The sequence below is a fragment of the Micromonospora sp. NPDC051925 genome, assembly GCF_044548625.1.
Taxonomy (GTDB): domain Bacteria; phylum Actinomycetota; class Actinomycetes; order Mycobacteriales; family Micromonosporaceae; genus Micromonospora.
Window position 1 is genome coordinate 1 of record NZ_JBIUCH010000021.1, and the last position, 115,343, is coordinate 115,343.

Here is a 115,343-nt window from a genome sequence, read left to right on the forward strand (position 1 = left end):
CCGTCCCGGTGGCTTCCGTGGTGGTGACTCCCGTGAGGGTGGTTTCCGTGGCGGGGAGCGCCGCGATGGTGGTTCCGGTGGTGACCGGCGTGAGGGTGGTTTCCGCTCCGGTCCTCGTGACGGTGACTCCCGGCCCGGTGGTTTCCGACGGGACGGTGACTCCCGTGAGGGTGGGTTCCGGTCCGGTCCGCGCGAGGGTGGTTTCCGGGGCGGGGACACGCGCGGCGGAGAGCGCCGTGATGGTGACTTCCGTGGTGGTGACTCCCGCGAGGGTGGCTTCCGGGGCGGCGAGCGTGGCGGTTACGACCGGCCGCGCCGTGACGACCAGCGGGGTGACGAGGACCGCCGTCGCGAGGGTGGGTTCGGCCCCGATCGGGAGCGCCGGGACGAGGCCGACGGCCGGTCGGCCGCACCGGCACTGCCGGACGAGATTGCCGCGAGTGACCTCGACACGGCGGTTCGTGCGGAACTCCTCTCGCTGAACAAGCCGGTGGCGGAGACCGTCGCTCGGCATCTGGTCGCCACCGGTCAACTGATCGACGAGGATCCGGAGGAGGCGTTGGCCCACGCGATGGCTGCCCGGCGGCTGGCCTCGCGGATCTCCGCCGTACGTGAGGCGGTCGGGCTGGCCGCGTATCACGCGGGGGAGTGGCAGACGGCGATCGCCGAGCTGCGCACGTACCACCGGATGACCGGGTTGCAGAGCCACCTGGCCGTGCTCGCCGACTGTGAGCGCGCCCTGGGGCGTCCGGAGCGGGCGATCGACCTGTTCCGGGGGGCCGACAGCGACAAGCTCGACAAGGCCGTCGCGATCGAACTGCTGATCGTCGCCGGCGGGGCCCGGGGTGACCTGGGGCAGAAGGACGCGGCCGTGGCGATGCTCCAGGTCCCGGAGCTGACCACCGAGGTGGCCGAGCCCTGGACCGCCCGACTGCGTTACGCGTACGCCGACGCGCTGCTCGCGGTGGGCCGCCGAGAGGAGGCCCGGGAGTGGTTCTCGCGCGCCGCCGACGTGGACACCGACGGTGAGACCGACGCCCCGGAGCGGCTGCTGGAACTCGACGGCGTGGTCATCGAGGGTGACGACGAGGACGACGAGCCGGCTGAGGAGTCGACGTCCGACCCGGATGCTTCGGGCGCGGCACCGGCCCGGCCGGACGCCGACCTCCCCGAGGCCGACGACCTGGCCGACCAGGACGCCGACCTCGACGAGGACGACGCCGTGGACAGCGAAGACCCCGACGAGGACGACGCCGACCTCGAGGACGACGACCTCGACGACGACGAGGACGACGACCTCGACCGTGGCGCCGACGACAGCCAGGGCGACGACAGCCAGGGCGACGAGGCCGACGACCGCGACGCTGTGGTTGCCCGTTCCGGGGATGCCCCGGACGCGGCCACCCCGGCCGGCGGCGGGACGGCTCCGGCGGACACCCGGCCGGTCGACGGGCGCGAGCCGGAGGCGGACCAGCGATGACCGAGGTCGCCGGGGACCGGCTGGTCGACGGGTATGCCCTGGTCGTCTTCGACCTGGACGGAGTGATCTACCTGATCGACCGGCCGATCCCCGGCGCGGTCGAGGCCCTCGGCGCACTCCGGGCCGAGGGCCGGTCGGTGGCGTTCGCCACGAACAACGCCTCACGGCGTTCCAGTGAGGTCGCCGACCTGCTCACGGGGATGGGCGTACCGGCCGAACCGGCGGAGGTGCTCACCTCGGCGGCGGCCGCCGCCGAGGTGCTGCGGGACCGGCTGCCCACCGGGTCTGCGGTGCTCGTCGTCGGCGCGGAGGCGCTGCGCGCCGAGATCCGCGCCGTCGGGCTCACCCCGGTCGACCGCGCCGACGCCGCGCCGGTCGCCGTCGTCCAGGGGTACGGCCCACAGGTGGGCTGGGTGGACCTGGCCGAGGCATCGGTGGCGATCCGGGGCGGGGCGACCTGGGTAGCCACCAACACCGACCGGACGTTGCCGAGTGGACGTGGCCCGCTGCCCGGCAACGGGTCGCTGGTCGCTGCCCTGAGGCATGCCCTGGACCGGGCACCCGACGTGGTGGTCGGCAAGCCCGAGCCGGCGCTCTTCGCCACCGCCGCCCGGCGTGCCGGTGCCGGCCGGGCGTTGGTGGTCGGCGACCGGCTGGACACCGACATCGAGGGTGCCCGCCGGGCCGGGCTGGACAGCCTGCTGGTGCTCACCGGCGTCAGCGACGTACCCGAACTGTTGGCCGCCGCCGAGCAGCGGCGGCCGACCCACGTTGCGGCGGACCTGGCCGGGCTCTTCGATCCGACGGCGGTGGTCCGGGTTCCCGGCGCTCCGGAGACCGGCGGGTGGTCGGCGACGGTGCTGGACGACGCGGTGGAGCTGCGCGGTGCCGGACGCCCGCTGGACGCGCTGGCGGCGCTCTGTGCGGTCGCCTGGTCGGCCGGCACCGGCGCGGACGTACGACCCGCCTCACCGGAGGCGGAGCAGGTGCTGGCCGGTTTCGGCCTGGCCACCTGACAGTCTGGACGCGGGGTGGTGCCGGCCTGCCAGGGGCCGGTGCCGCCCGGCCCGCTGCCGTACCCGGCGCGCCGGGTGCGGTCGGCGGCTGTCAGAGCAGCTTGCGCAGCTTCAGCAGGTCGAACGGGCTGGCCTTGATGGAGACCCGCCGGGCGGCGACCGCCTTGGTGACGTCGAGCTGACCGTGCACCAGGGCGACCAGATCGTCGCTTGTGGTGACCAGCGCGATCTTCGCCTTCGGGTCGTCGCCGTCGGCGAGGTCGAGCAGCCGCCCGCCGGTGATCCGGCCGTGGAAGGCCGTCTCCAGGTCGGTGATCCGGCAGGCCAGGGTGCGATCCATATCGATCTTGCTGGACGCGTCGGCGTGCCGGTCCAAGCGGTCGGCAAGATCCCGCAGAGCCTGTCGGCACTCGTCCACGCTGGCCACATCGTCTCCTCACACCCGCCACGCCGTTTCCCGGCACCGTACCGCAATGGGCGGGTCGGGGCGCCCGGTAGCGTGAGGGCCGCACACTGCCCCCGCGGAAGGACTCAGTCATGCAGGACGCGTGGCGCGCCTACCTGGAGCTGGCCCTGGGCCTGACGGAAGCGCCCCGAAAGAGGGCCCAGGACGCCGCCCGGCGGTTGGCCGGCACGGGCGGCGCTACCGCCGTCCAACTCCAGGCGCTCGCCGAGGAACTCGTCGCCACCGGCGCGGCGAACCGGGAGGCGTTGACCAAACTGGTCCGGTTCGAGGTCGACCGGGCACTCGGTGCGGTGGGGCTCGCCACCGCTGACGAGGTCGCCGAGCTGACCCGCCGGGTGCACGAGCTGGAACGGCAGCTCCGTGCGGCCAAGGGCGGACCGGCTGCGCCGCTGGCAGGCGATGCCGTGCCCGACACCACCGTCACGGTGACCAGAACGGTGGCCAAGAAGGCCGTGAAGAAGGTCGTGAAGAAGGCGGCGGCGACGCCGTCCGCCGAACCGGGCAGCCCCGGTGAGGATCCACCGCCGCGGCCCCGGCCGGTCAAGAAGACCACAGCCGTTCGACGTCGCGCGGGCGGTGCCGAGTGAACCGCGCCGCCCGGAGTCGGTCGTGACCGGCCCGGCCCGGCCCGGTCCGCCGCCTACCGGTCGCCCCGGTCCGCCGCCGCACCCAGGCCGCCCCGGTCCGTCGCCGTACACCGGTCGGCCTGGTTCGCTGCCGTCCACCGGTCGGCCTGGTCCGTCGCCGGTCGTCGAGCTGGACGACGACGGTGTCGACGACGCCCGTCATCCGGCCGTCGACGCCGCGGTGCGGGCGATGGCCAACGCCGAGGGCCTGTCCCCGGCCGACCAGATCGCCCAGTACGAGGCGGCGTACCAGACGCTGCGGGAGACCCTCGCCACCATCGACCAGGCCTGACCGGACCGGAGAGAACCACCCCATGGCACGTCGTACCCGGCTCGACGCCGAACTCGTCCGTCGCGGCCTGGCCCGTTCCCGTGAACAGGCCGGCGCGCTGATCGAGGCCGGCCGGGTCCAACTGCGCGGGGTGCCCGCGCGCAAGGCCGCCGCGATGGTCGATCCGGCCGATCCGCTGCTGGTCACCGGCGCGGACCCGACCGACGAGTACGTCTCCCGGGGCGGCCACAAGTTGGCCGGCGCGCTCGCCGCCTTCGCCCCCGCCGGGCTGGGGGTGGCCGGCCGGCGGTGCCTGGACGCCGGGGCGTCCACCGGCGGGTTCACCGACGTGCTGCTGCGGGCCGACGCGGCCGAGGTGGTCGCCGTGGACGTCGGCTACGGCCAGCTCGCCTGGTCGCTGCGTACCGACGAACGGGTCCGGGTCCTGGACCGCACCAACGTGCGTACCCTCACCCCGGAGGCGATCGGCGGAGCGGTGGACCTGACCGTGGCCGACCTGTCGTTCATCTCGCTGCGTCTGGTGCTGCCCGCGCTGGCCGGCTGCACCCGTACCGACGGCGACCTGGCGTTGATGGTCAAGCCGCAGTTCGAGGTCGGCAAGGAGCGGGTCGGTGCCGGCGGCGTGGTCCGCGACCCGGCGCTGCGGGCCGAGGCGGTGCTGGACGTGGCGGCGACCGCCGCCGGGCTCGGGCTCGGTCTGGCGGACGTGGCGGCCAGCCCACTGCCGGGCCCGAGCGGCAACGTCGAGTTCTTCGTATGGTTACGCCGGGACGCGCCGGCGGCCGATCCCGAGCGGGTGCACGCCGTGGTGGTCGCCGGGCCGATCGGTCCCGGGCCGGACCCGGAGTCCGGGAAGGTGGCAGGGTGAGCGTGGTGCACGGCGTCGGGACGGTGTCCCGCGAGGGTGGACGGGAGGCGGGTCCGGTGGACCTCAGCGATGGCGTGACCGGGCGGGTGCGGGACGGGTGGTGGCACCGGTGAGCCGGACCGCGCTGCTGGTGACGCACACCGGGCGGCGACGGAGCACCGAGCACGCCCGGGCGGTCGCCGCCGACCTGATCGCTGCCGGTTTCGAGGTACGGGTGGTGGCCGAGGAGGCCGAGGACCTGGACCTGCCCGGGGTGGTGCCGATGGCCGGGTTGCAGGCGGCCGAGGGCGCCGAGATCGTTTTCGCGCTCGGCGGGGACGGCACGTTCCTGCGCGCCGCCGAGCTGGCCCGCCCGGCCAAGGTGCCGCTGCTCGGCATCAACCTGGGCAAGGTGGGTTTCCTCGCCGAGGCGGAGATCGACGATCTCGACACCGCCGTACGGGACGTGGTCGGGCGCAACTACACCGTGGACGAACGGCTCACCCTCGATGTCACCGCCGAGTTCGACGGCGGCCCGACCATCGAGTCGTGGGCGCTCAACGAGATCAGCGTCGAGAAGGGCGAGCGCGCCCAGATGCTGGAGCTGCTGGTGGACGTGGACGGTCGGCCGCTGTCCCGCTACGGCTGCGACGGCGTGGTCTGCGCCACCCCCACCGGCTCCACCGCGTACGCGTTCTCCGGTGGGGGGCCGGTGGTCTGGCCCGAGGTGGAGGCGTTGCTACTGGTGCCGATCAGCGCGCACGCGCTGTTCAGCCGCCCGCTGGTGACCGCGCCCACCTCCACGTTCGTCATCACGGTCGACCCGTTCACCACCCTGGCCGTGCTCTGCTGCGACGGCCGGCGGGTCTACGACCTGCCGCCGGGCGCCACGGTGACGGTGCGTCGGGGCGCACTGCCGGTGCGGGTCGTGCGGTTGCGGGACCGGCCGTTCACCGATCGGCTGGTGGCCAAGTTCGCCCTTCCGGTGCAGGGCTGGCGGGGCAGCCGCCGCTGACGCGGCCCGGGTCCGCCGGTGACGTCGGTGCGTTCGTCGTCGCCCCGGACGCCGTCCACCAGCGGCGCTGCCCCGGCGGGGCTTTCCCGGCCGCACCGGTGGGCCGTGCCGGCTGGTCAACTGTCGCAGGACGCGTCTACTGTCGGTTGCTGTGCTGGAAGAGCTGCGGATCACCGGATTGGGCGTCATCGAGGACACCACCCTGCCGCTGGCCGGCGGGATGAACGTCATCACCGGTGAGACCGGTGCCGGCAAGACGATGGTGGTGACCGGCCTTGGCCTGCTCTTCGGCGGTCGGGCCGACGCGGGTCGGGTGCGGGCCGTGCCGGGGCGGGCCGTCGTCGAGGGGCGGCTGCGGCTCGACGGCCGGGTCGCCGACGTGGTGCACGCCCGGATCGTCGACGCCGGCGGCGGGCCCGACGACGACGGCTCGTTGCTGATGAGCCGTACGGTCACCGTGGAGGGTCGGTCCCGGGCGCATCTGGGCGGCCGGAGCATGCCGGTGTCGATGCTCGGTGAGGTCGGCGAGCAGGTGGTGGCGGTGCACGGCCAGTCCGACCAGCTCCGGCTGCTGCGGCCGGCCGAGCAGCGGGCCGCGCTGGACCGGTTCGCCGGCCCCGGGCACGAGAAGCTGGTCGACGCGCTGCGGGAGGCGTACGGGCGGTGGCGGCAGGTGGTCGACGACCTGGCCGACCGGCGCAGCAACGTCCGGGCCCGGCACCAGGAGGCCGATCTGCTGCGGCTGGGCCTGGACGAGATCACCCGGGTCGACCCGCAGCCCGGCGAGGACGACGAGTTGAAGACCGAGGCGCAGCGGTTGGAGCACGCCGAGGGGCTGCGTACGGCCGCCCAGTTGGCGCACCTGTGCGTGGCCGGCGGGGTGGAGGCGGCCGACGACACCCCGGACGCCACGACGCTGCTCGGCACGGCCCGGCGCACCCTGGAGGCGCAGGCCGGCACCGATCCGGCGCTCGGTGAGCTGGCCGGTCGGCTGGAGGAGGCGGCCACCCTGGTGGCGGACGTCTCGGCGGAGCTGTCGACGTACCTGGCGGCGTTGGACGCCGACCCGGCCCGGTTGCAGACCATCTACGAGCGCCGGGCCGCGTTGCGCGCGTTGACCCGCAAGTACGCCGACGACGTCGACGGGGTGATCGCCTGGGCCGAGCGGGCCCGGACCCGACTGTCCGACCTGGACACCTCCGACGAAATGCTCGACGAGCTGGACCGGGAGGCGCAGCGCCTCGCCGGTGAGGTGGCGGAGTTGGCCGGCCGGCTGTCGGCTTCCCGGCAGGAGGCGGCGGTCCGGTTCGCCGAGCAGGTCACCGTGGAGCTGGCCGGGCTGGCGATGCCACACGCCCGGATCGAGGTGGCGGTGCTGTCCCGGCCGGCCGGGCGGTCCGAGCCCACGCTGGTGGTCAACGGGGTCGGGTGCGGGGTCGGTCCGGACGGTGCCGACGAGGTGGAGCTGCGGCTGCTGGCCCACCCGGGAGCGCCGTCGCTGCCGTTGCAGCGGGGTGCCTCCGGCGGTGAGCTGTCCCGGGTGATGCTCGCCATCGAGGTGGTGTTCGCCGGCTCCGGCGGCCCGCCCACCCTGGTCTTCGACGAGGTCGACGCCGGGGTGGGTGGTCAGGCGGCGGTGGAGATCGGTCGGCGGTTGGCCCGGCTGGCCCGCAGCCACCAGGTGCTGGTGGTGACCCACCTGCCGCAGGTGGCCGCGTTCGCGGATCGGCACCTGGTGGTGGCGAAGGACACCGGGGGCGCGGTGACCACCAGTGGGGTGCGGGTGGTGGAGGACACCGAGCGGGCCCGGGAACTGGCCCGGATGCTGGCAGGTTTGCCGGATTCGGATCTGGGTATCGCCCACGCCGAGGAGTTGCTGGCCGTCGCGGCGAAAGAAAGGCGGCCCTGAGGCGCAACGATTGTGAGCGGAGGCACACCGGCCTGCGCTCCGGTGTGCTTCCCTGGGTAGGCGGCCCTGCTCAGGCATGTCGCGACGGAAATGCCTGCCTCCCATGCCAGGATGGTCACGATGCGTCTACCCACGTTGCGCCGGACCCGAAACGCGGAACCGGACTCAGTTCTCGGCACCGCACGTCTGGACCGCCGTACGAAACGGCTGGTCGGCCGGCTCCGCCCCGGTGACATCGCGGTGATCGACCATGTCGACCTGGACCGGGTGGCGGCCGACTCGCTGGTCGCGGTCGGGGTCGCTGCGGTGCTCAACGCCAAGCCGTCGGTCTCCGGCCGATATCCCAACCTCGGTCCCGAGGTGCTGATCGCCGCCGGCATCCTGCTCCTGGACGACCTCGGCGAGGGGGTCTTCGAGCGGCTCCGGGAGGGTGACACCGTCCGGATCGAGGGCAACACCGTCTTCGTCGGCGACGAGCCGGTCGCGCACGGAGACCTCCAGGACGCCGAGACGGTCGCCAAGGCGATGGCCGACGCCCGGGAGGGCCTGTCGGTGCAGTTGGAGGCGTTCGCCGCCAACACCATGGACTATCTGCGCCAGGAACGGGACCTGCTGCTCGACGGGGTCGGTGTCCCGGACATCCAGACCCAGGTGCAGGGCCGGCACTGCCTGATCGTGGTCCGGGGCTACGACTACAAGGCCGACCTGGACGTGCTGCGCCCGTACATCCGGGAGTTCAAGCCGGTGTTGATCGGCGTGGACGGCGGGGCGGACGCGCTGGTCGAGGCGGGCTACACCCCCGACATGATCATCGGGGACATGGACTCGGTCACCGACGACGTGCTGCGTTGCGGCGCCGAGGTGATCGTGCACGCCTACCCGGACGGCCGGGCGCCCGGCCTGGCCCGGGTCAACGGCCTCGGCGTGCCGGCGATCACCTTCCCGGCCGCCGCCACCAGCGAGGACCTGGCCATGCTGCTGGCCGACGAGAAGGGCGCCTCGCTGCTGGTCGCGGTCGGCACCCACGCCACGCTCGTCGAGTTCCTGGACAAGGGGCGTGGCGGGATGGCCTCCACCTTCCTCACCCGGCTCAAGGTCGGCGGCAAGCTGGTCGATGCCAAGGGCGTGAGCCGGCTCTACCGACAGAGCATCTCCGGCTCGTCCCTGCTGCTCCTGGTCCTCTCGGCGATCGCCGCGATGGCTTCCGCCGTGGCGGTCTCCACCGTCGGCAAGGCGTATCTGGGCGTGGTCTCCGAGTGGTGGGACAATTTCGTGTTCCAGCTCGGCCAGCTCTTCTAGCTCCCGACCGATCAAGAGGCTGTAAGCGTGATCAACTTCCGGTACCACGTGGTGTCCCTGACCGCGGTCTTCCTGGCGTTGGCGATCGGCCTGGTGGTCGGCACGGCCGCCCTCAACGGCCCGGTGGCCGACTCGCTCAAGGAGACCGTCAACTCGCTGCGCAAGGACAACCAGCAGATGCGTCAGTCGGTCAACAGCCTCCAGAAGGAACTGGACATGGAGGAGGACTTCGCCGCCGAGACGGCGCAGATCCTCCTGCCGGGCAGGCTCACCGGCAAGCGGGTCGTGGTGCTCAGCCTGCCCACCGGCCGGGAGCACACCGAGGGCGTGCTGAAGATGCTCCAGCTCGCCGGTGCCAACGTGACCGGTCGGGTCGACGTGCAGGACAAGTTCGTCAACCCGGACAACAACACCAACCTGATGGAGCTGGCCGTCACCGCCGCCCGGCCCACCGCACCCGCCTCGGCGCTGCCCGGCAACGGCAACGGCGTGGAGACCTCCAGCGCCCTGCTGGCCAGCGTCCTGCTCGACCGCCCGCAGGGCACCCCGGCGGTGACCGACGCGGACCGCCGGGCAGTGCTGGCCGCGTACGCCAACGCCGGCTACCTCACCAGCGAGGAGAAGGTCACCGGCCCCGCCGAGGCCGTCGTGGTGGTCAGCGGGCAGCCCTACATCGACAAGGACTCCGCGAAGAAGGACGAGTCGGTGGTGAAGATCGCCGAGCAGTTCGACCGCACCGGCGCGATCGTCGTCGCCGGCAACGGCTCCGCCGGGGGCAACCTGGTGGCCGTGGTACGCGGCGACCCGGTGCTCGCCCAGACCATCTCCACCGTCGACAACGCCAACACCGTGCAGGGGCAGCTGGTCACCAGCCTGGCCCTGGTCCAACAGCTCACCGAGAAGCGGGCCGGACAGTACGGCATCGGCGACAACGCCACGCTGATGCCTAGACTGCCCCAGTGAGCGAACCACGTACCCCGGTGACCGGTTACCACCCGCCCAGGCCGTCCGGCGGTGCCGCATGAGCGGGCTCGGGCGGCTGCTCGCCGCCGCTGCCGGAGCCGCCGCCGCCCGGTACGCGCTGCGGGAGATCCGTACCGCCCCGGTCGGGCCGGCGCTGGAACGCACCAACTTCCGTGGCCGTACCGTCAGCCTGGCTGCCGGACCGGCCCTCGCCGTCGGGGCGTCCGGTGCCGGGGCGCTCGGCGCCGCCAGCGTCCCGGCCGGGGCGGCGGTCCTCGTCGCCGGCCTCGGCGCGGGCGCGGTCGGCCTCTACGACGACGTGGTCGGTGCCCGGCCGGAGCAGAAGGCGGCCAAGGGCTTCGCCGGTCACCTCGCCGCCCTGCGTGAGGGCCGGGTCACCGCAGGCCTGGTCAAGGTCGCCGGGGTGGGCGCGGCCGGGCTCGCCGCCGCCGCCCTGCTCGCCGCCGACCCCCGGGTCGCCGCGCACCCCCGCCGGCAGCGCCACGGCACCCTCGGCCGCACCGTCGACGTGCTGCTCGGCGCGGGCGTGGTGGCCGGCACCGCCAACCTGCTCAACCTGCTCGACCTGCGCCCCGGACGGGCGTTGAAGTCCGGTGTGCTGCTCGGCGTCCCGCTGGCCGCAGGCCCGCACGCCGGCATCGCCGCCGGTGCGGTCGGTGCCGCCGGTGGGCTGCTCGACGAGGATCTCGGCGAGCGGGTGATGATCGGCGACAGCGGCGCCAACGCGCTCGGCGCGCTGCTCGGCGTGGCGCTCGCCGCCCGGACCGGGCCGCTCGGCCGGGCCGGTCTGCTCGCGGTGCTCGCCGGTCTCACCGCGGCCAGCGAGAAGGTCAGCTTCACGGCGGTCATCCAGCGCACCCCGGTCCTGCGGGAACTCGACGCGCTGGGCCGGCGATCCGACTGACGTGACCAGACCGGCACCCCTCGCCGGCGCCGGTCGCGTTGCCGGAGCCGCCGCCCTCATCGCCGTGCTCACCGTCCTGGCCCGGCTCGCCGGGTTCGGCCGTACCGCCGTGTTCACCTGGGTCGTCGAGAGCAGCGACCTCGGCGGCATGTACGTGATCGCCAACACCGTCCCGAACATCATCTTCGAGATCGTCGCCGGTGGGGCGCTGGCCAGTCTCGTCGTACCGCTGCTGGCCGGGCCGGTCGCGGCCGGTGACCGGCGGGCGGTGGCGGCCACCACCGGCGCGCTGCTGACCTGGACGGTGACCCTGCTGGTGCCGCTCGCGGCGCTGGTGGCGCTCTGCGCCGACCCGATCATCTCGGTGATCTCCGACGCGCGGTCGCCGGCCGAGCTGGCCGCCGGGGCGCGGATGCTGCGGGTGTTCGCCCCGCAGCTGCCGCTCTACGGCATCGGGATCGTGCTCACCGGGGTGCTCCAGGCACACCGCCGGTTCGCCTGGCCGGTCATTGCGCCGCTGCTGTCCAGCCTCACCGTCGTGGGGGTCTACCTCGTCTTCGGCGTCACCCAGGGCCGGGACGCGAGCATCGCGCAGGTGAGCCGGGCCGGTGAGCTGATCCTCTCTGGCGGCACCACCCTCGGCGTGGTGGTGCTGTCGCTGTCGCTGCTGATCCCGTTGCGCCGGCTCGGGCTGACCTGGCGACCCGGATACGCCTTCCCCGCCGACGCCCGTGCCCGGGTCGGCGGGCTCGCCGTGGCCGGGGCGGTCACCGTCACCGCCCAGCAGCTCGCCCTGGTGGTCATCCTCAACCGGGTCTCCGGCGGACCGACCGGCTCGCCGCAGGTCTACAACCTCGCCCAGACCATGTACCTGCTGCCCTGGGCGGTGCTCGCGGTGCCGCTGGCGGTCGCCGCGTACCCGGGGCTGTCCGCCGCCGCGGCCACCGGGGACGAGGACGGCTACCGCACGACGGTCGCCGCGACCACCCGGGGGGTGCTGCTGTTCAGCTTCCTCGGCGCGGCGGCCCTGGTCGGCACCGCCGAACCGGTCGGCCGGTTCTTCCCGCTCGGCGCGGCGCAGACCGCCGCCGCGATCGCCGGGTTCGCCCCCGGCCTGGTCGGCTACGGGCTCTTCGCGGTGCTGTCCCGGGCCCTCTACGCCCGGGGCGCCACCCGGGCGGCCACCGCCGCCATCACCACCGGCTGGTTGGTGGTGCCGCTGGTCGCCGTGCCGCTGGCGGCGCTGCTGCCCCGCGCCGACCGGGTGCTGGCGGTGACCCTGGCCAACTCCGTCGGCATGCTGGTGCTCGGGGTGCTGCTGGTCGGCGCGGTGCTCCGGACCGCCGGTCGGGCCGCCCTCGCCGGTGCCGGCCGGGCCGCCACCGCCGGCCTGCTCGCCGCGCTGCTCGCCGCCCCGGCCGGCGTCCTCACCGCCCGGCTGCTCGCCGACGGCGGCACCCCGACGTCAGCGGGGGCACTCGTTCAGGGCATGCTGTCCGGGGCCGTGGTCGGCGTGCTGTTTCTCGCCGTGGCCTGGCTCGTGGACCGGCGGGACGTCGGGCCGCTGCTCGTCGGCGTACGTCGTCGGCTGGGCGGCCGGCGACCGGCGGGTGCCCCGCAGGACGGCGTTGCCCGCAACGCCGGTGACGGGAAGGAGACCTTCTCCCCATGACCGACGCGACGTCCGCCCCGGACCCCCGGGGCACGGTGGTGCTGCTGCTCGCCTCCAGCACCGGCGGGGTCGGTCAGCACGTCCGGTCGGTGGCCCGGGGGCTCGTCGAGGCCGGCCAGCCGGTGCTGGTCTGCGGCCCGGCCGCCACCGCCGACCAGTTCGACTTCACCGCCACCGGGGCCCGGTTCACGCCGGTGGAGATCTCGGCCAACCCCACCCCCGCCGACGCCCGCGCGGTCACCGCGCTGCGCCGGGTGCTGGCCGGCGAGGACGTCCGGGTGGTGCACGCCCACGGGCTGCGTGCCGGACTGGTCGCGGCGCTCGCCCGGCCCGCCGCGCCGCTCGTGGTCACCTGGCACAACGCGGTGCTCGCCGGTGGGCTGCGCGGGCGGTTGTCCCGGGTCGCCGAACGGGTGGTCGCGCGGTCCGCCCGCGTCGCCCTGGGGGCCTCCGCGGACCTGGTGGACCGGGCGACCGCGCTGGGTGCCACCGATGCCCGGCTCGCCCCGGTCGCCGCGCCGGCCCTGCCCGCCCCGCGTCGCCGCCGGTCCGCCGTCCGGGCCGAGTTCGGCGTCGCCGCCGACCAGCCGCTGGTGCTCTCCGTCGGCCGGCTGCACCCGCAGAAACGCTACGACGTGCTCGTCGACGCCGCCGCCCGGTGGCGTACCCGGACGCCGCCGCCCGTGGTGGTGATCGCCGGCAGCGGCCCGGCGTACCTGCCACTGGCCGCCCGGATCTCCGCCGCCCGGGCCCCGGTGACCCTGCTCGGGCATCGCAACGACGTGGCGGACCTGCTCGCCGGGGCCGACCTGGCGGTGGTGACCAGCGACTGGGAGGCCCGGCAGTTGTTCGCCCAGGAGGCGCTGCGAGCCGGCGTACCGCTGGTGACGACCGCCGTCGGTGGGCTGCCCGAGCTGGTCGGCGACGGCGCGCTGCTGGTCCCGGCCGGTGACGTCGACGCGGTCGACGCGGCCGTCCGGTCGCTGCTGGACGACCCGGGCCTCCGCGCCGACCTGGCCCTTCGGGGCGCCACCCGCGCGGCCGGCTGGCCCACCGAGGCCGACACCGTCGCCGCGCTGCGCGCCCTCTACACCGAACTCGACGTCGACCCCGCCGGCCGCCTCGGCCGCACCGGGGCCGCGGCCCCCGGCACCGACACCCCCTCGACGGGACGCGCCTGATGCTGCGCAGATTCACTCCGGTCCTGCTCACCCTGATCGTGGTGGTGCTCGGCGTCACCGCGCTGGCCGCCCGCCCCGACAGCAGCCCGCCCCGGCGCACCGCCGACTACGTGGTCCTCGTCGGGGTGGCCGGGCTGCGCTGGTCCGACGTCGACCCGCAGACCACCCCGACGCTGTGGCGAATGGCCCAACAGGGCTCCATCGGATCGCTGTCGACCCGCTCCGCGCACCGCCCGACCTGCCCGGTGGACGGCTGGCTCACCCTCGGCGCGGGCAGCTACGCCGGCTGGAACGGCAGCCGCCAGTCGGGCGAGTGCCCGCCGGTCGGGGTGACCGTCGAACAACCCGACGGGATCGGCGCCAACCTGCCCGACCAGGAGAGCGTGGTCGCCTACAACGCCGACCGGCAGTCCTGGGGCACGGTGCCCGGCTCGCTGTCGGAGTCGGTGCGCTGCTCGGTGGCGGTCGGCCCGGGTGCCGCCGTCGCCGCGGCCCGCCCCTTCGGCCGGGTCGACCGGTACGCCCCGGCGCTGCCGGCCGATCCGGCGGAGCTGCTCGGCTCCTGCGTGCTGAGCATCGTCGACCTGGGCACGGTCAGCGGCACGGACCCGGCGGAGCGGCAGGCGGACGCCCACCGCGCCGACGAGGCGCTGGCGAAGGTGGTCGCCGCCCGGCCGGAACGATCCCTGGTGCTGGTCGCCGGGGTGTCCGACACCGAGGCACCGGCCCGGCTGCACGTCGTCGTCGCCGACGGCCCCGGCTGGGAACACGGTTGGCTCACCTCGGCCAGCACCGGCCGGGAGGGCTACCTGCAACTGGTGGACCTGGCGCCGACCGCGTTGACCGCGCTGGGCCGGCCGATGCCCGAGCGGATCTTCCTCGGCCGGCCCGCGGTGAAGGTCGACGGTCGCCCCGACGACCTGGCCACCGCGATCACCGCGCCGGCCGACGCCGACCGGGAGGCCGCCGCCCAGCGGGCCGTGGCCGGCTGGTTCTTCGCCCTGCTCGCCGCGGCCCAGATCGCCCTCGCCATCGCGGTGCTGCCGCTGCTGCGCCGGGCCCGCCGGCTCGCCGGCCCGCACAGCCCGCCGCCGGTGTCCCGCCGTGTCGTGGCGACCGTGGAACTGCTGCTGGTCGCCGCCGCCCTGGCGGTGCCCGCGGCCCTGCTCGCCGACGCGGTGCCGTGGTGGCGGGGCGACCATGCCGGTGGGTACTTCGCGGGGGTGACGATCGCGCTGATCGTCGGTGCCACCGCCCTGGTCCGGTTCACCCCCGGCCACGACCGCACCCTCGGCCCGCTCGGCGCGGTCGCCGGCCTGGCCACCCTGGTGGTCGGCGCGGACGTGCTCAGTGGCGCCCGGTTGCAGCTCAACGGGGTGGTCGGCTACTCCGCGCTGGAGGGTGGCCGGTTCGCCGGCCTCGGCACGGTGGGCCTGGGCGTCTTTCTCGCCGGTTCGCTGCTCAGCGCCGGTTGGCTCGCCCAGCGGGTCCGCCGGCAGTGGCGGCCGATGGTGGTGGTCGCGGTGGGCGGGCTGGCCGTGGTGGTGATCGGCAGTCCCTACCTGGGTGCGGACTCCATCGGCGCGATCGCGTTGACCGCCGGGGTGGCGGTGGCCGCCGCGATCAGCACCGGCGGCTGGCTGACGGTCAGCCGGCTGCTCTGGGCGACCATGGCCGGGCTGGCGCTGACCATCGGCTTCGCAGTGGTCGACCTGCGCCGGCCGGTGGAGGAGCAGGGGGCGCTGGGCCGGTTCCTGACCGCCCTCGGTGAGGGCACCGGTGGGCTGACCGTGCACCGGTCCAGCACGGCGAACTTCCAGACGTTGGTGAACAGCCCGTTGACGGTGCTGGCGGTGGTCGGACTGCTGCTGGTCTGGTTCGCGTTGCTCCAGCCCTGGGGTGGGCTGATGCGGCTGTTCGGCATCTACCCGGCGATCCGGGCGGCGTTGGCCGGTACGGCGGTCGCCTCGGTCATCGCCGGGTTGTTGGGCGGCACCGCGCTGGACGTGGCCGGGGCTGCCGGGGCGTTGGTGGTGCCGATGGCGGCGCTGGCCTCGCTGCGGGTGCTGGACCACTCCACCGACCGCACCCTGCCCGGTACGGGTCACCCCCGCACGGAGGGCCCGGGTGGCCCGCCCGGCGGTGCCCCGTCCGACGACGCCCCGCCCGACGGGCGGCCCGACGAGGACGGCGGCGACGCCCGGGTGGGGGACGGGAACGACCCGACCACGGGGCGTGCCCCACGCTCGGAGCCGTCCGACGGCAACGGGGCCGGCAGCCCGGACGACGGTGGCGGCGGCCCGGACGACGACGAGGCTCGGCCGGTGGGGCGAGGTGGGGCGAAGGTGCCCGCGGCGCGTACCCCCGGCTCGGTGGTCCCGGCATCGACCGAGGCGGTGGCCGGCCGGTCCGGCGTGGGCTCCGGATAGCTCGAGGTCGGGTGCGCCGCCGGGTGGCCCCCGGGGAGGTGTTACCGTGGAATCCCGTGGATCGCGTGATCACTTTGCTGATCGGCACGGCGGTTCGCACGACCGCTACGGACGACACGGGAGCAGGCCTTGGCCCCTTCAGCACGGACGACCCGGCACATCTTCGTCACCGGGGGCGTCGCCTCATCGCTCGGTAAGGGCCTCACCGCCTCCAGCCTCGGCAATCTGCTCACCGCGCGGGGGCTGCGGGTGGTGATGCAGAAGCTCGACCCCTACCTCAACGTCGACCCCGGGACGATGAACCCGTTCCAGCACGGCGAGGTCTTCATCACCGAGGACGGCGCGGAGACCGACCTCGACGTCGGGCACTACGAGCGCTTCCTCGACCGGGACCTCTCCGGCAAGGCCAACGTCACCACCGGCCAGATCTACTCCGACGTGATCGCCAAGGAGCGGCGCGGCGAGTACCTGGGCGACACCGTCCAGGTCATCCCGCACATCACCAACGAGATCAAGGCCCGGATCCTCGGCATGGCCGACCCGGACCCCGACGGCCAGATCCCCGACGTGGTGATCACCGAGGTCGGCGGCACCGTCGGCGACATCGAGTCGCTGCCGTTCCTGGAGGCGATCCGCCAGGTCCGCCACGACCTGGGTCGGGACAACTGCTTCTACCTGCACGTCTCGCTGGTGCCCTACCTGGCCCCGTCGGGGGAGCTGAAGACCAAGCCGACCCAGCACTCGGTGGCGCAGCTGCGCAACATCGGCATCCAGCCGGACGCCATCGTGCTGCGCTGTGACCGGGAGATCCCGGAGAAGCTCAAGGAGAAGCTTTCCCTCTACTGCGACGTGGACCGGGAGGCGGTCGTCGCCGCCCCGGACGCCCCGAGCATCTACGACATCCCGAAGGTGCTGCACCGCGAGGGCCTCGACGCGTATGTGGTGCGCCGGCTGGGCCTGTCCTTCCGTGACGTCGACTGGAGCAGCTGGGACGACCTGCTGGAGCGGGTGCACCAGCCGCACCACACGGTCACCGTGGCGGTGGTCGGCAAGTACGTCGACCTGCCCGACGCGTACCTGTCGGTCAGCGAGGCGATCCGGGCCGCCGGTTTCGGCCACCGGGCCCGGGTACAGCTGCGCTGGGTGCCCAGCGACGACTGCGTCACCCCGGCCGGGGCGGCGTCGGCCCTGGCCGGCGTGGACGGCATCGTCATCCCCGGCGGTTTCGGCGTCCGGGGCATCGAGGGCAAGATCGGCACCGCCCGGTACGCCCGGGAGAACGGCGTGCCGCTGCTCGGCCTCTGCCTGGGCCTCCAGTGCATGACCATCGAGGTGGCCCGCCACCTGGCCGGCCTGGACGCGGCGAACTCCCTCGAATTCGACGAGGAGGCCGTCCACCCGGTCATCGCCACCATGGCCGACCAGGAGGACATCGTCGCCGGCCGGGGCGACCTGGGCGGCACCATGCGGCTCGGGGCGTACCCGGCGACGCTGGCCGCGGGGTCGATCGTGGCCGAGGCGTACGGCAGCACCGAGATCAGCGAGCGGCACCGGCACCGGTACGAGGTCAACAACGCCTACCGGGACCAGCTCACCAAGGCCGGCCTGCACATCTCCGGCACCTCCCCGGACGGCCGGCTGGTCGAGTTCGTCGAGCTGGACCGGGGTCTGCACCCGTTCTTCGTGGCCACCCAGGCGCATCCGGAGCTGAAGAGCCGCCCGACCCGCCCGCACCCGCTGTTCGCCGGGTTCGTCAAGGCGGCCGTGGCGTACTCGGAGGCCGATCAGCTCCCGGTGGACCTCGATCCGGTGGCCGAGGCGCCGTCGCCGAAGAACGCGGCCCGCAACGGCGCGTCGGCGAAGGCCACGTCGGCGTCGTGAGCGCCGTCGAGCACCGCTACGAGCTGCGCTCCCGGGTCGAGCGCTACGCCGGCCGGATCTTCTCGGTGGTCACCGACGAGGTGACCATGCCGGGTGGGGGAACCGCCACCCGCGACTACGCCCGGCACGTCGGGGCGGTGGGTGTGGTCGCCCTCGACGACGCCGGCCAGGTGGTGCTGGTCCGGCAGTACCGGCAGCCGGTCGGGCGGCACCTGTGGGAGCTGCCCGCCGGGCTGATGGACGTCAGCGGCGAGGAGTTGGCCGTCGCCGCCGCCCGGGAGCTGGCCGAGGAGGCCGACCTGACCGCCGGCCGGTGGGACCTGCTGGTCGACGTGCACACCTCGCCGGGCTTCTCCAACGAGGTGGTCCGGGTGTTCCTCGCCCGGCAGTTGGCCGAGGTGCCCGTCGACCAGCGGCACGAGCGGCACGAGGAGGAGGCCGACCTGCAGATCGTCCGGATCGACCTGGACGAGGCGGTCGGCATGGTGCTGGCCGGGGAGATCACCAACGGTCCGTGCGTGGCCGGCCTGCTGGCCGCCGCCCGGGCCCGCGACGCCGGCTGGTCGGTGCTGCGCCGGGCCGACACCCCGCTGCACCGCTGATCCGGTACGCCCGCAGGGGCCGCCGCGGTCCGCCGCGCGGCCCCTGTCCGGTGTGGGCGCCGTCCGGCGGGCCGGCCGACCCGGTGCGACGATGGGGAGACGTCGAACGGCAGGTCCGGGTGGTACACCTGACACACCGTCAGGCAGATCGGGCATCGGGTGTCACTGTGCTGGCTCGGGTGGGCGGGCGGCCCCCTAGACTGCCGCCGGCGGGACCGGTGGACCGCGTCGGCAACGGAGCCGGCGGGGCACCGCGCAGTCCGGGGTGCGGCACCTCGGAGGAAGGTGTCTGCATCGTGAAGGTCGGAATCCCGCGCGAGGTCAAGAACCACGAGTACCGCGTGGCGATCACGCCGGCGGGCGTCAACGAGTTCGTCCGCCACGGCCACCAGGTCTTCGTCGAGGCCGGCGCCGGTGTCGGGTCCAGCCTCACCGACGACGAGTTCGCCGCCGCCGGGGCCACCATCCTCGGCACCGCCGACGAGGTGTGGGACACCGCCGAACTGGTGCTCAAGGTCAAGGAGCCGATCGCCGAGGAGCACCACCGGATGCGTGCCGGGCAGGTGCTCTTCACCTACCTGCACCTGGCCGCCTCGAAGGAGTGCACCGACGCGCTGGTCGACCGGAAGGTCACCGGCATCGCGTACGAGACGGTCGAGCTGCCCGACCGGTCGCTGCCGCTGCTCGCCCCGATGTCCGAGGTGGCCGGCCGGCTCGCCCCGCAGGTCGGCGCGTACCAACTCCAGCGGCAGGGCGGCGGCCGGGGCATCCTGATGGGCGGCGTCTCCGGGGTGTACGCGGCGAAGACCGTGGTCATCGGCGCGGGCGTGTCCGGGATGAACGCCGCCGCGATCGCGCTGGGCCTCCAGGCCGAGGTGCTGCTGCTGGACAAGAACGTGGCCCGGCTGCGGCAGGCCGACGCCATCTACCGGGGCCACCTGCAGACGGTCGCCTCCAACGCGTACGAGATCGAGCGGGCGGTGCTCGACGCCGACCTGGTCATCGGCGCGGTCCTCGTCCCCGGCGCGAAGGCCCCGATGCTGATCTCCAACGAGCTGGTCTCCCGGATGAAGCCGGGCAGCGTGCTTGTCGACATCTCCATCGACCAGGGTGGCTGCTTCGAGGACTCCCGCCCCACCACGCACGCCGAGCCGACGTACCAGGTGCACGAGTCGATCTTCTACTGCGTGGCGAACATGCCCGGCGCGGTGCCGCACACCAGCACCTACGCGTTGACGAACGTCACCCTGCCGTACGCCCTCGAACTGGCCAACCAGGGCTGGCGCGACGCGTTGCGCCGTGACCCCGCCCTGGCGCTGGGTCTGAACACCCACGACGGTCGGGTGGTCTACGGCCCGGTCGCCGACGCCCACGGCATGGCGACCCTTCCCCTGGCCGAGGTGCTGGCCTGACCGATCAGACCCGCGGCGCAGCACCGGATCAGGCACACGGCGTACCCGATCCGGCCCGTGGCATGGCTTCCGACGGCATGGCTTCCGACGGTGGACGGAGCGCGGCGGGCGACGGCGTCGGGGCGGGCGAGGAGCCCGCGCCGGCCCTGCGTCGGGCCGTGCGCGGCTACCTCGACCACCTCACCGTCGAACGGGGACTGTCGGCCAACACCCTCACCTCGTACCGTCGGGACCTGGAGCGTTACCTGGGCACCCTGGCCGCCGCCGGGGTGACCGAGCTGGCCGCCGTCGGCACCGGGCAGGTCGAGGCACACCTGGCCCGGCTGCGCGAAGGCGACGAGGACCACCCGCCGCTGGCGGTGACCTCGGCCGCGCGGGCCGCCTCCGCCGTGCGGGGGCTGCACCGGTTCGCCGTCCGCGAGGGGCTGGCCGGGGCGGACCCCAGCCGGGACGTCCGGCCACCCACCCCACCGCGCCGACTGCCCCGGGCGTTGCCGGTCGACGAGGTGACCCGGCTGTTGGAGACCGCCGGCCCGGTCACCGCCACCGGCGACGGGGCGGCCCTCGCGCTGCGGGACCGGGCGCTGCTGGAGTTCCTGTACGGCACCGGCGCGCGGATCTCCGAGGCGGTCGGTGCCGCCGTGGACGACGTGGACGTCGACGAGGGCACCGCCCTGCTGCGCGGCAAGGGCGGCCGGACCCGCCTGGTGCCGATCGGCGGGTACGCCGTCGAGGCGCTGCGCGCCTTCCTGGTGCGGGCCCGCCCCGGCCTGGTCGCCGCCGGCCGGGGCACCCCGGTGGTCTTCGTCAACGCCCGGGGCGGACCACTGACCCGGCAGGGGGCGTGGACCGTGCTGCGGCGGGCGGCGCAACGGGCCGGGCTGCCGGTGGACGGCCCGCACGCGGTGTCCCCGCACACCCTGCGCCACTCGTACGCCACCCACCTGCTCGACGGCGGCGCGGACGTGCGGGTGGTGCAGGAACTGCTCGGCCACGCCTCGGTCACCACCACCCAGGTGTACACGTTGGTCACCGTGGAGCGGCTGCGCGAGGTGTACGCCACCACGCACCCCCGTGCCCGGGGTTGAAACCGTCCGCCGGGCCGCTGACCGGCCGGTACGTCCGACACGCCGGACCGGTGCCGAACGCGCTGGTCGTCGGTGGCGTAGAGTCGGCATCGGCGCGGACCTCCTGGGGCGACAACCGGGGTGCGCAGCGGCGCCGCGAAGGACGTCGGACTGCTCCGACGCCGGGTGGTCGTCGGGAGGGGGCAACGAGGACATGGCTGGCAACGGTGACCGTGCCGACGCCTGGACGTCGGAGCTCCGTGAACAGCAGGCGTCGCTCGGCGCCGACCTGGGCCCGGCCGACCCGGCCGCCTACACGATGCGCAAGCCGATCCCCGAGCCGATGCCCACCGACCGGCACGGCCCGGCCCGGATCATCGCGATGGCCAACCAGAAGGGTGGCGTCGGCAAGACCACCACCACCATCAACCTGGGCGCGGCGCTGGCCGAGTACGGCCGCAAGGTGCTGCTTGTCGACTTCGACCCGCAGGGCGCGCTCTCGGTGGGGTTGGGCGTCAACCCGCACAACCTCGACCTGTCGGTCTACAACCTGCTCATGCAGGACGACGTCACCGCCGAGGACGTCCTGATCAAGACGGACGTGGCCGGCCTGCACATCCTGCCCGCCAACATCGACCTCTCCGCCGCCGAGATCCAGCTGGTCAACGAGGTCGCCCGGGAGATGGCCCTGGCCCGGGTGCTGCGCAACGTGCGCAAGGAGTACGACTACATCCTGATCGACTGCCAGCCCTCGCTGGGCCTGCTGGCGATCAACGCGCTGACCGTCGCGCACGGTGTGCTCATCCCCCTCGAATGCGAGTTCTTCAGCCTGCGCGGGGTGGCGCTGCTGCTCGACACCATCGACAAGGTCCGCGAGCGGCTCAACTTCGACCTGGAACTCGAGGGCATTCTCGCCACCATGTACGACAGCCGCACCACCCACTGCCGGCAGGTGCTCCAGCGGGTGGTCGAGGCGTTCGGCGACAAGGTCTACCAGACCGTCATCACCAAGACGGTGAAGTTCCCCGAGTCCACGGTGGCCGGTGCGCCGATCACCACCCTCGACCCGGCCTCCTCGGGGGCCCGCAACTACCGGCAGTTGGCCCGTGAGGTGATCGCCGCCCAGGCCGACCGGTAGGCCGGGGTGCACCTTCGCACCGCCGCGCCCCGGACGGCGACGACGTCCGCGCCCGTGGTGTGGACTACGGTCGTCCGGTGACCGCGCCACCGCTGGACCCGCCGACGACCCCGGAGCAGCCGCCCGTGCCGGCCGCCGAGGTCGCCGCCGACGTGGCGACCGACCCGGCGGGCGTGCCACGGGCCGAGCAGAGCACCGGCTTCACCGTCCGGCTGGCGAACTTCACCGGCCCGTTCGACCTGCTGCTGCAACTGATCAGCAAGCACAAGCTGGACGTCACCGAGGTGGCGCTGCACACCGTCACCGACGAGTTCATCGCCTACATCCGCGCCATGGGCGACCAGTGGGACCTCGACGAGACCAGCGAGTTCCTGCTCATCGCCGCCACCCTGCTCGACCTGAAGGCGGCCCGGCTGCTGCCGTCGGCCGAGGTGGAGGACGAGGAGGACCTCGCCCTGCTGGAGGCCCGGGACCTGCTCTTCGCCCGGCTGTTGCAGTACAAGGCGTACAAGGAGGCGGCGGCGCACATCGCCGAGTTGGAGGCGGTCGGCGGCCGGCGCTACCCGCGCGCGGTAACCCTGGAGCCCCGGTACGCCGACGCGCTGCCCGACCTGGTGCTCGGCATCGGCCCCGAACGGCTGCTCAAGCTGGCGATCCGGGCGATGACCCCGAAACCGGTGCCCGAGGTCTCCATCGCGCACGTGCACATGGTCCGGGTCAGCGTCCGGGAGCACGCGGCGATCCTCGCCGAGCGGCTGCGCCGGGCCGGCATCGCCACCTTCGCGCTGCTCTGCGCCGACTGCGAGATCACCCTCGAGGTGGTGGCCCGCTTCCTGGCCCTGTTGGAGCTGTACCGGGAGGGGCTGGTCGCCTTCGTCCAGGAGGAGGCCCTGGAGGAGCTCACGGTGCGCTGGACCGGCCCCGCCGACGGCAACGCCGACCTGCACATCGACGAGTACGCCGGCACTCCCGCCGACGCCACCCCCGCCGACTCGTCGACCGCAGATCAGCCCAGCTCGTCGACCGTTGATCCGGCCGGTGTGACGGCCGCAACCGTCACCGCCTCGCCGACCGCAGAACTGGCGGGCGTGCCGGCTGCAGACCTCGCCGGCTCGTCCACCGCAGCTCGGGCCGGGGCGGCCGTGCCCGATGCCCGGTCCGCTGACGCCGCCGTGCCCGCCGATGCTGCCGTGCCCGCTGACGCTGACGCTGACGCTGCCGTGCCCGCCGACCCAGCGGGCGAGCCCGCACCGACGCAGGAGTGATCTGATGAGCGACGAGGAGCGCCGGGACTCGCTGGCCGATCAGGCCGCCGCCTGGATTCCCCCGTGGGACCGCCCCACCCCCGAGCAGAAGCCCGCTCCCACCCCCGCCGATCCCGACTCCGAGATCTTGGACAGTTCCCGTCCGCCAGGAACGGGAACTGTCCAAGATCTCACTGCCGACTGCGCCGTGCCGGCCGACAGCGGCCGGGACGGCGTCGTGCCGACCGGCGTCGTGCCGACCGGCGTCGTGCCGACCGGCGTCGTGCCGACCGGGGAACTGCCGGTGGCGGGCACCGGGGGCGGAACGGAACGTGCCAGGCCGGACCAGGCCAGGCCGGAGCAGGATGGCCCGGAGCAGGTCAAGCCGGACCAGGATGGCCCGGGGCGGGTCAGGTCGGACCAGACTGGGCCGGGACAGGGCGGGCCGGCCCAGGGCGGGTCGGTGGAAGGCGCGGGGGAGCGGGGCGCGGCCGGCGTACCGAAGCGGCAGCCGGCGGGTCGGCGGCGGGCGACGGTCGTGCCGGAGCCGGCCCCCGAGCTGGACGACGCGGAACTGCGCGGCGCGTTGGAGGCCATTCTGCTGGTGGTCGACGAGCCGGTCAGTGAGCTGGTGCTGGCCCAGGTGCTGGAGCAGAAGCCGGAGCGGATCGGGCCGGTGCTGGACGACATCGCCGCCGGCTACACCGCCGCCGGGCACGGTTTCGAGCTGCGCCGGGCGGCGGGTGGCTGGCGGCTCTACACCCGGCCGGAATACGCGACGCACGTCGAGCGGTTCGTGCTGGACGGGCAGTCGGTACGGCTGACCCAGGCCGCGTTGGAGACGCTCGCGGTGATCGCCTACAAGCAGCCGGTGACCCGGTCCCGGGTCTCGGCCATCCGGGGTGTCAACTGTGACGGGGTGCTCCGTACCCTGGTCTCCCGTGGGTTGGTCGAGGAGTGCGGCGCCGAACCGGACAGTGGGGCGTTCCTCTACCGGACCACCACGATGTTCCTGGAGAAGCTGGGCCTGAACTCGGTCGCCGACCTGCCCCCGCTCGCCCCGTTCCTCCCCGACGACGTAGAAGAGCTTGCCGATGCCACGCGATAACCGTTCCCCCAAACCCGACGCCCCCGTGTACGAGGGTGCCGAGCGTCTCCAGAAGGTGCTCGCCGCCGCCGGCGTGGGTTCCCGACGTGCCTGCGAGGACCTGATCTTCCGACGTCGGGTCACCGTCAACGGGCGGGTGGCGCAGCTCGGCGACAAGGCCGACCCGACCCACGACGTGATCCACGTCGACGGCGAACGTCTCCAGGTCGACAACCGCCTGGTCTACGTGGCGATGAACAAGCCGCGCGGGGTGGTCACCACCATGGCGGACGAGAAGGGCCGCAACGAGCTCGCCGAGTTCATCGGCAACCGGGTGGAGCAGCGGGTCTACCACGTCGGGCGGCTCGACGCGGACAGCGAGGGCCTGCTGTTGCTCACCAACGACGGAACCCTCACCCACAAGCTGATGCACCCGTCGTACCAGGTGCTCAAGACGTACCTGGCCGAGGTGGCCGGGCCGATCCCGCGCAACCTGGGCAAGCGGCTGCTGGCCGGCGTCGAGCTGGAGGACGGGCCGGTGAAGGTGGACTCGTTCAAGGTGGTGGACACGCTGGGCAAAACCGCCCAGGTGGAGCTGAGCCTGCACGAGGGGCGCAAGCACATCGTCCGGCGGCTGCTGGCCGAGGTCGGGCACCCGGTGTCCCGGCTGGTGCGTACCTCGATCGGGCCGATCAGGCTCGGTGACCTGCGCACCGGGCGGATCCGGCGGCTGACCAACGCGGAGGTCGCCGCCCTGTTCAAGGCCGTGGGTGACTGACCCCACGGGTACCGGGTACCGCTGCCGGTAGGCTTTCGGGCGGCCCACGGGTCACCGGGTGGCGCGGGTCGCCCCCGGCGACGGCGCGTGCGGCCGACCCGCGAGGCGCGGGCATGATGGACGACGAAGGACTACCGCTCAACGGCGCCGGAGCACCGGCGACCCGCGAGGTACGGGCTGAGGAGGACAACGGTGGAGGAAAACGTACGGGCCGGGCGCTGCGTGGTCGCTGTGGACGGGCCGTCCGGTTCGGGTAAGTCCACCGTCTCGCGGCGGCTCGCCGCCGGCCTCGGTGCCCGCTACCTGGACACCGGCGCGATGTACCGGGCGATCACCTGGGCGGTGCTGCGCTCCGGTGTCGACCTGACCGACGCCGCCGCCGTGGGCAAGGTCGCCGGCGAGGTCGAGCTGCGCATCGGCACCGACCCCCAGGGGTACGGCGTGACCGTCGACGGGGTGAGCGTCGACCAGGAGATCCGGGGTTCCGAGGTGACCGGTGCGGTCTCCGCGGTGGCTGCCGTGCCGGCGGTGCGGGCCCTGCTCGTCGCCCGGCAGCGGGAACTGATCGTCAATGCCGGCCGGATCGTGGTCGAGGGCCGTGACATCGGCGCGGTGGTGGCCCCGGACGCCGACCTGAAGGTCTACCTGACCGCCTCCGAGGCGGCCCGGGCCCGGCGGCGCAGCGCCGAGGACGCCGTCGACGTCGCGGCGACCGCCGCCGACCTGGCCCGGCGGGACCGGCTCGATTCCACCCGCAAGGTCGACCCGCTGCGGCAGTCTGCCGACGCGGTCGAACTGGACACCACCGAGCTGGGCATCGACGAGGTCGTCGCCCGGCTGCGCGAGCTGCTCACCGAGCGGGGAGTGGCATGAGCGACGGATGGGTGGAGCTGCGCGAACCGGAGGTCGCCGTCGAGGAACCGACCGGTCCGCAGCCCGTGGTGGCCGTGGTCGGCCGGCCCAACGTGGGCAAGTCGACCCTGGTCAACCGGATCATCGGCCGTCGGCAGGCGGTCGTGGAGGACGTCCCCGGGGTGACCCGGGACCGGGTGCCGTACGACGCCCAGTGGAACGGCCGGTCGTTCACCGTGGTGGACACCGGCGGTTGGGAGCCGGACGCGAAGGACCGTGCCGCGGCCATCGCGGCCCAGGCCGAGACGGCGGTGGTCACCGCCGACGTGGTGATCTTCGTGGTCGACGCCATGGTCGGCGCGACCGATGTGGACGAGGCCGCGGTGAAGATGCTGCGACGCAGCGCCAAGCCGGTGATCCTGGTGGCCAACAAGACCGACAACACCGCCATCGAGATGGAGGCGACCTCGCTGTGGTCGCTGGGTCTCGGCGAGCCGTACCCGGTCTCCGCGCTGCACGGTCGGGGCTCCGGGGAACTGCTCGACGCCATTCTGGACGCGTTGCCCGACGCCCCGAAGATCGTCGAGAACCGTCCTCGTGGCCCGCGTCGGGTGGCCCTGGTGGGCCGGCCCAACGTCGGTAAGTCGAGCCTGCTCAACCGGTTCTCCGGTGAGGAGCGGGCGGTCGTCGACTCGGTCGCCGGCACCACCGTCGACCCGGTGGACAGCCTGGTGGAGATCGGTGGCGAGACCTGGCAACTGGTCGACACCGCGGGCCTGCGCAAGCGGGTCGGCAAGGCCAGCGGCACCGAGTACTACGCCAGCCTGCGGACCGCCGGCGCCATCGAGGCGGCCGAGGTGGCGGTGGTGCTGCTCGACTCCAGCGAGCCGATCAGCGAGCAGGACCAGCGGATCCTGACGATGGTCGTCGAGGCCGGCCGGGCTTTGGTGATCGCCTTCAACAAGTGGGACCTGGTCGACGCCGACCGTCGGTACTACCTGGACAAGGAGATCGACCGGGAGCTGCGCCGGATTCCCTGGGCGATCCGGCTCAACCTGTCGGCGCAGACCGGCCGGGCGGTCGACAAGCTCGCCCCGGCGCTCCGCAAGGCGCTGGCGAGCTGGGAGACCCGGGTGCCGACGGCACTGCTCAACCAGTGGCTCACCGCCCTGGTCCAGGCCACCCCGCACCCGGTGCGCGGCGGCCGGGCACCGAAGATCCTCTTCGCCACCCAGGCGGGCGTCTCCCCGCCTCGGTTCGTGCTCTTCACCACCGCGCCGCTGGACGCCGGCTACCAGCGCTTCGTCGAGCGCAAGCTCCGCGAGGAGTTCGGCTTCGAGGGCAGCCCGGTGGAGATTTCGGTACGCCCCCGCAAGAAGCTCGGCCCCGGCGGCCGGGGCAAGGCGCACGGCTGACATACCTCAGGCCGCTCGACGTCGCCGAAAGGGGGCCGGCAACCCACCCGGCCCCCTTTCCTAGGATGCTCTAGGGATGGTGGCGGCCGGCGCTTCCGACGCGGCAGGGGCCTGTGCGCGCGGTGCGAAGATCCTGCGCTAAGCTGTACCGGCTGCCGCGGGGGAGACCGCGCGGGGAGCATCGGGACGTGGCGCAGCTTGGTAGCGCACTTGACTGGGGGTCAAGGGGTCGTCGGTTCGAATCCGGCCGTCCCGACAGGCGAAAAGCCCTGACCAGCGGGAACGCTGGTCAGGGCTTCGACCTTCTTCTATGGATATTTGAACCTCCCCCCGAAAACCCCCCGTTTACCGGGGTGGGCGGTCAGGTCCTTTCATCCATGTGCATCGTTGGGTGTTGTCGGTGTGGAACGATGGTGTCGGTGGGTGCCGAGCCGTTCGAGGATGTCGGAGACGTCCGGGGCTTGGACGGGTTTGGCGATGTAGTAGGTGTCGGTGACCTCCTCGCTGGAGTGTCCGAGCTGCGCGGACGCGCTCTTGGTGTCCTTCTCAACTCCCGGATCCAGCAGTACAACGCCCAGATCCCGGGAATCGTCAACGGCCTCCGGGCCACCGGCCAGCCTGTACGGATGGTCAGCATGTCCGCGGTGACCACTGCGGACATGTCCGACTCGTTGCACCCCAACAACACCGGGTATCGCAAGATGGCCGACGCCTTCGACCGCGCCGTCACCGCCGCCCAGGCGGAGGGTCTGATTGTGCCGCCGGTGCCCGGCGACACTGGCCCCTGCGTCGGCGAATCCTCGCCGTCACCGCCGTCGACGACGCCCACTCCGCCCGGCTGGAACTGGGTGGGTGAGATTGCTCCCGGCGTCGGTACAACCCGTGACCAGGTGCGGTTCGCCGATCTCAACGGCGACGGCCGCGCCGACTACCTGGTGGTCGGCGACCAGGGTCAGGTCAGAGCCTGGCTCAACACCGGCACCGGCAACAGCGTGGCGTGGACCTCCCAGGGCGGGATCGCCTCGGGCATCGGCGCGGCGGGCGACACCATCAGGTTCGAGGACGTCAACGGCGACCGCCGGGACGACTACCTGATGGTTGGCGAGTGCGGTCAGATCCGCGCCTGGCTCAACAACCGGGGGCGGCTCGGGCTCCGCGTGGTTTTCACTGGGCGAGATCGCCTCGGGCGTCGGCTACACCCGCGACACGATGGAACTGGCCGAGATCAACGGCGACCGTCGCGCCGACTATCTGGTCCTCGACGCCCAGGGCGGCGTCCGAGCATGTTTCAACAACGAGGCGGCGGGTGGGCCAGCACCGGCCAACCCATCGCCGATGCCGAACGACCCGACCCCGACCCCGCCACCGGGTAACAACGGCTCCGGGCCGATCGACGGTCTTCACCTCTGCGTCGCCAACCGCTGCCGGTAGAGCTGTGAACAGGGGAGGCGCGGAGGCGATCCGTCCGCGCCTCCCCTGCCGAGGCTCCTCGGCAGGGGAGGACGACGATGCCGGCGCTGTCGACGAGGACATCGGGCCGGCCGTGGTGATATCCGACATCAGCCATGGCCCGAGCGACGCTGGCCGGATCGGCGATGTCCAACTGTTGGCCCGTGACGGGCAGCCCGTCGGCCTGTAGCTCCTGAGCGGTGCGCACTGCGGCTTCCTCGGTACGGGCCGTCACGACTACGTGAACATCGACCGCAGCTATGCCCCGGGCGATGGCCTTGCCGAGTCCTCGGTTGACACCAGTGACAACAGCGACCCGCGTGACCCGTCGGTCGACGTGGCTAGCATTGCCTCATGGTTGAGGAGTTGATCAGTAAGGTGTCCGTCGGGGACGACCAAGCGATCGAGGAGTTGTCCGTCATCGCAGACGCCGATCCGGCAAGGCTGACGCCGTACCTCGGTTCCCTGCTCGACCGGGACGTGCTGTGGCCGGGGAAGTTGTTCCGGGCGGCGGACGCCGACGTGGTCCGCCGGGTCGTCGAGCGCATCGACGGCGGCCGGACGCCCGACCGGCTCAATCAACTGCTGATCATCCTGGCGCACTCCGGTCACCCGCTGGCCCAAAGCGCCCTGCGTCGCTGGTCGACGGAGCCGCCGGCCGGTGCGGACAAGCTGTACGTCGATGCGCTGAGCTACGCGCGGGAGGGGGGCTGGACGGTCGGTCCGGACGGCCGCCGGCGGGATCTGTGCGGCAGCGCCACGTATCGGTGGCTCATGCGCGACGCTCCGCTCCGTGCAGACGGTCTGACCTGTCCGTGGTGCGCGTCGCCACTGTGGACCGCTGCGGACCTTGACACCGCAGACCCCGTCGTCCGTGCCGCGCTGGAGCACACGGGCTGGTCCGGCCGGCTGGTGATCGAGACATGCCACTTCTGCGCCTGCTACACGACGCTGTACAGCCAGGTCACACCGGCCGGCGCCACCGCCTGGTGGACCGGCAACACCCGCCCGAGCTACCTCGGCTCCGCCGAAGCGGAGGATCCTCCGGCGCTGACACCGGCCCCGGGTGAGGCTCTCCAGAGCCCCTATCAGGCCAGCGCGTGGGATCAGGGCGGCTCGACGCTGGGCGGTCGGCCTGACTGGATCCAGGACGCCGAGCACGCCGACTGCCCCGGTTGCGGAGAACCGATGGACTACGTGGGTCTGATCGGCGGCGCCGACCTGAACGACTACGGCGAGGGCGCCTACTACCTGCACCTGCACCAGCGGTGCGGGTTCGCCGCGGTGAACTACCAACAAAGCTGACCACCCGGGCTATCCGTGGCGCACCCCTCGCACGCATACCGTGCACTCGGCGCGCGAGTCAGATCCACGTCCAGGGGCGGACGCCGTCCAGACCCGCCCGCGCCACCGCGCGCGACGCGGGTGAAGGAGGATATGGGTGTCGTCCAACGCGTTGTCGGCGGTGCCCCTGATAGGGGGCTGTGACCGGGCTCCGCGTAGGGCGGCGACTACTCGGCGTTCGTCCAGGTGGTGAGGTCCGCAGGCGAGCGGACCCACAACCGGGGCCACCTTCGGGGAGCCCTTCCGGGTCTGGTGACCCCTCGGTTACAGGTGGGCGGCGGACCGTTCCCTGTCGGGTTCATCTTGACGGTAGTAGGTAGGGGAGTGGCTGCAGAGTTGGCAGGCCAGAACCAGCGGGGCGAGGACGCTGGGTCGACCGCTGGTGTTCGGGCCGATCAACGTCTCGGCGGCGTGGGCGTACTTGCGGGCGGTTCTGACGTTCATGTCGAGCCGCCGGGCGGTCGCGCTGATCGACAGCCCTTCGGCCCGCAGGGCGTACACGGCTGCGTGGCGTTCGCGGGTGTTCGTCGCCCGGCGTCCGGTCCTCACCGGCTCGGCCCCGACCGGTGCGGCAGGAGCGGGTACCGGATCGGTGTGCTCTTTCAGGCAGCGGCGGTGCCCGCGAATTGTCTTCTCGACGGTGTCGCTGAGGTTGTTCAGTAGGTGCCATCGGTCGGCGACCTGGATCGCGTCCGGTGCCCCTTGCCGGGCGCCTTCGGCGTAGCTGCCCCCACGATCTCGGCAGATGATCTGCACTCCGGGGTGTTCCCGTAGCCATTCGGCGAGGGTGCCGGGTGGTGCGGTCGGGCAGGACGTCGATCGGCCTGCGGGTGTGCATGTCGACCAGCACGGTGGCGTGTCGGTGCCCGCGGTCCGGCGGTGCACCCGACGGACCGCTGCGCTCCGGCACCCGCTAACCGAGCTCGCGGACACGGCTCACCGGGGCAGCGTCCGCTGCTGCCGTACCGGACGCGTCGGCCGCAGGACGAGCCGCAGTAGCGCCGCGGTGTCCCGCTTGCCGTTGGCGTTGAGTGGGAAGGCGTCGATCGCCCGGATGGCCGCAGGTACAAGATAGGCCGGCAGAGCCTGGGCCAGGTGACCACGTAGGTCGAGTGGATCGCCGTCGACGTCGCCGCCGGGCTCCGCTTCCGACTGGACGTAGCACAGGGCCAGGCGGAGCACCTGCCCGTCGGCACCGGTGACCGGCAGGGCCACACAGTCGCGGACGCCCGGAACCTGGCGGGCGGCTGCCTCGATCTCACCAAGCTCGATCCGGAACCCGTTGATCTTGATCTGCCGGTCGTCCCGGCCGAGAAAGTGGAGGCAACCGGACGCGTCGAACACACCACGATCACCAGTCCGGTACATCCGTACGCGGCGATCCCCGATGTGGACGTGTACGAAGCGCTGCGTGGTCTGCTCCGGACGGCCCAGATAACCGGTGGCCAGCCCGGTGCCGGCGATGCAGATCTCTCCCGCTTGCCCGGGCGGGCACGGGCGATCGTCGGGGCCGAGGACGAACACCCGCGTCCCGGGTACCGGCGCGCCGACCGGTATGCCCTCCGGCACGTCGCAGTCCTCCAGCGTGATCCGGCGGGTGGTGGTGAGCATGCAACTCTCGGCGGGTCCGTACCCGTTGTGGACGGGTAGCCGCGGGTGTTCCTGGAGGCACCGTCGGACGTGGCTCGGTGACAGCTTCTCGCCACCGACGTAGAGCTGCCGCAGTCCGGCGAAGCTCTCCACGTCCTCGTCGACGAACAGGTTGAACAGTGAGGTAGTGAGCCAGAGTGTGTCGACGCCGACGGTCCGGATCAGCCGACGCAGCGTGCCCGGCAACAGGTGGTCCTCGCCTACCAGCACGCTGGTGCCGCCGCTGCACAGCTGCCCCCACAGCTCGAAGGCGTACATGTCCCAGGGCAGCGGCGCCACCTGCGGGGTGGCGTGGCCGGGACCGAACCCGGCCAGCCCGCCGTGGCCGAAGAGCCTCGTGACCGCCCGGTGCGGCGAGACGACTCCCTTCGGACCGCCAGTGGTGCCGGAGGTGAAGAACACCATCGCTGGTGTCATCCCGTCGACGTCCACCACGGACGCACCGGCCGGGTCCGCCCGGCGTGCCGCGACCCTCGCCAGGTCGTCGGTCGGGAAATCCTCGGGCGTGGCCACGAAGGCGGGGGCGACCTGCTCCAGGATCACCGACAGTCGCGACGGCGGCCAGCGTACGTCGAGCCCTGCGTACGCCGCGCCCCGCTTGAGCACGGCCAACTGGACCGCGACGAGCTGCGGAGAGCGTGGCAGCAACAGGGGCACCACCGCAGCCGGCCCCACGCCGTGTGCAGCCAGTTGGGCGGCGTAGACGTCGGCTGCGGCGTCGAGGATCCCGTAGGTGACAACCTCGCGCCCGTAGATGATCGCCGGCGCGTCGGGCCGCTGTGCCGCATGGCGGGCGACGCACGCGTGGACGGTCTCGGGCCGTCCGGCCGTGTCACCCACGAGCGCGTTCTCCCTGACCCTGCAGCTGGCCGACGAAGTCGGCCAGGCAGTCGCTTTCGAACAGCCAGATCGGCAGCGCCCGGCAGTCCGCCTCCCGCTCGATCCGGGCGCAGATACGGATGGCCTGCATCGAGGTGGCGCCGAAGTCGTAGAGGTTGTCACAGCGCCCGATCCGATCGACGCCGAGCACCTGGGCGGCGATTCGGGCGACGGAGGACTCCAGCGGGGTGGCGGGTTCCTCGTACGGGCTGTCCACGAACTCCTCGCGGGTTTCGGTCATGGGTGGACTCCTCTCTCGGGGCGGACCGAGAACCTATGGCGGTCGTTGCACTCGGTCCACAATCGTCCGGACCGCCACCCGTCCTGCGCCCCGGTTGGCGGATCAATTCGAACGCTACGACGGCGTCGGTGCCGTGGCTGGAGACGGCTTACACCGGCACTCACCTCGTCGGCCGCGACCGTCAGTTCCACGGCGGTCACCGGCGGCTCGCCCCGCCTGCGCTGCCGGCCGGGCATTCGTACCGGGCCGCCCAGCCGCCGACGTGGCCGTGTGCCGACCAGACGGGGGTGAAACGTAAGGTCCTCTCAGCCCAGCCGTCGAACTCAGATCCCACGGCCGGGTCCTCGTTCCGGATTACCCGTTGCACGGTGCGGAGGTGCGCCGGTGGCGGCCGCCTTTGTCATGACCGACTGGACGATCGAGGCGACGTCGGGATGTCGCAGCAGGTCGTGACGGGCCACGTCGACCCGGACCGTCTCGGTGGCGGCGGCGCCCGGCCACTCGGCCTCGCAGACATGGTGCCGGGACACGATCTGTACGGCGGGTCCGCCCCAGCGGGGCCACGACGCGTTGTGCGCGGCGATGAGATGACTCAACCAGTCCAGGTAGTAGTCCGCGACCATCGTGGCCTCAGTCCGAACGAGCCTCGGGTCGACGGTGCCTTTCCGGGCGGCACGTTCCCCCAGCTCCAGCAGGCTCTCGTGCATGCGCCGGAGAGCCTGCTCCGGCCGGTCACGCAGTTCGGCCGGTTCGAAGGCCGCGGGGGCGTGCCGCGCAGGGCTCAGCGACAGCAGCCCGCCCAGCTTCTCGACGCCGATCAGGTACTGCTCGCGTACGGACTCGGCGGTGGTGGGTTCACCGTCGAACAGGACCAGGGGCACGGGAGAGCCGCTGGCGGCGGTCAGACGCGCCGCCACCTCCTGGGCGATGGGCGCGGCCATGCAGTACGCCAGCACCGCCCGCACCTCGGTCCCGAACGGCCCGTGGCGGCGCCACAGGTGATCGGCGTATGCGGCTGCGGTCAGCTCCCGGGCGCGTGGCGGCTTGAGCAGGTGATGGACGGTGAAACCGTACGCCTCCAGTTCGAGCGACGACACGGGTGCCTCGGGCCGCCGACCGACGTAGTCGAAGACCAGAACGCTGCCGCGATGGTCCGTGCTCGTCGTGTCCTCGCCGGCCCGTCGCTGGTCCTGCATCTCTCCTCCGGTGGTGGATCGAGTCGGCTCGACTACCAGGGCGGGCGGTCGCGCGTAGTCGGGCGACTCAGGTCTCGGTGTTGGTGCCGAATTGCGCCAGCCGCGTGTTCCGGAATGAACCATCACGGTGTCCAGAATCGGAAAGTGAAGATGATCGGGCACCCGCCGCAAAGATACCGGTGGCGGCTCCGGGCGGCAACGAATCGCCCGCCGGGGCCATTCCAAAATTGAATTAATGGCAGATTCCGGATCGTCGCCGAATCCTGCGTCTTCGCCAGCGTGGGTCCTTTCCGGAGGCGTGCGGCACGACGTGGATCGTCCAGCCTGCGGGCCGGCGGTGTCCAGGTTGGGGAGGCTTGTCCCGCCAGCGGGACAATGACCGCGCCACGCGTGTCGGGTGGCTCGACTGCTCCGTGCGGGTCGTTGCCATGGTCGGGGCTCGACCTGCGGTCCGGACGGCTTGGGGTGCTCGCCGTCATCAAGGGCTGCGACGGGCTGATGCGACGGTGGCGGTCGGCTCAGCCCACCTCTGCGGGCGGGGGCGTCCGGGGTGGGATGACGTCGGTTCCGGCTGATCGGCCGACCGTCGCGCGTCGGGCGATCGCGGCAGATAACAGCACGTCAATGCCGCAGTGGGTCCGTGCATGGCCCTGACTCCATTGCGGCTTGAGGGGCCTTGTCTGAATTGTGTGCTGACAGGGCTAAATTACGGAACTGGCCCGATTTCTGGTGGGTGCAGAGATCAGCCATGGCATCGCTGGTAGGAACCTCGACCCGAGCACGAGGTCCGCGCCACGAGACGTCACCTACGACGAGGGCCGTTCCCAGATCAGCGCCGGCGCCGGACCCCGGGTGATGGCCGCCCTCCGCAACGCCGCCATCAACGCCCTGCATGTGATCGGGATCGCCAACATCGCCGCCGCCAACCGCCACCGCGCCCGCGGCAGCACCCGCCCACTGGCCCTACTCGGCATCACCTGACGACTTTGCCGGGCTCCTGGTCGCCGCATCTGGCAAGCGATGATCAACCGGGCGACCGAACATCGCAGGGCACTATTGGTCGGGTCGGTATTGGGGAGTCCTGGTGTTCGACGGGGCACCCCGCGTGGCCGACGACATCGGTGGACATCGCTGACTCTGATTGATAGATTACGAAAGTCAGCCATGACACGGGGAGGTACCAAGATGGCTATTTCTATGTGTTGCGATCCGGAGTCGGCGATCGGGATGCCCGGCGAGGACTGAGTCGGCCGGATCGTTTCTCGGCTGATTGCGCACACTCGGCACTCTTCAATCATGATTGCTGTGGTCGGATCCGCCTGCGGCTTCCTGGACGCGGGATTAGGCGTGATTCCCGGAATCCGCGCCGATGGGTCATGCCGTGTTTGTGCTCTCCAGTACGGGTAAACGGCTGGTCCGCTCCGAACTGTGGAAACGCGGTCGTCCTGATCGGGACGGTCTTGGCTCCTACATTGGTTTTCGGCAGGCTGGCCAGCCGCTCCTGCGCCACTTTCTCAATCGAAAAGAGCTCCGGCAAGGCACGAGCATGTCGTTGACGTTTGGGCTGAACACGTACCCATGTTCATGACGTGGTTGTCCGTACGCGGACATCTTGGTCTGTTGCTGAAAGGTTGTGGAATGACGAGATCCGCTGTCGCTGTGAAGATTCGCTCGTCCGGGGCCCAACCCGGCTGTGCGAACCCGCCGTGCCAGGGCCGTCCGAGGTCGAGCGACCCGGTCCTCGTGACCAGGGTCGGGCTCCAGATTCCGCCGGAGCTGACCTACGACGGGTGGGAGCAGGCCGGGAAGCGGATCGCCGACGTGGTGGACTCCTCCGCGTGGTGCCTGGGAGACTGGCTGCTCTATGGCCAGGACCGGTACTCGGACCGCTACCGCAGGGCCGTGGAGGCCGTCGGGCTCGACTACCAGACCATCCGCAACTACGTCTGGGTCGCCCGTCGGTTCGGCCTGGCCCGCAGGCGCAGCACACTGAGCTTCCAGCACCATGCCGAGGTCGCCGCGCTGCCTGACGCCGAACAGGATCGATGGCTCGACCTGGCGGAGCAGGGTCAGTGGTCGCGCAACGAACTGCGGCGACAGGTCAGGGCCGCGGCCCGGGGGCTGGGTACCGACAAGCTTCCAGCGGCGGGCGTGCCTCGCCTCGAGGTTCAGCAGGAGCGCATCGAACGTTGGCGCACCGCCGCCGAGTTGTCCGAACGTAGCCTGGAGTCCTGGATGCTCTCCTGCCTCGACGCGCAGGCCGAGGCGGTGCTGTCCCAGCAGGATGCCTCGGAGCCCCCGGCGCCGGACAAGCTGGGCGGTGTGCACTGACGTGAACGCCGCTCGCGGCATGCGCTGACGCGCCACTCATATCGTCCGTCCTCATGATCCGCACCCGATGCTCCGGCGACCGGATCGCCGATGCCTGCGGCGGCCACCACACCGTGGCGCGGTGCCGTACTCCATCCCTTCTTCACAGCAGTGTGAGGCGACTTGTGATGCGCAACTCGTACGACGGCCCTCACGACGACTTCCTGCTCCTGGCCAGCGGGCTGAACCAGCACTTGCTGCGGCCCACCGGCGTCAACGTGCCCGGTGGGTGGACCGTCGTGCACGCGGTCGGCGACCGGCAACGGCGCCTGGACTTGTGCGACGTGCGCTGGACGGAACTGCGGCCGACGGCCCTCGGCGTCGACGGTGCACCGTGAGCATGAGCCGGTCACTCGCGCTGGCGTTGGAGTTCAGGGGCACCGGCGACGCCGCGGACTTCGGCTTCCTCGAGCGTGACGAATCGCCCGTGGACCTCATCCGAGTTGATCCGCTGGCTCATCACGTGGAGCGGGCGCTGAGCTTAGACGAGCAAGCCGAACTCATCCTCGGGCAGATGCCCGCCGGGCCCGCTCTGGTGCTGGGATACTGCGGCACCGCCGCCGTCGCTCTACACGTCGCGACGCTCGCCGACGCCGAGTCGGTGCTCGTCGACCCCTACCCGATCACCGCTGACGACATGTACCGGGACGTCGCCCACCTCGCCGCGTCGCTGCAGATCGACACTGCGGTCTTCGGGGAGCCCGCCGCAACGCCGGACCTCACCCGGTGGGAGGCGGCGCTGCTGTCGTCACGCGCCGCCATGGCCGCGCGCCACGGTGGCGATCCACAGGCGTTCGAGCTGGTCGACGATCTTCTCAGCCGCTACCGGTCCTGGCTTCGGTTCCTGTACGCGAGCACCGCCGCGCGACCTGTCCACCCGGCAAGGCCGGTGACGGTGGTGACCACCAAACCACCGGTGGCTCTGGGGCCGCTACTCGATGCTGCAGTGCGGCCGACGAGCTGCCAGTTGCCGGACACCGGCGACGCGCTCGACTCCGCCGACGTCAGAAGGCTCATCAGAGCGATGGTGCGGCAGCACACGGAAGGTGACCGGCAACCATGATCGGAGTGGGTGGGCATCCTGCGGTGGACAGTGGCGACCTGCAGGAGGTGATCCGAGCCAGGGCCGCGGCGGCACCAGACTCTGTCGCCGTGTCGGCCGACGGCGGCTGTTTGACCTACCGTGCGCTGATCGAGCGATCAGAGCGGCTCGCCCGTCGGCTGCGGCGTGCCGGCGCGGAACCGGACAGCTTTGTCGGAGTGGTGGCCGACCGTTCCGCCGACACGATCGTGCGCATGCTTGGCGCCCTGATGTCCGGCGCTGCCTATGTGCCGATGGCACCGGACCTGCCCGCCGACCGCCTGCGGATCATTGCGTCCGACGCGGCGATTCGACTGGTCACCGGCCCTGATGCGCAGATCGCCGAAGAGATCGGTGGCACCTTCGTATCCGCCGATCCGGCGGCGGACGCCACCGATGTCCCCCTTCCCACGGTCGATCCCGAGCATGCCGCCTACGCGATATTCACCTCCGGATCGACCGGCCGTCCCAAAGGGGTGGTGGTCACCCATCGGGCCCTCGCCGAGTCGACTTTGAGCCGGTTCGGCGTCTATCCCGCCCCGGCCGCGTACGCCATGCTCGCGCCCCCGACCATCGACGCCGCCGTCGCCGGGATCTACTTCACGCTGGCCGCGGGCGGGCGGTTGGTGCTGCCACACGACGACGAGGTCCGCGACCCGCAGTTGCTCGCCGACCTGGTGGTGCACCAGGAGGTCAGCCACCTGGACGGGCTACCTTCGCAGTACGCGGCGCTGCTGCGTTTCCAGGCGGACGCGCTGCGCGCCCTGCGCTGTGTCGTCCTGGGCGGCGAGACGTTGCCGTTCTCGGTCGCCCAGCAGCACCTGGCTCTGTTTCCGGCGACGTTGCTGTTCAACGAGTACGGCCCCACCGAGAGCACGGTGTGGACCACTGCGCATCAGTGCACTCAGGCGGATCGGGGGCCGCTGGTGCCGATCGGCCGGCCGCGGCCCGGCGTCCGGGTCACCGTACGCGGCGAGGACCTGCGCCTTGTGCCGCCAGGGACGATTGGTGAGCTGTGCGTCGCTGGCAGCGGCCTCGCCCGTGGCTATCTGGCCCGTCCCGGACTGACCGCGCAACGATTCGTCGCCGACCCCGACCCGGGACATCCGGGCCAGCGGATGTACCGCACCGGGGATCTCGCGCACGTCGACGAGTCCGGTGTCCTGTTCTTTCACGGCCGGACGGACCACCTCGTGAAGGTCCGGGGATTCCGCGTGGAGCTCGGCGAGGTCGAGACCCGACTGCTGGAGCACCCGGACGTGGAGGACGTCGCGGTCGTCGCCCATCAGGCGGCGACCGGCGTGCGGCTCGTCGCCGTCGTCGTCCCGGAGGCGGGTACGGAGGTGACTGTCCGTGACCTCGTGACGTTCGCCGGCAGGCTACTTCCGGCATACATGATCCCGGCGCTGTGGCGGCAGGTCGACGCGCTGCCGCTGACTGACGCCGGGAAGGTCGACCGAGTGGCGCTGGGTTCCGCCGCGCCGAGCGTCGGCCGTCCGCTGACCAGCCTGCCCGTACCACGATGAATTTGCGACGCAGCCGACGCGCCAGCTGAGGAGATAACTCACAGATGACCGGACCGTCTCAGGAAACCCCGTCGGCCCCGCGCGGCGAAGCCGCCGACCTCGGCGACTACGTTCTGACGTTGACGCGTGACCTGCTGGAACGAAACGACGTCACGCTCGACGACGACTTCTTCTCGATGGGCGGTGACAGCATCGTCGCGATGCACCTCGTCGGCCAGATCGCCCGGCGGCTGGGCCTGCGGGTGCAGGTGACGATGCTGTTCGCCAACCCCAGGCTGGCCGACTTCGTCGCTGGCATCGAGCGTTTGCAGGAGGAGGCCGAGGAGGCAGCCGGAGCCCCTGATGATGCGTCGCTGACGGCGGCACTGGCTGCGGCACGCCGTGACGAGGGCATGACCGGTGCGGCGTGAGCTGAGTCCGCGGCAGGCGGAACTGGTGGCCGAGGCAGACCGCGTCCTGGATGCCTGCGGCAGCGAAGTCGGTCTGCGGGAGCAGTACGAAAGACTCGGTCGGGCCGGCCTGCTGGCCGTGCACTATCCCGTCGAATACGGCGGCCGTGGCCTGACGCTCGGCGATCACTGCGCCGTCTCCGAGCGGCTCGGTCTACGAGGGTTGCCCGACGTCGCCCATCTCATCACCGTGCAGGGTGTCGGCTGCACCGTCCTGGCCTTCGGGAACGACCGGCAGCGCGCAAGCTGGTTGCCGGACATCGCCGCAGGTCGCCTCCTCGCCAGTCTGCTGCTGTCGGAGATAGGCGCAGGAAGCGACCTGACCGGCATCACGACCTCGGCGGTCCCGGACGGTGACGGCTGGCGGATCACCGGGCAGAAGTCCTGGAGCATGTGGACCGACTGGTCGGACGTGGCCCTGTGCTCGGTCCGGACACGCCGAGGCGGGCACCGCTACGACGGGATCTCGCTGTTCGTCGTCGACCTGCGGGCGCCGGGTGTGCACATCACGCCGATCGCTCGCACCGCCGGCGAGCCGTACTACACGGTGACGTTCGACGACGTCGGCGTCGAGCAGGACGCGCTGCTCGGTCCTTTGCACGAGGGCTGGGCACTGCTGCCGACCGCGATCGGATTCGAACGGGGCGGGCTCGACTACCTGAGCCGCGCCCAGCGATGGCTCGCGGCGACCGGGGAACAACTGGATCTGCTGGCCGATGAGCGTCGGCGGGACCTGGCGGCCGGGTACGTCGAACGCGAGTTCCTCGTCGAGAACGCGCGGATGCTTGCCTATCATGCGGCAGACACCGCCGACGGGCTGCGTACGGACGAGACGGTGACCGCCTACGCCAAGCTTGCCGCCGGCCTGGCGGCGCAGTCGGTGGCCCGCTGGGCCGGTGAGGAACTGCTGCCCGTCTGCGGGTACAGCCAGCAAAGCGCGTTGCTGGACGCCGCAGTCGCGGAGGCTCCCGAGTTGACCGTCTCCGGTGGCGCCCAGGAGCTTCAGCTGGACCTGATCGCCAACGACCCGATGATCGGCGGTGTGATCCGATGAACGTGGAGCTGAGCGCGCCACAACGGCGGCTGGCGGCAACCGTGCGCCGGAGCGTCGAGCGATCGGAGCCGGACACCGACGGCTGGGAGGTGGTCGACGCGCTCGGGATCACCGAACTGTTGATGCCGGAGCCTGGTGCCCGTCCCATCCTCGGTCAGCTCGAGTGGTGCCTGATCCTTGAGGAACTGGGTGCCGGCCCTCGGGACGAGCGAGTGGCCCGTTCGGTCCGCATCGCCGTGGACGTCGCCGGCTCCGCGACCGCCACAACTGCCGCTGACACGTTCAGGCAGTGGGCGCGTTCCCGGCGATGTGCCGACGGCGCGAGTCCCGACCCCGTGGCACGGACGGGCACGGCACGGTCGTCATGGCAGATGAGCGCCGGTACGGCGGCCGACGCCGAACCCGGCCCGGAGATCGTCCTCGACGTCGTCGCAGCCCGCCGCGTCGCCGACCGCGAGTTGCTGGCCACGGCCGCCTACGCGGTCGGCGTGGGCCGCCGCTGCCTGGAACTCGCCCAGTGCCGCGCGAGCGAGCGGGTCATCACCGGGCGCAGGCTCATCGAGTACCAGGGCACCTCGCACCGGCTCGCCCGCGGCGCCGTCGATCTGGTGCTCGCCCGGATTGGGCTGTGGACAGCGGCCAGTGGCGAGGACCACGGCGTGCCGGCCGGCCACCGGGCCGCGGCAACCGTCGCCGCCTGCGTGGCAGCCGCCCTGAATTGTGCGCACGCCGCCGTGCAGACCTTCGGCGCGGCGGGTACCCACGATCCCGCTATCACCCGGCTGTTCCGCGCGGCGTACGAGATCCCGGCCCGGTGCGGTTCGCCCCGCGCGCTGTGGCAGGTCGCGGGGCAACGGCGGTTGGTCGAAGCGGGTGCCGGCAATGCTCGATGAACCTCGCCGGCGGCGACCGCTGCCCATGGCCCGGCGCTACCGGACCGACAGCACTCCGGTCACCTCTGCGCCGTCGTCAGGTCGCCCTGGCGGTGTGGCGGCGGCCGGCCGCCGCCACACCGCCAGGCCGTTGGGCAGCGGAGCCCGGCGCGCGACCGTCCGGCCGGAGCGGGGCGGTTCTCCCGGAGGCGAGGCACGCCCGTGCCGGAGTTGAGCCGTGCGCCGTTGTCGTTCGGGCAGATGTCCCTGTGGCGCGCCGTCGAAGACTGGACGTTCGAGCGCCAGCGCTACGCCATCGGTGACTTTCTCTGGGACCTCCCGGACGGATGCTCGGTCGAGGCGGTCGAGCGGGCGCTCGCCCGCCTCATGGAACGCCACGAGGGCCTTCGGACCGGCTACGTACCAGGCGGGCCACAGGGCGTCGAGCAGGTGACATGGGCGCAGCCACGGCTTCCCGTGTCCACGGCCGAACTCGGTGTCTCGACGCATGACCTCGCGACGGACAGCGCCGCGGAACTCGCCGGCACCCCGTTCTTCCTGGACCGGGAACCGGCATGGCGGGCACGCATCCTCACCCGGCACGGCCGGCCGGTCGCTCTCGCCCTCGCCGTCCACCACATCGTCGCCGACGGCTGGGCTCTCGACATACTGCGTCGAGACCTCATGCACCTGCTCGCCGGGCGGGAGCCGACCCCGGCCGGTCCACCGCCGCGGGAGGTGGCACGGCGACAGCGCTCCGCGAGTTGGGCCCGGCGCCGGGCCTCGGCAATGGCGTACTGGCGCCGTGCCCTCGAGGAGGTGCACCACCTGCCGCCCGTCGTAACAGACGGCGCCGACCCACGGGTGGCCACCTACTTCGCCAAGCTGCGTGCGTCCGGGGTCAGCGAGATCGCCGGCGTACTGGCCGATCGCCTGGGTGTCACACCGCAGACCGTCATGCTCGGGGCCCTGTGCCGCAGCATCGTGGACCGGACTGCGGAGCAGACGATTCCAGTCATGCTGCTCGCGGGCAACCGCAGTGAGCCCGGGTGGCGATCCGTGGTGAGCAGCTTCAGCCAGGTCGTGCCCCTGATCGTCCGGATCGACCGCACTGAGGGTTTCGGCGTGCTGGTCCGTCGGCTGCAGCGCGAGGCGATGACGGCATACTGGAACGGTTGCTTCGACGTCGACGAACGTTCACGGATCGCCACCGAGTACGGTCGCACCGGTGTGCTGTCGGGATTCCCGGTCATGTTCAACTACGTCTCCGGGTCCACGCCGGCACCCAGTGGCCCACCCGGGCCCGCCATCGGCCGAATCGGGCAGCCCGCCTACACACTCGAGGAACGCCGCACACCTGGCCTGATCTACGGCTACCCGATGTACTTCACCGCCGGCAACGACGGCGACTTCCGGCTGCAGGAGACGTCCTCGGCCGCCGACGGCTCGGCGACCCGTGCCCACCTGCTGGCCTTCCGGGCAGCGGTGCTTGAGCAGTTGTAGGCCGACGCACCGACCTGAGCTGCTGGAAGGGCGAACCGGCCCAGGCGGGGCGGCGGCCGGGCCGTGGTCGGGGCGAGGGCCGGGTCGGTCCTGCCAGCCCCGCCGCGCCCATCATGCAGGTACGCCCAGTCGCCGCTGGCACGGGCCGACCGGGTCTGGCCGCCGGGTGGGAAGCGGCCCCGTTCGCGCGCTCCACACCCGGCCACTGACGTATCGGTACCGGTGTCAGACGGGTCCTCCGGCCGGTGTCTGCTCGCTGAGAAACGCGCGCAGGCTACGGCCCAGCGCGTCGCCCAGCCGGTCGACGTCGACGTCGGCACCGGTCGCCTGGCGCCCGATGACCCGCCCGGCGAGCCGACCGTCGCGAACGGACAACTCGACCACCAGATTCACGTCCGACCATCCGTTGAACGCGAGCTCCCAGCTCGTGTCGAGCCCCGCGAAGGCAGGCTTCGGCAGCTCGTCCTCCCAGGAGAAGGCGACGTGGAAGAAGTCTGCGGTGCCGTCGGCGCGTTTCGGCCGCACCAGGTTGCGGATCGCCTCCGCGTCGATGCTGCTGTGCCGCCGGGCGAGCCGCAGGGTCCGGGTCACCGCGGTCATGCAGGCGGTTGGCGCCAGATCCTGCGGCAGCTGAAAGCGTAGCGGTAGGTTGCTGACGAACTGTCCGATCGCGGTGGGCTCGACGTCCACGCCCCGCCGCGAGAACGGGATACCCAGGATGAGGTCCGTCGTGTCCGATTCCAGCGCCATCACGCGCAGGAGGCTGGACAGCGCGGCCGCCTGCATCGTGCCGCCGCGGGCGGCCGCCGCTCGGCGTAGCTGCTCCGGGTCGACGCCCTCGATCGTCACCGGACGGCACCAGCCGGCGAAGTCGGCGACGTCTCCGCCACCGCCGCTGCGCTGTCCGGCCAGCAGCACCGGCTCGGGCGCGTCCTGGGCCATCGCTCGCCAGAACTCGAGGTCGTCGTGCTCGTCGCCCTCCGGCCGTGGTGGCACCTGGTTCGCCTCATCGCGAATCCGTCTGCCACGCCCCGGCTCGACAGCGATCGAATACTCGTCGGCGACCTCCTCGAGGATCCCGTACACCGACAGGCCGTCCACCGCGAGATGGTGGAAGACCAGCAGCAGTACGTGCCGCTGGTTGCCGTCGGCGAGCAGTTCGTAGCGCCACGGCGGCTCGGCGGACACGTCCAAGGCGTACCTGCCGGCCCGTCGCACCTCCTCGGCCACGTCGGCGGTCCGGATGATCAGCGGCCGCGCCTCGGATGTGCCGACGACGGTGACGAGATCATCCTCCTCGAAGACGAACCGGGTACGCAGAGCGGGGTGCCGACGCTCCACCGCGTGCAGGGCTCGTTGCAGCGCGGTCGTGTGGACGGTCCCGTGCATGTCCACCGTTACCACGAGGTTGTATATGCCGGCAGGGCCGGCCAGTTGCTGCTGCAACCACACCTGGCGCTGGTCGGCCGTGACGCTCGTCGTAGCCGCCACGGTCGGATGCTCGCCCGCCGGGCCGAGGCGCACGGCCCGGTCGACCAGGTCGGCCATCTCCCGCAGTGACCCGGCGTTCAGCAGGTCGGTCACCGGGACCGGCACCCCTAGTCGGTCGCGCAGCGCGGTGCTCAGCTGGGCCGCCTTCAGCGAGTGACCGCCGAGAGCCACGAAGTCGTCGTCGGCGCCTACATGCGGCGTGCCGAGCAGTTGCGCCCACAGATCACCGACGATGGCTTCAGCATCCGAGCGCGGTGCGGCGGCGGGGTCGCCGGCTGCGGCGGCAATGGGCCACACCGGATCCGGCAGGTTGCGCCGGTCGATCTTGCCGGTGGCGGTGATCGGCAGGGTCGGCAGGATCTCGAAGTGCCCCGGGCGCATCCAGGTCGGCATCCGTGCCGCCGCAGCTTCGCGCAGGCCGTCCACGCTCAGGCCGGTGCCACTGACGTACGCGACCACTGTCTGCTCACCAGCGGGATTGCGCACCGCCTGCACGGCGGTGCGATGGACACCCGCCACGGCGAGCAGCTTCTGCTCAACCTCCGCCGGTTCGAGCCGGTGACCACGGACCTTGATCTGATGGTCGATGCGGCCGTGGAAGAAGTACACGCCCTCGGGCGTGCGGTGGACCAGGTCCCCGGTGCGGTACCTCCTGGTGCCGTCGGCTGCGGGAACGAAGCGGGCCGCGGTGCCCGTCGGGTCGCCGAGATAACCTCGGCCTACGGCGGCACCCCCGATCAGGAGTTCTCCGGTGGTGCCGTCCGGGACGGGGCAGCCCGTCTCGTCGACGACGACGCAGTCGGTGCCGGGCAGCGCCCGGCCGATGACATCCGGCGTCGTGTCGGCCGTGACGCGGTGCGTCGTGGTGACGACACCGGTCTCGGTGATGCCGTACACCGCGTGCATGTCGGTGTGCAGGCGCAGCTGGCCGAGCAGACCCGCAGGGACCGACTCGCCGCCGAGCATCACCGTCGTGCCGCTGGGCAGCCTCGCCACGTCGGCCTCGGTGAACGCGGCGAACAGGCTCGGCACCCCGTGCAGGATCGGTGCCTCGAGGTCGCACACCGTGTCGATCAGCGCGGGCCCGAGCAGGTCGGCCCGGTTGGGCAAGTACAGCGTGCCACCTGTGGTGAGAGTCAGCCACAGGTCCATCATCGACACGTCGAAGGACCACGACGTGGTCAGCACATGCAAGCGGGGGCGCTGTTCCAGAGCGAGGTAGGCGGACATCTCCGCGGTGGTGTGCGCGAGTACTCCGTGATTGACGATCGCGCCCTTCGGTCGACCGGTGGTTCCGGAGGTGAAGCACAGGTAGGCCGCCTGCTCATGGTGGATCATCGGTAGATCGCCGACGTCGCCCAGACCGGCGTGGGCGCCGTCGTAGCAGCGCTCGTCCTCGGCCAGCGGTGCGGTGTTGTCGTCCACGACGACCACCGCCGGACGGGCCAACCGCACCAGTTCGCGCAGGCGTTCCCGCGGCTGGTCGACAGCGATGGGCACAGCGCAACCGCCTGCGAGCATGACGGCTGCCACCCAGGTGACGTGGTCGATGCCGTCGTGCAGCATGACGACCACACGCTGCTCCCCCCGCAGCCCGCCGGCCAGGAGCAGCGCCGCGCGCCGGCGCGCCAGGTCGAGCAGCTCCTGATGGCTCCGCGCGTGCGCGTTGTCGCGGCAGGCCGGCTTCGTCGATGCGCGTTCAGCCGCGCGCTGCCAGCGTTCCAGCACGTTGGGATGGTGATAGGGCATGCCGGGCTCTGCCTGCTTGGTGGCGCTGGGCGACGTCATAGCTGTCCCTCCGATACGTCCCGACCGAGCAGAACGGCCCCGGCCAGCCCGGTGATCTCCATACTGAACATGTGGTGCTGGCTGGCGGTGTGCGCGTCGCGCAGCAGCTGTGCGAAGCGGTTGGCCCGCAGCGCCGCCCCACCGCCAGCCGCGTGGTGCAGCCGGTCCACGACGGACAAGCACGCCGAGCGCACGTTGTTCATGGCGATGCGCAGGCGTGCCTGATCCAGGATCGTCGGTCCGGCCCCGGTGTCGCATGCGTCCTGCACCCGCTCCACGCTTTGATAGAGCAGGGCACGGGCGGAATGCAGGGCCCCCCAGCACTCGGCGACGACGTGCTGAGTTAGTGGCTGCTGCGCCAACAGCCCGCCGCCGAACGTCGGACGTTTGCGCCCGGCCAGCTCGACGAAGTCGTCGAGCGCCGCGGACGCGATACCGAGCAGGACCGCGGAGCATGCCGCGAACGTGGCCCGGAAGTGCATCCGGAATGCGGGCTCCGGCCATGCCGACGGGCCGGTGGTGCCGGCGATGATGCGGCGCACCGGCACCCTGACCTGGCGCACGCCGATCATCCCGCTGCCCGAGCAGGCGAGGCCGAGCCCGTCCCATGGCTCGCGGGAGGTGATGTCTAGGGCTGGCAGAACGGCGAACACCGAACGCGCAGGGTGCGTGTCGGCGAGCACTGCGTGCAGCGCGACCCAATGAGCGGCGTTGACGCCGCTGCCGAAGGCCCAACGCCCATCCAGCAGAAGCTCGTCACCGTCGCGCCGTACGGCGCCGGTGGGCGCGAGGGCGCCCGCAACCCTGGTTCCCGGCCTGGCAAAGATCTCGGCCGTCAGATCGGCGGGGGCTTGGGCGAACAGCCACGGGGAGGTTCCGTAGATGAACAGGCACCACCCGGTCGCCGCGTCCACGGCCGAGACCCGCTCCACTGTCGTGACGAGGTCGACCAGGTCAGCTCCGGCCCCGCCGAGGCGGTGCGGAAGGCAGAGATCGACGAGGCCGGTGCGCGAAAGCAGGTCGGCCGCCCACAGCGGCAGGTCACCCGGCTGCGCCAGGTCGTCTGAGCGCTCACGAAGCGCGACACAGACCGTGTCGATCGCCTCGCTCAGGGGGATGCGGGTGTCAGCGTGCTTCGTCGTCATGCCGGATGCCTTTCCTGACCGGGAAGGAGGCTGAGGACCAGGCCTTCGGCCACCGCGAGGTTGATGTCGGGCGTGCCGCCGGCGAAGGTGCAGGCCCGTGCGCTTGCTTCATCGTCGAGCAGGTCCTCCGGGTGCTCCGCGGTCGGCAGGAGCGCTGCGGTCCGCGCGACAGCCACCTCTGCGGCGACCGAGCAGCAGAGGAGCTTCGCGATGCTGCTGTCGATCATGGTCGGAACATCCGCCTCGGCGTTGTCGAGGGCCTGCTCGACAAGCGTCTGGGCGCCGATCAGACGCCACGACAGTTCCGCCCTGGCGGCGGCTCCGACGTCGCCGAGCCACCGGCGGGCGTAGGCCGACTGCTGGGCGGCCAGGATCAGCCGTTCCCGAAACAACCCGGCCATCAGGGTCTCGACGCCTACGCCGGGCATCATGTCCTCGTCTGTGACGTGGTAACCCCGGAACTCGAGCTCGGCGAATCCCACCCCACGCCAGGCCGGCGCGCTGAGCGTGCGACGCGTCAGACCAGGTTGGTCGGCATCGACGAGGACCAGTGCCAGCCGGTGGCCGTCCCTGGCCGCGACCACGATGTGGCTCGCGTCGGCGCCACCGGCGACGTAGGTCTTCACCCCGTCGAGGCGCATGCCGGCACCGTCCCGGGTGAGACCGGTGCTCAGCGCGTTCAGGTCGCTGCCGGCCGACGGCTCCGTGACGGCGACCGCCGCCAGCGCGGTGCCATCGAGCAGGTCGCTGCGGCGGGCGGCCGCGCTCGCGGAAGCCCACGGTCCGCAGGCGTAGGCGCGGACCACTTGTCGATGCGTCATCACGCGAGCGGCCAGGCCCGGAGGCAGCGCCTCGGCCAGCGCCTCGGCCACCACCAGATCATCGAGCAACGTCGACTCGGTCAGCGGCGCCAGACGTTCCAGCAGTGCCACCAACCGGCGGGCGTCGTCGGTGACCAGCTCCGCATTCCGCAGGCCGGGCACCGATCGCTCGCCCGCCAGCGCCTGCCGCAGACGCCAGGCGAGGTCGGCCCGCCGCCGCGACACGGGACCCGGCGGCCCCGCGTGCGAGCCGGCGGCGGCGTGGGCCGACAGCTTGGCCTGCGCATCGAGTCGCCGTCCCAGAGCCGGGGCGGGGTCGAACACTCCCGCGCCGGCATGGACGTCCTCGCACCTCCGCACGCATTCGGCCGCGGTCCGCACGGCGGCGACACACAGATCGGCGATGTCGTCCATGACGGTGCCACTGGCGACCACGTCGAGCGTCGCGACAGCGGTCCGGTGCGCGATGATCGCCTCTGCCAGCCGCCGCCGCAGCACCGGCTGGGAGATCGTCGCTTGACCGTACGACCGCCGGCCCGCGAGCCACGTCGTCACCTGGCGGAGGTATTCGCCCGCGGTCAGCGTGGCCAACGTGCCGGCTGACAGCAGATCGCGCAAACCATGGCAGCGCAATGGCACCTCTGGCGCAGGGGCCAGACAAGCCGGCGGCACCGGGAGGATCGAGCCGTGCGACCCGACGTCCGAGGCGGCCAGGAGCACCAGACACGGTCCGTCGGGCCCGGTAGCTACGATTGCCAGGCGGTCGGCCCCGTCCGTCGGCAGCCGGCGGGGCAGACTGACGAGTGACGGCTGTCCGCGATGGTCGCGCACCGAGCAGACCGTACGAAGGTCCACCACCGCCGTGCGGGCATGCGACTCGGTGCTCGGTACGCCGTCGGGGTGGAAGCAGTCGGCCAGCAGGCTGGTGGCCAGGGCGTCGCGTCGTGCCGCCTCCCGGGCGGCGACGGGCAGGGGCGAGAGCAGTTCCCGCATCCGGCGGATCTCCGCCGCCGGGCTCACCAGGGCGTGGATCGTCGTGACGTTCATGAGGCCTCCTGGAACCGCGCGCCGGGCGACAACACGGTCGACAGTTCGGCCACGAGCGCCAGGAGGTGCATGTCGCGCCCCGGTGCGGCGATGACCTGCAGCCCTACCGGCAGCGAGCCGGGCGGTGACGGAATCGGCATCGACACGGCCGGCATGCCGCCCACGCTGGCGACGGCACACCACATGGACAGCGAGAACAGCGGTATCCGCCTGCCGGTGACGGTGGTGGTGTCCGCGAGGACCGGCACACTCGGATCCCTGGCGGGCAACGCGGTGACGCCCATGACCGGCAGCAGGACGGCCGTGCTCGTGCTGAAGACCTGTTGCCACGCATGCCGATATGCGGCGCGACGGCGGTGGAGTTGCTGCCGCGCCTGCGGGGACAGCGTACGGCCCCACAGCGCCACTTCCATCGGATCGGTGTCGACGGTGGGGTCCGCGACGGTGCCGGGCGGCAGGTCGGCCGGCTCCTCGGCGTAGATCAACTGCTGGCACAGCAGCCACGTCTCCCGCAGACCGACCGGCAGCCGGATCTCGCGGATGTGGTGCCCGGCCCGGCGTAACCGCTCCATGGCCAGGCTTAGGGCATCCCGCACCTGCGGTGACAGGGGCGCCGCGTCGTCGGCGAGCACAGCGGCGATCCGGTGCGGCGCGTCGGGGGCCACGTCACCCGTGCCGCCGCGCATCGCCGCGTACACCACCCGCAGGTCGTCGGCGTAGCGGGTCATCGGGCTCACGGCGAGCATCGGGATCGCCTCGGCGTCGGAGGCAGATCCCGGTTCGTGACCGGTGGTAGGCAGCGCGCCAGCGGTGCTGCGCAGGGCGAACAGCCCACACGCGTGAGCCGGGATCCGGGCGGAGCCGGCGACGTCACTGGTGAGGTCGAAAGTGCTGTGGCCGGCGGCGACGGCTGCGGCGGAGCCGCCGGAGGAGCCGCCCGGGCTCCGGCGCGGATCGGCCGGATGCCTGGTGCGGCCGAAGACGGGATGCACGGTGTCGATGTCAGCGGCGCGGGCAGGCGCGTTGGTACGACCGATCACGACGGCACCCAGCGCCCGCAGCGACGAGACCGCCGTGGCATCGCGCGCCGCGGGTATGCCGAAGGGCTCACCGGGCCCGACATCATGCCGGGTGTGCGCGAATCCGCGTACCTCGAACGTGCGTTTGACCGTGAACGGCAGCCCGCACAGCGGCGAGGCGCACGGCTCACGCAACCTGCGGTCAGCGGCTCGCGCCGCGGCGCGGGCGCGGTCGGCGTCGATCTCCACCACGGCGTTCGTCGTCGGTTCGGCTGCAATACGTGCCAGGCACGCCTCCACCAGTTCCAGACTCGAGACCCGCCGGGCCCGCAGGTCGGCGGCCAGCCGCCGGATCGGCAGCGCCACCGACGTGGTCATGCGTACGTCCTCTCTCTCGTCCTGGGCCGGGTCACCCGTGGATCACACGGACCGATCGGGGACGCATGTCCGTCCACAGTTCGCTGATCCTGGTCAGGCAGTCCTGCCGGCTGCCGGGCTCTCCGACCGTGGTCCAGCCGGTCGGTCGAGCACGGCCGACGGGCCAGATGCTGTACTGCTCCTCGGCGTTGACCACAATGTGATAGGTCTCGAACTCGCTGGTGTTGCTGTCGGGATCTGGCACGGGAGCCCCCTCGATCGTCGTCATTCTGTGGTCGTCGTATCGGTGAGTCGTGCGAGCAGCCAGGTCTGCATCTGCCAGAGCGGTAGCTCCAGCGGGGCCAGGCGACCCGTCGCCGTCGCCGGGGCGCGCAGGCCGCGCTGGACGCCGCGGCAGGCCGCGCCGTCCTCCTCCTGGATCTGCTCGATCGCTACGAGGCTCGACTCGACGAAGGCCTGCAGGCCCGGACTGGTGAGCTGGTCGGCGGGCACCATGACGTGCCAGGTGAGGCGGTGCCTGTCCACGCTGATGGGCAGTATCTGCAGCCAGAACGTCGAAGCGGGCTGGCCGCCGGCGCACAGCAGCGGGAACACGCACATGATCTGCATGCCCATCGTGTGCGACGGGGGCAGGTGCTTCATCGGATCGCCCTGCACCAGCAGGTAGTCGTCGGAGCAGCCGATCCAGCTCGAACTCCACGGCTGCCCCCGGTTGTCCAGGCAGCGGGCGGTCTTGGCCGGCAGCAGCGGTTCCAGGGAGTCACGATGCAGGCCGAGGTGGTGGTAGAACTCGGCGAAGTTCTCGACCGAGATCTTCCAGTTCCAGTCGGCTTCGTACGACGCGGTCGCCACCGACACCATGTCGGAGAACCGCCACTCGGCGATCTCCGCTACGAGCCCGGATACCTGATCTGCCAGCGGCGCGGCCCGGCCGTCGAGGTTGACGAAGATCCAGCCCTGCCAGATCTCGTGGCGGAACTCGGGCAGGCGGACCTGGTCGCGGTCGAAGCCGTCCACCTCGGCCATCATCGGCGCTCCGCTGAGCGTGCCGTCCAGGCGGTACGTCCACAGGTGGTACTCGCACCGCAGCGTCCGGCACATACCGCTGCCTTCGGCGAGGGGCATGGCACGGTGCCGGCAGACGTTGGCGAGCACGCGGGGGACTCCTGCGGCATCGCAGGTGATCACGAGCGGCTGCGAGCCCAGTTGGACGCTCAGGTACGTGCCGGGCTCGGCCACCTGTTCGGCCCTGGCCAGCGGCACCCACCCGGTGGCGAACACTCGCGACTGCTCGAGTTCGAACAGTGCCGGGTCGAGATAGAAGCGCGGAGGGAGGGCGGTCGCCTGGCCGAACGGAGCGGTGGCCTGGCCCACCTCGACGGCTGCGCCACCTGCAATGACGGACGTCATCGGAGCTCCTCTCCTGGTGCGGCGACCAAACGGGTGGATCTCCGGTGCACGTTCCAGGCAAAAGCGCCGCAGCAGGCCATGATGAACGCGGCCACGGCGAAGACCGGCCTGGCGCCGATCGTGTCGACGAGGAACCCGCCGATCAGCGATCCGACCGCGTCGGCGACAAAGGTCGCGCTGATCACCGCGGCCATGACCGTGCCGACCTGCGTGGCGGGTGCGGTGTTCTGCAGCAGTGTCGTCGCAGCCACGCTTTCCAGCCCGTTGCCGACGCCCATCATCAGCGCCGTAGTCGCGGCGATGACCAGGGACGGCGCCAGTCCCAGCAGGAAATGTGCCGCCATCTGCAGCGCGATGGACACGACGAAGACGTTCCAGGTCGGGCCGAGCCACGGGACACGTCCGATCGCGAGCGACGCGACCAGGACACCGACGCTGATCAACGCGAGCAGCAGGCCGTACGCCCCACCGTCGCCTGGTAGGTCCTGCTGGGTGAGCGCCACGACCGCGGGCCGGTCGATCGACGAGGCTAAACCGATGCCCACCAACCCCAACGCCAGCGCGGCCAGCCGTCTGTCGACGACGATCAGGTGGGTCCCGGCCAGCGCCGACGACAGCAACGGCTCGGGTCTCTCGCCCTGCGAGCGCGGCGCCGGCACCGAACCGGCCGCCCACACCAGCACGGCCGACGCCGCGAACGTGAGCGCGTTGAGCAGCAGCGCCAGCCGGGGGCCCAAAGCGCTGGCGGACAGTCCGCCGATGCCCGCGCCGACGCCGAAGCCGATCGACACGCTGGCGGTGAGAACACCGTTGATCCTGCCGCGACGATCGGCGTCGACCCTGCGGGCCAGCCAGGTGCGCGCCGCCGGCAGCGACACGGTGGCGACCGACTCGGCCACCAGCAGCAGCGCCAGCAGCGTCCAGTACGAAGGTAGGAACACCGCGACGCACGCGAACAGCGCGCACGCCGCCACGTCGCACACGACCAGCAGCGTCCGCAGGTCGTAGCGGTCCGCCAGCGCCCCCGCGAGCGGGCCGAGCAGACGTGGCAGCACCCGGACGACGAAGATGCCGCTGACCAGCGTGGCACTGCCGAACGTCTCGTACACGTACACGCTCAGGGCGGTCACCGCCGCCATGTCACCGATGATCGACAGCGTCCGCGACGTGACGAACAGCGCTGGGCCCCGACGCTGTTCATCGCGAGCGACGGCGACCGCCTCCTCCTCTTCAAGCAATGTGCGCGTCCTCGGCCACCCGACCGCCGAGCAACTCGGCGAAGTCACTGAGTACGGGCGCACGGAAGAAGTCGGCGAGCTGCACCTCGGTGTCCAACACGCGACGCAGGCGCACCACAGCCTGCATCGCCTTGATGGAGTGGCCGCCGATGACGAAGAAGTTGTCGTCGGGTTTCACTTCGGGCACTCCGAGCAACTCCCTCCAGACCTCCGCGATGGCCTGGAGACGAGCCTCCGGTTCCATGGGCGTATCCATTGGCAACACTCCGTTCGATCGTCGTCGGCCCGGGGACCGGCTGGCTGGGGAGGCATGCCGCCCGCGCGGCAGGCACAGCGTGATCAGGGTGATGACCCGGCAGCGACGCCCTCATGTGCGGCCCCGGCAATCATGAGCAGGTCCCGGACACGATCCACGAACGCGGCGAAGGTCGCGTTGTCGAACAGATCGTCCGGGGCCACCGCTACCTCGAACTCGCCGTCCACCCGGGCGAGCATCCCGATGGCCGCCATTGAGTCACCACCGGCGGCGAAGAAGTCCGTGCCCGCAGTGACCGCGCAACCGAGCACTTCGGCCCAGACGGCACGAAGCCGCTCCTGAACCTGGTCGCCGTCATCGACGCTGGTAGCCGTCTCAGCGGGAGGGTCGGCTCCGGGCGACGGCGTCGCGATCGGCACGGACAGGTGGCCGAGGACTGTTGGCTGGCCTTCGTCCAGGCGGCGATCAGGCCGGTCGGCTTGCGCCACCGCCTTCGGGTCCAGGCGGTCGCCGTCGACCATCAGCAGGTCCAGGCGGCGCAGGGCCGCCACTGTCACGCGTGCCGCCGCGAGCTCCGCGAACAAGGCACCGGGAAGCAGGGCGACCGTGCACTGCGTAAGCAGTTCGGCGTACTCGTGCGGATCGTTCAGGCGGCGTGTCGGGATGACCAGGGTCGCCCCGGAACCGAGCGCACTCGAGATCTCGACGAGGCCAGCCTCCGAGCCGGGCTCCGCAAAGTGTGCCACCCTGTCGCGGGGCTGGATCACGTGCGACTGCCGGCCCGCCGCAGTCCGGTGTCCCAGCGACTCGGCGAGCACCGACCCCAGCCCAGGGTCGCCGTCGTTGACCGGGAACATCCGGCTGCCTGGCAGGGGCGACCCGGGTGCGTCGTCGAGCGCTCCCGCGAGCAGGTCATCGAGGCACCAGCGGGGAACGGCCGGTGCGCAACCCCCGGAGCCCTGCCGCTCGACCGCGTGGTGTTCGGCGACCACGGCGGCACGGCAGGTGCTCAACAGCCCTGCCGAGCGCTCCGGAGATCGCGACGGGGCGGCCGGTATGCACGTCGCTCCAGCGGACAAAACGCCGAGTGACGCCAGGACACTGTCGATCCCCCGCGGTAGGTCGACCATGACGGTGCCACCGTTGCCGATGCCTCGTGATTGCAGCGCCGCCCCGATCCGGGAACTTCGCTCCTCAATCTCGCCGTAGGACAACCAGTCGGTGCCCTGGACGACCGCCGGGTGTCCCCGGTGACGGCGGACTACCCGGCCCTCGCGGCCCCTGTCGTGGGTCGGCGGGAGATCAGCGGTCAAGCACGGAGCCGCTGGATCGTCCAGTAGCCGTGTCAGCGTGTCCAGGTAGTCGGCGGCCAGTGCGGCGACGAAGCGGGCGTCGTACCTGCCGAGGTCGTACTCGACGGCGAGAGCACGGTCGGCGTGCTCCTGCGGGAAGGTCAGCGCCAGGTCGTACTTCGCGGTGCCGGTGGCGAAGAACATCCGGGTGCCGGGATGCCCGCCGAACGTGGGACTCCCGGTCGCGAACACCCGCTGGGCGGCGACCACCTGGAAGACCGGCGTGAGCGTCGACGCCACCGGGGTCGCGTGTTCCTTGACGATCGACGACAGCGGCAGCCGCTGGAACTCGATCGCCCCGAGCAGCGCGTCACGGACCTGCTGCAGCAGACCGAGCCCGGTCAGTCCGCCGGTCATCCGGACCCGTACGGGCAGCGGGTTCATGAACGGCCCGACGGTGCCCTGGTAGCGGTCGTCGACGCGGTTCGCCGAGGGTACGCCGAGCACCACGTCGCGTGTGCCGGCACGGCTTGCGACCACCACCGCCAGCGCCGCGAGGTAGATCATGAATGGTGTGACGCCGGCCCTGCCCGCCAGCCGGGTGACGGCGCTGAGCTGCATGGCGGGCAGGTCCACGACCTGGCGGTCGCCGCGGTACGACTGTCGTAGCCCGACACCCGGCACCGTCGACTCGATCGGTGCCGCGTCCAGCGTCGTCCGCCAGAACGCCTTCTCCCGGTCGAGTGAACCGTCAGCGAGGTCCCTGGCCAACTCCCGCGTGTAGTCGCCATAGGCGGCGGGCGCGGTCGGCAACGGCTCACCGGCGTAGAGGGCGGCGAGTTCGTCCAGCAGGATGTCCACCGACCAGCCGTCGGCGACGATGTGGTGGAGCACCACCGCCAGGTATGACGTCGTCTGCGTCGTGCCGAGCAGCCAGCGCAGCAGCGGCGGCCGGTCCAGCGGCATGGGCTGGCGTAAGGACCGGCGAACCAGTTCCGAGAACGCCTCGGTCGGATCAGCCGTGTCCGTCAGGTCCCGCTCCTGCAGCTCGCCCCCGGGAGAGTCGGCGCGAACCCGCAGGAGCCCGCCCTGGTCGAGGCGGAAGCCTGTGGTCAGCGTTTCGTGTCGAAGCATCAGGGTCGTCAGGCACCGCCGCAGGCGGACGGGGTCGACGACGCCCTCGATCCGCAGCACCTCGCACGTCAGGTAACCAGCGTCACCGCCGCGAAGCCGGTCGACAGCCCACATCTGGGCCTGTAGCGCCGATGCCGAGCCCATGTCGGTCGGCTGCCCGAGCTCAGTCACGATTTTGCGCTCCTCGTGCGCGCCGCGCCGCGGAGCAGCCGACTCCTGCACAGGACCGCCCGTCGTCCGGACCGCCGTGCGGGCCGGTCAACACAGATGGCACGGGTTCTCCTTTCATGATCATCCACGACTAGCCGACGGAATAGCTGTGAACGACCGCCCGCGCGTCATCACGATGAGCCGAAAGGGCACGCGATTGGCCAACCCGGTAAACCGCCGAGGTGGTAGTGAGACGGGCATGTGAGGTGAGTAATAGGTGTTCGATCCTGCCCAAGGAATCGGCATTCGGCAAGGCGCGGCGGCGGCGCGGCCGGACACGTGTCACGCGGTCTACCGGCCCTCGGCGTCACGAAACGCATGTTCAGCATCGACGGGCGGCGGAAGTCCGGGACAGTGTCACGGTGCCCGCCGTTCGCTGATGGCGGAATCATCGGGCAGGCCCGGACAGCCGCCGCCCGCCTTCATCGAATCGCGACACGTGGACGCCTCGCCGCAGTTTCGGCAAGGAGATGATCATGACGTTGCCGATGGCTTGGACGCGTGCGCTCCGGGGAGGCGCCGATAATTTACGCTGTTCCGGTGGGGGAGTGCTCTATCGGTGCCCCGCGACTTCGCGATGTCCCGCCCGGCGGGACATCGCGAAGTCGCGGGGTGCGCCATGACGCGACGTATGACGATGTGAAGTGGCGGGGCCCTGGCTGGCCATCTCAGTCGACCGCCCCTGTCGGACTCGGATACTTGTAAATCTTTGGCTCGGTACGACCGGCCATCTACTGTGGATATCCACGGCTATTGTTGACGGCTAACACCGGTGACGGGGCGGAGGTGACGTTGCATGCGATGCGCAGCGCACCGGCGCAGCCGACGATTAATGGATCGAGAAGGGTCACCCAACGCGGCGTGGTGGGAAGGACGGTGTCGTCGATCGGGCGGCATGCCAATCAATCTAAACGGGGAACTGGATGCTGTTAGTTCACGCGCGAGAACCGAGTGGCGTCGACACCGGGCCGGAGTCAGTCGATTCCCGGCCCGCAGCTTAAGCATCGAGATCGGCTGTATAGGTGCACGGATCGCTGTCCGCATATCGCCCGGAAGTCGCCAGGGACGACCGGCCGACGCGATTCTCGCGGCGCTGCCCGGCGAACGCGATATCCACTCGGCCCTCTGGTCGTAGGTTCGTCGTGAGCGTTCTGCGGTACGTGTTCAGCTTGAAAGATGGACGACTGATCCGCTCCGACCTGCGGATACGTGGTCATGCGGTTGACGCATTTGGCTCCTGCTGCCCGTCCCGAGAGGCATAGACCGCCGTTCTGTGACGCCCCTGTCCGGGCCGGCGTGAGGCTGACCACGTGCCCTCTGCGACATTTCGGCGAATAACCGATCAATTCAAGGAGTGGACTTCCGTGATGGATGTTCTGGAAGGTTCCGACCCTCGACGGCACAACACAGCGTCCGGCCGCCTGCGGTCACGATTCGTGGTCGGCGGACCTACCGCCGCACCCGTTGCCACCGCGGACGAGCCCCTTCACGTCCTCCGAGGGGGCGTGCTGTGAGGGCGAACCATCACCTGCTCGCAACACCGGCCGATCTTCTGGCGACATCATGAGCACCGAAGACGTGCGACTGCTGGACTTCTGGGCGTCGGAGGCGCAGGACCTCGAGCGCCGCATCGAGCTGGAAGCACTCCTTCAGCGGCGGCGGGACGAACTCCAGGCGCGGCAAGGCCACCCCGGACAACGGGTGCCCGGCGGCGCGATCGGTGTTCCCGTCCTCGCTGTCCTCGCGCCGGTCGTCACCGACACCGAGGGCGTGATCGAATATCCCGGCGATCCCATGTGCCTGTACGCCGCGCTACAGGACACCATCGCGCAGTCGACCGCCGCTCTGAACAGCCAATGGAGCGCACGTGAACCGCTGCGCGACACCGTACTCGACTGGGGCCGGCTTCCCGACGACGCGTACAGGGCCGTGGCGACCGACGACGGCATCCGCACTCCGCTCGACCGCCGGCCGCAGGTGGCCGACGAACTCGTCTTCGACCCCCGGGTCTGGAACGCCGACACCCGCCGGGCGTTCCGCGCGGTCCTGACGTCTTTGCGCCCGCGGGTCCTGCTGATCAGCAGTGTGTCGGCGGCGCACCGGTACGCCCTGGAGATGGCGCAGATCGCCCGGGACGTGCTGCCGCACGTCTATATCATCCTTGGCGGCCGGCATGCCGATGAAACCATGTCGTGGTCGCCGCGCAAGCGCGAAGTGGTGCTCGATGCCAGCAGCACGGTCAGTGTGATCACGAGCGGTCGGCGACCGGCACCGATCAACGCGGTGGTGTCGGGGGCCGGCAGCCCGCTGCTCGATCTGCTCAGCATCGCGGTTCTACTGGCGATGGGCACCGGGCACCCCGACCTGCCAACAGCGGCAGAAGTGGCACGGCGGATGCGGGATCTGCGCGACTTCGGATGGCAGCTGACCGGCGATGGCGTCGTCGCGCTGGTCGACGCACCCCATCGGGCCATCGCCATTCCCTGCTTGGGATCCGGCGCCCCGCCCCCGGCAGACGTCACGCCCTACGATCCGTTCGCCATCCGATCGCACTTCACGGTCTTCCCGGCGCCGGGCAGCGGCTCCCGGCGGACCGCACACCTTCTTACGGCCGCGAGTTGCCCGTTCCGCTGCACGTTCTGCTCGGAAAGCTCCGCGGTGACTGGTGCCGGGGCCCGCCTTTCCGGCGACGACACCCACATCGTCATCCAACGGCTCGCCCGCCTGGTGTCCTATCGGGCCGAAGCCGCGTTCTTCGACGACCCGGTGCTGTGGTCCGGCCGGTGGAGCGCGGTCGAGGACTTCGCCGAGGCGATGTGCGAGGTGCGGGGTCTGAGCGACGGCGAGCTGCTGGAGCGCTATGCCGTCCTCGCTGATCCCGAAAGCAGGCAGCGCTGGCGTGACCTGCGGTGGGGCGGCCAGCTGACTGTCGACGTGCTGCTGCAGGACCGTGGTTCGGGCCGGACACTGCGAACACTCGAGCGGATGCGCCTGGCGGGGTGCTCGTACATCTACATCGGCATCGAGAGCATGTCCGACGTGGTCATGTCCCGCGTACGCAAGAACCTGCTGGTCCGCGACAGCCGTCCGTGGGCGCTAAAGGTCCGAGAGGCGCTGGCCCTGCTGAAAACGGCCGGGATACCGGTGGGGACCTCCGTGCTGTTCGGGCTCGACGGCGAGACCCCCGACACCGTGACCGAGACCATCGAGGGAATCGGGCAGCTGATCGATGAGTCGTTCATCGCGATAGCCAGCCCGAACATCCTCACCTACCACCCTGGCACGGCCATCGCCAGGCAGCACGGACAGACGGACCTCGACTACCACAGCCCGATGCGGTCCAAGCCACCGTTCACGTTCTTCGAGGAGGCGTACGAGGGTGTCTCGACCAAGCTCCTCACGGTCGACGACATCTGGCGCATCCACCTCGAGACAGAAAAGCGTTGGGGGATCACGCGCAACGAGTCGGAGTTGCGCACCTACCCCGAGCGGACGGAGTCCGCCGCCCCCGAACGGGTGGAAGTCACACCGACGTCCTCACACGGATCGACGACCGAGTGACCTCGGCACGCCCGAAGGCAGGAGGAACGATGCTCGATCGGCAGTTGGAGTATTGGCGGCGGCAGCTTGCTGGGCTTGTGGTGTTGGAGTTGCCGTCGGATCGTCCTCGGCCGGCGGTGCGTTCCGGTGCGGGGGCGGTGTTCGGTTTCGATGTGCCGGTTGGGGTGGCGGAGGGGTTGCGTCGGTTGGTTTCGCGGCGTGACACGACTCCGTTCGTGGCGTGGCTGAGTGTGTTCCAGGTGTTGCTGTGTCGGTACAGCGGGCAGACCGATGTGGCTGTCGGTACGCCTGTCGCGGGGCGTAACCACGCTGAGACCGAGGCTCTGATCGGGTGTTTCGTCAATACTCTGGTCATGCGGGCCGACTTGTCGGCCGATCCGACGTTCGAGCAGCTGATGGCCCAGGTCGAGGACACTGCGCTGAATGCGTACGAGCATCAGGACATGCCGTTCGAGCGGCTGGTGGAGGAGCTGGCGCCAGCCCGTGACCTGTCCCGGACGCCGTTGGTCCAGGCCATGTTCGTTCTGCAGAACGCCCACCACGACGACTGGCGGCTGCCGGGACTGCGTATCGAGCAGACACCGCCGAGATCGGTCGCTGCCAAGTTCGATCTGACCATGTCGGTTGAGGAGACACCCGCCGGCTTTCACGTGGATCTGTGTTACAGCACCGATCTGTTCGAGTCGGCGACGATCCAGCGGATGGCCGGGCACCTGCTGACCCTGCTGTCCAATGTCACCCGGGACCCGCACGCCCGGGTCCGGCACCTGGACATGCTCACCGACGTCGAGCGGCGCCAGCTCACCACCGGGTTCAACAGTACCGCCGCCGATTACCCCCGCCACGCGCTCATCCACCAACTCGTCGAACAGCGTGCCGCCGACCGGCCCGACGCCGTCGCGATCAGCCACGGCGCCCAGACGGTCACCTACCGCCAGCTCAACGAGCAGGCCAACCAGCTTGCCCACCACCTGCGGCAGCACGGCATCGGTCCGGAGACCCCCGTCGGTATCTGCCTACCCCCCACTCCCCACACCATCACCGCGATCCTGGCAGTGCTCAAAGCAGGCGGCGCCTACGTCCCCCTGGACCCCGACCACCCGACCCGGCGACTGGCCCACATCATCGACGACACCGCCACCCCCCTGATCATCACCGACACCACCACCCGCGCCGTGCTGCCCGCCCACGCCTTCCACCTGCTCATCGACCAGACACAGAACACCATCGCCGGCCAACCCACCACCGACCCGAGCCCCGTCACCACCAGCGACAACCTCGCCTACATCATCTACACCTCCGGATCCACCGGCCTCCCCAAAGGCGTCCAGACCACACACCACAACGTCGTCAACCTTCTCCACACGGCCGAGCAGGAGTTCCAGGTCGGTCCCGACGACGTCTGGACGCTGGCCCACTCCTACAGCTTCGACTTCTCGGTGTGGGAGATGTGGGCATGTCTGGCCTTCGGGGGGCGGCTCGTCGTCGTGGACCGGCACACGGCCAGAGACCCGGAGGCGCTGTACGACCTGTTGGAGCAGGAGTCGGTGACGGTGTTGAACCAGACGCCGTCAGCATTCGGCATGCTGCGGCGTGTGGCCCCACGGCGCCGGGGACGACCGGAGCTGGCCGTCCGAATAGTGATCTTCGGTGGGGAGGCGCTCAACCCCCGCAGCCTTGTCGCCTGGACGGACGCGGCCGTCGCGCCGTCGGCGCGGCTGGTGAACATGTACGGGATCACCGAGACGACCGTGCACGTCAGCGTGCGGGACCTGAGCCTGGACGACATACGCCATGGTGCGGGAACCTCGCCGATCGGTCGTCCGATTGCCAACACCGAGGTCTACCTTGTCGACGCCGACGACAACCTGGTCCCGATCGGAGTCCCCGGTGAGATCCTCATCGGCGGACACGGCCTGGCACGCGGCTACTGCAACCGCCCCGAACTCACCGCACAGCGATTCGTCCCACACCCGTTCTCCGACAACCCCGGAGCCCGCCTGTACCGCAGCGGCGACCTCGCCCGACGCCTGCCCGACGGCCAACTCGAATACCTCGGCCGCCGCGACAACCAGGTGAAGATACGAGGCTTCCGCATCGAACTCGGCGAAATCGAAACCACCCTCCGACGACACCCCGACATCCGCGAAGCCGTCGTCACCACCCGCGAAGACACCCCCGGCGACCGACGACTGACCGCATACCTCGTCACCCACCACACCCCACCATCCACCACCACCCTGCGAACCTTCCTGCAACAGCACCTACCCGACCACATGATTCCCTCATCGTTCACCCACCTCGACACCATCCCGCTCACACACAACGGCAAGACCGACCACGCCGCACTACCCGCCCCCACCGACCGCCCCCACCTGCAAACCCCATACGAACCACCCCACACACCCGACGAACACACCATCGCCCGCATCTGGACCGAAGTCCTCGGCATCCAACACATCGGCCGCCACGACAACTTCTTCGAACTCGGCGGAGATTCGCTGCTCAGCATCCAGGTAGTGGCGCGGGCGCGCGGGGCGGGCCTGGGCCTGACTCCGCGGATGGTCTTCCAGCACCAGACGCTGGCGACGGTCGCGGCGGCGCACCCCGAGACCGGGCAGTCCGCACCTGCACTGGTACAGCTCAACAACAGCCGGGCGGCGCGCACGATGTACTGGTTCCACGAGACCAGCGGTGCGGTGACCGGATATCTGGCCCTGGCCGCCGAACTGCGCGACAAGGCCCGTCTCATCGGCATCGAGGCGCGTGCCGCCTCACCGGAGGCGGTGCCGGACGCGGATGTGACCAGTATGGCGAGCGCCTACTGGTCGACGCTGCGGTCGGCGGACCCGTACGGCCCCTACGTCCTCGGCGGGTGGTCCCTCGGCGGCGTGATCGCGTTCGAGACCGCCCGACTGATCGAAGCCGACGGTCGCCGGGTGCGGCGTCTCGTCGTGCTCGACTCCGCGCTGCCGGTCGGCGACGGACGCGACGGCTATCTGGCCACCGCATCGCTCGTGGACCGCGCCCTCGCCGAGGTCGGCCTGCTGGGACCGGCAGGCTGGCGGCACGCCGGCGGATCGTCGGGCCTGCGGGCGGCCATGGACGCGCTGCGGCTGCCTGAGGACTTCCTCATTCTGGGACACGACGACGTACGTCGTCGGCTGGAGGTCATGCGGGAACACCTCGCGGCGGTCACCCGATACCGGCCCCTGCCGATCCGATCCGACGTCATCGTCTACCAGGCCGCCGGCTCGTCGTGGCCCAGCGCCGTGGAGGGGACCTGGAAGGCACACGCCGGCAGCGTCGCCGTCCGCACGGTTCCCGGCGACCACCACGGGATCCTCCGCCGCCCCGGCGTCGAGTTCCTGGCCCGCCGCCTCGCGGCCGACCTCGCCGAGATGGACGACGACTCCGGCACCAGCAGAAGGAGCGCCGATGAACCAGGCACCTGACCCGATGCTGTCCCCGTTCCTCGAACGTACGGCGCAGCCCCGGCCGGGACGCCCGCCGCTGCCGACGCGGGTGCACGTTCCGCTGCCGCGGCCGTCCGGACCCGGCCTGCGCGCCGCGGCCCGGGAACTTGCCACCGACGCGGATGATCTCGTGCTTGCCGCCTTCGCGACGGTGCTTCACCGCTACTCGGGCGAGCGGCACGTCACGATCGCCATCGGCGGCAGTCCCGAACAGCCGTCCCGTGCGAGAGTCTTCGCGTTCCCACCGGGCGCGAGCCTTCGCTCAGTGCTCGGTTCCGCGCAGGCGTCCGCCGCACCGTCGCCGTTCGTGGTCACGGTCAACGGTGACCTCCCGGACGAGTACCCCGGCGACGCGGCAACGCTCGCGGTTGCGGTCACCGAGTGTGACGGCGGCCTGTCGGTACAGGCCGGGTTCGATCGCACCCGGCTGAGCGAGGCGATGCTCACGCGGGCCATGGCACACCTGGGCGTCCTGCTCGACGCGGCGATCGCGGCTCCGGATCTGGCGGTGTCCGAGTTGCCCATGCTGACCGAGGGCGAGCGGGCGATGATGTTGGTCGAGTGGAACGACACCGCCGGCCCGGTCGTGGACAGCTGCATCCATGAGCAGTTCGAGACGGTCGCCTCGGCGACCCCGGATGCCACCGCCCTCATCCAGGACGACGTCGCCTACTCGTTCGGCGACGTCAACCGCCGCGCCAATCAGTTGGCGCACCGTCTCAAAGACCTGGGCGTGGGGCCGCACACCCGCGTAGGGCTCTACCTGCACCGGACTCCGGCGCTTGTCGTCGCGATGCTGGCGATCATGAAGGCCGGCGGCGCGTACATCCCGATCGATCCGGAGTTTCCGCAGGAACGGGTGGTCCAGCTGATCGAGGCGGCGAACTGTGCCGTGACGATCACCGGGTCGGCGGTGACCCGGGCGCGCTACCTAGGCGGGTCGGCTGTCCTGTGCCTCGACACCGAGGCGGCGGCGATCGCCGCGCAACGATCCGACAACCCCGATGCGGTGGTGTCGCCGATGAGCCTCTGCTACGTCATGTTCACCTCTGGCTCGTCCGGCGCCCCGAAGGCGATCGCCCTGCGGCATCGGGGCGTCCTGAACAACCTGCTGGACCTCAACGACCGGCTGCATGTCGACGGTGGCGACCGGGTGGTCAGCGTCTCCGCCCAGACCTTCGACATGTCGGTGTACGAACTGCTCGGGCTCGGCCTCGCCGGCGCCTGCGTGGTCCTGCCGGCGGTCGGCCGGCACAGGGATCTCAGGCACCTCGCCGCCCTGCTGCGCCGGCACGACGTGACGGTGTGGAGCTCGACGCCGGCGCTGCTCGAAGCGGTCCTGGACGACCTCGACTTCCATGGCGACACCGGCGTGCTGCCGCTTCGGGTGGCGTTGCTGGCCGGCGACTGGATTCCCGCCACCCTGCCCGAGCGGATCCGTCAGCGTGCACCCGGATCGCGCTTCATCGCGCTCGGCGGTGCCACGGAAGCCTCGGTGTACTCCACCATCTTCGAGGTGGACGCCGTGGAGCCGGCGTGGACGACGATCCCGTACGGCGTGCCCATGCGCAACCAGCGGGCCTACATCCTCGACGCCCATGATGCGCCGGTGCCCATCGGCGTGGCGGGCGAACTGCACCTCGCCGGTCTCGGTCTGGCCGAGGGCTACGTCGATCAGCCCGTGCAGACGGCGGAACGGTTCGTGGAGCGGTCACTGTACCCGGCCGGCGTCGAGCGGCTCTACCGCACCGGCGACATGGCGCGCTATGGCGAAGACGGAGTCATCGAGCTGCTGGGCAGGCTGGACTTCCAGGTCAAGGTCAACGGGGTGCGGATCGAGCTCGGCGAGATCGAGGCTGCGTTGCTTCGCAGCCCGGAGGTGAAGTCTGCGGTGGTGGTGACACGACCCCACGGCGGCACCGACCGGCTGGTCGGATATGTCGTTCCCGAAGTGGGCCAGGTGTTGCTGCCGGAGGTCCTGCGGACCCGGTTGGCGACGATGCTCCCGCACTACATGGTCGTGGCGACGATCGTGGTCATCCCGGCGATGCCGCTGGGCCTGCACGGCAAGGTCGACCGGGCCGCGCTGCCGGATCCTGCACCGCTGCGGAACTCCACGGACGGACCGCTGTGGACCGACGAGGTCGAGCACCGCATCGCCACGATCTTCGGCGAGCTCCTCGCCGTGGACGGGATCAGCCGCGACGCCAGCCTGGTCGGCCTGGGCGTCGACTCCATGGACATGCTGCGTGCCATGTCGCGGATCGATCCCGGGCTCACCTGGGCGGACATGGTCCAGTGCGGCACGATCGCCGGTCTCGCCGCCCGGGTCAGGAGCATGACACGCGATGGGGGAAGGGCCGAGATCCGTTGACGCAGCTCGCATCCTGTGGCGAACGCCAGTTCTGGTTCGCCGAACAGATCGCGCCAGGCGCGCTCGCCCACCTGGCGAACCAAACGATCCGCCTGGACGGACCGGTGGACGTAACGGCTCTGACAGAGGCGTTCCGGGCCGTCGTCCACCGCCATGAGGCGTTGGGAACGGGTTTCCTCTTCCACGACGGGCAGCTGTACCGCCGGCCGCCCCGGGGGATCCCGCCCGCAGTGCCCATGCTGCTGGCCGACCACTTGACCCCGGAGTCGGTGACCAGGAAGCTGCTGACCCCGGGTCTCGACCTCGACACGGGTGATCTCATCCGCATGGGCGTCGTGCCGGACGCGAGCGGCGCGCTGCTTCATGTGGTGGTGCATCACGTCGCCTTCGACGGGCTGTCTCAGGAGATCTTCACGCGTGACCTGGCAGCCGCCTACGGTGCCCGGTTGCGCGGAGAGGCGATCGACCTGCCGGTGCGGCCGCGGATGCCGGCACACGTGGTCGACCCGGCCCGGCTGGGCGAACAGCTCGCCTACTGGCGCGGCGAGGTGGAGGGCGTGCCGGACCTGCCCGGCGGCGAGCCCGCGCCGCTGCAGTGGGATCTCGCCGACGCCCGGATCGTCGAGACGGAAGCGTGGTGCGACAAGGCGACGGTGCACCAGTTGCGCGCGGTGGCCAGGGGGCAGGACGTCACCCTGTTCACGCTGCTCCTGACGGCGTACGCGCAGGCGCTGGGGGACATCGGCGGGGGTGACGACTTCTGTGTCGGCGTCGCCGTGGCCCTGCGCGGCGGCGACCGGCTGGACGAGGTCGGCTGCGAGATCAACGTGTTGCCGATGAGGATGCGCCGACCACGTGCGCCGGGCGCGATCGGCCGGGTGTGGGCATCGCAAGTGGGCACACTGAGCAGCCCGGACCTACCGTTCGCGGAGCTGGTCGCGTCCATCCAGACCATGCGCGGAGACCGCCTGCCACTGATGCAGACGTCACTGATCAGCCAGGGCTGGGATCGCGTGGTCCACCGGGTCGGCCCCGTACGGATGCAGAACATGGTCACGCATCCGCTCGGCTCCCAGTTCGAGGTGCAGGCATTGATGTGTCACACCGAGGCGGGCGATCTGAAGGTGGTCGTCCAGGCACCGGAGTGCAGTGGATGGGCGGTCCGGCTCGCCGGACTGGCGACCGCCGTCACCGTGCGACTCGGCCGTCTCGCCACCGGAAAGGAGTGACCATGCGTGACGACACGACAGGGCACGCATCCTCGCCCTTCGAGCGGACGGCACCGAACCTGCTGCGACGGCGCCGAAGCCTGAAGTGGCGCGACGTGGATTCTGACGTTCTGTCCCTGTGGGTGGCCGAGATGGACACACCTCTCGCGCCGTCCATCCTGCGGGCCCTGCAGGAGGCTGCGGTGTTGGGCGACACGGGCTACGCCGCCCCGGGCGGCCTACCTGAGGCATTCGCAGGCTTCGCAAGTCGCCGTTACGGGTGGCGGCCGGAGCCGAGTGATCTGGTGCTGGTCGCCGACATCATGGCCGGAGTGGACGTGGCGTTGAAGACGCTGACCCGGCCCGGCGATCCGGTCGTTGTGTCGACTCCGGTGTACGGGCCCTTCATGCACCACGTCGATTACCTCGGCCGCAGGGTGGTGTCCAGCCCGCTGCGGCATGAAGCAGGCGTCTACCACTTCGACCCGGACCGGCTGGCCGCCGACTTCGCCGCAGGTGCCAAAGCCTACATACTCTGTAATCCGCACAATCCGACCGGTCTGGTGCACACGCGGGAGGAACTGGAGACCATCGGCCGGCTGGCCGACCACTACGGGGTCACGGTCATCGCCGACGAGGTACACGCACCCCTCACGATGCCGGGCGTACGCCATGTGCCGTTCGCGTCCGTGGACGCCGAGGCGGCCGCGCGCGGTTTCAGCGCACACTCCGCCTCCAAGGCGTGGAACCTCGCCGGGCTGAAGGCCGCGATCCTCGTTCCAGGGCCGGACGCCGACAGAGTGGAGATCCGGCAGGAGCTCGCGGTCGGCGCGAGCCTGTGGGGCGTACTGGCCAGTGAAGCAGCCTTCCGCGACGGCCAGGACTGGCTCGACGAGATTCGGGTGGGGATCAGCGAACGCTCCGCGCTCCTCAGCGAACTCTTGGCCGACCACCTGCCGAAGATCCAGTTCCAACCGCCGTCCGCCACGTACCTGGCCTGGCTCGACATGCGCGCGTACGGGCTCGGCGACGATCCGGCGCTGTTCGTGGCGGAGCGCAGCCGGGTCGCGCTGTACGGCGGGCCGTACTTCGGCGCTGAGGGCCGCGGGTTCGCCCGGCTTAACCTGGCGACCTCCCGAGCCGTCCTCACCGAGGCGGTGCACCGCATGGCACGAACACTTCGATGATCATGATTGTCGGCTGTCGCCGTGGCGGGGCGCCGGCCCTGTCCGCGCCGACGCCAGGGAGGACGAACGACCATGACCGACGCCCGCGTGACCGTGATCGAGACGTGGAAGCTCAAGGCCGAGTACGCCGACAGGGCGCTGGAGCTGATGCAGGCGATGGACGACATCGTCGGCCCGCCGGCCCACGTCGACCCCGGTTGGTGCGAGCACGGCCGGTTCTACCAGCTCCAGGAGCGCCCACAGGAGATCTGGATGATGTACACCTGGCGTAGCCGTGCCGAGCACGAGGTGTTCATCGCCGCTGAGGAACTGCTACTCGGCGAGTTCTACGCGAAGTACTGCCAGGAGCCGCGCGGCATCGTGTACTTCACCGAACTCCCGGTCGATGTCGAGGTCGGCCACGACGCGGTCGACGGGGGAACCTCCGATGAATGAGGGGAGCGGCGACTGGGCACCGGTGGACTTCGAGCGGCAAGGCCGGGAGGTCCTTGCCTCCATCCGCGCGCATTTCGAGCAGGTCCGCGATGTGCCGGTCGCCCGCCCGTCGACGGCGTCCAGATTGATCCGCGACCTGGACATCGACCTGCCCGAGCACGGCGAGGAGTTCTCCCGCGTTCTCGCCGACACCTGGGAGAAGGTGGTTCCGGACCTGGTCCAGTGGAACCACCCCGCCTTCCACGGATACTTCTCCTCCTGCGCGAGCTTTCCCGGGGTGCTGGCCGAGACGCTCACGGCCGCGCTGAACGTCAACGCGATGCTGTGGAAGACCAGCCCGGCGGCCTCGGCGCTGGAACAGGTGGTGCTGCGCTGGCTGGCCGACCTGGCCGGCTATCCCGGCGACGCCGACAGCGTGTTGGTCAACGGCGCCTCGCTCGCCACGCTGTACGCCCTCGCCGCAGCCAGGGATGCGGCCCTGGACCACGACGTCCGGGTCGAGGGGATGGCCGCACCGCACGCGGCCGTGGCCCGGATCTACACCTCGGACCAGGCACACAGCTCGGTCGAAAAGGCCGCGATCGTGCTCGGCATCGGGCAGCGCAACGTCGTGCACATCCCGACCGACGAGCGCTACCGCATGCGCGAGGATCTGCTGGCACAGGCCATCGCCGCAGACCTGGCAGCGGGCCGGGTGCCGGTCGCGGTGGTCGCCACCGTCGGCACCACGTCGGTGGCCGCCGCCGATCCGCTGGCCTCCATCGCCGAGATTTGCCGGTGGTACGGCGTGTGGCTGCACGTCGACGCTGCGTACGGCGGCTTCTTTCCGCTCGTGCCGCAGTTGCGCGACCGGATCGAGGACGTGTCCGTGGGCGACTCGCTGGTGGTCAACCCGCAGAAGACGCTGTTCGTGCCGCTGGAGGCGACCGCGTTGTACTGCGCGCGCAGTGGTGCCCTGGCCAACACGTTCCGGCTCGTCCCGGAATACCTCACCTCGGCCGACGCCGACGCCGACGCCGACGCCGACGCCGACGCCGACGCCGACGGGACGGTCGACTACATGAACCTGTCACCGCAACTCGGCCGCAGCTTCCGTGCGCTGAAGCTGTGGTGGGTGCTGCGGACGTTCGGCCGCGCGGGGCTGGAGCGTCGGCTCGGGCACGCCGTCGAACTCGCTGCCGAGCTCAGGAGGCGGGCAGGCGAGGAGCCCGGCTGGCAGTGCCCAGCGCCGTCCGTCTACCCGCTGGTGTGCCTGCGCTACGTCCCCGGCTCGCGTGACGGCGAAGGCGGGCCGGGTCCGATCGATCGGGCGGCGGTCGACGAGCTGAACGCCCGCATCGTGCACGAGGTCAACGCGTCCGGGCTGGCCTATGTGTCGCACTCGGTGATCCGGGACGGCTACGTCATTCGGGTCTCTTTCGGCAACATCCACACCACTGCGGACGACGTCGACAGGCTGTGGACCGAGCTCAACCGGGCCGCGGAGAAATGCCGATGATCAGGCACATCGCTTTGTTCAAGCTGAAGCCCGGATTCACCTGGGACAGCACGGAGGTGCGCGAGGGTGAGGCGCTCCAGCGGCGGATGGGCGAACAGATCGCCGAGCTGCGGGCGTGGCACTGCGGGCGAAACATCTCCGACCGCCCACAGGCCTACGACTACGTCGTCCTCGGGCTCCTGCGCGACGAGGAGGACCTGGCGCGCTACCGCGCCCATCCCTTCCACCGGCGGACGGCCGCCTGCTGGTCACGCTTCAGCGAGCGCGTGATCGCCGACGTCCTGGAAGAGCCGACACACCCGATCACCTGAGGAGACGGACATGCCCGCACCTGCTGATACCACTGCCCTGACCGAGGCCGAACGCACACTCCTGCCCTCGGACGAGGACGTGGCGTTCTACGCCGAGCACGGGTGGTACCTGTCGCCGAAGCTCCTCAACGACGAGGAGATGGCGATGCTGCGCGAGGCCAGCGAGCAGTTCTACGCCGGGCATCGCGACCGGAGCCTGCCCAGGCGGCCGGCCAAGCTCTCCTATTGGACCCCGGAGAGGGGAGCGGTCCAGCGGCACAATGACTACATCCACTACGAGAGCGACGCCATCGCGGCCGTGCTGCGCAAGCCGCTGTTGGGCGCCGTGGCGGCGCGGCTGGCGCAGGCCGACCAGATCCGGCTGTTCCAGTCCACGCTCATCTACAAGCCCCCGTGCCCCGCGGAGCCGAGCAACGTGGTGCCGTGGCACTTCGACCGCGACTACTGGGCGACGTCGTCGTCGGAGCGCATGCTCACCGCGTTCATCCCTTTTCACCTGTGCGACGAGCGGATGGGCACCATCACCATGATCGACGGCAGTCACCGTTGGCGGGCGCTGGACTTCGACGGCGTGACCGCCCGGCACTTCGCTGAGCTTGGCACGCAGGCCGAGACCGTCCTGCGGCTCACCGCCGAGTTCAACGGAGCCGAGGTGCGCAAGGTGCCGATGGTGATCCCGGCAGGGCACGTGAGCTTCCACCACTGCCGCACCTACCACGGCAGCGGGGCCAACCTGTCCACCGAGCCACGTCGGGCGATTTCGTTGCACCTGCAGGACGGTGCCAACGCCTATCGGGAGTTCCGGCTCGGCAACGGAGAGCTGGCCATCTACAACCACGACGAGCTGGTGCGCCGTGGGCCAGACGGCAGGCCCGACTACGCCGACCCCCGGTACTGCCCAACCATCTGGGACGACGCGGCCCTTGCGAACGCCAGACCGTGATTCCGGCGATCCACGACCACGTGAGGCGGTGCGGCGGGAACTGGGCGTCCCACGACGACCATGGACGCACACCAGGGAAGGACAGGGACACACCCACATGACTCAGGCATCGAACACCGGCGGGCACGCCGTTCGTAACGATCATCCGGCGCTCGACACGCTCCGGCTTGACCACGTGGAGCTCTACGTGGTGGACCTCGACCGCAAGGTCACCGAATGGGCCAGCGGATACGGTTTCGCCGTCGTCGGGCGCGCGGGCTCGCCGGAAGAGGGCTACCGCAGCATCGCGCTGTGCCAGGGTCGCATCCTGCTCGTGCTGACGGAGGGAACCAGCGACAGCCACCCCGCTTCGGCGTACGTGCAGATGCACGGGGACGGCGTGGCCCGCATCGCCCTGGCCACGACGGACGTCGCCGCCGTGTACGCGCTGGCTGTCGCCAACGGCGCCTGCCCGGTGGCCGAACCCGTCCGCACCCCCGAGCCCGGGGCCGTCCTCACGGCGACGGTCTCCGGCTTCGGCGACGTGCTGCACACCCTGGTCGAGCGCGACGAGGCGGTTCCGGGGGCGCTGCCCGCCGGCTTCCGGCCCGTTGGCGCCGACCCGGAGGAGGCCGCAGCCTCCCCGGCAGGGCCGGGCCTGCTGGAGATCGACCACCTCGCGGTATGCGTGAACATCGACGAACTGGCCGACACGATCTCCTACTACGAGCGGGCCTTCGGCTTCCGCCGCATCTTCCAGGAGCGCATCGCGATCGGCACACAGGCGATGCTGTCGATGGTGGTGCAGAGCCGGTCCGGCGACGTCACCCTCACCGTCATCCAGCCCGACCAGCAGGCCGACCCTGGCCAGATCGACGAGTTCCTCAAGAACCACGACGGCGCGGGGGTGCAGCACATCGCGTTCTCCAGCGGGGACGTCACCCGCACCGTGCGCTCGCTGGCCGACCGCGGCGTCGAGTTCCTGAGCACTCCGCCGACCTACTACGAGCTACTGGGCCGCCGGGTCGAGCTGCTCAAGCACAACTTGTCCGCGCTGCGTGAGCTCAACCTCCTCGTCGACGAGGACCACGGCGGCCAGCTGTTTCAGATATTCACGCGCTCGGCGCACACCCGGCGCACCCTCTTCTTCGAGGTCATCGAGCGGATCGGCGCCGAGACATTCGGTTCCTCCAACATCAAGGCCCTTTACGAGGCCGTTGAACTCGAACGCCTACGGCAGATCGGGCGACCACAGTGACGTCGGCCCGGCGGGCACCGGCACCCCGGTCGCCGGACGGGGCGATGGCGCCTTCACGGCGCCATCGCCCCCACTGTTTCACGGCGCTGACGCCCACGTTCCGCAGCTCAGCGTCGATAGGCGGGGCTGCGGTGTGTAGGTGCAGGTCAGGGCGTTGTGGCCTGGCGGGAACCGCGAGAACGCCAGGTGACACGCCTGCTGTATAAGGCGTCGACCCGCAAGATCCATGACGGGTAGACGATCCGCTACGGCCTCATACCCCTCACCCTCGGCGAGGTCCGCCGTCTCCTGCGAAGACTCCGACTTCACCAGGTGCGACTGGAGTACTTACAATTCCGAACTCAATGAGGTTGGGCGTAACCGGTGGACGTGAGGATCGTTCTGCTTGAACGTGAGGAGGGGTGGGTAGCCGCCGGGATCGTCTCGGACGATCTGTGGGCCGGGGTCGCACCGCTGCTGCCACCCCGTCCGCCTCGCCGGTACCGCTACCCCGGACGCAAGCCCCTGGATGACCGAAGGTGCTGTGCGGGATCCTGTTCGTGCTCTACACCGCGATCCCCTGGGAGTACCTGCCTCAAGAACTCGGCTTCGGGTCGGGGATGACGTGTTGGCGCAGGTTGCGGGACTGGAACGACTGGCCAAGGTCTATCCGCGGTATGACGTGTTCGCCGAGGTTGAGCGCCTCACGCTGGGCTGACGGGCACGCCACGGGCCGGGCGGCAGGCGCGAACGTCCCTGTTCCAGGTACGCGTGGCGTGCACCGATTCGAGGCTGACGATTGTCCTTGGTGCCGCTGCTACCGTCGGGCGGTCCGCAGGCTCCGATGCCTGCCGGGGGAGAGACTCTTGGCCGGAAGATCGCTGGACGGTGCGCCCGCGAACTACGACGGCGGGCAGGTCACCAGCATGCACCCGATCGATGTCTACGAGGCCACGTTCTACCGCCAGTCGTACGACGCCGCCCTGCGGGTCGGTGGTCGGCAACAACGAGATCAACCTGGGCTGAGTCGATGACGTCACGGCGCGTCGGTTGGCTCCTGCCGGCTCTCAGCCCAGGCAGGTCGGCATGGGAGACATCGCTGTGCGGGCATTTGCGGCGGACGGAACCGGCCGGTCTGCCGTCGACGATGAGCCGTTCCCCAGCCGCAAGATCGAGGCGCGCTCAAACGCGTACGTTCGTCCACCCGAGGTGATCGTCCAGTTCTTGCGCCCGACGCGTTCCGCGACCCGCGACCGGCATCCCGGACTCGTCGGTCAGCTTCCACTGGGTGGCCAGTATGGTGGCCTCCACCTCGTAGGTCCGGCCGTCGAGCGGGAGCGATCCGCCACAGCTACGCTTACCTTAGGTGTGTGAGGATTTACTCAGGGCTACCGGATTCGACGGGCGGCGTTGTAGCATCGAACTCGACCTTGGGAGATCATGCTCCTTTCGAAGTGGTGATTGGTGTGCTTATTCGGCGACCTCGCCGGACTCGATGCGAAGGTGGGTAGGAATTCGGGGATCCCCTTGCGGCGATGATGTTAATTCATCCTTCCCGCCTCGCGTCCTTCGGGTGCGGTGAAGGGTTGCTCGGTGGTACGGTTCTGCCCGTCCGCGCTGCAGAACCGAGCGACCATCATAAATTAACCTGACCGAAACGTGTTTTGCGATCTGGCAACTGACCTGGCAGTTCGACTGATAAGTGACTCTCTGCAAAATTGACGAGCTTCCCTTGATTTTTCGACTACTTCCTATCAGGATGGCTTATCGTAGGGTGTCGGAGCGGACGATATCAGGCATTTCGTTGATCTGGCGGAGGTCGATAGAGGCCGCCTGCCGGCGTATTATGGGCCCGGTCCTGCGGCCATCATAGAGTTGATTTTCCGGCCGGTGCGGTGTGACGGGAGTCGGTCGGCCGGGAAAAGGATCTCCGTCGTCGGAGAGATTTCCGGCGGCGATTCATCTTCGATGGGAATGCTGAAAATAGGCCCGGAGTCCGGGTCCGAGGTATGGGTCGGGCGAGAGCGTGAGCTGAGCTTCGCGCAGACAGCGTTGACCCGGTTGGCGCGGGGAACCGGCTCGGTGCTCCGGTTGGTCGGTGAGCCGGGCATCGGCAAGACCTCACTGCTCACCATCGTCGCCCGGGCCGCGGGCGACCGCGGCTACCAGGTGTTCCACACCGTCGCCGACCAACTCTCCCAACAGTCACCACTGAGCGTCCTGCTCGCCTGTCTCGGAGTCCGCCAGCGACCGGACGATCCGTCCCGAGCGGAGATCACCCAGACCCTGCGCGGCCAACCGCCGGCCTTCCCCGCCACCGGGTCGGCCCTGGCTGCCGTGGCCGAGATGCTGGTCTCCCTCGTCGACGAGCTGTGCGCGGCGGGCCCCACCGTCCTGATCGTCGACGACGCGCACTGGATGGACGAGCCGTCGACCGTGGTCTGGCGGCGCCTGGCCGCGAGCGCCGAGCGTCTGCCCCTACTCCTGGTGGCCGCGCACAGTCAGGACCCGTCCCGTCCGACCCGTTCCCCGGCCAGCGCCGGCCGGGGCCACGAGCACCTGCTGAGCCTCGTGCCGCTGGACGAGGCGGAGGTCTCGCAGCTGCTGACCGGGCTGCTCGGATCACCGCCCGGCCCGACCCTCAGCCGGTGGTCGGGCGCGGCGGTGGGCAATCCGCTGTACCTGCGCGAGTTGGCCGACGTCCTGGCGCGGGAGGACCTGGTCCAGGTCGTGGCGGGACACGCGGACCTGCGTGACGACGACGACCGGATACCTCCGGCCCTCACCGCCGCGTTGACCAGCCGGCTCGGTCTGGTGCCGGACGCCGGGGACGTGTTGCGGACCGCCGCACTGCTCGGCACCGAGTTCACCGTCACCGACCTGAGTGTCGTGCTGGGGCGGCCGGTGCGGGTCCTCGCCGACGTGGTGCAGAGGGCCGTCGCGGCCCGGATCCTCGCCGGCTCCGGTGAGCGCATGACCTTCTGCCATCCGCTGATCCGGCAGGCCCTGCACGACGCCGTCGCGCTGCCGTTGCGCCGAGCGCTGCACCTCGACCTGGCCCGGGAGTTGGCCGCCGCTGCCGCCGAACCGCTCACCGTGGCACACCAACTGGTGGCGGCGGGCGGCGTCGAGAACCGGTGGGTGCCCGACTGGCTCCAGAGGTCCGCCCACGCGTTGGCGGACGCCGATCCGGGACTCACGGTCCGGCTGCTGCGCACACAGCTCGGACAGCTTCCGGCGGAGGACCCGCACCAGGCTTCGCTGAGCGTCGCGCTGGCCCGCTCACTGCAGGTGCTGGGCCGGTGGGAGGAGTCCGCCGACCGGGCCCGCGCGGCCCTTGCGTCGTCGACCGGGCTGGACGCGCACGGCGAGCTGCACTGGCTGCTGATCCGCGCGCTCAACAACAGCGGGAAGGCCGACGAGGCCGAACTGATCCTGCGGCAGGTGCTCGCCCGACGGGCGGTGCCCGAACCGTGGCGCGGACGCCTCCTGGGCACCCTGGCCCTGATCAGCCGGGCCGGCACCGGTGGGCCGAGCGAAGCCGAGGTCCTGGCCGGCGAGGCGCTCGATGCCGGCCGCCGGTCGGGCGACGATTGCGCGATCGCGGGCGCCAGCGTCGTCCTGTCCCTCACCCGTTCGGACCGGCGTGACCACCCGGCCGCGCTCCGGTACGCCGAACAGGCGCTCACCGCCCTCGTCGGTCACCCCGACCACCCGGAACTGGAGATGTTCGCCCTGCACTGCCGCGTGGTGAGCCTGCAGAACATGGCCCGGTGGAGGGAGGCCGAGAGGGTGCTGCGGCTGTCCCGTGAGATCCGTCGCCGGGCACATGACGTCGCCGCCACGTCCATCGGCGTCACCGAGGCGATGCTGCATTACTGGGTCGGCCGCTGGGATGAGGCGTTGACGGCACTGGCCCCGGTCGCGGACGACCCCTGCAGCCCGTTCTATCCGGGTCTGCACCGGGGTAGACCCGCGCTGCTCCGGCGGGGCGTCACCGCGCTGATCGCCGTCCGGCGCGACGACCGCGCGCTCGCCGAGGCGCATCTGCGCTCCGACACGGACGTGCTTGCCGACCGCGGTATCGACGAGGACAGCGAGGGTTTCCTCCTCGCCGCCCGGGCCGTGCACGCCGAACAGCAGGGCGAACCGGAACGGGGCGCCGCCCTGCTCGCCACGATGCTGCAGCACCGCCCCGACTCCGGGACGGGGCCCCACCATCCGTGGTTCGCGGACCTGATCCGGATGGCGTCGGCCTGCACGGACTCCTCGACCGTGACGGCTGCCCTCGAACTGACGCGAGTCTGGACCGAGGCCGAGAAGACACCGGGGCGGGCCGCGACCATGCGGCAGCGCTGCGTGGGCCTTGCCACCGAGGACCCCGAGCCGCTGCGTACGGCCGTGCAGCACTACCGGTCGGCCGGCCCGAGGACCGAGTTGGCGGCGACCCTTGAGGACCTCGCGGTGGTTCTGGCCGGCCACGGTGCGACCGCCGAGTGCCGGGCGGCCGCCACCGAGGCGATCGGCTTGTACACCCGGGTGGGCGCGACCTGGGACGTCCGTCGTACCGAGGCGCGGCTGCGGGGTAGGGGCGTGCGCCGAGGGGTCAGCGGCCCCCGCGCACCTCGGCCGGTGTCGGGCTGGGCGGCGCTCACCGCCACGGAGCGGCGGGTCGCCGTTCTCGTCGCGGAGGGCCGTTCGACGCCGGAGATCGCCGCCGCGATGTTCCTGACCCGCCGTACGGTCCAGACGCACATCTCCCGGTCCCTGCACAAGCTTGGGCTGCGCAGCCGCAACCAGATCGCCCGGGAGGTGTTGCGCAACGCTGAGCGGTAGCCGGGTTCGGCGATGACGGATGACTCGACGACCCCGGGTTGGTTTTCTGCGTCAGATGACGCATGTCTCATTCGTCCTCCCCGGGGAAGCTTTCCGCATGACCGTGCTTCCCCAGCCGGACGACACCACAGTCCCCCTCGCCACCGTCCTGATCGCACTCGAAGGCGGCCCGGCGAGCCTTCCGCCCGAGTTTCGGCGTCACCGGATCCCGCCGGACGAACCGAAGGTGAGGATCCCGTACCACGGTGGCTACGAGCACTTCGTACGCCCCGACGACGAGGACGGTGAAGCGCTCGTCTTCTGCGGGGCGTACCGGTCCCGGATCGCGGAGTAGACGGCCGGGAACCTGCCCCGGCCGGGCGGTCCGGGCCGGGGGCTACCGCAGGGTCGACCCGGACCCGCAGGCCGCACGTCGTCGATTGTCCCTGCGCCGTCACGGCGCGCCAGAGCCCGGCCGGCCGTGGCGACACCACCGGCCGCCGGGACGGAAACGAGGGTGACGCACATGGTGGATTCTGTCTTCGTCATGCCCGGCACGGTGGCTGCTCCCCGTACGGGCATCCTGCGCGACCTGCACAGCCGCTACGAGACGGTACGTGAGGCGCTGACCCGGATCGACAAGGCGGCCCGGGAGCTGGGGTTGCCCGACATCAGCACCCGTCTGATCGAGGACGTGGCCGGCGAGCGCCCGTACAGCCCCGAGGTGCAGTACCTGGAGATCTTCGCGGTCAGCCTCTCGACGTACCACCTGCTCGTCGCCGAGGGCGTCGAACCGGTGGCGATCGTGGGGCAGAGCATCGGGGAACTCTGGGCCCTGGCCGCTGCCGGACACGTATCGGTGGCCGACGCCGCGCGCCTGGCGGTGGCCCGGTCCCAGGCACTGACCCGGCAGGCGTGGCCGGGGAAGATGCTCGCCGTCGGGGTGGACGGCCGTCGAGCGGAGTCACTCGCCGGGCTGATCGGCCACCCTCACCTGGTGCTGGCCTGCGAGAACACGCCTCGGCAGAGTGTCCTCAGTGGTCCGCGACGGCAGATCGACGAGGCGGAGCGGGTAGCCGAGGCGCTCGGCTGGCCGAGTGTCCGCCTCGACGTTCCGCACCCCACCCACACCCCGGCGGTCGCGCAGGCCGCCCGGGACCTGCTGGCCACCGCACCCCGGGTGTCCTACGGTGGCGGACGGTGGCGGGTGTCCTCACCGTGGCTGGGCCGGGACATCGGCGACGAGGACCCGGTCGAGCTGGTGGCCGGCGCGCTCACCGCCCAGGTCCGGATGTTGCACACGGTACGCGCCCTGCACGCCGCCGGCGCGGACACGTTCATCGAATGCGGGGAGTGGCCGGTCGTCACCCGGTTCATCGAGGCGTCGGTCCCGGGCGTCCAGTCGGTCGTTCCGCTGAGCGAACACGATCCGGTCGCGGCGGTCCGGGCGCTGGTCGCCGGCCGCACCGACACGGTGTCACCGCAGGTGCGCACGCCGGCGCCGCCACCTGTCCCGGTGGCCCCTGCACCCGTCGCGTCTCCGCCACCTGTCCCGGCTCGACCGGCTCCCGCCGTCCCGGCGCCGCCACCCGTGGCGACCACGCCCGTCCCCGCCGTCCCGGCTGCGCCGGCTGTCCCGTCCGTCCTGGCGCCGCCGACGCCGCAGGAGCCGGTGACACCGGCCTCCCCGGTCGTGGTGGACCCGCCGCCGTCCACCTCGGACGCCGACGGGCAGTACGCGGTGGTGCTGACCGAGATCCGGGCCCTGTACGGCGACTACCTGGGCTATCCGCCGGAGCTGCTCGGCGACGACGACGTCCTGGAGTCCGACCTGGGAGTGGAGTCGCTCAAGCAGGTCGCCCTCCTCAGCCGGGTCGCCGACCGGTACGGCCTGCCGGACCTGCGGGCCAACACCTCCCTGCTGACCGTCGGCACCCTGCGGCGGATCGCGCAGGCCGTCGTCCAGGCCCGGGGGGAGGCGACCGCCCGATGACCGACACGCCAAGCCTGCACGGTCGGGTCGCGTTGGTGACCGGCGCGGCCAAGAGCCTCGGCGCGGACATCGTCCGTCGACTGGCCACCTGCGGCGCACACGTCGTCGTCAACTACTTCCACTCCGTCGAGCAGGCCGAGCTGCTGCGCACCGAGCTGGCGGAGGCCGGCCTGAGCGCGGAGTTCATCCGGGCCTCGGTGGCCAAGCGCACCGAGATCGACCGGATGTTCGACCTGGTCCGGCAGCGGCACGGCGGCCTCGACTTCCTCGTCAACAACGCGGCCGGCGGCGCGTTCCTGCCCCTGTTCGACGTCGACGACACGTACTGGCAGCGGGCCTGGTCCACCAACGTCATGGGGGCGTACCACTGCTCCCGCCGGGCGGCCGAGCTGATGGCGGGCCGCCCGGGAGCAGGCATCCTCTGTCTGTCCAGCGTCGGCGCCCACCAGCCGGTCCCCGGGTACGGCCCCGGCGGCGTCACCAAGGCCGCCCTGGAGTCCCTGGTCCGGTACCTGGCGCTGGAGCTGGCCGACCAGGACATCCGGGTCAACACCGTGCTGCTGGGCTCCGTGGCCAGCGAGATCGTCGTCAACCTCGACGATCCGGCCGCCGCGCTCGGCGACTCGGCGCGCACCAGCGACCTGATGCGCCGTACCATCTCCACCCCCGAAGCGGCCCGGCTGCTCGTCCACCTCCTGCACCCGGACACCGGATTCATCACCGGGCAGACCCTCGTCGCCGACGGCGGCATCGGCATCGGCGGAATGCAGGGTCTGCGCCTGCACAGCAAACTCGCCGCGCAGGTCGGGGTGCCCACCCGAACCGCACCACTTCCCCCCACCGCAGCAGCCACCGCCCCCGAACCGCCCCCGTCGGCCTCCGAGGCCGTCGCCGAACCGCCCCCGTCGGCCTCCGAGGCCGCCTCCGAACCGCCCCCGTCGGCCTCCGAGGCCGTCGCCGTACCGGAAGCGGCCCCCGCGTCCGCGACACCGCGCCCGGTGAGCGACCCGCAGCCGCGCGGTCCGGAGACCGGCCCCGGGGAGCACGACCCGGATGCCATCGCGGTGGTCGGCCTCGGGGTGGTCCTCCCCGGCACCAACAACCCCGCCGAGCTCTACGACCGGCTCCGGGAGGGTGCCCTGCTGGCCAGCGAGCCGTCCGCCTTCGACCTGCGGCACTTCTGGTCGGCCAGCGCGGCGGAGACCGACAGTTTCCACATCCGGGAGGCCGGCTACGTGCAGGGGTTCGTCCCCGACCCCGCCTCGGTCGCCGAACCCGACGGGTTCCTGGGACACCCCGGTTGGCCACGCACCACCCGGTGGCTCCGGCACTGCACCGTCCAGGCCCTGGCCGGAGTGCACCGCCGGCCGGGCGACCGGTGGCTGGCGGCGACCACCGGCATCCACGACCAGACCGGGCTCGGTACGCAGGGCGTCGTCCTCGGTGACGAGTACCAACGCCTGATCCGGGACGCCATCCGGGGCAGCGGCGGCGACGACTGGCTGGCCGAGCTCGCCGACCACGCGATCAGTGCCCACTACGGCGGCGACGGCGGCGACCCGCTGGCCTACCTGCCCGCCTCGGTCTCCCGTAACGCGCTGCGCGGGCTGATCCCGGACGACGCCCAGCACCTGACCCTCGACGCGGCCTGCGCCACCGGGCTGTTCTGTCTGGACGCCGCCGTCAAGGCCCTTCGGGAGGGAAGCTGCGACGTGGCGCTGGTCGGCGGCACGTCGGTGATCGAGCCGATCGGCTTCACGCTCTTCTGCCGGGCGCAGGGAATCACCGCCAGCGGCCGGATCCGCCCGTTCGACCAGGCGGCCGACGGGACGCTGATCGGTGAGGGCGCCGTCATGCTGGCGCTGAAACCGTACGCCCGTGCGGTGGCCGACGGGGACCAGATTCACGGCGTCGTCCTCGGCACCGGACTGGCCGCCGACGGCCGGGGCAAGGGCATTCACGCGCCGGCCACCCGGGGACAGGAACTGGCGATCGGCCGGGCCTGGGCCGACGCCGGTGTCGACGCCTCGGACGTGGACTGGGTGGTGGCCCACGGCACCGGCACCCCGGTCGGTGACGAGGTGGAGCTGCGTTCCCTGCTGTCCCGACTGGGCGAACGGGACCGGCCGTGCCTGTTGACGTCGAACAAGCAGGTCTTCGGCCACACCGGTGTCCTGGCCGGGCTGGTGTCGGTGGCGCACGCGCTGGTCGCTCTCGCCCACCGTACGATTCCCGGCCACACCGTGGTCACCGATCCCCACCCGCTGCTGGGCGACGGCACCCGGCTGACGGTGCCGGTCACCGATGCGCCCTGGCCGGTCGACGAGGCCCGCCCCCGGATGGTCGGGGTGTCCTCGTTCGGCCTCGGGGGAGCCGACGCCCACGTGGTGCTCGCCGACCGGGTGCCGTCGGCCCGACCCGCGCCCCGACCGTCGGTGCCTGACCGCGCCCCGGACGCCGAGGACCTGGTCGTGGTGGGCTGGAACACCCACCTGCCCGGCCTGGACACCGACCGGGTGCCCGGCTGGCTCGTCGGCGACGGCCCGGCCCCGCAGCTCAGCTTCGGCAGCCCGTATCCGCTGCCGTCCCCCCTCGACGTGCGGATCCCGCCCCGGACGATGCGGCACATGGACCCGGCCCACCTGATGATGCTCCAGGCCCTCGGGCCGCTCCTGGCCGACCTCGGCGAACCGGGGACCGCGCTGCGGTCGACCACCGCGATCCTGGTGGGGGCGAGCCTGCCGACGACGCACAACGCCCGCGCCGCGCTGCGGGTGCACGCGCAGGAGTGCGCCGCGACGTTCGACCTGCTACCCGACCCCGGGCAGGCCCAGACGCTGCGGGAGTACCTCGCCAAGGCGCTCGCCGACGCCGGCGACGTCGTTCCCGACGAGCTGAACGAGGACGACTTCACCGGTGCCGTCTCCTGCATCCTGTCCGGCCGGGCCGCCAACTACTACGACTTCCGGGCCTTCGGGACCAGCGTCTACGCCCACCGCGACTCCACCCACTGCGCACTCGACCTGGCGCTGCGCCAGCTTCGCCACCGGGCCTGTGACCTGGCCATCGTCGGCGCGGTGAGCCTGCGGCCGATCAGCGGGTGGGCCCGGCACCTGGACAGTCTCGTACCGGCGGGTCGGTCGGTCGCCGAGGGCGCCGCCGTCGTGGCGGTCGCCCGCCGGTCCACCGCCCGGGAGCACGGCCTGCCCGTCCTGGGCACGCTCGCCACCGCGCCCGGGGGCACCGCCGACGACCCGACGCACACCCTGCCCGCATCGGCCGGCACCGACCGCACGTACCTGTCCCTGGATGCCCTGCTGGCGGTGCTCCGGGCCGTCGTCACCGGCACCGACACCGTCGTGTCGCCGGCCGCCCCCGGATCACCGTCGATCCGGTTCACCGGGCCGACCGGTCCCGGTCCCGACCCGGGCGGGGCCGTCCCGGAACCGGCCGAACAGCCGATCGGCCGCCGGCAGACCCTCCAACTGCGTCCGTTGACCCCACCGGATCCGGACGGGCCGGCGATCCCGGCCGGGAGCATCGTGGTCACCGACGCCGCGGACCTCGCCGCCGCGGTCACCGGCCCGGACATCGCCGTCTGGTCACCGGGGCCGGGGGTCGACGCCGCCACCCACGTACCGCCCGACGCCGCCGCCGACGCGCTGGCCGGTCTGCCGTTCGTCCCGCGCCACATCCGGATCCTGTCCCGGTTGGACACTCCCGGTGACGGTGCCGACGACACCGAGGCCGCCCGGTTGGAGGACCTCCAGGATCTCGCGTTCACCACCGTCCAGGCCGCGCTGCCCGCGCTGCGGGCCGGCGGGTCGCTCGCCGCGGTGCTGCTCAGCGCGTTGCCGGAGGGGGCGACGCACCCGCTCGCCGGCCTGTTCACCGGTCTCGTCCGCTCGGTGCGGGCCGAGGTGCCGCAGTGCGGTGGGAACGCCCTGATCACCGACGCGTCGGATGCCCCGACCGCGCTGGCGCAGTTGGCCCGGGCGGTGACCGCCCGAGTGCCGACGCACACCCTGGCCTGCCGCGGGCAGACCTGGTCCGAGCTGGCCGTCGCCGACGACGAGACCGGACCGCACCGGACGGGGGAGCCCGCTCTGCCACCGGGCGCGGTCGTGGTCGCCTTCGGTGGCGCCCGGGGCATCACCCCCGAGCTCCTCGACGCCGTGGCCCGTACCACCGACCGACCTCACCTGTACGTCGTGGGCCGCACCCCGCTACCGGAGACCGACGACGAACTGCCACCCCAGGCCGAGTTCATCGCCGCCGGACGCCGGGAACACCCCGACGCGTCGGTGCGGGAACTCAGGACCGCCTACGAACGTGCCCAGGCCCGCCTGGAGGTACGCCGGACCGTGCACCGGCTCGCCGAACTGTGCGGGCCGGACCGGGTCCACCACCGGGTGTGCGACGTGCTGGACGCGGACCGGACCAGGGCGGTCCTCGACGAGGTCATGGACCGGCACGGACGGATCGACCTGCTCGTCAACACCGTCCTCGACCTGCGCTCCCGGGCGCTGCACGCGAAGACCCTGGTCGACTTCCGGGCGGTACGGGCCACCAAGGCCGCCGGCTACCGCAACCTCAGACGCGCCCTGGCCGGCCGGCCGCCCCGGATCTGGTGCAACTTCAGCACCCTGGCCACGCTCGCCCCCGCCCCCGGAGACGTCGACTACTGCGCCGTCAACGAGTACCTGGCGTACGCGAGCGCCTGGGCCGACCGGCACGCACCCGAGGGACACCGTGAACTCGCCATCCTCTGGAGCGGCTGGCGGGAGGTCGGCGTCGCCAGCAGCGCCGCGATGCAGGAGACCCTGCGACGCAACCGGATGGACGCCTACATCAGCAGCAGGCAGGGCGCCGCCCAGTTCCTCGACGCGGTGACCCGGCCCGGGAGCGGGGCGGCGGTCTTCTTCATCCGGGAGGAGGAACGCGTACTGCTGGGGCAGCGGGGGATCAGCACCGACGCCACCGGCGGCCGGCTGCCGCTGCCCGTACCGGACGCGCCGCCACCCACCCCGCCGGACCCGTCCCTGGCCACGCCGCTGCTCGACGGCGTGCTGCTCCGCGGTCGCCGCTGGGCGGTGTTCACCAAGACCTGGGAGCCGCACACCCTCGCGGAGCAGGACGGCCGGTGGATGCGCCACCACCGGGTCAACGGGGAGTACGTCCTACCCGGCACCTTCGCCCTCGAGGCCGCCGCCGGTGCGGCCGGGTACCTCTGTCCCGACCTCGTCGTCACCGGATTCCGTGACCTGGTCTGCCGGACGTCGGTGACGGTCAGGTCCGCCGGACCACCCCGCACCATCACGGTGGAAGCCCGGCTCACCGACCGGTCCCCGGACCGGGCCGTGGTGGCGGTCCGGATCACCACCAACCGGGTCGGCCGCAACGGCAAGGTCCTGCGCTTCAACGACCTGCTCTGCGAGACGACAGTCGTGCTGGCCGACCGGCACCCCGCGCTGCCCGCGCCGACCGACCAGGTGGCGCACCGACCCGAACCGGACTTCGCGATGCCGGTCTACTCCGCCGACCTGCCGATCACCCTCAGCGGTCCGTTCGCGGGAACCGGCGAGTACGCCCGGGGACCGGACGGCACGAGCGCCACGTTCCGCCTGGACCACGAGGCGTGGAGCCCGGCCCTGGCCGGGATGACCGTACCGGCGATCCTGCTGGACGCGATGGTGCACCTGTTGCTCCTACCGCCGCGCGGTGACCGGCCACCCCTGGTCGGCCCGATGGCCGGAATCGAGGCGGTGGACCTCGGCGGGCCGGGCAACGACTGCCAGCTCAGCGCCGCGCATCCGACGATCCGGCTGCACTGCCGGTTCGCCGACGGCGCGTTGACCGCGTCGACCACGGACGGCCACGTCCTGGCCCGGATCACCGGGGTCAGCGCGCACGCCACCGACCACAGCGGGAGGTTGATCCGGCCGCACGCCGACACCCCCCAACCGGCCCTTCCCTGACAGCCGAGGAGACAGCGGTGTTGTGGCACGACATCACGATCGCCGGAACCGGTTCCTGGATACCCCCGATCCGACCTGAGCACGACCCGTGGGGCGGTACCCAGGCCGGTCCATCGTCCATGGCGGCGGCCAACGGGTTCACCTCGGCGGCGGTCTCGACCGGGGAGACCGCGACCCAGATGGCGGCTCGGGCCGCCCTGCTGGCACTGCGCCACGCCGAGGTCCCCAGCGCCGACGTGAGCCTGCTGGCCCACGCCACCTTCCAGGACGAGGACCACTACACGCCCGCGCCGTACCTGCTGCGGGTGCTCGGAGCCACCCGTACCACCGGGATCGAGGTCGGCGCGGCCAGTGACGGCGGCGCGGCCGCCCTGGTGACCGCAGCCGAACACCTCACCGCCCAGCCCACCGCCCCGGCGGCCCTGGTCACCGCCGGAGCCCGCTTCCCCCACCAGCGGTGGGGCCACGTTCGCGAGATCGGCTACGTCGCCGGTGACGCCGGGGCGGCCGCGGTGCTCACCCGGGGCACCGGCTTCGCCCGGCTGCTGGCCACCGCCCAGGCCACCGAACCGGAGTTGGAGGTGCTGACCCGGGCCGGTGAGCAGGGCGCCGCCGCCGGCGCGGGGCGACGGTTCCTCGCCGAACAGACCGGACTCCTGCCGCACATCGGAGCACTGCAACGCCGCACCCGTGACTGTGTCGACACCGTCCTCGGCGAGACCGGCCTGGCGGCGGCGGACATCTCGCACGTGGTGGCCATCGCCATTGGGTCGGCCGTGCTCGACCTGGTGCTCTCCGGGCCTCCGCTGCACCGCCGAGCCACCGACAGCAGCTGGACCTTCGGCCGCCACCTGGGCCACGCCGGCCCGTGTGACGTGCTGCTCGCCCTGGACCGGATGTTCCGCACCGGCGCACTGCGGGTCGGGGAACGCGTCCTCGTCGTGAGCTTCGGCCTCGGCTTCCGCTGGACCACCGCCCTGCTCGAGATCACCCGCCCGCCGCCCGGTGCGACGACGGCAGACCGGAGAACGAGGTAACCCATGACCGAGACGAGTACGGCGACCACCGCGTCGATTCCCGTGGCACCGGGTGCACTGCCGCTGCTCGGACACGCGTTGCCACTGTTGCGGGATCCGCTGGCCTTCATCAGCTCCCTGGCCGGGTACCCGAGGATGGTGCGGGTCCGGTTGGGCCTGACCTCCGCGGTGCTGATCTGCGACCCGACCCTGACCCGGCAGATCTTCGTCAACGACCGGACCTTCGACAAGGGTGGCCCGATCTACGACCGGATTCGGGAGGTCATCGGCGACGGGTTGTCCACCTGCCCGTACCCGCTGCATCGGCGACAGCGGCGGCTGTGCCAGCCGTCGTTCCACCCACGGCGCCTGCAGGGGTACGCGGCGGTGTTCGGCCGGGCGTCCGACGCCACGGCCGGCTCCTGGCACGACGGTCAGGTGCTCGACGTCACCCGGGAGATGATGACGCTGACCACCCAGGCCACCATGGAGACGATGTTCAGCGGGTCGCTCCCGGCGGAGACCCTCCGCCGGGCCCTGGCCGACACCAACACCGTGGTGAGCGCCTTCTTCCGCCGGATGATGACCCCGGCCCTGCTGCGCCGGCTGCCGACCCCCGGCAAGCGACGCTACGACCGGGCGCGGGCCCGGCTCTTCGCCACCATCACCGAGATCGTCGCCGCCCGCCGGGCCGACCCCACCGACCACGCCGACCTGCTCTCCGCACTGGTCGCGGCGGTCGACGTGGAGAGCCTCGACCACGAGCAGCGGCTCAGCGACTCCGAACTGGCCGACCAGGCCCTCACCTTCTTCCTCGGCGGGATGGAGACCACCGCCATCACCCTGGCCTGGGCGCTGCACCTGGTGGCCACCCATCCTGAGGTCCAACGTGGACTGCAGGCCGAGACCGACACCGTGCTGGCGGGCGCGCTCCCCGGCCCCGAACACCTGCCCCGGCTGGACCTGGCGGCCCGGGTGGTCACCGAGACCCTCCGGCTCTACCCGCCGGCCTGGATGATGACCCGGACGGTTGCCCGGGAGGCCGAGCTGGACGGGGTACGGCTGCGGCGCGGCGACATCCTCGTGCTCAGCCCGTACCTGATCCACCGGCGGCCCGACCTGTACGCCGACCCGGACCGGTTCGACCCGGACCGCTGGCTCGGCACCTCACCCGACCGGGCGGGCTACGTCCCGTTCGGCGCCGGCGCACGCAAGTGCATCGGGGACCAGTTCGCGCTCACCGAGGCGATCCTGGCCCTGACCGCGGTGGCGGCCCGCTGGGAGTTGTCCCCGGTCGGCGAGGAACCCTTCCGGCCCAAGGTGGAGACCAGCCTGAGTTCGCGCGGGCTGCGCCTGCGGTTGCGGCGTCGCCGGACGGAGACCCCCGGGACCGGCGCGCCGCCGGTCGCCGCGTCGCAGCCCGTGCCCGTCCCGCCGGCCCTCGGATCGGGCCCCGGTGCCTGCCCGGTCGCCCACTAGGAGTGCAACCATGAGATCACTTGTCAAACAGCTGCTTCGCCACCGTGAGATCCGCCGGCACACCGCCGCGCCGGCCGACCGGCTCCACCCGCCCACGCGTCCCGATCCGAACGGGTGGTTCTGCGTGGCCTTCTCCGACGAGGTCCGCTCCGGGACCATCACCACCCGCCCGATCATGGGTGGCGAGGTGGTCCTCTACCGAACCCCCCGCGGGTTGTTGCGTGCGGTCCGCCCGCGCTGCCCCCACCTCGGGGCGCACCTGGGCGTCGGTGGGACGCTCGAGGGTGAGGAGATCGTCTGTCCCTTCCACCGGTTCGCCTTCGATCCCTCCGGGGCCTGCGTACGGACCGGGTACGACCTGCCGCCGCCCAAGGCGACCCTGACCCAGTTCCCGGTCTGCGAGGCCAACGGGTCGATCTACGTGTGGTGGCACGCGCGCGGCCTCGCACCGCAGTGGCAGGTGCCGATCTTCGGCATGGACGAGCGGCAACCCTTCAGCCACAACACCTTCGACATCGCCGGTCACCCGCAGGACGTCATCGAGAACGCCTTCGACTGGGGTCACCTCCCGACGCTGCACGGGCTGCGGGACCTGGTCATCGAGGGGGATCCGGTGATGGGGGAGCCGATCAGCACGGTCACCGCGACCGCCCGGGGCACCGTCATGCGCCAGATCCGCCAGTCCTACACCCTCACCGTGATCGGACTGGCCACCATCGCGGCCCGTACCCGGTTGCCCAACGGCGCGGGCGACCTCTACGTCATGCTGCACGCGACCCCGACCACTCCGGGTCGGATCCAACTGCGGTTCGGTACCAAGTTGGAGCTGGCCGGTCTGCCGTTCCTGCCCGAGCGGGCCGCCCGGGCGACGGCGTTGCCCGTCGCCCGGCTGCTCGGCGCGATCGCCCAACGGGTGGCCTCGGTCGACACCGGCGCGGACCTGTTGATGTGGCACCACCAGGAGCACGTCGAACAGCCGAAGCTCGCCCGGGGAGACGGCCCGATCGGCCGGTACCGGCAGTGGGCACGGCAGTTCTACACCGACCCCACCCCGTCCGGCGGTCCCACCGACGGCGCCGCCGCCGGGGCGTCCGTCGCCAACGGTTCGCCGGTCGCCAACGGTTCGTCCCTCGACGAGCGGAAGGTGGACCGCTCCGAGGTGTGACCGTGGCCGTCGTGGCCTGCGAATCGTGCCGGTTCCGTCTCGGCAACGAAGGGAGACCCTGTTGACGGGGCAGAGTGCAACGCCGGGTGCCGCGCAACGACTGGCGGTGCTGGGCGCGGGGGTGATGGGGACGGGCATCGCGGCGTTGGCGGTCGGGCACGGGATCGCCGTGTCGATGATCGACGTGGATCGTCGCCGGCTGGCCGAGGCCGCCGCCCGGGTCGACCGGCAGGTCCGGACGGCCCGGCTGATGGGTGCCCTGCCGGAGGACGTCCGACCGGGCGTGCTCGACGTCGGACTGTCCCTCGCGGACGTCTCGACGGGGCGGACCGGCATCCTCACCGCGGTGGTCGAGGCGGTCACCGAGGCCCCCTCCGCCAAGGCGAAGGTGCTGGCGGACGTCTCCGCCCTGGTGGCACCGGGCACACCGGTGGTGTCGAACACCTCCTCGATCCCCATCGGCGAACTGGCCCGGTCGGTGGCGCGACCGGAGGACCTGATCGGCAGCCACTTCATGAACCCGCCGTACCTGATCCGGACGGTCGAGGTGATCCGGGGCCCAGGTACCGGTCCGCACATCCTGGACGCGGTGCGCGGGCTGCTCGCCGCCCTGGGCCGGGAGCCGGTGGTGGTCGAGGACGCCCCGGGCTTCGTCACCAGCCGGATCCTGCACCCGATGATCAACAGTGCGGTCCGGGTGGTGGCTGCCGGCACGGCGAGCGTCGAGTCCGTCGACAGACTCCTGCAGGGGTGTCTGGGGCATCCGACCGGTCCGCTGCGCACCGCCGACCTGATCGGCCTGGACAACCTGGTCGACTCCCTGTGGGTGCTGCACGAGCGCACCGGCGACGAGAACTGCCGCCCCTGTGAGCTGCTGCTGACCAAGGTCCGGGCCGGACACCTCGGCCGCAAGAGCGGGCGGGGTTTCTACCACTACGAGGGAGACCTGTGATGACTGTGCCATCCGACCAGGGGGTATCGGAGACCGTCGACCGTGCCGTCGCGCCGGAGCTGGTGCGCTTCCTGACGGGGCGTACCGGGCGGTCCTGGCCGCCGGACGCGGACCTCTTCGCCACCGGTGGGCTGTCGTCCCTGTTCGCGATGGAGTTGGTGGTGCACCTGGAGCAGACGTACGGGGTCTCCGTGCGCGGCGCCGACCTGCGGTTGGACAACTTCCGGACGGTGCGCCGGATGGTGGCCCTGGTCGACCGGCTCCGCAAGAGCGAATCCGGCGACCACGGTGCCTGAGGCCGTCGCCGCCGTCACGCCCGCCGTCACGCCCGCCGAGGCCGCCACGATCGTCGCCCGCCTGGTCGGCGACCGGGCGGGCGACTGGGACCGGGCGGGCCGGTTACCCGTGGAGGTGGTACGCGAGCTCAACGCCGCCGGCCTGCTCGCCCCCCAGATCCCGACCGGGTACGGCGGACCGGGGTGGAGCAGCCTGGACAGCGGTCAGTTCACCGCCCGGGTGGGCAGCCTGTGCAGCTCCCTGCGCAGCGTCATGACCTCCCAGGGGATGGCGGCCTGGACCGTCGAGCGGTTGGCCGGCCGGGCACAGGCCACGTCGCTGCTGCCCCGCCTGGCCTCGACGGACACGGCCGCCGTGGCCTTCAGCGAACCGCAGGCGGGCAGCGATCTGTCGGCCATGACCACCACCGTCACCGTGACGGGCGACACCCTGCGTCTCGACGGCCACAAGGTGTGGGTGACCGCCGCCGACCACGCCGACCTGCTCCTGGTCTTCGCCCGACTCGGCGACCAGGGAGCGGTGGTGGTGGTGCCCCGGGCCACCCCGGGGGTACGGGTGCGCCGGCGGGCGGATCCGCTGGGATGCCGGGCGGCAGGACACGCCGACGTGTGGTTCGACGCGGTGCGGCTACCGACCAGCAGCCTGCTCGGTGCCGGCGGGCAGTCGTTGTCCCTGCTGGTGACCACGGCGTTGAGCTACGGCCGGATGTCGGTCGCCTGGGGGTGCGTGGGGATCCTGCGGGCCTGTGTGGCGGCGGCCGTCGAGCACGCCGGTTCCCGCCACCAGTTCGGCCGCCCGCTGGCCCGGCACCAGCTCGTCGCCCGGCACCTGGCCGACCTGTGGTCCGCCGAGCAGGTGGCCACCCGGGTCTGTGAGCACGCCAGCCGCTGCTGGGACACCGGCTCGCCCGACGTGGTCACCGCCACCGTCCTGGCCAAGTACGTGAGCGCCGGGCACGCCACCCGGGCGGCCGCCGACGCGGTCCAGGTCCTGGCGTCGGCCGGTGCGGTCGACGGGCACCCGGTCGCCCGGGCGTACCGCGACGCCAAGCTCATGGAGATCATCGAGGGCAGCACCGAGATGTGTCAGCTGATGCTGGCCGACCACGCGGTGAACCGCCGGTGACCCCGCCACCGCGCCGATCGCCCGCCCGGTCGTCCCATGCTGCCGACGAACGGCAGTCCACGAAGGAGTCGACGTGACCGACGAGGTCCCGACGGTCCCACCCGTGACCGTGAAGTGCCTGGTCTGGGATCTGGACGACACCCTCTGGCAGGGTGTCCTGCTGGAGGACGAGCAGGTCGTGCTCCCCGACCCGATCCGGGCGGTGATCACCGGGCTGGATGCCCGGGGCATTCTCCAGTCGGTGTGCAGCCGCAACGACCACGAGCCGGCCTGGGCCCGGCTGTGCGCGCTCGGCGTCGCCGAGTACTTCGTGGCACCGCAGATCGGGTGGGGTCGCAAGTCCGACGCGGTCCGGCGGATCGCCGAGCGGCTGGGCTTCGCGCTCGGCACCGTCGCCTTCATCGACGACCAGCCGGTCGAACGGGCCGAGGTCGCCTTCCACCTCCCGCAGGTACGGTGTTACGACGCCGGCGTGGCCACGGCCCTGTTGGACCGTCCCGAGTTCAGTCCGACGTCGGTGACCGTGGACGCCCGGCGACGCCGGCAGATGTACCAGGCCGGTCAGCGGCGGGCTGACGAGCAGGCCCGGTTCACCGGCCCGGCGGAGGACTTCCTCCGTTCGCTGGAACTGGTGATGCGCATCCGGCGGGCCGACGCCGCGGACCTGTCGCGGGTCGAGGAGTTGACCCTGCGGACCAGCCAGATGAACGCGACCGGGGTGCACTACCCGGACCAGGTGTTGCGGGCCCTGGTGGCCGATCCCCGGTACGAGGTCCTGGTCACGACGTTGACCGACCGGTTCGGGCCGCACGGTGCGGTCGGTGTGCTGGTCCTGGAGAAGCACCCCGGGGTGTGGCACCTGCGGCTGCTCGCCACCTCGTGCCGTGTGGTGTCCTTCGGCACCGGCACGGTCCTGCTGACCTGGCTGGTGGACCAGGCCGCCCGAGCCGGGGTGCACCTGATCGCCGACTTCCGGCCCAACGACCGGAACCGGATGATGGAGATCGCCTACCGGTTCGCCGGCTTCGACGAGGAGCCCTGTGCGTGCCGGGACCGTATCGCCGTCGACGGCGACCGCGCCGTCCAGCGACTGCACCTGGTGGCGCGTCGGCAACCGGCTCCGTCGACGTTCCACCTGACCGCCCCCGACCTGGCCGGCCCGGCGTCCGTCGGCGCGGGTTGACCGCCCGCACCCGGCCTCCGTCGGCCGGACGGCGGTGTGAGGCTCAGCCGCCTCACCGCACGAGATGACCGAGGTGTCCCCAGCCGCTGACCCGACCATCGACACCGCCGTGTCTTCGCCCGAGGTCGTGGCCAGGTTGGTTGACCAAGCTGGCCGAGGTAGCCAGGCAGCAGCGGGGTAAGCCGGCCGGTTGCCGGTGCCGCAGACCCTTCTGATCCGCAGGTCGGATAGCGGGGAGTTGACCGGTCAGCGTCGCGTCCGTCGCCGTGCGTCGCCCGAAGTCGATGCCCGCGTACTCCTGGTAGGCCGATATCGGGCGGACCGGGCCGGTGCCGAAGCCGCCCACGATGACGTACCGCAGCAGGGTCAGCACCCGGCGGCGGCCGGCCCGGTCCAGGTCGTACCAGTGACCGTCGCCCGGTGTCCGGTGGTCCATCCAGTGCCGGATCTGGTTCTCCCGCACGTAGTAGTGCCAGGCCAGCACCTCACCATCAGCGGGCCGGTGGCGAGGCTCGCCATGATGTTGCCGGTTTTCGCCGCCCGGACGGTGTCGAAGGGGAAGAGCCAGCACCACCCCCGTTCCGTGGCGGCCCCCGGCAGCAGCGTCAGCGGCTCGTCCGGCTTGTTCTCTCCGATCCGCCGCAGCGCCACGGTGGCGCGGGCGAGTGCCCTGTCGGCGTTCATGTCTTCGGTCCTTCCCTCGTTCTCGGGTGGGGCCGCCTGCCCCGGTCACCGTGGCGACCGGGGCAGGCAGCGGGATCATTGGGCCGCGTCGTACGCCGGGCGCGTCACCGCGGCACCGGTGTGGCGCTCGGTCACCCGGCCGAGCGCGTCACGGCTGAAAGGTGGTGACCTCCCCGGCCACGTCGGTGTGCTCGACGAGCTGGCCTGCGGCGTCGTACGCGTACTGCCGGGTGCGGCCGTCGAAGTCGGTCTCCTCGGTGACCCGGCCGTTCGGGTCGTACGTGTACCGCCAGATCCGGCCCTGCGGGTCGGTGATGCCGGTGAGGCGCAGCTCGGTGTCGTACGTGTACCCGGTGCGGTTGCCCGCCCCGTCGATCCGGGCCGTCACCAGGTCGAACGCGCCGTACTCGAAGCGCGTGCGACGGCCGGCGGCGTCCAGGGACTCGACCAGGTTGCCCTCGCCGTCGTAGCCGAACTCCTCGACGCTGCCGTCCGGGTTCTCCCGCCAGGCCAGCTCGCCTTCGAGCGTCCAGCCGACCTGGGTGGTGCCGTGCTCGTCCTCGATGACGGCGATGCGGCCCAGGTTGTCGTACTCGAAACGGGTCTGGGTGTCGCCCCGCGTCATCGAGGTGATCAACCGCGCCGCGTCCCGGACGATGGCTGTCGGACCGGCCTGGGTGACCGTGCCCGGCCCGTCCTCGACCGGCCCTGCCGCGAGCGGCGGTGACCGCCGACCGGCTGGCGCACAGCGTGCTGGCCGCGGCCAACGGCGGCGGCGTCATGCCGCCGAACCTGGTCGGCGAACTGCTCAAGCACATCGAGCGGCTCCAGCGTGAAGTGCTCGCTCCGCACGGCCTGAACGCCTCTGGCCTCACGACCCGCGAGGTCGACGTGCTCCGCCTGATGGCCGACGGATTCGACACCGGCGAGATCGCCGGCAGGCTCTGCTACTCCGAGCGGACCGTCAAGAACGTCATCTACGGCGTCACGCACCGGCTCAATCTGCGCAGCCGTTCCCACGCGGTCGCGTACGCGCTGCGCGCCGGCATGATCTGACGCGCGCGGGCCGCCACAGCGTCGCGCGCTCGACGCCGAACCTGCGGTAGCACAGGTGGGTGTGGAGCTGGGTGTTGTCGGCGACGCCGCTGGTAGCGACTGGGCGCAGGAGGATGACGGTAACTCATTGCTCCCGTTCGACTACCTCACAAGTCTTCTCCCGCCTGGTGAGACGGCATTGCAAGCCTACTAATCCTATCGGCAGGATAGGAAATCGGAAGGCTGGCGTTGTCGTGCTGGTCATTGGTCTGCCGGGGTCGAGGACGACGCGCCCCACGTACCGAAAGGTGGGATGTCGATGACCGTCACGCACCCCGTCGGTGCCGAGGAGGTCGTGCTCGGCAGCGGGCGGTCGCCCGCGCCGCCGGGCCGCCCACCCGCCACCGGCGTCGTCGGACGCCTCACCCGGCCACTGCCCGCGCTACTGCTCGTCGGCCTGCTCGCCGCCGGCTGGCAGCTCATGGCGCACACCTCCGGCAGCGCCCTGATCCCCGGCCTCGGTGATGTCACCCGCAACCTGGTCGACATCACCGCCAGCGGCGCGCTGTGGGAGAACGTCCGGGTCACCCTCACCCGCGTCGCGCTGGGCTTCGCGGCGGCGTTCGTCGTCTCCGTCGCCGCCGGCATCGCGATGGGCCGCAGTGAGTGGCTACGCCGCTTCCTGGAGCCCGCCGTACTCATCGGACTGGCCACCCCCGGCCTGGTCAAAGCCCTGCTGTGCGTGATCTGGTTCGGGGTGAGCCTGCTCAATCCCGTCCTCACCGTGGCGCTCGCGGCGGCCCCCGCGCTGACCATCAACATCGCGCAGGGCGTCCGCTCGGTCGACCCGGCGCTGGGCGAGATGGCCCACGTCTACCGGTTCGACGCGCTGACCCGGCTGCGGTACGTGTGGCTGCCCGCCATCGTCCCCGACCTGTTCACCGGGGCGCGACTGGGCATCGCGATGGCGTGGAAGGTCATCGTGCTGGTGGAGATCTTCGGCCTCGCCGACGGCGTCGGCTACCAGCTCAACCTGGAGTTCTCCCAGCACAACGTGGCCGGAGTGCTCGCCTGGACCGTCGCCTTCGCCCTGGTCATGGCCGCCATCGAGTACGGACTGCTGCAGACCCTGGAGCGACGCGCGGTGCGCTGGCGGCGGGTGGCGCTGCGATGAGCATCCGGATCAGTCTCGACGGAGTCGACAAGGCGTTCACCAACCGGCGAACCGGTGAACGGCAGCAGATCTTCCGCGACTTCTCCCTCACCCTCGCGCCCGACGAACTGGTCGCCGTGGTCGGCGGTTCCGGCACCGGCAAGACCACCCTGATGCACCTGATCGCCGGCCTGGAGCGCCCCGACCGGGGCACCGTCTCCACCGGCGGCGGGCGGCCCCGCCTCGGCATGGTGTTCCAGCAGCCCCGGCTGCTGGACTGGACCTCCGTCGAGACCAACGTGCGGCTCGCCGCGACGGCGTCCGGCGTCGACGCCGTCGAGGTCGCCCCGATCCTCGACGCCGTCGGCCTGACCGAGTACGCCCGGTCGTACCCGTCGGTGCTCTCCGGCGGGCAGCGCCAGCGCGTCGCCGTGGCTCGGGCGTTCGTCGTACGACCCGAGGTGCTGTTGCTCGACGAGCCGTTCAGCGCGCTGGACGAGCTGACCGCCCGCCGCCTGCGACTGCTGCTGCAACAGCTCTGGCTGCGTACCCCGCGCACCGGCCTACTGGTCACCCACAACGCGCTGGAGGCCGCGTTCCTCGCCGACCGGGTGGTGGTGCTCGGCGGACGCCCCGCCGAGATCGTCCAGGAGTACCGCATCGACCGCCCGCGTCCCCGCAGCCCGGAGGACCCCGAACTGTTCGACGTGCACCGCCGCATCGTCGCCGCCCTCACCTGAACCGGCCCCACCCTCGGCGCGGCCACCGGCCCGCCCCCCGCCCCCGCGAGCCGGGCACCCACCTGAGTCACCTGGAAGGAACCCCCGTGTCCACGACACCCCTCACCCGACGATCCCTGCTGCGTGCCGCCGGGCTCCTCGCCGGCGGCGCCGGCGCGGCCACCCTGCTGACCGCCTGCGGCGCCGACGAGCCGGTCGCCGCAGGCGGCACCCGCAGCGCCAAGGTGCAGCCCCGCAGCCCCGGCACGGCGGGAGCGATCCGCGACTCCGTGGCCGAGCAGTTCGGCCTGGAGGCCAAGCACGGGCTCAGCCTCGACCGCAGGGCCGGCGGCGGCCCCGGTGCGGGACAGGAGCAGCTGCTCACCGGCGTGCTCGACATCTACGCCTTCGGTCCGCTGGGCGCGACCGAGGTGAACACCAGCGGCCACGACGTGGTCATCATCGGGCCGTCGCTGTGGAACCACGGCCGTTGGATCGTCCCGGCCGACAGCCCGTACCAGAGCATCACCGACCTGAAGGGCAAAAAGGTCGGCGTGCAGCCGCCCAGCAGCGACACCTACCGGGCGGCGGCGCTCGCCTCGGCCGTCAACGGCATCCGCTTCGACCGCGATTTCAAGCTGTTCACCGGGCAGCCCATCGCCAACCTCGCCCTGTACGAGCGCGGCGATCTCGACGCGATCATCGCCATCGAGCCCAACGCCACCCGCCTGGTCGGCTCCGGAAACCGACAGCTCGCCTCCGTCGACGAGTTGTGGCGCAAGGGCACCGGCGACAGCAGTCCGCTGTTCCTCAACGGCACCGCCGTACGCCGCGACTGGCTGGCCGCCAACCGGGAGACCGCGAAGGCGTACGTCGACTTCACCCTGGACGCCTGGCAGCTGATCAGGAAGGACCCGACCCTGATCGGGAAGTACCACGCTGACTACGGCGTCCCCGCCGACGAGAGGAAGGCGATCGAGCTGCTGCCGGAACGGCTCGCCCCGGTCTACGCCGACGTGTGGGACGACACCGTCTTCGCCAACCTGGAGAAGCAGATCGACCTGGCCATCGAGGTCGGCGTGCTGAAGAAGCGGGCCGACAAGCCGGTGTACGAGAAGCTCTGAACCCCGATGACCCTGCCCTGGCGCAGCCGCGCCGCCCTGCTGGTGTGCTGCGGGACGCTGTTCCTCGGCGTCCTCGACGGCGCGGCGTTGAACCTGGCCCTGCCGTCGGTGCAACGCGAACTGCGGCTGAGCACGGTCGAGCTGCAGTGGGTGGCCACCAGCAACGCGCTGGTGCGGGCCAGCCTCACCCTGCTCTGCGGCGCGATCGCCGACCGGTACGGGCGGCGGCGGATGTTCCGGGTCGGGCTGCTGGTGTTCGTCGCGGGGTCGCTGCTGTGCGGGGCGGCCCCGCACGCGCCCGCCCTGATCGCCGCCCGGGGCGTACAGGGCGTCGGGGGCGCGTTGATGGCCCCGCCCGCCCTCGCCCTCATCGCCAACCTGTTCCCCGACGCGGTGCGGCGCGGCCGGGCGCTGGGCACCTGGAGCGCGACGGCCGGGGTCTCCGCCGCCTGCGGGCCCCTGGTCGGCGGGGTGCTGGTGCAGGCCGCCGGCTGGCGCAGCCTCTTCGCCGTGAGCATCGGCGGCGCGGCGCTGCTCTACCTGGGCACCCGGCTGCTGCCGCCGGGTGTCGTCGACGGTCCGCCCCGACGCCTCGACGGGCTGGGCAACACCCTGGCCGCACTGGTCCTGGTCGGCTTCACGTTCGCGCTGATCGACGGCCCCAGCCGGGGCTGGCTGACCGGCCCGGTCCTGGCCGCCGTGGCCGTGGCGGTGGCCGCCGCCGTCGGCTACGTGCCGGCTGCCCGCCGCCGCCCCGACCCGGTGCTCGACCCGCGCCACCTGGCGATCCCCGCGCTGCGCGGCGCGGTGCTCACCGCGATCGTGGCGTATCTGACGCTGGGTGGGTTCACCTTCGTCAACACGTTCTACCTGCAGCAGGTCCGCGGGTTCAGCCCGCTGGCCACCGGCCTGCTCACCCTGCCGACCACCCTCGGCACGCTCGTGCTCGCCAACGTCTCCGGCCGGATCGTCGGCCGGCACGGCGGCCGGCTGCCCGCCACCATTGGGCACCTGTCATTCGTGGCGTCGATGACCCTGCTCGCTCTGACCGTGACCACCGACGCGGGCCTGGCCCCGCTGCTTGTCGGCTACCTTCTGCTCGGCGCCGGCATGGGCCTGGTCAACCCGCCGGCCACCAACACGGCCGTGAACAGCCTGCCCCGCGACCGGGCCGGGGTGGCCAGCGCCATCACCAGCGCCTCCCGGCAGATCGGCACCAACCTTGGTGTCGCCGTCTTCGGCGCGGTGGTGGTGTCGGTCCTGGCCCTGACCGGCCAGCCGACCGACGACATCGCACGGGTCGCCGCCGAGGCGGGCGACGACTTCACCACCGCGCTGCGCGTCGCGTACGGGCTCGTGGCGGCCACCGCCGCGTACTGCGCATACGCGACGTGGCGACTGTTCCGCCCACCGTCCGGCCCGACCCCGGGAGAGGAGGTGGTGGGGATCGAGGACACGTCGACGGCTTCACCGACCGTCACACCCGCCAGCTGACGCAAGCGCAACACCAGCACAGAAGGGACCACCACGGTGGCACTCAAGAAGGTCAGGAGCGTCCGTAGCGGCGCCATTTTCACCCTGCCGTACCTCGTCGGCCTGGAGCACGGCTACTTCGCCGAGGAGGGCATCGACCTGGAGTTGGTCGCCCCCGGCTCGTACGACGCGGTGCTCAAGCCGATCGAGGAGCACGAGCTGGTCAGCTCGTTCGGCGGCATCTCCAAGCCGTTCGAGAGCGGTGACGTCTCCCTCTACCGGGCCTGCGAGTGGGGGCAGATCCGCCGCTCCCACGACAGCGGACGCGGCGGCCAGATCATCGCGAAGCGGGCCTCCGTGGCCAGCCAGGCGATCTTCGTGCGGGCCGATTCCGACATCAAGCACCCGCAGGGCCTGGCCAACAAGACCGTCGGCGTCAACTTCCACCACGGCTCGCACTACCTGGCCATCCAGTCCCTGGAGGGCTTCCTGGAGCAGGACGAGATCAAGGTGGTGCACGCCGGCGGGCCGGCCGAGCGGTTCCGCAAGCTGCGCGACGGCGAGATCGACGCGGTCGCGTTGATGGAGCCGTGGACCACCGCCGCCGAGAAGCTCGGCTACGTACTGATCACCGAGGCGTTCTACGTCGGCTCGGAGATCGCCAGCGCCGACGTCGACCCGGAGACCTTCGCCGCCGTCGACAGGGCCGTCCGCCGGGCCGTCAAGAAGATCAACGAGGACATCCGGCCGTACCTGCACCACTTCGTCGCCGAGGTCCCCGAGGACCTGGTCAAGCTGGAGCCGGCGGACTTCCGGCTGGGCCGGCTGCGCTACATCGACCCGGAGCCGTACCCGGAGGCCGAGTTCGAGCGCACCTACCGGTGGATGGTGAAGTGGGGCCTGATCGCCCCCGAGTCAACCTTCAACTCCATCGTGGACAACCGGGTCGTCACAGTCTGACCCGCGTGCGGGGCCGGCCCGGTCGACGACGCCCGGGCCGGACCGCGCCACGGTCAGCCCGCACGACGATGAAGCCGTCGGGGACCAGCGGTGGTCCTGCGGGGCTGGCGGGCGTCTCCCCGGAAGTGGTCTCCCCGATGACGGACCGAAGTGGACCTGTGGAACGGAGCCCCGCGGCGGTTGAGTAGTCCCCATCAGCCGAGATGAACAGCAAAAGGGGAATGTGGCAATGAGACAGCGCAGGGGATCACTTCTGATCGCGGTCGCGGTGGGCACGCTCGCCGCCACCGCGTTGCACACCGCCGCGGCGGCCGCACCCGTCCCGGTCCGGGTGCCCGTGGCGCAGGCGCAGCCGACGGTGTCGCCGGTGCAGACGGTCAAGGACGAGCTGAACCAGCAACTGGTGCGCGCTCTGCAGGATCCCGTGGCGCGGCGGACGTTCGTCGGCGCGATCGTCGATGAAGGGCAGGCCGATCTGACCACCGTGCTGGCCGAGGCCGGGGCGGCGGGTGCGGACTTCACCCGCGCCGCGATCGATGCCAACCAGCAGGTGATCAACCTGAAGGGTCTGGACGGCATGCGCGAGTCGGCCCTGCGTGGCCGGCTGGCCAACCCGGCCACCGCCCGGCAACTCGCGTCCGGCGTGGCACCGCTGCTGGCCGCCAGTCCGAGGGACAACACCACCGACAAGACCTTCCCCGCGTACGACCTGAACGGTCGCCGGGTCGATCTGGAACTCGCCACCATGGCGAGCGTGCCGGTGATCCTGGTCGAGTTGGACGAGGACACGATCAACCCGATCGGGCTACGCATCATCAGCGCCGAGTTGAACGCGCTCGGCATGGCCAGCGACCTGCAGGCACCCGCTGGCGACGAGGGCTCGGAGCCGATGACGGAGGGGACCAGGACGGCGGGTGCCGCGAGCAGGGCCGCCGCCGGTGGCGGTGCCGGGACGGCCGGTGAACCGCAGTACACGGCGACCCGGCTGGACCGGATCGGCCTGACCGACGACGAGGAGCCGCCGTGGAAGTTCGGGGCGGAGATCTACGGACTCGTCCTCGGGCAGGGCAAGGACGGCAAGGGGCGTACCGACGTCGTCGACATGCAGTACCTCGACAACGACCACACCTGGTACTACCCGCATCAGCAGCTCATCAACTGGTCCAACTTCAAGTGGAACTCGGTCGACCTGCTGCTGATGGAGCAGGACGACAGCACCAATTACAAGGCCATCGCCAAGACCGTCGTCAGCAGCGTCGGTGCCCTCGTCGGCTGGGTCAGCTACGTCCCGCTGATCAATGCCGTGCTCGACGCGTTGCCGAACGGCTGGTTCACCGATGACGACGACTACGTCGACTCGTTCTACATGCTGAACAAGACGCAGAACACGTACCTGTGGGGAGCGGCGCACAACGCGCAGATCAAGATCTCGCCGGTGACCGTCACCGCGAGCTGATCGGCCGGGGCTCGTAGGGGAGCGGGTGGGAGGACTCGTCCGAGTCCACCCACCCGCGTCTCCCGCTATGCCCCGCCCAGCGCGTCGACCAGTCGGGCCAGTCCGGCCCGCAGGGTCGAATCGGGCAGGTGGGCGTAGCCCAGCACGAGCGCGGCGTCCGGCCGAGGCACGCGCTGATAGCGGCACAGACCGGGCACGAGTAGCCCGCGCCCGGCCAGCTCGGTGGTGACGGTGTCGACGTCGGGCCCGTCGGGCAGGCGCAGCCCCACGGTGCCCACCGCGTCGAGCGCGAACAACTCCACCCGCCCCCGCAGCGGCGCCAACGCCGCCAGCACCAGCTCTCGCTTGCGTGCGTGGAGGCCGACCAGCCGTCGCATCAGCCGGGTGAGCGTGCCGTCGGCGAGCAGGTGGGCGATGGCGAGCTGGGTGAGGTACGACGGCTGCTCCGGACTGTCGGTCAGGTGTGCCCGTAACCGGCGGGCGAGGTAGGACGGCACGACCGCGTACCCCAGGTTCAGGGCCGGCGTGAGCAGTTCGGCGAAGCCGCCGACGAGCACCATGCCGGCCCCGTCGGCGGCGTCCAGCAGCCGGGGCAGCCGGGCGGCGTCGGGGCGGGGAACCGCGTCGCAGGCGATCTCGACCACGTGGCCGCCCGTGCGGACGGCCCAGTCGACGGTGTCGCGACGGTGTGTCGCGGAGAGCACGTGACCGAGCGGCAGCTGCGCGTCGGCGGTGAGGACCAGGACGTCACAGTCCGGTGCGACGCCGTCGAGGCGGACGCCCTGCTCGTCCACCGGCAGCGACGACACCTGTCCCGCCGTGTCGTCGACCGCCCGCCGCAGGGCCGGCGGCATCGGATCCTCGACCGCCACGCTCCCGCACCGGCTGCCGAGAGCTTCCAGCACGACGCGCAGTGAATGCCCCACGCCGGCGGTGACCACCACCTCGTGACCGGCGGGGACCGTGCGCCTCGTACCGTCGAGGTGGGCGGTGATGGCCTGGCGCAGCTGCGGCAGCCCGAGTGGCGGCAGCGGCCCGGACGGCGGTGCGTGGTAGCTGGCCCGGCGCCCGGCGGCCCGCCAGGCGGTCAGTGGAAACGCCTCGGCACAGGGCAGGCCGGGCGTGAAGTCGATCAGAGTGTCGGATCGGTCGTCGGTTCCGGACGCTCGACCGGCCGGCGGTCGGGACGTGGATCCGGCGGTGGGGCCGGGGACGCCCCGCGCCGCCACGTAGGTGCCCGAGCCGGTGCGGCCCTCGACATAGCCACGGCCGTAGAGCAGGTCGTACGCGGCCACCGTGACTCCCCGGGAGACCCGCAGGAGCGTGCCGAGCGTACGCGTCGACGGCATCCGGGTGTGCCGGGCCAGGGTGCCCGCGTCGATCGCCGCGCAGAGCTGGTCGGCCAGCTGTTCCTGCAACGGCCGAGGTGCCCCGCGGTCCAGTTCGATGGCGAAGGTGAGGTTCTCCCGATGACGCATCCGTGCCAGTCCCCAATGCTGTCCGGCGCCGGTCCGGCCCGGCTGCCATCACCTGCCTACGGGTCGGCTCTTGCGTCCCGGCTGCCGTTCGGTTGGGGGAGGCGGTTGCGATCCGCTTGGCCGGGCGGCGGGGGCGGCTTCGGTGTGTCAGGGGCGAGGTGTCAGGGGGCGAGCTGCAACTGTGGGGCGTCCGGCGGCGCGAGCTCGGCGAGCCGGGCGGGCAGGTGGCCGAGTCGCAGTGTCTCGCCCCGCGCCCACGCGGCGTAGTACTCCCGGTCGCCGACCGTACGGCGCACGGTGTCCATGGTCTCGTCCCTGGCGGGAAGTTCCTGTGCCGGCACCGGTGTGCCGATCGCATCGCGCATCGCCGCCGCCGCGCCGAGCAGTTCGGCCGCGACCGCCGGCTCACTGCCCCGGGCGAGCACGCCGGCCAACGCCTCCAGCAGGCTCGCCGCCCGCCATCGGTCACCGACCTCGCAGTGGATCTCCAAGCTGGCCCGGAGCAGGTCGACGGCCCGCTGCGACTCCCCGTCGTGCTGCGCGATGAGACCGGCGATGTTCAGCGCCCAGGCGACGCCCTCCTTGAAGTCGAGTTCCCGGAACCGGGCCAGCGCGTCCTCGGCCAACCAGCGGGCCCGCGCATGCTGGCCCTGGTAGTGCGCCACCGCCGCCAGGTGGATCCGGGCCGATGCGACCCCTTCCGGGTCCTTCAGCAGGTGGAAGCGGGCCAGCGCGTCGTCGATGAGCCGGCCGGCCCGCTCCAGGTCGCCGGCGAGCCAGCTGGTGAAGCCGGCCATCTGCAACGTGTCGGCGACACCGCGCTCGTCCAGGATGGCCTGTTCGTCCCCGGCCCGTCGCTCGTCCCGCGCGCCGTCCCGTCCGTCGGTGGTGTTCCGGTAGATGGCAGCGACCTCCTCGTACCGGGTGAGGGCGCTGGCGTACCGGCCGCGTTCGCGGTCGATCGAGGCGAGCAGACTCAGCGACCGGGCGGTCCCCGGCAGGTTGCCGAGTTCCCGCTGCACACGCAGCGCCCGTTCGCCGTGCCGGCTGGCGCTGGCGTAGTCGCAGTCGAAGAAGGCCAGGTAGGCGACGCCGGACAGGGCGCGAGCCAGCTCTGGTGTGGTGTCGTCACCGGAGCGGGACAGGGCCTCCTCCAACCATCGTCGCCCCTCCCGGTACCGGCCGCGCAGGTGGCAGTAGCGGGCCAGGGCCGCGGCGAACCGCAACTCGTCCAGGCCGGAGCCGTGCTGCGCGTACCAGGCGAGCACGGCGACGAGGTTGTCGTGTTCCACCGTGAGCCGGTCCAGCAGACGTTCCAGCTCCGGCCCGTGCAGGTTCTTGTCGATGTCCTCCGCCAGCGACCGGTAGTGCGCGGCGTGGTTGCGACGCGCCTCGGCCGCCTCTTCCGGCCATTCGCCGAGCCGCTCGTCGGCGTACCGGCGGATCGTCTCCAGCAGCCGGTAGCGGGCCCGGTCCCGGCGGCGGTCCACCACGACCAGCGACTTGTCGACGAGATCGCCCAGGATGTCGATGGCCCGGCCGGCGGCCTGCGGCGACACCGCCTCGACCGCGTCGAGGGTGAACCCGCCCTGGAACACCGCAAGGCGGCGGAACGACGACCGCAGTGCCGGGTCGAGCAGCTGGTAGCTCCAGGCGATGGTGGCGTCGAGGGCGTGGTGGTGACCCCGGTTGCCGGGTTTGGCGGTGCGCAGCAGACCCGGGTCGTGGATCCGCTCGGCGATCTCCTGCAGGGTCAGCACCGTGGTCCGGGCGGCGGCGAGCTCGACCGCCAGCGGCAGGCCGTCGAGGCCGGCGCAGATCGCGGCGAGCGCCGGGGCGTCGGCGTCGCTCAGTTCGCGTACGGCGGCCACGGCCGCCCGGTCGAGGAACAGTCGCACCGCGTCGTAGTCGCGCAGTCCGGCGAGGCCGCCGCTGACCTCGGCACGGCGGTCACGGTCGTACCGGTGGGCCGGCGCGGACAGCGGCGGCACCGGCCAGGCCAGCTCGCCGGGTACGCCGAGCGCCTCCCGGCTGGTGGCGAGCACCCGCAGTCCGGGGCAGGTGGTCAGCAGTGATTCGACAAGCGCGGCGGCGGCATCGACCAGGTGTTCGCAGTTGTCCAGCACCAGCAGCAGCCGGAGCGGGCGGAGGTGCCGGGTCAGCAGGTCGAGCGGACCGAGGTCGGGCCGCTGCGGTAGGCCGAGCGTGGCCGCGAGCATGCTTCCCAGCAGTTCCGGGTCGCTCGTACCGGTCAGATCGACGAAGCGGACGCCGGACTCGTACCGGTCGTCGACGGTCGTCGCGACGGCGACCGCCATCCGGGTCTTCCCGCAGCCGCCGACGCCGGTGAGGGTGATCAGTCGCCGGCTGACGAGCAGGTCGGCGACCTCCGCGATGTCGGCCCGGCGGCCCACCAGGTTGGTCAGCGGCACCGGTAGCGTCGACTCCATCGGCTCGGGCAGCCCGGCGGACGGAGCCGCCGAGGCAGGCGTGGCCGGGACGCCCACCCCGGCGTCGAGTTCGGCGCCGGCCAGGATCGACGCCTCCAGGCGGCGTAGCGCCGGCCCTGGTTCGAGCCCCAACTCCGCCACGAGTACGGCTCGCGCCCGGCGGTACGCGGCCAGCGCGTCCGCCTGGCGATCGCAGCGGTGCAGGGCGATGATCAGCAGTTCCCAGAGCCGTTCCCGGAGTGGTTCGCTGGCGACCAACGCCTCCAGTTCGGCGGCCATCCGGGTGTGCTGGCCGAGTGCCAGCTCGGCGGCGATCAGATCCTCCCGCGCGTACAACCGGGCTTCCCGCAGGGCCGCGGACTCGGCGCGGGCCCAGTCACCGAGCGGGCAGTCGGCGAGCAGTTCGCCCCGCCACAGCCGCAGCGCCTCGCGCAGATTGCGGGCGGCATCGACGGCGTCGGACGCCAGGGCCGCCCGGCCCCGGCGCACCAGGTCCTCGAACCGGCGGACGTCGACCCGGTCCGTGGCCACCGCCAGCGAATAGCCCGGTGGCCTGGTGGTGATCAGTCCCGCCAGGCCGCCGGCGGTCAGCGACCTCCTCAGGTACGCCACGTGGGCGTGGAGCGTCTTCGTGGCCGAACCGGGCGGGTCCTCGCCCCAGATACCGTCGATCAGGTGGGGCACCGAGACGACGCCCGGAGCGCGCAGGGCCAGCAGCCCGAGCAGCGTCCGCTGCCGTGGCCCACCCAACCGCACCGGTGGACCACCGTCGGCGCTGACCTCCAGTGGCCCGAGCAACCGGATGTCCGGTGTGCTCGCCGCCGTGCCGTTCCCCGTCATCCGCGTCGCCCCACCGGAGGAGGAGAGCACGGCACGGCCTCCGGCACCAGCGGAGAATCCGGTTTGTTGCGAGGATGACGGTCCGGAACGGATCAGGTCACCGCAGAACCTCACAGCTGAATGCCTGGTCACCGTCGACGCCGACAGCGCAGATGTCCCGGTCCAGCGGCACCGGGTTGGCGACCCGGACGAGCTGCCGGATCGGCGGGAGGTCGTCGCCGTGGAGCACGTCCGGGCCGGCTTCGCCGGACAGCAGGTCATCGCCGGTGCCCCCGACCAGGGTGTCGTCGCCGTCGCTGCCGGTGATCTCGTCGTCGCCCGGGCCGCCGTACAGCTCGTCGTCACCGGGGCCGCCCAGGAGCCTGTCGTCGCCCGCGCCGCCGTCGAGCATGCTGCCCAGATCACCGGCCATCAGCATGTCGTCTCCGGAGCCGCCGTAGACGGTGGCGATCAGCGTCCCGCGTACGCCGAGGGTGTCCGCCATGTCGCCGGTGTCCGCCCACACGGACGTCAACGCGAACGAGTCGCAGGACACCTCGTGGTCGGTGACCGTGAGGCAGGTCGAACTCGGCGTCACCGGCGATGCCCAGTCGGTCACGTGGTAGCGACCGTCGGTGCCCTGCTTGATCGTCACGTTGTTGACCTGGCCGGGCAGGGCGACGTAGTACAGCGTCGAGTCGATGACGTAGGCGGACCCGCCCGAGGCGTACGCCGGGGCGGCGGCGAACAGCAGTGGGACGGCGGCCGTCACCAGCGATCCGCACACGCCGATCGTGGCCTTCCGGAGTCTTTCCGACACAACGTTCTCCCATTGGTCCGTGCGGGCCCTTGTTGCCCGTAGCAGTCGAGAGTGGATCAGGACGTGGTTGCGATTCGCTTGCGGCCCTGATCGCGACACCTCGCCGGCGGGGGCGGCCCCGCTGAGGTCGGTGCGCCTGTGCGTCTTGACAGAGTGCACCTGCTTGTCAGCCCGCATCGCGCGGATTGCCGCCGGCCGCTCCGCGAATCCGACCAGGGTCGCGCCCAAGAGGACACCCAGACGATCATGGTCGCTACCCCATTGTCGCGTGTCTGAAGTGGTGTGACGCTATCGCTTCAGTGCCCGATACCGCTTGAGTAGGGCGGTGATCTTGTCCGGGTCGGCTCCGCCGTTGAGTTCGGTGAGGAGGCCGTCGGGGCAGAGTTGGTAGAGGTCTCCCCACCACCGGCGGGCCTTGTTGTCCCAGACTCGGTACCCGCCAGGCACTCCGCGCGCCACGTAGCGCCGTCGACTCATGCCGTGTTCCCGGCGGTGGTGCCGAGGGTCGGGACGCGCCGGTCGGCGTTGGCGAGTATCTGGTCGGCAGTCTTGGTCCAGCGAAACGGTTGGCAGCGTTGGCGGTAGCCGTCGATGAACGTGCGGATGGCGCCCACCAGGTCCGGGACGCTGGTGACGGTGCCACGACGGATGGCCTGGCGGGTGATGATCCCGAAGAAGATCTCGACCATGGTCATCCACGACGCGCTGGTCGGGGTGAAACGCATGCCGGGCCACCTCCGCGAAACTGACCGGCGTTCCGCCCTGCTCACGTGACCAGCGAGCAGCCGCGCCGACCCTTGCGTCACCGCCAGCCCAGGCGGTGAAGAGTCCAGCATGGACATCACGGTCGCCGCCTCATCGATCACCGGCGGCCGCCCCGATCGAGGCAGGTCCGTCTGCGTCGATCGCGGTTGGCTGCCCGTCGAGTACGGCCATGACCAGGCCGATGACCTGTTCCTGGGTGAAGACGGCGGCCGGCAGCCGGGTGCCATGGCCGAGTCGGTAGCCGCCGTAGGGCCCACGGACGGACTCGACCGGGGTGCCGGCCTCGCGGAGGATCCCGACGTAAGGGCGCGCGGCGCGTTCGGTCACGTCGAGACCCGACGCGAGTTGGCCGGCGGTCGTGCCGGGACGGTCCCGCAGGATTTCGAGCGTGCGCAGGGCCCGGCGGTGGGGCTGGCGGCATTCTCCACGCACCGGACGGTACCGGAAGGGAAACGTCCGGAGTCGACGCTACGTTGGCGGCATGACTGATGAACAGATCGTGCTTCTCGGCGGCCTGTGGCTCGACGCTTCGGCGTGGGACGGCGTCGTCTCCGAGCTGGCGCGGCGGGGCCGGCGCGCGGTGGCGGTGAGCCTGCCGGGCCGGAGCGCAGCGGCGGCTGCCTCGCTGCGGTGGGCGAAGGCGCAGCCATGCCGTGCCGACTGAGGCCGGTTCCCGGTCGCTGTCACGCCAGCCGCGTCTCGATCATGTCCAGGTGCCAGTCGACCACGTCGGGGGGAGTGGACCGGACCGCCCAGGTGAGTTGGCGCAACATCCAGTGGGCCCAGTACAGCCGTAGCGTGGCGGGGGCGATCCGGTGGGCGAGGATCTCGTCCAGGTGGACTGCTGCGGCGGTCTCCACCGGGTCGGCGTCCGTCGCCCGGACGAACCACTCCCGATCGATCCTGGTCTGAATGAGGGCGAAGAGCCGATCGCCGCGGCTGGCTCCGAGATTCCAGTCGACGACTCCGGTGGCGTGGTCGTGGTCCACCACGAGGTCGTGCCTGGCAACCGGCAGGCCGCGAGCGCGGACCTGGGCGAGTACCTCGACCGTCCGCTCGGCCTCGGCGAACGGGCCCAGGAACCTGGTCACCACGGCTGGTCGGCCATCCGGCCACTCGGCGTAGATGGCACCGCCGAGCCTTCCGTGCCACGCACGACCGACGACCCGCAACCCCGCACCGGTACGTCGATTGACCGCGGAGACGATCTCGTGATCCCGTGTGGCGACAGTCCTGCTGTCCATATCGGTAGCCTCATGTCGGACCGCGATCAGCGATCGGTCCCGGCGTTCCACAGCGATGGCGCGGTGGCAAAGCGTCGGCGATGGGCTCAGCCGTGGTGGGGGGCGGGTCGTCGTCGGCGTCGTGGCAGGTCGCTGTCCGAGGTGGTGGGGATGCCGAGTCGGCGTTCGACGATCCGGCGGCGAACCGCACCTGCCGACCGCTGCACTTCGTCGGCCAGGATCGTGTTCCGGAAACGGCTGTAGCGGTACAGGACGGTCAGCAGGCCGACGGCGAGGAAGGCGACCACCAGTGTGGCCGCGCCCAGCACGACCCAGGCACCCCGTCGCCGATCTGCGAGGTACGGGGATGCGGCCACGGCCATGGCGGTCAGGGTCGACACCGCCCAGGCGAGCACGAGGACAGTGGTTGTCCCATGTGCGCGCAGCCAGCGGCGGGGGCCACGGTCGCGGCGGTCTCGCAGGGCCGGTAGGACGTGGTCCAGCAGGAGCGTCAGGGCCTGCTCGAGTGCGGCCGAACCCGCCGTATCGGCGCTTTCGTGGACGACGCGGCGAAGGGTGCTGCGGATCTTGACCGGATCGTCCGCAGGGACCGAGTCTGGCGGCCACTGCTCGTCGAACCGGCGCTGGCGGACGCTGTGGATCGCCGCCCAGGTGACCAGCACGGCGGGGATCGGCATCCCGAGCAGCCATCCCAGGTATCCCGGCCATCCCGCCTCCTGCGTCGCGATGTTGATGCCGTAGCCGCCCACGGCGGCGACGAGAACGGCCGCGACCGGCTGCTGGACACTCCTGACGTACTCGTGCTCACGCATCCCCTGGACCAGTGCGTTCACCCGCTCGAGCCGGTGCCGCAGCAGATAGGTCAGCAAGGTGCTGACGACGACTGCGGCCATCACCGCCACCGACCACACGGCTGCCGCGAACAACACCGGCGGCTCATCGGCGGACGGCGCAGCCACCAGCACAGAACGGGTCACGTACGTCGATGCTAGGCGGTCGGGCAAGCCGGCAACGCCCGGCTGGCCCGGGGCCAGGCCGATGTCACGACCTGCCTGCCGGTTCTCCTGTCCGGCCCGAACAGAGTGGGGATCGGTGGGCCGCCGAGGTGGAGCACCGCCAGGAGCGACAAGGGCGTCGGGCGAGCGGAGGCCGAAGACCCAGTGGGTGTTCTTCAGCTACCGGGGCGCGTCGACGGTGACTCAGCGGCGTGGCCCGACCGGGCTGTCGACAGTCATCATGATGCGGTGTTCCCCCGACGCCTGCGGCTTGCCGCACAACGATCCCGCACTCCGGCCTCGCCGGAACGCACCAAGATCACCGACTGGGTACAAGCAGGCGCCGCTCTTGTCGCCGCAGTGTTCGCAGGTGGGGCACTCCTCATTTCGGTGGACACTCTCAAAGATCAACAGCGGATCAATCAGAGTCAGTTGGATCTCAACACCGAGGCGCAAGATCGGCAGCAGAAGCGCTACGCGTCCCGCGTCGCATGGTGGGCAACGACGCATGTGCCCACCTGGAATGACTACCGGATCATGGTGCAGAACCGGTCCACCGCACCGCTGCGGGGCCTGGAGTTCTTCATGCCTGAACAGCATCGATGGCTGTTGGGAGACACTGGGGCGCCGATGCTGCTCTTCATGTCTGACATCCCCCCGTGCACGGTGGTGGGATACCGCATCCCGCTGGATCTGGACGACAGGGCGGCGGGTGTCATCCGGGCGAGCTTCTCCGACCCGGTCTGGGAACTGCGCTTCACGGACAACCTCGACCGATGGGTGATCTCCGAGCAAGGGCTCCGGCCAGCCAGGACCGTGCCGTACCCCACCCGGGACGGAGTGCCGGACATCGCCTACACCGTGCTGTCGGAAGACCAGACAGGTACGTCGGAAGCGCAGGACTGCGGCGAAGGCGGCTGAACCCGAGGGCGCGGAAGCGGCAGCCGCCAGACGGGCAGCTTCAGGCAGGCGTTGCGTTTCTGGTCGGAGTCAGGACATGCGGGTCCGATCCCCGGTCCAGGCCGCTTCGAGGATCGCGGTCAGGCTGGCGGTGTCGGTCGGGCCTGGATGGTTCTGGATCAGGCGGGTGACGCCACTGGCCATCTCCGCGAAGCGCGGGAGGTCGGCGCGTGCCACGCCGATGTCCGCCAAGGTGGGCGGGATGCCGATGTCGGCAAGGAGCCGGTCGAGCCAGGTGAGGAACGTATCCGCCGCCTCGGCATCCGAGGCGTCGGTCACGTCGAGCCCGCACACCCCGGCGAGGATGGCCAACCGGTCGCCGATGGCATCCCTGGCCGCGTCCAGCGCGTAGGGCAGCAGCAGCCCGACGCCCAGGCCGTGCGGCGTGTGCGTGGCGGCGCCGATGGGGTACTGGAGGGCGTGCGGGGCCGCGTTGCCCGCGTGGGAGAAGGCGAGCCCGGCGAGCATGGACCCGTAGGACATGTCCGCGCGTGCGTCCGTGTCGCCGCCGTTCCGGACGGCACGCCGCAGGCTACGGGCGATCCGCTCCGCGGCCAGCAGCGCGTAGTGGTCGGTGACCGGGTTCCGGCCGAGGAACACCTGCTCCACCGGGTCGCGCGGTCCGTGCGCCCGGGGCCGTGCGGTGTAGCTCTCCACCGCGTGACAGAACGCGTCGATGCCGGAGTGGGCGGTGACGGTCGCAGGGCAGGTGTAGGTGAGCTCGGGGTCGACGATGGCGAAGTCGGGCACGATGTGGACGCTGGAAACCCCCACCTTCAGCTCGCGGTCCGGGTCGGTCAACACCGAGACGGGTGTGAGCTCGGAGCCGGTGCCGGACGTCGTCGGGACCGCGACGAGAGGAATGGTCGGCCCCGGCACCTTCGACTCGCCGTAGAAGTCGCGCGGCGTCCCACCGTGGCGTCGGATGACCCCGACGATCTTGGCGAGGTCGATCACCGTGCCACCCCCGATGGCGAGGATCACGTCGGCGTCCACCTCGGCGGCGACCGAGACGGCCAGGGCGACATCGGCGAGTGGCACGTCTGGAGTCGCGTCGGAGAACACCTCGACGACCTCGACCTTCTCCCGCACGGCGGCCACGATCTCGGCCACGCCCGGCTGCCCCAGAAGAACCTGGTCGGTCACGATGAGGACTCGCGAGCCACTCTCGGCCACCACTCGCGGGATGTTCTGCGCGACCCCTTCGCCCACTATCAGCTGGCGTGGTCCGCGGACGGTCTCAAGCATGTCAGTGCCTCTCCGGAACGTCGGCGGCGATGTGCTGGGCGGACGTCCAGGTCACCTGCGAGACCGGGACGGTGTCGGCAAGGCTCTCGGCGGGCGTCCGGAGCAACGGGCCGGTCACGGTAGGTCGATCGCCGCGTAGGTGAGGTCGAGGTACTCGAGGATGCCCTCGTGCGACCCCTCCTTGCCGATCCCGGACTGCTTCACGCCTCCGAACGGAGCCGACGGGTCCGAGATCAGACCACGGTTGATGCCGATCATCCCGGTCTCCAGCCCCTCGGTGAACCGGAGCGCCCGCTGCAGGTCACGGGTGAAGACGTATCCGACCAGGCCGTGCTCGGTGTCGTTGGCCTTCGCCAGCACCTCGTCGTCGGACGTGAACGAGATGATCGGCGCCACCGGGCCGAAGATCTCCGCCTTCAGTATCCGCGCGTCCTCGGGCACGTCGACGAGGACCGTGGGCGGGTAGAAGTGGCCCGGCCCGTCCGGACGCTCGCCGCCCACCAGGAGCCGGGCGCCGCGATCGACCGCGTCGGCGACGAGTTCGTCGATCCTGGTGACCGAGGCATCGTCGATCAACGCCCCGACGTCCACGCCGTCGTCGAGACCAGGGCCCACCGAAAGCGCGCTCATCCGCTCGGCGAACCGCGCCGTGAACTCCTCGCGTACCGGCTCCTCGACGTAGATCCGGTTGGCCGCGATGCAGGACTCGCCGATGTTGCGCATCTTGGCCACCATGGCGCCGTCGAGCGCGACGTCCAGGTCAGCGTCGGCACACACGATCAGGGCCGCGTTGCCGCCCAGTTCCATGGAGGTACGCAGCACGTTGTCCGCAGCCTGTCGGAGCAGCACGCGCCCGACCTCGGTCGACCCGGTGAACGACAGCTTGCGGGTCCGACCGTCGGCCAGCAGTGCCGAGACCACCTTGCCGGAACGCTTGGTGGTCACCACGTTGACGACGCCCTGGGGAACGCCGACCTCCTCCATGATGCGGGCCAGGAACAGCATGGTCAGTGGCGTCTGGGCTGCCGGCTTGGTGATCGTCGTGCAGCCCGCTGCCAGCGCAGGAGCGATCTTGCGGGCGCCCATGGCCAACGGGAAGTTCCAGGGCGTCACGAAGACGCACGGTCCGACCGGCTTCGGCACGGTGAGGATGCGGTATCCACCTGCGGGAGCGGTGCTGTAGCGCCCCTCGACGCGTACGGCCTCCTCGGCGAACCACCGGAAGAACTCGGCCCCGTAGGCCACCTCTGCCCGAGCCTCGGCGAGCGGCTTGCCCATCTCCAGCGTTATCAGCCGGGCGACCTCCTCGGACCGCCCGGTCAGTGCCTGGTACGTCGCGGTCAACAACTCTGACCGTTTCCGCGGCGGGGTCGCCGCCCACTGCGCCATCGCCGTGCTCGCCGCCTCCAGAGCGGCGAGCCCGTCGACGACGTCGGCGTCCGCCACCTCGGCGATGGCCTTGCCGGTGGCCGGGTCCTCGACGGCAAAGGTGGCGCCGCTCGCGGCGTCGCGCCAGGCGTCGCCGATCCGGAGCCGCCGGTGTTCGGGGGCCAGGACGTTCATCGGGTCACTCATCGCGTCGCCTCCTGTGATCTTCGTGGGTGATGTCCGGCGTGCCTCGGCGGTCGCGGTGTGCGCGGAGGCGGACGGGTCGCCCGCCCCCGTCGGGGGCGGAGGTTGCCGAGCGGGTCGCGTGGCCCTGACCCCGTCTGCGGGCGACCCCGCGCCACCGATCGCCTTTTCCGGGCCACGGTCGTCCGGCCGTGCACACCGGTGACGGTCCGCCGAGGCGCGGTTGCCACGTGCCGGCGCATGGTGTGCCGTCGCCGCCCGCCGCGGCTACCGCCCCGCCGCCGACAGCGACAGCCCGGTGTCCGCGTCGAACAGGTGCGCACGGTCCAGGTCGACCGTGACACGCAGCCGCTCGCCCGGCGTACCGGTGACGGTGGGTCGTGCCTTGACCTTGAGGATCTCCGTCCCCACTCGGACGTCGACCACCGTTCGGTCACCGAGCGGCTCAAGCCCGTAGAGCTCTCCCGACAACGACGCGTTCCCACGCTGCTCGACGGACAGGTCCTCCGCGCGCAGGCCCAGCAGCAGCGCACGACCGTCCTGCGCCGTGGCCCAGCGGGGCCGCGGCAGCGTCCAGCCTTCCGCACCGACCAGACGATCTCCCTCGGCGTGGCAGGGGAGCAGGCTGATCGGCGGGCTCCCGACGAATCCCGCGACCCACTGGTTGGCGGGACGCTCGTACACCTCGGTCGGCGTTCCGACCTGTTGCACCTTTCCCTCCTTGAGGACCGCGACCTGGTCGGCCATGGACAGGGCCTCGACCTGGTCGTTGGTCACGTAGACGAAGGTTGCCCCGAGGCTCCGGTGGATACGGGTGAGCTCGGTGCGCATCTCGACACGGAGCTTGAGGTCGAGGTTCGTCAGCGGCTCGTCCATGAGAAACGCGCGCGGGCGGCGGACCAGCGCCCGGGCCAGGGCGACACGCTGCATCTCACCGCCCGACAACTGCGCGGGACGACGCTGCAGCAGACGTTCGATGTGCAGCAGGCTCGACATCTGCGCGACGGCAGCGGCGATCTCGCTCGAGGAACAGCGGCGGGCCCGCAGCGGCGAAGCGATGTTCTCGTACGCCGTGTGTCGCGGGTAGAGGGCGTAGTTCTGGAAGACCATGGCCAGGTCGCGTGCGGCCGGGGCGTCACCGGTCGCGTCCCTCCCGTCCAGGTGCACCGACCCGGCGTCGAGCTTCTCCAGGCCGGCGATCGCTCGCAGGGTCGTCGTCTTGCCTGCCCCGGAGGGCCCGAGCACGACGAAGAACGCGCCGTCCGGCACGTCCAGCGTCACCCCGTCCAGGGCCTGGACTTTGCCGAAGGACTTGCACAGCCCGTGTACTGCCACGGTTCCCATCAGGCCACCAACTCTTCCGTGCTCACGTCGTAGACCGCCGGGGTCCGGCCGCTGTGCCGAAGCCCGACCGGTGCGTCAGCGGCGAAACGGACAGTCGGTGGCATCCGCACCCGTACGTCGCGTTGGCCGCCGTGGTCGACCACGTAGATGATCTCGTCGCCCAGCCACTCCGCCGAGACCACGCGGGCCGGGACCGACCGTTCCGCCCCCGGCTCGGTGACCTCCAGCGCCTCCGGCCGGACGCCGGCGACCAGGCGACGGTCGCGCGGCAGGCCCGGCGGTGGCGTGAGGACCAGTCCGCCCTGACCGCGCAGCTCCCCGTCGGCCACCTCGACCTCGATGAGGTTCATCGGCGGGGAGCCGATGAACGCGGCGCAGAAGAGGCTCGACGGC

The 115,343-nt window shown here is 71.4% G+C and carries 93 protein-coding genes, 1 tRNA gene and 5 pseudogenes (1 of these 99 running past the window's edge); 67 read left to right on the plus strand and 32 right to left on the minus strand.

From position 1 onward, the window contains the following. Positions 1–514, minus strand: a 514-nt coding sequence (locus tag ACIG87_RS25450) for a hypothetical protein (RefSeq protein ID WP_396853803.1), incomplete at its 3' end; no start/stop codon positions are given. Between ACIG87_RS25450 and ACIG87_RS25455 the strand changes: the two genes are divergently transcribed. Both ACIG87_RS25455 and ACIG87_RS25460 read left to right on the plus strand, forming a co-directional pair. Beyond that, positions 491–1,480, plus strand: a complete 990-nt coding sequence (locus tag ACIG87_RS25455) for a tetratricopeptide repeat protein (protein ID WP_396853805.1) — start codon at positions 491–493, stop codon at positions 1,478–1,480. The genes ACIG87_RS25450 and ACIG87_RS25455 overlap by 24 nt on opposite strands. Continuing rightward, a complete protein-coding gene (locus tag ACIG87_RS25460) occupies positions 1,477–2,496 on the plus strand; it encodes an HAD-IIA family hydrolase (protein ID WP_396853807.1) in 1,020 nt (339 codons plus the stop codon). The genes ACIG87_RS25455 and ACIG87_RS25460 overlap by 4 nt, the downstream gene beginning before the upstream one ends. A gap of 91 nt (positions 2,497–2,587) precedes the next feature. On the opposite strand, the gene ACIG87_RS25465 is transcribed toward ACIG87_RS25460, so the two are convergent. Next, complete coding sequence (locus ACIG87_RS25465; protein ID WP_396853809.1) at positions 2,588–2,923, minus strand: SCP2 sterol-binding domain-containing protein; 336 nt, start codon at positions 2,921–2,923, stop codon at positions 2,588–2,590. Between the two features lie 110 nt (positions 2,924–3,033). On the opposite strand from ACIG87_RS25465, the gene ACIG87_RS25470 reads away from it, so the two are divergent. From ACIG87_RS25470 to ACIG87_RS25580, 23 genes are all read left to right on the plus strand, one after another. Beyond that, entirely contained in the window at positions 3,034–3,549 is a 516-nt protein-coding gene (locus ACIG87_RS25470; protein ID WP_396853811.1) for a phasin family protein, read from the plus strand. Positions 3,550–3,571: 22 nt separating this feature from the next. Beyond that, positions 3,572–3,880: a hypothetical protein gene (locus ACIG87_RS25475; protein ID WP_396853813.1), complete on the plus strand. Its 309-nt coding sequence runs from the start codon at positions 3,572–3,574 to the stop codon at positions 3,878–3,880. Positions 3,881–3,902: 22 nt separating this feature from the next. Continuing rightward, positions 3,903–4,748: a TlyA family RNA methyltransferase gene (locus ACIG87_RS25480; protein WP_396853815.1), complete on the plus strand. Its 846-nt coding sequence runs from the start codon at positions 3,903–3,905 to the stop codon at positions 4,746–4,748. A gap of 109 nt (positions 4,749–4,857) precedes the next feature. After that, positions 4,858–5,742: an NAD kinase gene (locus ACIG87_RS25485; RefSeq protein ID WP_396853817.1), complete on the plus strand. Its 885-nt coding sequence runs from the start codon at positions 4,858–4,860 to the stop codon at positions 5,740–5,742. A 151-nt stretch (positions 5,743–5,893) separates the two neighbouring features. Then, the gene (gene recN, locus ACIG87_RS25490) at positions 5,894–7,651 is read left to right on the plus strand and encodes a DNA repair protein RecN (protein WP_396853818.1); all 1,758 of its coding nucleotides are present in this window, start codon (positions 5,894–5,896) and stop codon (positions 7,649–7,651) included. Between the two features lie 120 nt (positions 7,652–7,771). After that, on the plus strand, positions 7,772–8,950 hold the full coding sequence (gene steA / locus ACIG87_RS25495; protein WP_396853819.1) for a putative cytokinetic ring protein SteA: 1,179 nt from the start codon (positions 7,772–7,774) through the stop codon (positions 8,948–8,950). 27 nt (positions 8,951–8,977) lie between these two features. Next, positions 8,978–9,913, plus strand: a complete 936-nt coding sequence (locus ACIG87_RS25500) for a copper transporter (protein WP_396853821.1) — start codon at positions 8,978–8,980, stop codon at positions 9,911–9,913. Between the two features lie 58 nt (positions 9,914–9,971). Further along, a complete protein-coding gene (locus ACIG87_RS25505; RefSeq protein ID WP_396853822.1) occupies positions 9,972–10,838 on the plus strand; it encodes a hypothetical protein in 867 nt (288 codons plus the stop codon). A gap of 1 nt (position 10,839) precedes the next feature. After that, positions 10,840–12,510: a murein biosynthesis integral membrane protein MurJ gene (murJ, locus tag ACIG87_RS25510; RefSeq protein WP_396853824.1), complete on the plus strand. Its 1,671-nt coding sequence runs from the start codon at positions 10,840–10,842 to the stop codon at positions 12,508–12,510. Then, positions 12,507–13,691, plus strand: a complete 1,185-nt coding sequence (locus tag ACIG87_RS25515; RefSeq protein ID WP_396853825.1) for a glycosyltransferase family 4 protein — start codon at positions 12,507–12,509, stop codon at positions 13,689–13,691. The genes murJ and ACIG87_RS25515 overlap by 4 nt, the downstream gene beginning before the upstream one ends. Beyond that, entirely contained in the window at positions 13,691–16,120 is a 2,430-nt protein-coding gene (locus tag ACIG87_RS25520) for a hypothetical protein (RefSeq protein ID WP_396853826.1), read from the plus strand. The genes ACIG87_RS25515 and ACIG87_RS25520 overlap by 1 nt, the downstream gene beginning before the upstream one ends. A 129-nt stretch (positions 16,121–16,249) precedes the next feature. Further along, a complete protein-coding gene (locus ACIG87_RS25525) occupies positions 16,250–18,001 on the plus strand; it encodes a CTP synthase (RefSeq protein WP_396853828.1) in 1,752 nt (583 codons plus the stop codon). Next, on the plus strand, positions 17,998–18,603 hold the full coding sequence (locus ACIG87_RS25530; RefSeq protein WP_396853830.1) for an NUDIX domain-containing protein: 606 nt from the start codon (positions 17,998–18,000) through the stop codon (positions 18,601–18,603). The genes ACIG87_RS25525 and ACIG87_RS25530 overlap by 4 nt, the downstream gene beginning before the upstream one ends. Before the next feature lie 296 nt (positions 18,604–18,899). Next, a complete protein-coding gene (gene ald / locus ACIG87_RS25535) occupies positions 18,900–20,015 on the plus strand; it encodes an alanine dehydrogenase (RefSeq protein ID WP_396853831.1) in 1,116 nt (371 codons plus the stop codon). Between the two features lie 77 nt (positions 20,016–20,092). Further along, positions 20,093–21,103: a site-specific tyrosine recombinase XerD gene (locus ACIG87_RS25540; RefSeq protein WP_396853832.1), complete on the plus strand. Its 1,011-nt coding sequence runs from the start codon at positions 20,093–20,095 to the stop codon at positions 21,101–21,103. A 193-nt stretch (positions 21,104–21,296) separates the two neighbouring features. Further along, complete coding sequence (locus tag ACIG87_RS25545) at positions 21,297–22,220, plus strand: AAA family ATPase (protein WP_334493009.1); 924 nt, start codon at positions 21,297–21,299, stop codon at positions 22,218–22,220. Between the two features lie 77 nt (positions 22,221–22,297). After that, positions 22,298–23,485, plus strand: a complete 1,188-nt coding sequence (locus ACIG87_RS25550; RefSeq protein ID WP_396853833.1) for a segregation and condensation protein A — start codon at positions 22,298–22,300, stop codon at positions 23,483–23,485. Between the two features lie 262 nt (positions 23,486–23,747). Further along, on the plus strand, positions 23,748–24,572 hold the full coding sequence (gene scpB, locus ACIG87_RS25555) for an SMC-Scp complex subunit ScpB (RefSeq protein ID WP_396853976.1): 825 nt from the start codon (positions 23,748–23,750) through the stop codon (positions 24,570–24,572). After that, positions 24,559–25,329: a pseudouridine synthase gene (locus tag ACIG87_RS25560; protein ID WP_396853835.1), complete on the plus strand. Its 771-nt coding sequence runs from the start codon at positions 24,559–24,561 to the stop codon at positions 25,327–25,329. Before scpB ends, ACIG87_RS25560 begins: the two co-directional genes overlap by 14 nt. A gap of 192 nt (positions 25,330–25,521) precedes the next feature. After that, a complete protein-coding gene (cmk, locus tag ACIG87_RS25565; RefSeq protein WP_396853837.1) occupies positions 25,522–26,202 on the plus strand; it encodes a (d)CMP kinase in 681 nt (226 codons plus the stop codon). Continuing rightward, complete coding sequence (gene der / locus ACIG87_RS25570; protein WP_396853839.1) at positions 26,199–27,596, plus strand: ribosome biogenesis GTPase Der; 1,398 nt, start codon at positions 26,199–26,201, stop codon at positions 27,594–27,596. Before cmk ends, der begins: the two co-directional genes overlap by 4 nt. A 182-nt stretch (positions 27,597–27,778) precedes the next feature. Continuing rightward, positions 27,779–27,852 (plus strand) — tRNA-Pro (locus tag ACIG87_RS25575). Between the two features lie 253 nt (positions 27,853–28,105). Next, the gene (locus ACIG87_RS25580) at positions 28,106–28,969 is read left to right on the plus strand and encodes an FG-GAP-like repeat-containing protein (RefSeq protein WP_396853841.1); all 864 of its coding nucleotides are present in this window, start codon (positions 28,106–28,108) and stop codon (positions 28,967–28,969) included. On the opposite strand, the pseudogene ACIG87_RS25585 reads toward ACIG87_RS25580, so the two are convergent. Continuing rightward, positions 28,885–29,352: pseudogene (locus tag ACIG87_RS25585) on the minus strand (SDR family NAD(P)-dependent oxidoreductase); the annotation flags it as partial. The gene ACIG87_RS25580 and the pseudogene ACIG87_RS25585 sit on opposite strands and share 85 nt — an antisense overlap. Before the next feature lie 47 nt (positions 29,353–29,399). Here ACIG87_RS25585 and ACIG87_RS25590 point away from each other — a divergent pair. After that, positions 29,400–30,350, plus strand: coding sequence for a hypothetical protein (locus ACIG87_RS25590; RefSeq protein WP_396853842.1), 951 nt, complete (start codon positions 29,400–29,402; stop codon positions 30,348–30,350). 303 nt (positions 30,351–30,653) lie between these two features. Here the strand turns inward: ACIG87_RS25590 and ACIG87_RS25595 are convergent, their stop codons facing one another. From ACIG87_RS25595 to ACIG87_RS25615, 5 genes and pseudogenes are all read right to left on the minus strand, one after another. Next, positions 30,654–30,938 carry a helix-turn-helix domain-containing protein gene (locus ACIG87_RS25595; RefSeq protein WP_396853979.1) on the minus strand — a complete coding sequence of 95 codons (285 nt, stop codon included), beginning with the start codon at positions 30,936–30,938 and terminating at the stop codon, positions 30,654–30,656. Positions 30,939–30,980: 42 nt separating this feature from the next. Continuing rightward, a pseudogene (locus ACIG87_RS25600) lies at positions 30,981–31,322 on the minus strand (transposase); the annotation flags it as partial. A 3-nt stretch (positions 31,323–31,325) separates the two neighbouring features. Further along, positions 31,326–32,879 carry an amino acid adenylation domain-containing protein gene (locus tag ACIG87_RS25605; RefSeq protein WP_396853843.1) on the minus strand — a complete coding sequence of 518 codons (1,554 nt, stop codon included), beginning with the start codon at positions 32,877–32,879 and terminating at the stop codon, positions 31,326–31,328. Next, a complete protein-coding gene (locus tag ACIG87_RS25610) occupies positions 32,872–33,159 on the minus strand; it encodes a phosphopantetheine-binding protein (RefSeq protein ID WP_396853845.1) in 288 nt (95 codons plus the stop codon). The genes ACIG87_RS25605 and ACIG87_RS25610 overlap by 8 nt, the downstream gene beginning before the upstream one ends. A gap of 323 nt (positions 33,160–33,482) precedes the next feature. Continuing rightward, the gene (locus tag ACIG87_RS25615; RefSeq protein ID WP_396853847.1) at positions 33,483–34,355 is read right to left on the minus strand and encodes a hypothetical protein; all 873 of its coding nucleotides are present in this window, start codon (positions 34,353–34,355) and stop codon (positions 33,483–33,485) included. Positions 34,356–35,084: 729 nt separating this feature from the next. On the opposite strand from ACIG87_RS25615, the gene ACIG87_RS25620 reads away from it, so the two are divergent. From ACIG87_RS25620 to ACIG87_RS25660, 9 genes are all read left to right on the plus strand, one after another. Next, a complete protein-coding gene (locus tag ACIG87_RS25620) occupies positions 35,085–35,336 on the plus strand; it encodes a hypothetical protein (RefSeq protein WP_396853848.1) in 252 nt (83 codons plus the stop codon). Positions 35,337–36,098: 762 nt separating this feature from the next. Beyond that, the gene (locus ACIG87_RS25625) at positions 36,099–36,686 is read left to right on the plus strand and encodes an LmbU family transcriptional regulator (RefSeq protein WP_396853849.1); all 588 of its coding nucleotides are present in this window, start codon (positions 36,099–36,101) and stop codon (positions 36,684–36,686) included. A gap of 167 nt (positions 36,687–36,853) precedes the next feature. Further along, positions 36,854–37,063 (plus strand): MbtH family NRPS accessory protein, encoded by a 210-nt coding sequence (locus ACIG87_RS25630; RefSeq protein WP_396853850.1) that lies wholly within the window; start codon positions 36,854–36,856, stop codon positions 37,061–37,063. Between the two features lie 2 nt (positions 37,064–37,065). Beyond that, complete coding sequence (locus ACIG87_RS25635) at positions 37,066–37,788, plus strand: hypothetical protein (RefSeq protein ID WP_396853852.1); 723 nt, start codon at positions 37,066–37,068, stop codon at positions 37,786–37,788. After that, the gene (locus tag ACIG87_RS25640) at positions 37,785–39,332 is read left to right on the plus strand and encodes an amino acid adenylation domain-containing protein (protein WP_396853854.1); all 1,548 of its coding nucleotides are present in this window, start codon (positions 37,785–37,787) and stop codon (positions 39,330–39,332) included. The genes ACIG87_RS25635 and ACIG87_RS25640 overlap by 4 nt, the downstream gene beginning before the upstream one ends. Positions 39,333–39,376: 44 nt before the next feature. Further along, the gene (locus ACIG87_RS25645; protein WP_396853855.1) at positions 39,377–39,742 is read left to right on the plus strand and encodes an acyl carrier protein; all 366 of its coding nucleotides are present in this window, start codon (positions 39,377–39,379) and stop codon (positions 39,740–39,742) included. Positions 39,743–39,767: 25 nt separating this feature from the next. Continuing rightward, complete coding sequence (locus ACIG87_RS25650) at positions 39,768–40,835, plus strand: acyl-CoA dehydrogenase family protein (protein WP_396853857.1); 1,068 nt, start codon at positions 39,768–39,770, stop codon at positions 40,833–40,835. Then, complete coding sequence (locus ACIG87_RS25655; protein WP_396853859.1) at positions 40,832–41,728, plus strand: acyl-CoA dehydrogenase family protein; 897 nt, start codon at positions 40,832–40,834, stop codon at positions 41,726–41,728. The genes ACIG87_RS25650 and ACIG87_RS25655 overlap by 4 nt, the downstream gene beginning before the upstream one ends. A gap of 201 nt (positions 41,729–41,929) precedes the next feature. Continuing rightward, on the plus strand, positions 41,930–43,210 hold the full coding sequence (locus tag ACIG87_RS25660) for a condensation domain-containing protein (protein ID WP_396853860.1): 1,281 nt from the start codon (positions 41,930–41,932) through the stop codon (positions 43,208–43,210). Positions 43,211–43,435: 225 nt separating this feature from the next. Here ACIG87_RS25660 and ACIG87_RS25665 read toward each other — a convergent pair whose 3' ends face one another. The 9 genes from ACIG87_RS25665 to ACIG87_RS25705 form a co-directional block, all read right to left on the minus strand. Continuing rightward, positions 43,436–46,489 carry an AMP-binding protein gene (locus ACIG87_RS25665; RefSeq protein WP_396853977.1) on the minus strand — a complete coding sequence of 1,018 codons (3,054 nt, stop codon included), beginning with the start codon at positions 46,487–46,489 and terminating at the stop codon, positions 43,436–43,438. Beyond that, complete coding sequence (locus ACIG87_RS25670) at positions 46,486–47,634, minus strand: acyl-CoA dehydrogenase family protein (protein ID WP_396853861.1); 1,149 nt, start codon at positions 47,632–47,634, stop codon at positions 46,486–46,488. Before ACIG87_RS25670 ends, ACIG87_RS25665 begins: the two co-directional genes overlap by 4 nt. Continuing rightward, a complete protein-coding gene (locus ACIG87_RS25675) occupies positions 47,631–49,448 on the minus strand; it encodes an acyl-CoA dehydrogenase family protein (RefSeq protein ID WP_396853863.1) in 1,818 nt (605 codons plus the stop codon). The genes ACIG87_RS25670 and ACIG87_RS25675 overlap by 4 nt, the downstream gene beginning before the upstream one ends. 50 nt (positions 49,449–49,498) lie before the next feature. Beyond that, positions 49,499–50,899 carry an amidase family protein gene (locus tag ACIG87_RS25680; RefSeq protein WP_396853865.1) on the minus strand — a complete coding sequence of 467 codons (1,401 nt, stop codon included), beginning with the start codon at positions 50,897–50,899 and terminating at the stop codon, positions 49,499–49,501. A gap of 31 nt (positions 50,900–50,930) precedes the next feature. Further along, positions 50,931–51,167, minus strand: coding sequence for an MbtH family protein (locus tag ACIG87_RS25685; protein WP_396853867.1), 237 nt, complete (start codon positions 51,165–51,167; stop codon positions 50,931–50,933). After that, complete coding sequence (locus tag ACIG87_RS25690) at positions 51,164–52,309, minus strand: aromatic ring-hydroxylating dioxygenase subunit alpha (RefSeq protein ID WP_396853868.1); 1,146 nt, start codon at positions 52,307–52,309, stop codon at positions 51,164–51,166. The genes ACIG87_RS25685 and ACIG87_RS25690 overlap by 4 nt, the downstream gene beginning before the upstream one ends. Continuing rightward, positions 52,306–53,547: an MFS transporter gene (locus tag ACIG87_RS25695; protein WP_396853869.1), complete on the minus strand. Its 1,242-nt coding sequence runs from the start codon at positions 53,545–53,547 to the stop codon at positions 52,306–52,308. Before ACIG87_RS25695 ends, ACIG87_RS25690 begins: the two co-directional genes overlap by 4 nt. Further along, complete coding sequence (locus ACIG87_RS25700) at positions 53,540–53,791, minus strand: phosphopantetheine-binding protein (protein WP_396853870.1); 252 nt, start codon at positions 53,789–53,791, stop codon at positions 53,540–53,542. Before ACIG87_RS25700 ends, ACIG87_RS25695 begins: the two co-directional genes overlap by 8 nt. 95 nt (positions 53,792–53,886) lie before the next feature. Beyond that, complete coding sequence (locus ACIG87_RS25705; protein ID WP_396853872.1) at positions 53,887–56,400, minus strand: condensation domain-containing protein; 2,514 nt, start codon at positions 56,398–56,400, stop codon at positions 53,887–53,889. Positions 56,401–58,002: 1,602 nt separating this feature from the next. Between ACIG87_RS25705 and ACIG87_RS25710 the strand changes: the two genes are divergently transcribed. From ACIG87_RS25710 to ACIG87_RS25820, 23 genes and pseudogenes are all read left to right on the plus strand, one after another. Then, positions 58,003–60,000 (plus strand): B12-binding domain-containing radical SAM protein, encoded by a 1,998-nt coding sequence (locus tag ACIG87_RS25710; RefSeq protein WP_396853874.1) that lies wholly within the window; start codon positions 58,003–58,005, stop codon positions 59,998–60,000. Positions 60,001–60,029: 29 nt separating this feature from the next. After that, the gene (locus ACIG87_RS25715) at positions 60,030–63,455 is read left to right on the plus strand and encodes an amino acid adenylation domain-containing protein (protein WP_396853875.1); all 3,426 of its coding nucleotides are present in this window, start codon (positions 60,030–60,032) and stop codon (positions 63,453–63,455) included. After that, positions 63,439–65,850, plus strand: coding sequence for an amino acid adenylation domain-containing protein (locus ACIG87_RS25720; protein ID WP_396853877.1), 2,412 nt, complete (start codon positions 63,439–63,441; stop codon positions 65,848–65,850). The genes ACIG87_RS25715 and ACIG87_RS25720 overlap by 17 nt, the downstream gene beginning before the upstream one ends. Continuing rightward, the gene (locus ACIG87_RS25725) at positions 65,847–67,079 is read left to right on the plus strand and encodes a condensation domain-containing protein (RefSeq protein ID WP_396853878.1); all 1,233 of its coding nucleotides are present in this window, start codon (positions 65,847–65,849) and stop codon (positions 67,077–67,079) included. The genes ACIG87_RS25720 and ACIG87_RS25725 overlap by 4 nt, the downstream gene beginning before the upstream one ends. A 2-nt stretch (positions 67,080–67,081) precedes the next feature. Further along, a complete protein-coding gene (locus tag ACIG87_RS25730) occupies positions 67,082–68,245 on the plus strand; it encodes a MalY/PatB family protein (protein WP_396853879.1) in 1,164 nt (387 codons plus the stop codon). 72 nt (positions 68,246–68,317) lie between these two features. After that, complete coding sequence (locus ACIG87_RS25735) at positions 68,318–68,680, plus strand: hypothetical protein (RefSeq protein WP_396853881.1); 363 nt, start codon at positions 68,318–68,320, stop codon at positions 68,678–68,680. Then, positions 68,673–70,178: a pyridoxal phosphate-dependent decarboxylase family protein gene (locus ACIG87_RS25740; RefSeq protein ID WP_396853883.1), complete on the plus strand. Its 1,506-nt coding sequence runs from the start codon at positions 68,673–68,675 to the stop codon at positions 70,176–70,178. The genes ACIG87_RS25735 and ACIG87_RS25740 overlap by 8 nt, the downstream gene beginning before the upstream one ends. Next, positions 70,175–70,489, plus strand: a complete 315-nt coding sequence (locus tag ACIG87_RS25745; RefSeq protein ID WP_396853884.1) for a Dabb family protein — start codon at positions 70,175–70,177, stop codon at positions 70,487–70,489. Before ACIG87_RS25740 ends, ACIG87_RS25745 begins: the two co-directional genes overlap by 4 nt. A 10-nt stretch (positions 70,490–70,499) precedes the next feature. Further along, on the plus strand, positions 70,500–71,432 hold the full coding sequence (locus ACIG87_RS25750; protein ID WP_396853886.1) for a phytanoyl-CoA dioxygenase family protein: 933 nt from the start codon (positions 70,500–70,502) through the stop codon (positions 71,430–71,432). 97 nt (positions 71,433–71,529) lie between these two features. After that, positions 71,530–72,669, plus strand: coding sequence for a 4-hydroxyphenylpyruvate dioxygenase (hppD, locus tag ACIG87_RS25755; RefSeq protein WP_396853888.1), 1,140 nt, complete (start codon positions 71,530–71,532; stop codon positions 72,667–72,669). A 417-nt stretch (positions 72,670–73,086) separates the two neighbouring features. Beyond that, a pseudogene (locus ACIG87_RS25760) lies at positions 73,087–73,298 on the plus strand (transposase); the annotation flags it as partial. A gap of 216 nt (positions 73,299–73,514) precedes the next feature. After that, positions 73,515–73,682 carry a hypothetical protein gene (locus ACIG87_RS25765; RefSeq protein ID WP_396853980.1) on the plus strand — a complete coding sequence of 56 codons (168 nt, stop codon included), beginning with the start codon at positions 73,515–73,517 and terminating at the stop codon, positions 73,680–73,682. Positions 73,683–74,622: 940 nt separating this feature from the next. Further along, on the plus strand, positions 74,623–77,484 hold the full coding sequence (locus ACIG87_RS25770) for a helix-turn-helix transcriptional regulator (protein ID WP_396853890.1): 2,862 nt from the start codon (positions 74,623–74,625) through the stop codon (positions 77,482–77,484). Positions 77,485–77,581: 97 nt separating this feature from the next. Further along, entirely contained in the window at positions 77,582–77,818 is a 237-nt protein-coding gene (locus ACIG87_RS25775) for a DUF5988 family protein (protein WP_396853892.1), read from the plus strand. A 171-nt stretch (positions 77,819–77,989) separates the two neighbouring features. Further along, on the plus strand, positions 77,990–79,456 hold the full coding sequence (locus ACIG87_RS25780; RefSeq protein ID WP_396853893.1) for an acyltransferase domain-containing protein: 1,467 nt from the start codon (positions 77,990–77,992) through the stop codon (positions 79,454–79,456). After that, positions 79,453–85,434 carry an SDR family oxidoreductase gene (locus ACIG87_RS25785; RefSeq protein ID WP_396853894.1) on the plus strand — a complete coding sequence of 1,994 codons (5,982 nt, stop codon included), beginning with the start codon at positions 79,453–79,455 and terminating at the stop codon, positions 85,432–85,434. The genes ACIG87_RS25780 and ACIG87_RS25785 overlap by 4 nt, the downstream gene beginning before the upstream one ends. A 17-nt stretch (positions 85,435–85,451) precedes the next feature. Beyond that, positions 85,452–86,471 (plus strand): 3-oxoacyl-[acyl-carrier-protein] synthase III C-terminal domain-containing protein, encoded by a 1,020-nt coding sequence (locus ACIG87_RS25790; RefSeq protein ID WP_396853895.1) that lies wholly within the window; start codon positions 85,452–85,454, stop codon positions 86,469–86,471. A 3-nt stretch (positions 86,472–86,474) separates the two neighbouring features. Next, a complete protein-coding gene (locus ACIG87_RS25795; RefSeq protein ID WP_396853896.1) occupies positions 86,475–87,929 on the plus strand; it encodes a cytochrome P450 in 1,455 nt (484 codons plus the stop codon). Positions 87,930–87,939: 10 nt separating this feature from the next. Further along, the gene (locus ACIG87_RS25800) at positions 87,940–89,094 is read left to right on the plus strand and encodes a Rieske 2Fe-2S domain-containing protein (protein WP_396853897.1); all 1,155 of its coding nucleotides are present in this window, start codon (positions 87,940–87,942) and stop codon (positions 89,092–89,094) included. A 61-nt stretch (positions 89,095–89,155) separates the two neighbouring features. Further along, positions 89,156–90,046 (plus strand): 3-hydroxyacyl-CoA dehydrogenase family protein, encoded by an 891-nt coding sequence (locus tag ACIG87_RS25805; protein ID WP_396853899.1) that lies wholly within the window; start codon positions 89,156–89,158, stop codon positions 90,044–90,046. Beyond that, positions 90,046–90,342, plus strand: a complete 297-nt coding sequence (locus ACIG87_RS25810; protein WP_396853900.1) for an acyl carrier protein — start codon at positions 90,046–90,048, stop codon at positions 90,340–90,342. The genes ACIG87_RS25805 and ACIG87_RS25810 overlap by 1 nt, the downstream gene beginning before the upstream one ends. After that, positions 90,335–91,468, plus strand: a complete 1,134-nt coding sequence (locus ACIG87_RS25815) for an acyl-CoA dehydrogenase family protein (RefSeq protein ID WP_396853901.1) — start codon at positions 90,335–90,337, stop codon at positions 91,466–91,468. The genes ACIG87_RS25810 and ACIG87_RS25815 overlap by 8 nt, the downstream gene beginning before the upstream one ends. Before the next feature lie 73 nt (positions 91,469–91,541). After that, on the plus strand, positions 91,542–92,651 hold the full coding sequence (locus ACIG87_RS25820) for an HAD-IIIC family phosphatase (protein ID WP_396853903.1): 1,110 nt from the start codon (positions 91,542–91,544) through the stop codon (positions 92,649–92,651). Positions 92,652–92,703: 52 nt separating this feature from the next. On the opposite strand, the gene ACIG87_RS25825 is transcribed toward ACIG87_RS25820, so the two are convergent. The 3 genes from ACIG87_RS25825 to ACIG87_RS25835 form a co-directional block, all read right to left on the minus strand. Beyond that, entirely contained in the window at positions 92,704–93,135 is a 432-nt protein-coding gene (locus tag ACIG87_RS25825; protein WP_396853982.1) for a hypothetical protein, read from the minus strand. After that, complete coding sequence (locus tag ACIG87_RS25830) at positions 93,018–93,335, minus strand: YrhB domain-containing protein (RefSeq protein WP_396853905.1); 318 nt, start codon at positions 93,333–93,335, stop codon at positions 93,018–93,020. The genes ACIG87_RS25825 and ACIG87_RS25830 overlap by 118 nt, the downstream gene beginning before the upstream one ends. A gap of 148 nt (positions 93,336–93,483) precedes the next feature. After that, positions 93,484–93,960, minus strand: coding sequence for a hypothetical protein (locus ACIG87_RS25835; protein WP_396853907.1), 477 nt, complete (start codon positions 93,958–93,960; stop codon positions 93,484–93,486). Positions 93,961–94,043: 83 nt separating this feature from the next. Between ACIG87_RS25835 and ACIG87_RS25840 the strand changes: the two are divergent. The 7 genes and pseudogenes from ACIG87_RS25840 to ACIG87_RS25870 form a co-directional block, all read left to right on the plus strand. Continuing rightward, a pseudogene (locus tag ACIG87_RS25840) lies at positions 94,044–94,391 on the plus strand (response regulator transcription factor); the annotation flags it as partial. Positions 94,392–94,689: 298 nt separating this feature from the next. Then, a complete protein-coding gene (locus tag ACIG87_RS25845; RefSeq protein WP_396853909.1) occupies positions 94,690–95,544 on the plus strand; it encodes an ABC transporter permease in 855 nt (284 codons plus the stop codon). Further along, entirely contained in the window at positions 95,541–96,263 is a 723-nt protein-coding gene (locus tag ACIG87_RS25850; RefSeq protein WP_396853911.1) for an ABC transporter ATP-binding protein, read from the plus strand. The genes ACIG87_RS25845 and ACIG87_RS25850 overlap by 4 nt, the downstream gene beginning before the upstream one ends. A gap of 86 nt (positions 96,264–96,349) precedes the next feature. After that, on the plus strand, positions 96,350–97,366 hold the full coding sequence (locus tag ACIG87_RS25855; RefSeq protein ID WP_396853913.1) for an ABC transporter substrate-binding protein: 1,017 nt from the start codon (positions 96,350–96,352) through the stop codon (positions 97,364–97,366). A gap of 6 nt (positions 97,367–97,372) precedes the next feature. Next, positions 97,373–98,860 (plus strand): MFS transporter, encoded by a 1,488-nt coding sequence (locus ACIG87_RS25860; protein ID WP_396853914.1) that lies wholly within the window; start codon positions 97,373–97,375, stop codon positions 98,858–98,860. A gap of 36 nt (positions 98,861–98,896) precedes the next feature. Next, complete coding sequence (locus ACIG87_RS25865) at positions 98,897–99,799, plus strand: ABC transporter substrate-binding protein (protein WP_396853916.1); 903 nt, start codon at positions 98,897–98,899, stop codon at positions 99,797–99,799. A 229-nt stretch (positions 99,800–100,028) separates the two neighbouring features. Continuing rightward, positions 100,029–101,255: a DUF3103 family protein gene (locus tag ACIG87_RS25870; protein WP_396853918.1), complete on the plus strand. Its 1,227-nt coding sequence runs from the start codon at positions 100,029–100,031 to the stop codon at positions 101,253–101,255. A gap of 65 nt (positions 101,256–101,320) precedes the next feature. Here ACIG87_RS25870 and ACIG87_RS25875 read toward each other — a convergent pair whose 3' ends face one another. From ACIG87_RS25875 to ACIG87_RS25900, 6 genes and pseudogenes are all read right to left on the minus strand, one after another. Beyond that, positions 101,321–102,733 carry a PLP-dependent aminotransferase family protein gene (locus ACIG87_RS25875; RefSeq protein ID WP_396853919.1) on the minus strand — a complete coding sequence of 471 codons (1,413 nt, stop codon included), beginning with the start codon at positions 102,731–102,733 and terminating at the stop codon, positions 101,321–101,323. Between the two features lie 161 nt (positions 102,734–102,894). Then, the gene (locus tag ACIG87_RS25880) at positions 102,895–106,023 is read right to left on the minus strand and encodes a BTAD domain-containing putative transcriptional regulator (protein WP_396853921.1); all 3,129 of its coding nucleotides are present in this window, start codon (positions 106,021–106,023) and stop codon (positions 102,895–102,897) included. Between the two features lie 97 nt (positions 106,024–106,120). Next, entirely contained in the window at positions 106,121–106,822 is a 702-nt protein-coding gene (locus ACIG87_RS25885; protein WP_396853923.1) for a calcium-binding protein, read from the minus strand. Positions 106,823–107,110: 288 nt separating this feature from the next. After that, on the minus strand, positions 107,111–107,299 hold the full coding sequence (locus ACIG87_RS25890; protein WP_396853925.1) for a hypothetical protein: 189 nt from the start codon (positions 107,297–107,299) through the stop codon (positions 107,111–107,113). Beyond that, positions 107,296–107,547, minus strand: coding sequence for a hypothetical protein (locus tag ACIG87_RS25895; protein ID WP_396853927.1), 252 nt, complete (start codon positions 107,545–107,547; stop codon positions 107,296–107,298). The genes ACIG87_RS25890 and ACIG87_RS25895 overlap by 4 nt, the downstream gene beginning before the upstream one ends. Before the next feature lie 145 nt (positions 107,548–107,692). Continuing rightward, positions 107,693–107,965, minus strand: a pseudogene (locus tag ACIG87_RS25900) (helix-turn-helix transcriptional regulator); the annotation flags it as partial. A gap of 103 nt (positions 107,966–108,068) precedes the next feature. On the opposite strand from ACIG87_RS25900, the gene ACIG87_RS25905 reads away from it, so the two are divergent. Next, complete coding sequence (locus ACIG87_RS25905; protein ID WP_396853928.1) at positions 108,069–108,251, plus strand: hypothetical protein; 183 nt, start codon at positions 108,069–108,071, stop codon at positions 108,249–108,251. 19 nt (positions 108,252–108,270) lie between these two features. Here the strand turns inward: ACIG87_RS25905 and ACIG87_RS25910 are convergent, their stop codons facing one another. Together ACIG87_RS25910 and ACIG87_RS25915 are read right to left on the minus strand one after the other, a co-directional pair. Next, entirely contained in the window at positions 108,271–108,678 is a 408-nt protein-coding gene (locus ACIG87_RS25910; protein WP_396853930.1) for a hypothetical protein, read from the minus strand. 239 nt (positions 108,679–108,917) lie between these two features. Then, positions 108,918–109,796: a hypothetical protein gene (locus ACIG87_RS25915; protein ID WP_396853931.1), complete on the minus strand. Its 879-nt coding sequence runs from the start codon at positions 109,794–109,796 to the stop codon at positions 108,918–108,920. Between the two features lie 279 nt (positions 109,797–110,075). Between ACIG87_RS25915 and ACIG87_RS25920 the strand changes: the two genes are divergently transcribed. Then, positions 110,076–110,747, plus strand: a complete 672-nt coding sequence (locus tag ACIG87_RS25920; RefSeq protein WP_396853932.1) for a hypothetical protein — start codon at positions 110,076–110,078, stop codon at positions 110,745–110,747. Between the two features lie 69 nt (positions 110,748–110,816). Here ACIG87_RS25920 and ACIG87_RS25925 read toward each other — a convergent pair whose 3' ends face one another. The 4 genes from ACIG87_RS25925 to ACIG87_RS25940 all read right to left on the minus strand — a co-directional run. Next, positions 110,817–112,034 (minus strand): iron-containing alcohol dehydrogenase, encoded by a 1,218-nt coding sequence (locus ACIG87_RS25925; protein WP_396853933.1) that lies wholly within the window; start codon positions 112,032–112,034, stop codon positions 110,817–110,819. Between the two features lie 114 nt (positions 112,035–112,148). Continuing rightward, on the minus strand, positions 112,149–113,609 hold the full coding sequence (locus ACIG87_RS25930) for an NAD-dependent succinate-semialdehyde dehydrogenase (RefSeq protein ID WP_396853935.1): 1,461 nt from the start codon (positions 113,607–113,609) through the stop codon (positions 112,149–112,151). Positions 113,610–113,873: 264 nt separating this feature from the next. Further along, on the minus strand, positions 113,874–114,950 hold the full coding sequence (locus ACIG87_RS25935; protein ID WP_396853936.1) for an ABC transporter ATP-binding protein: 1,077 nt from the start codon (positions 114,948–114,950) through the stop codon (positions 113,874–113,876). Continuing rightward, positions 114,950–115,343, minus strand: the 3' end of a protein-coding gene (locus ACIG87_RS25940; protein WP_396853938.1) for an ABC transporter ATP-binding protein. It continues 674 nt past the right edge of the window; 394 of the gene's 1,068 nt are visible here — the last part of the coding sequence; its start codon lies off the right edge, out of view; it ends in the stop codon at positions 114,950–114,952. The genes ACIG87_RS25935 and ACIG87_RS25940 overlap by 1 nt, the downstream gene beginning before the upstream one ends.

Coding starts and splice junctions, on each gene's coding strand:
- ACIG87_RS25460 (WP_396853807.1), top strand. CDS start 1,477: ATGACCGAGGTCGCCGGGGACCGGCTGGTCGACGGGTATGCCCTGGTC.
- ACIG87_RS25470 (WP_396853811.1), top strand. CDS start 3,034: ATGCAGGACGCGTGGCGCGCCTACCTGGAGCTGGCCCTGGGCCTGACG.
- ACIG87_RS25480 (WP_396853815.1), top strand. CDS start 3,903: ATGGCACGTCGTACCCGGCTCGACGCCGAACTCGTCCGTCGCGGCCTG.
- steA (WP_396853819.1), top strand. CDS start 7,772: ATGCGTCTACCCACGTTGCGCCGGACCCGAAACGCGGAACCGGACTCA.
- ACIG87_RS25505 (WP_396853822.1), top strand. CDS start 9,972: ATGAGCGGGCTCGGGCGGCTGCTCGCCGCCGCTGCCGGAGCCGCCGCC.
- ACIG87_RS25515 (WP_396853825.1), top strand. CDS start 12,507: ATGACCGACGCGACGTCCGCCCCGGACCCCCGGGGCACGGTGGTGCTG.
- ACIG87_RS25520 (WP_396853826.1), top strand. CDS start 13,691: ATGCTGCGCAGATTCACTCCGGTCCTGCTCACCCTGATCGTGGTGGTG.
- ACIG87_RS25540 (WP_396853832.1), top strand. CDS start 20,093: ATGGCTTCCGACGGTGGACGGAGCGCGGCGGGCGACGGCGTCGGGGCG.
- ACIG87_RS25545 (WP_334493009.1), top strand. CDS start 21,297: ATGGCTGGCAACGGTGACCGTGCCGACGCCTGGACGTCGGAGCTCCGT.
- ACIG87_RS25560 (WP_396853835.1), top strand. CDS start 24,559: ATGCCACGCGATAACCGTTCCCCCAAACCCGACGCCCCCGTGTACGAG.
- der (WP_396853839.1), top strand. CDS start 26,199: ATGAGCGACGGATGGGTGGAGCTGCGCGAACCGGAGGTCGCCGTCGAG.
- ACIG87_RS25590 (WP_396853842.1), top strand. CDS start 29,400: ATGGTTGAGGAGTTGATCAGTAAGGTGTCCGTCGGGGACGACCAAGCG.
- ACIG87_RS25610 (WP_396853845.1), bottom strand. CDS start 33,159: ATGACCGAAACCCGCGAGGAGTTCGTGGACAGCCCGTACGAGGAACCC.
- ACIG87_RS25615 (WP_396853847.1), bottom strand. CDS start 34,355: ATGCAGGACCAGCGACGGGCCGGCGAGGACACGACGAGCACGGACCAT.
- ACIG87_RS25630 (WP_396853850.1), top strand. CDS start 36,854: ATGCGCAACTCGTACGACGGCCCTCACGACGACTTCCTGCTCCTGGCC.
- ACIG87_RS25635 (WP_396853852.1), top strand. CDS start 37,066: ATGAGCCGGTCACTCGCGCTGGCGTTGGAGTTCAGGGGCACCGGCGAC.
- ACIG87_RS25640 (WP_396853854.1), top strand. CDS start 37,785: ATGATCGGAGTGGGTGGGCATCCTGCGGTGGACAGTGGCGACCTGCAG.
- ACIG87_RS25645 (WP_396853855.1), top strand. CDS start 39,377: ATGACCGGACCGTCTCAGGAAACCCCGTCGGCCCCGCGCGGCGAAGCC.
- ACIG87_RS25655 (WP_396853859.1), top strand. CDS start 40,832: ATGAACGTGGAGCTGAGCGCGCCACAACGGCGGCTGGCGGCAACCGTG.
- ACIG87_RS25665 (WP_396853977.1), bottom strand. CDS start 46,489: ATGACGTCGCCCAGCGCCACCAAGCAGGCAGAGCCCGGCATGCCCTAT.
- ACIG87_RS25670 (WP_396853861.1), bottom strand. CDS start 47,634: ATGACGACGAAGCACGCTGACACCCGCATCCCCCTGAGCGAGGCGATC.
- ACIG87_RS25675 (WP_396853863.1), bottom strand. CDS start 49,448: ATGCGGGAACTGCTCTCGCCCCTGCCCGTCGCCGCCCGGGAGGCGGCA.
- ACIG87_RS25680 (WP_396853865.1), bottom strand. CDS start 50,899: ATGACCACGTCGGTGGCGCTGCCGATCCGGCGGCTGGCCGCCGACCTG.
- ACIG87_RS25685 (WP_396853867.1), bottom strand. CDS start 51,167: ATGACGACGATCGAGGGGGCTCCCGTGCCAGATCCCGACAGCAACACC.
- ACIG87_RS25690 (WP_396853868.1), bottom strand. CDS start 52,309: ATGACGTCCGTCATTGCAGGTGGCGCAGCCGTCGAGGTGGGCCAGGCC.
- ACIG87_RS25700 (WP_396853870.1), bottom strand. CDS start 53,791: ATGGAACCGGAGGCTCGTCTCCAGGCCATCGCGGAGGTCTGGAGGGAG.
- ACIG87_RS25710 (WP_396853874.1), top strand. CDS start 58,003: ATGAGCACCGAAGACGTGCGACTGCTGGACTTCTGGGCGTCGGAGGCG.
- ACIG87_RS25715 (WP_396853875.1), top strand. CDS start 60,030: ATGCTCGATCGGCAGTTGGAGTATTGGCGGCGGCAGCTTGCTGGGCTT.
- ACIG87_RS25720 (WP_396853877.1), top strand. CDS start 63,439: ATGAACCAGGCACCTGACCCGATGCTGTCCCCGTTCCTCGAACGTACG.
- ACIG87_RS25730 (WP_396853879.1), top strand. CDS start 67,082: ATGCGTGACGACACGACAGGGCACGCATCCTCGCCCTTCGAGCGGACG.
- ACIG87_RS25735 (WP_396853881.1), top strand. CDS start 68,318: ATGACCGACGCCCGCGTGACCGTGATCGAGACGTGGAAGCTCAAGGCC.
- ACIG87_RS25740 (WP_396853883.1), top strand. CDS start 68,673: ATGAATGAGGGGAGCGGCGACTGGGCACCGGTGGACTTCGAGCGGCAA.
- ACIG87_RS25745 (WP_396853884.1), top strand. CDS start 70,175: ATGATCAGGCACATCGCTTTGTTCAAGCTGAAGCCCGGATTCACCTGG.
- ACIG87_RS25750 (WP_396853886.1), top strand. CDS start 70,500: ATGCCCGCACCTGCTGATACCACTGCCCTGACCGAGGCCGAACGCACA.
- hppD (WP_396853888.1), top strand. CDS start 71,530: ATGACTCAGGCATCGAACACCGGCGGGCACGCCGTTCGTAACGATCAT.
- ACIG87_RS25770 (WP_396853890.1), top strand. CDS start 74,623: ATGCTGAAAATAGGCCCGGAGTCCGGGTCCGAGGTATGGGTCGGGCGA.
- ACIG87_RS25775 (WP_396853892.1), top strand. CDS start 77,582: ATGACCGTGCTTCCCCAGCCGGACGACACCACAGTCCCCCTCGCCACC.
- ACIG87_RS25780 (WP_396853893.1), top strand. CDS start 77,990: ATGGTGGATTCTGTCTTCGTCATGCCCGGCACGGTGGCTGCTCCCCGT.
- ACIG87_RS25785 (WP_396853894.1), top strand. CDS start 79,453: ATGACCGACACGCCAAGCCTGCACGGTCGGGTCGCGTTGGTGACCGGC.
- ACIG87_RS25795 (WP_396853896.1), top strand. CDS start 86,475: ATGACCGAGACGAGTACGGCGACCACCGCGTCGATTCCCGTGGCACCG.
- ACIG87_RS25800 (WP_396853897.1), top strand. CDS start 87,940: ATGAGATCACTTGTCAAACAGCTGCTTCGCCACCGTGAGATCCGCCGG.
- ACIG87_RS25810 (WP_396853900.1), top strand. CDS start 90,046: ATGACTGTGCCATCCGACCAGGGGGTATCGGAGACCGTCGACCGTGCC.
- ACIG87_RS25830 (WP_396853905.1), bottom strand. CDS start 93,335: ATGAACGCCGACAGGGCACTCGCCCGCGCCACCGTGGCGCTGCGGCGG.
- ACIG87_RS25835 (WP_396853907.1), bottom strand. CDS start 93,960: ATGACGCGGGGCGACACCCAGACCCGTTTCGAGTACGACAACCTGGGC.
- ACIG87_RS25845 (WP_396853909.1), top strand. CDS start 94,690: ATGACCGTCACGCACCCCGTCGGTGCCGAGGAGGTCGTGCTCGGCAGC.
- ACIG87_RS25850 (WP_396853911.1), top strand. CDS start 95,541: ATGAGCATCCGGATCAGTCTCGACGGAGTCGACAAGGCGTTCACCAAC.
- ACIG87_RS25860 (WP_396853914.1), top strand. CDS start 97,373: ATGACCCTGCCCTGGCGCAGCCGCGCCGCCCTGCTGGTGTGCTGCGGG.
- ACIG87_RS25870 (WP_396853918.1), top strand. CDS start 100,029: ATGAGACAGCGCAGGGGATCACTTCTGATCGCGGTCGCGGTGGGCACG.
- ACIG87_RS25875 (WP_396853919.1), bottom strand. CDS start 102,733: ATGCGTCATCGGGAGAACCTCACCTTCGCCATCGAACTGGACCGCGGG.
- ACIG87_RS25880 (WP_396853921.1), bottom strand. CDS start 106,023: ATGACGGGGAACGGCACGGCGGCGAGCACACCGGACATCCGGTTGCTC.
- ACIG87_RS25890 (WP_396853925.1), bottom strand. CDS start 107,299: ATGAGTCGACGGCGCTACGTGGCGCGCGGAGTGCCTGGCGGGTACCGA.
- ACIG87_RS25895 (WP_396853927.1), bottom strand. CDS start 107,547: ATGCGTTTCACCCCGACCAGCGCGTCGTGGATGACCATGGTCGAGATC.
- ACIG87_RS25905 (WP_396853928.1), top strand. CDS start 108,069: ATGACTGATGAACAGATCGTGCTTCTCGGCGGCCTGTGGCTCGACGCT.
- ACIG87_RS25925 (WP_396853933.1), bottom strand. CDS start 112,034: ATGCTTGAGACCGTCCGCGGACCACGCCAGCTGATAGTGGGCGAAGGG.
- ACIG87_RS25930 (WP_396853935.1), bottom strand. CDS start 113,609: ATGAGTGACCCGATGAACGTCCTGGCCCCCGAACACCGGCGGCTCCGG.
- ACIG87_RS25935 (WP_396853936.1), bottom strand. CDS start 114,950: ATGGGAACCGTGGCAGTACACGGGCTGTGCAAGTCCTTCGGCAAAGTC.